Origin of the sequence: Paenibacillus glycanilyticus (assembly GCF_051200795.1) — a bacterium.
In the GTDB taxonomy this organism is placed as follows: domain Bacteria; phylum Bacillota; class Bacilli; order Paenibacillales; family Paenibacillaceae; genus Pristimantibacillus; species Pristimantibacillus glycanilyticus.
On the sequence record NZ_CP195155.1, the window covers coordinates 1,686,657 to 1,801,999 of the forward strand.

The window sequence follows — 115,343 nt, forward strand, 5'->3', positions numbered from 1 at the left end:
GGGACTGGGGCTCCGCAACGTGGCGGATCGCCTTCGCATTCATTATGGTCCATCTTACGGATTAAGGATTTGCAGCGCGGAAGGATTTGGCACAGTTATACGCTGCACCATTCCGAAGAACAGAGGTGAACGATTATGAACGGCAAAGTATTGCTCGTAGACGATGAACCGCATATTACCCGAAATCTCGAGAAGGTTATTCCGTGGGAGATGCTTGGCTTAACCGTTGGCGGAACGGCGAAAAACGGGATGGAGGCTCTTGAGCTTCTGGAATCGGAATCGTTCGATCTCGTGTTATGCGATATTCGGATGCCGGTTATGGACGGGCTGGAGCTTGTCAGGCATATTCGGGAAAAAGGGACGGAAAGCGACATTATTATGCTATCCGGCTATCAAGATTTTGCCTATACCCGGGCTGCTATTCAATACGGCGTGAAGGATTATGTCTTAAAGCCTATCCCTTATGACGAATTAACGGGAGTTATTGCCCGGGTAATGGCCAATCAGCGCCAGAAGAAAAAGCAGCAAAGCGAAGAGCAGCAGAAAATCGGCCGCATGATTGATCTTGCGAGCGAAAAGGTTTTATACGATATTTTGATGGACTATACCGAGGTTACAAGCGGCAACTGGCTGTTTAACGGGGAAGAGCAGGAGCTGGATAAGAAGTATGTGCTGATTGTGCTTGATCTCGACGTCAGCTCGGAGCGGACCAAGGATTGGCGGGAGTGGTCGGACAAGGAGCGGAAGCTGTGGAACTTCGCGGTCTGCAATGTCCTTCGGGAAAGGCTTCAGCAGAACGGTCTGCATCATGCGGTAATCCAAATCCGCGACGGCGAGTGGTGCGTGCTTATCGAATGCGAGAAGACGTTAGCTTACAATTTGAAGCAAATTACGATCTGGACGGAGCTGCTGCTTACGGCGGTTAAAAATCACGTCAAGCTATCGCTGTATGCCGGCATTTACCGGGATTACGCGGATATAAAGGCGTTGTCGCAGGCATACAAAATGGTACAGCAGGGGATGCAGCTTACGCCGGTGCAGGAGCAGATTTCCGTCTACCCGAATGATTGCGCCGGGGCTTCAAGGGAAGATCAAGCCTTCTGGGATACGTCCGAGAAGCTGATCGGGGCTGTCAAACGGGGCGATACATCGGTTGTTGACGAGGAGCTTAAGCATCTGACCGCCCAGCTGCAGTTGATGAACGAGACTTCGCTCGGACGGTTTAAGCCGATGCTGCATTTCTTTGTATTAAATCTGATGCGCGAAACGAAGGAAATGGGGATTTTTTCGCGCGAGCAGGAGGATCTGCTCTGGCTGAAGCTCGACCGCAGGTTCGGCATTAAGGATCTGTTGTCGGTCATCCTGCAGGTGACTAAGGCCGTTGCCGAGAAGTCGACGGACAAGAAAAAACAGTCCGAACGCTCCATGGCGGAAGCAAAGGCGTTCCTCGGCCGCAATCTCTACCGGGATCTGAGCGTAGAGGAAGCAGCGACCCATGTAGGCTTAAGCACTTCTTATTTCAGCCTGCTGTTCAAACAAACCTATAACGAAACCTTTATTGAATACGTGACCCGTGAACGGATGGAGAAGGCGAAATCGCTTCTCGCCGATACGATGAAAAGCATCGCTCAGATCGCCAAGGAAGTTGGTTACGCGGAGCGGCGGTATTTTACAAAGGTCTTTATGAAGTATACCGGGGAGAATCCGACGGATTACCGGAGCAAGCATCAGTTGGTTCAGGAGGAGCAGGAAAGCTAGATTAGCGGGGAGAGAGGGGAAGGTAATGGGAGAGTATAATTGGAACGGCTGGTCGCTAAGGGAGAAGGTTGGACAGCTGTTTGTATTCGGATTTCACGGCTATGAACCTACGGAAGAGATCACATCGTTAATTGAAAAGTATGGCATTGGCGGCACGATTTACTTCGGACGCAACGTACGCAATGCGAAGCAGGTTCATCAGCTTTCCAGCTCGTTGAAGGATATTGCCGGTCGTGCCGGTCGGCCTAACATGCTCGTCGCGATCGACCAGGAAGGCGGCATGGTGGCCCGGATTGTAGACGGGGTCACGCTGATGCCCGGCAATATGGCGCTTGGAGCAACGGGTTCGGCTGAGGGAGCGGGAGAGACCGCCCGCGTATGCGGCGAAGAGCTTCGCTTGTTAGGCGTTACGATGAACTACGCGCCATGTCTTGACGTTAACAACAACCCGGATAATCCGGTTATTAACGTCCGTTCCTATGGCGACCGGGCGCACATTGTCAGCGAGCTTGGGAAAGCTGCCCTGCTGGGCTATCAGGCGTCAAAGGTAGCCGCAACGGTAAAACATTTCCCGGGCCATGGCGATACCTCGGTAGACTCCCATCATGATTTGCCGGTGCTGCCTCATAGCCGGGAGCGGCTGGATGCGATCGAGCTGGCACCGTTCCGTGAGGCAATTGCGGCTGGAACAGCTGCAATTATGACGGCGCATGTCTGCCTGCCAGCGCTCGATCCGTCGGGTAAGCCTTCGACTTTGTCCCAGCCGGTCTTAACCGGCCTCCTGCGTGAAGAGTTAGGCTACAAAGGGATTATCGTCACCGATTGCCTCGAGATGGATGCCATTGATCGATTTTACGGACCGGCGAATGGCGCGGTACAGGCCATTCTAGCCGGAGCGGACATGGTTCTCGTCAGCCATACGTATGAAAAACAAGTGGCTGCGCTTGAAGCCGTGGTAGCTGCCGTTGAGAACGGCGAGCTGTCCGAGGAGCGGATTAACGAATCGCTCGCCAGAGTGATGCAGCTGAAGAAGGATTATGAGATTGAAGCGCCTCTTGCGGCTTGGGAAGCGGTTGAACCAAAGCTTGCAACCTCCGGCAACCAAGCGGTTGCACGGAAGTGGAGCGAAGCCTCGGCTACGCTAGTGAAAAATGAAGGCTCGCTGCTTCCGCTGCGTCGGGAAGCCCGTACGCTTGTGCTGTGGCCGGATATCAAGCCGGTATCCGTTGCGGATGAGATGTTGTCGGGAGACGGTACGCTTGGGGACTATTTGAAGGATCGCCTTGATCAAGTCGAGGAGCGTTCCATAAGCGGCTCGGATCCGCTTGCCGGCGTGGAAACGTTCGAGCAGATTGTTGTTGTCACTTACGATGCAACAAAACATCCGATTGAACGCGAGATCGCAGAGCAAGTCATTAAGCTGGCAGGCGACCGCACCGTTGCGGTGTCTGTCCGCAATCCGCTGGATCTGAACGTATATCCCGATGCGAAAGCCTACCTGGCCGTATATGAATGCCGTCCGCTTGCCCTGGAATCAGCCGCCAAAGTATTAACCGGCGAGCTGAAGCCAAGCGGCGCATTACCGCTTGAGCTATCCGCGCAATACCCTTTTGGCTGGAATGTAGCGCTGTAACAATAGAAATGCCTCTGATCTCGTCATGATTGACGTTCAGGGGCATTTTTTATTTAAGGGAAGAGGCGAGAGTTACCTGCAACAAATCAATATCCTTTTACGTTTTTTTGTGAAGGAGATATTTTCCATTTTACTTTCGGGGAGGAGGGGAATCTATGAGGATGATAGTGTTAGTTTTGATAATGTCTTTCCTCTTAGCGGGTTGCAGTGACCAAAATGAAGAGTCAAGCTCATCATATCCAAGCGCTGTTGCCTGGAATAATATTCTATATGGATATTCGATTGAGGAGATTTCCATTGAAGAAATCGGTAAAGAAATAGGTAAGATTAAAAGACAAACAACCCCTATGCCGAAAAAAAATGGTGACTCAAATGACCTGCGCATACCAATAGGAAGTATTTTGTTTGAAATAAAAGGAAAAGACCCCAATCAAGCCATTGCAATAAAAGTAGATGATAAGTATTTTAAAGCTTCGAAACTGGGACCTCTGAATTAATGAGCTGCGATTATCACCCGATGTGATATCACAAGTAATATAATGATTTAACAATTTAAGGAGGACGATATGAACACCATCATCTATATGGTCAGGCATGCTGAATCGCCATACAATGAAGGAACGGAAAGAACAAGGGGACTTACCGCTAAGGGCAAGGACGATGTTGAAAAAGTTACAGAAATTCTCAAAGAAGAAGGAATTGATGTCGTCATATCCAGCCCGTATAGCCGAGCAATTCTGAGTATCGAGGGATTGGCACTAAACTTGGGATTAGATATCGAAATATTTGAAGATCTCAGGGAAAGGCATTTTGCTAGCGAAGTTATTGAAGATTTAATGTCGGTTATTCATGAGAAATTTTATGATTTTGATTATTGTTTACCGGGTGGAGAGTCTAATTATGAATGCCAGAATAGATCTGTATCAGTGATAAAAAAATTATTAAAAGAACGCTCCGGGAAAAAAATAGCTATCGGAACTCATGGACTTGTAATGACATTGATGATGAACTATTTTGATTCGAGCTATGGTTTGGATTTTTTAAATCAACTGGAGAAACCGGATATTTATAAATTAAGATTTGAAAATTTAGAACTAAAAGAAGTAACAAAAATGTGGAATGGGGATTTTCGATAGTACAAGAAACAGCGGTAGTTTTGGACTACATATCTGAGTCCAAGGCTACCGCTGTTTCTATTTTTCTGTTTACTTTTACTTAGCCATATATTCGACGAATCTTACAAAGATAGTGGCTACTTCGGCGCGGGTGGCGGTGGCGTTCGGGTCAAAGAGGTTGTTCGGCTTGCCTGATACAATGCCGATGCCCCTCAGCGCCTGAACGGCCTTGAGCGCCCATGAGCTCATCTCACCCTCGTCCGCGAAGGACTTAGATTGGCTTTCAGGTATCTCATAGCCCTTGTACTTCATGTAGTTGTACAGGATCACCAGCAACTGCTCGCGCGTCATCGGTGAATTGGGGTCAAACAGGTCTGCGTTTATACCGTTGACTATGCCGCTTTCGGCTGCCCACTCGACTGCCGCCGTGTACCATTGCCCGTCCGTCACGTCGCTAAAGCGGGAACTCGTGTAGTCGGAGCGGTTTACGTTCTCAAGATTGGCTAGTACCTGCACGAACATCGCGCGCGTCATAGAGGTGCCCGGTGAGAACGTCGTGGACGTCGTGCCGTTGAAAAGACCGTATGTGTAGGCGAAGTTTACGTAGCTGTAGAACCAGTCTTCCTTGTTGACATCCCTAAAAGGATTGCCCGACATTACGAGGAACCCCAGCGGGGTGTCGTCATCTAACACAAGCTCCGTACCCTCATGGAGGTTCAGCGACATGCCGCCGGGTAGCGTCACTTCGGCGCTCTTGCCCGCCGGAATGGTCACTTTATCGTTTAAGTCTATAGTTGTGCCTTCGGGTACCTTAATCTTCGTCCCACCCTTGATCGCGATCTCGCCGCCGCCGGGCAGGGTGGTGTTGCCGTTTTTGTCTGTGACCGCGGGCTTATCCTTAGGTGTATTCAAAGTGTAGTTCGACTTCGATCCCGCGTCTGTCCCGTTGCCCGAATTTCCGCTGTTGCCACCAGAAGTTGTCGTCTTCGTCGGCGTAGCCGTTGCACTGATCTCCGCGCCTTCACCCTTCGCATTTACCGCAACGATCTTGAAGGTGTAGGCTTGGTCATTTGTCAGGCCCGTGAAGGTATATTTGGTCTCCGCTGCCCCCAGTGTGACTAGCTTCACGCTGCCATACCAGACCTTGTAACCCAATATCGCGCTGCCACCGTCGTCAGCCGGAGCAGTCCAGCTTAATGCGACCTGTCCGTCGCCCGCCGTTGCCTTGAAGCTGCCCGGAGCACCAGGACCGTCCGTTTTTCTCTGCGCGAACATCCAATCAAAGACGTCTGTGTAGTCATTGCTCCAAGTCGGCAAGTTAGGGGACTGCGCCGTTGGAGCAATGCTCCAATTCCCCATCGTTATCTGGTTGTAAAGAACCGCAGCTTCAACCTCGTGCGCTATATAATCAGGCAGGGCAGGTGTGTTGGCCGGATTCGGCCTCTGACTCGGCTGATCATATTGATTGTAGGGCCATGTAAGAGCCTCATTGCTCTCAAAGCGGGAAGCTCTCGCGTTGGTCATTTTCGGCATATTGGTGTTTATGAAGGTAGCGAGGTTAGTCTGGTATATTCCAACGTTATTCGCATTGATAAACATCCAATAGGCCAGTTTGGCGTGAGCGTCGTTGGTGCTCGCGTTCGGTGATCCGTTTACCGGAGACATAGGTGCTGCGGCCGCGAAGAAGCCGGGGTAGTCGTTAACTAAGGTGTTCGTATATAAGCCGCCCCATGAGAAGCCGGCCACGTAAATACGGTTAGGGTCTACTGCGCCGCTGGCAATCAGGTCGTCTATAACCTTCTTAACATTGGCTGTGGAGGGAGTAGATACGCCATTATAGGAAATATTCAGGATATGGCTGGCGTATTTTTTAGGGTTTTCCTCCATTTTCTTCATTAAAGCGACCGAGCCATTGGCGGATTTCATGGCCGCTTTAGGGTCTGTTTCAGCGTTTGTGCCGCCGCGTGACCTGCCGTGGGTATAGACATACAGCGGCAATCGTTGCACCACGTTACCGTTGCCATCCTTGTGAAGGTAGAGCGCGCGATTGACCGAATCGCCCGTAGGTGTTGTAAACTTGTCAAGGATCGGATTCACAACTTTGTCCTGCTCAAAAACCACGTTGCGAAGCGAACTCCCATCTGTTAGTTGGATCTCGTCGTTCTGGACGATGTTGTAAACCTGCTTTGTCGAGTTACTGTTGCCGTCCAGCGTTATATTGCCGCCGCTCTCTGAATAAAACTCAAACTCAACTACGATGTAACGGCCGCTTGCCAGTCCTTCCTGATAATCCGGTGAATGGCTTACCGTGCCCAGATAGCCGCGTACTTTTGGTTCGTTGTTGGCGTATACCCTTGTGATCTTGCGCGTCCCTTCAAAGGTCACCGAGTCGCCGCTGAGGGTCGTGTTCCTAGCCGATACGGTAAACAAGCCCGGTTTAAGCGCGGAGCTTAACGCCGCCTTCCCATTGCCTAAGTCAATGATGACGGCCGTCGTGTACTCGCCACGGGCGAAGTTGTCATTCCATACGATAAAGGGAAGCTGCTTCGCGTTCGGATCGTTTTTGAATGTCACGTGAATGGTATGGTCAGCCTCAATGTTTGCAAAGGTATAAGTGCCAGCAGTTAGAGTCACGGCCTCGCCGTCTACCGTTACGGTATCCACTATTTTGCCGTGATTGGGGTTAAACGTAAATTGTTTGCTTGAGCCCTTAGCAAGTCTCAGAACATCGCCGGGAGGGTCCGGCGTTATTGTACCGCCCGGTCCCGCCGTGGCTGTGATTGAGAATCTGGTATCCGCTTCATTGGCTGAAGTGAGCTGCAGGCTGTCTGTAAATGAAGCATCGCTGGAATAACCCGCGTCCGGAACTCCGAAAGAGGAAACGACTTCATAGCGGTCACCGCCCTTTTCCGTTGAGTTATTGATATAGACCTCAAAGGTAAGCTTGCCTTCCTGTAAGGTCAAGGTTCCTTTGGGTATTCTCATCTCCACGATATATCCAGTATCCGTGATCTGGGTCCACGCAGCTCTGCCAGGAGCGGACTGTCCTGAAAACACACCCGTCGCGCTGACACGCCATTGGTTTGAGCCTCCGGATCCATTGCCGACATAAAACTCCAGGCTGTCGTACTGGTAATCTCCGCCGGCTCCCTTATATAAATTGCTGTCCTCCACAACTACGCGGGCATACAGGTAGTCGTGGTCCCAAAGGATTCTGGCTGTGCCCGTGGCATGGGGTCTAGGGTCGTCGGGTACAGTGCTTTTGTTGATGGGATGTTCCATTGTCAAGGCCCACAGTGGGTCGTTTGACCCGAGTTCGGGAGTTCCGAAAATGGCGGTCGGCGTTTCATTCGCCTGCAAGCTTGCAAGAGTTGTAGAACTGAGGTCGCCATTAAGTGCTTCTGCGTACTCGCTGTTGTCATTGGCGGCGGCAAAGCTGGCAGACATTAGCGACGCCACCATTACCAAGCAACAGAGGAACGCGAGCATTCTGCCAAATCGTTTTGACATAAATGAAAATCCTCCTTATTTTTCGATCCGGTGCGCCTAGGGCTTACCGCATCGTATTCGGACACATTGTCAGTTTGACAAACGCCCAACTATATGATGTTGTATATTTACCAGGTTTACAACCTGTCAAAATATAGAATCTATGGAAACGCTTACTCCGAGAGATCTTTAACCATAATCATGATTCCATTCAAATAATAGCTGATGCGGAGGGATATATTTGATGATGGAGGTTTCATTATGTAAAGCAGATTTAAAAGATGCAGTGAATATTCATGAAATGAAGGTCAAAGCGTTTATGCCCTTGTTGGAAAAATATCAGGATTTTGAAACAAGCCCCGCCAATGAAACCTTAGAAAGAATTATCACTCAAATCAATCAATCTTTTACGGATTATTTCATCATTCATTATCTTGAGGCTGCTGTTGGTGGAATTAGAGTCGTGAAAAAAGATAATCAAATTTATAGTATTAGCCCAATTTTTATACTGCCAGAACATCAAGGAAAAGGTATAGCTCAAAAAGTTTTTACATTGGTTGAGCAGATATATGATGATGCAAAGTCATGGAAGTTGGGTACCATCCTACAAGAGAAAGGAAACTGTTATTTGTATGAGAAGCTAGGCTATAAAAAAACAGGTGCAACAAAAGTAATTAACGACAAAATGACAATGGTTTTCTATGAAAAGCATTTATAGGTGATTAGCCATTGGAGTTATAAAGCTAGGGGGCAGATAGATGGAGTTTCTATTTATTCGACACGGTCACGGAGAACACCTCAACGATTATCCCAATCGGTTGAATACTTTACACCCTAGTCTGACGGAATACGGCGAGTTTCAGGTAGCTCAACTGCGAGACAAAGTAAGAATTAACCCTGATGATTTGATGCTTGTAAGTCCTACCAAACGTACAATTGAAACAGCTTCGATATTACACGAAAGCTTAGACTTCATTATTTCCCCTTTTGTTGGTCCAAGAATGTTCCCACAAAATCAAGAATCCCTTTTTCTATCTTGTGATCAGATCCTTTCTAAAACTGAGATTACAAACCTATATGGAGATGTAAAAATTCTTGATTTTAATTTGGACTGTTGGAAGGAAGGTATAAATAGGATAGACCAAGAGGTTTTCGAAGGGTATGCAAAGCAATTATTAGATTGGATCCCGGAAAGTTATAAGAGAGTATTGATTATCTCACATGATGGTACCATAACGAATTATCGGATTTTGCTTGGAGAAAAGGGATTAACAAGAAATGATTTTCTCGGTGAGGCAGGAGTTTACCGGATGAAAATAAAGCCTTTTTATCTTTAAGCTATGGGAGACACTAGTTTAAACGGCTCTACAGTCAAATGAAGAGCAGCGGAGTTGCGATATCAACTATAGCTTAATCACAAAAGCTGCAGCAGACCGGAGGATCTGCTGCAGCTTTTGTTTTGAAACGGGCATGCGTGCTTTAGACGAGAAGGTAAAAAAATGACAACGATCTAAAAAAGTGGAAGCATAGGGGGATGGCATGGAGTAAAGAGATGATAATGAAGTAACAAATTGAAAATATACGATCAGTAAAAAATAACATAGAATTTAAAATGTGCTTAGTATTCACACTATATGAGAGGGGTTTTAAGGTGAAGAAAAATCAACCGTCTTCAAAAGCAATACTTCTTATGTTATCGCTGATGCTTACAACGGGCTTTATTTCAGCATGCAGCTCCAATTCACCCGAGAAGCAGTCGAATACTCCAACTCAAAGTCCAGCAAACAACAGTAGTACGGGCAACAATGAACCGAAGGAATCGGTTTCCGGAGATGCTGATCCGTTCGGCAAGTATGAAACGCCGCTTACGATTCGCTTTACTCGTGATGTTGACAATGACACCCAAGATAATATCATTCCTAAAACTCCAGGAGAAACGATTGAAAGCAACAGATGGTTGAAAGCGTTTTCCGAGAAGCTAGGCATTAATGTTACGTATGACTGGACAGTTAGCACCGGCGATGCTTATACCCAAAAAATGAATGTTACGTTAACATCCGGTGACTTGCCAGATATGCTTCGCGTAACGCCAGCGCAAATGAAGCAGCTAGCCGAAGCGGATTTAATCGAGGATTTAACGCCATATTGGGAGCAGTACGCATCGGAAGATCTAAAGAAACTTTACGCTGAACAAGGACCGGCTGTGCTTAATTCTGCTGCAGTTAACGGAAAGATTGTGGGACTTGGTAAGGCTGACGTTTACGGTGATGGTGTTTATTTATGGATCCGCAAGGATTGGTTAGACAAATTACAGCTTCCTGAGCCAACCTCCCTGCAGGATGTGCTGAAAATATCCGAAGCGTTTACAACACAGGATCCAGACGGGAACAAGGTAAATGATACGTATGGCTTAGCTTTAACAAAAGATTTATACGGCGGCGCAATGGGCTTGGAAGGATTTTTTGCAGGCTACCATGCTTATCCGAATATGTGGATTGATGACGGCTCAGGAAAGTTAGTTTGGGGCAGCACGCTCCCTGAAGTTAAGGAATCATTGAAAGCGCTTTCTGATATGTATAAGGCAGGTCAGCTTGATAAAGAGTTCGGGGTTAAAGACGGTGGCAAAGTAGCCGAGAGTATTGCAGCCGGTAAAATCGGCATTGATTTTGGCGCTCAATGGAATCCCATGTATCCGCTCATCAGCAATTATCAAAATGATCCAAATGCCAACTGGGTAGGTTATGCTCTTGTTTCCGTAGACGGTAAACCGGCCCTTTCTCCGCAAAGATTCCAAGCGGACAGCTATTGGGTAGTAAGAAAGGGATTCTCTAACCCTGAGGCGCTTATCAAAATGTTCAATTTACACGTGGAGCTTAACTGGGGCAAAACAGGAGATTTTGACTACTATTACATGCCGGCAGCAAATGATAGCGTAGGGGTGTGGAAGTATTCCCCGGTTCAGCCTGCGTCAGCATTTAAAAACATTCGAGCTTTCCAAGAAATCGAAAAGGCTAGAAAAGATAATAGCTTTGACAGCTTAACGGGTGAAGCATTAGCTATTTATCGCAATATTAAAGCTTTCGAAGACGGGGATGTTTCGCAATGGGGTTGGCCTAAGATCTACGGAGCAGAGGGCGTTTACAGGCATGGGGTTAATTATATGGATAACGAACGATTCAAGTATGAAGCGTTTGCCGGTCCGCCGACAGAAACGATGGCTGAAAGAAAATCTACATTAGAGGCATTGGAGAAAGAAACATTCGTCAAAATTATTATGGGTGCGGTGCCTTTGGATGATTTCGATAAATTCGTAGACAACTGGTATAAAGTTGGCGGAACAGACATCACGAAAGAAGTCAATGAGTGGTACGCATCAAACAAATAACACGTTATGGAAAGCAAGGAGCATCCTTGCTTTCCATTTTCTTAATCCATAGGAGAAGGTGATTGAGCTGAATTTAAAAAAATTAAAAAGAGAATTGCCGTTAAATCTCATGATCTTGCCAGGGTTTCTATTCGTCATCCTATTTAGCTATGTTCCTATGGCTGGCATTATTATAGCGTTTCAACGCTTTATTCCGGCTAAAAGGCTCTTTGGCGATCAACAATGGGTCGGTTTGAAAAATTTTAAATATGTGATGAGCCTGCCCAATTTCGACAATATTTTGTGGAATACCTTTTATATTGCGTCTTTGAAGGTCATCTTGGGCTTAGTTGTTCCCATCGTGATTGCGTTGCTGTTAAACGAAATGAAGCATGTCCTATTGAAGCGCAGCATTCAAACGGCAATATACCTGCCGCACTTCCTCTCCTGGGTCGTATTGGGCGGCATCTTTATCGACATCCTGTCCCCTACAAATGGACTTATTAATACGTTGATTAATAAGCTTGGCTTTGATTCCATATTCTTTTTGGGTGACAATAAGTGGTTCCCGTATACGATGATATTAACGGATACGTGGAAGGATTTCGGGTACGGAACGATTATTTATCTTGCTGCGTTAACCGGGATTAATCCGAATCTGTACGAGGCGGCTCAAATGGATGGGGCGAATCGTTGGAAGCAGACGATACACATTAGCTTACCCGGCATTCAGATGGTTATCGTATTATTGATGGTCTTGAGCTTAGGGAATCTTCTGAATGCAGGCTTTGACCAAATCTTTAATATGTACAGCCCGATGGTCTATGAGAGTGGAGACATACTCGATACTTTCGTCTATCGGATCGGTTTGTTGGATGCGCAGTTTGGCGTAGCTACGGCAGTCGGTTTGTTTAAATCCGTCATTGCATTGATCCTTGTCTCAACCTCTTATTTTTTTGCTTATAAATTTGCCGATTATCGAATCTTTTAGGAGGTATAGGAATGCGAATCAAAAAAAAACTAGACTGGTTTTTAGTCATTAACAATATCTTTCTCCTTCTGGTCGCTGCGGTTTGCGTGCTTCCGATGATTCATATTTTAGCGATATCCTTATCGTCAAGCGCGATTGCGTCTACCGGTACGGTAACCTTTTGGCCCAAAGAGTTTTCATTAACCTCCTATGAATTTGTTGCTCAGCGTAAAGCCTTTTGGGACTCCATGCTTGTATCCCTGCAGCGCATCGCTCTTGGCGGCGCAATTAATGTGGTGTTAGCGACAACGATTGCCTATCCTTTATCCAAGGAAAAGAAAGACTTTAGTTTTCGAGCCTTCTATGCATGGACCTTTTTCATCACGATGATTTTTGGTGCCGGTTTAATCCCAACCTACATGCTGGTCAAGGAATTAGGACTCATCGATACGGTTTGGGCATTAATATTGCCTGGTGCGGTACCTGTATTTAGCGTAATCGTCCTTTTAAATTTCTTTAGGCTAACCCCAAAGGAATTAAGCGAATCCGCATTTATAGACGGAGCAGGCCATTGGAGAACGTTATGGAGCATTTATGTTCCGGTATCCATGCCGGCTATTGCAACGATTTTATTGTTTTCATTGGTTGGTCATTGGAATAGCTGGTTTGATGGGCTCATTTATATGAATAATCCAAGCAATTATCCGCTGCAAAGCTATATGCAAACGGTTGTTGTGCAAAAATCATTTACGACATTAACACCTGAGGAAGCGAAAGTAATGGCTAAAATTTCCGATAAAACGTTAAAGTCCGCACAGATCTTTTTAGGTGCTCTGCCGATCATTTGCGCTTATCCATTTTTACAGAAGTATTTCGTAAAAGGTATGGTTCTAGGCAGTGTTAAAGGCTGATCGCGATCAGCCGTCCATGAGGCCGCTAGCGATGAAACAAATAGTCATGTTTTGTGCTATGATTTTTTGTTAATATGTAGGAAAAGAAATAGAAGGAGGGGGTGGCAATTAAATCTAGCATTTTTGTTAGATTAATGGCTACATTTTTAGCCGCAATCTTGGTCATTGTCGCTTTAGGTATTTATATGTACAACTGGAGCTTAAAGACGGTTAAAGATGAAATTTACAAATCAACGACGGCTCAGGTTACCTTTTATTTAGAGGGGCTGGAGGCAGAAATCGATCGAATAAAAATATTGCAATATGATGTTTTAAATGATGAGGATTTAAATAAGCTTGCGATACGATATACGATTATGGACGATTACGAAAAGATGGAGAGTATGAGAAAGCTGCATCATCGCCTGGTATCCATACAAAATAGCAATGCTTATATTTCAAATGTTAGTGCGCATATTTACCCTATACAAAAGACCATTTCCTCCAAAAAATCAGTGGGCGCTTTGAATAGGGACAAATTTGAAGCATTAAGAATTCCGGAAGGGATGAAGGGCGCTCAATTATTAATGTATAATGGGAACCTTCATCTCAGTACATTTCTATCGGGCAACATGGGGTTAAGCCCTTTGTTTATGATCGAAATCGAACTAAATACGGAAGTATTCCGGGAAGCGTTAAAGCAGTTCGATACTTATCCCGACAGTCAGTCGATTTTGCTGGATCTAACAAACGGGTTAACGATATATAGCGACGAGGATCACATGTTCGACGATGTTGTTCATTCGTTCGCAAGAAATGAAAGCGAATTCAAAATTGGCAAAGTGATTAGTCATGGCGACACGTTCATCATCGCGGAGAAATCCGAATACTTAAATATGGTGCTGTTTCGATTCATACCTAAAGATGCTGTACTAGTTCCGACAAAAGGATTTTACGTGTGGCTATGGGTGTTTACGGGTGTAGTACTTATCCTTGTCACGTTTATCTATGCTTACACCTACCAGTTAATTCAACGTCCGATGAAGGAGCTTGTGAAATCGTTCCGCAGTGTTGAAAAGGGTAATTTCAATGTCAAAGTCGAAGTGAATCACAACAATGAATTTGATTACTTAAACAAGGGCTTTAATTCCATGGTTCAAAACGTCTCGAATCTCATTGATCAAGTGTATAAACATAAAATTCTTGAACAAAAAGCCGAGTTAAAGCATCTTCAATCTCAAATCAGCCCCCACTTCTTATACAATAGCTTTTTCTTAATGAACATGATGGCGAAAGTAAAGGATGAGAATTTGATTCCTTTTACCAAGCTATTAGGGGAATATTTTCAGTTTATTACGAAAAATGACTCCGACTTTATTTCTTTGTATGAGGAAATTGAGCATGCAAGAACCTATGCCGATATTCAGTTAATGCGTTATCCAAGCAAGCTGACGATTGAATTTGAAGATTGTCCGCCTTTCTTTAAGGAAATCAGCGTCCCTAGATTAATCGTGCAGCCAATTATCGAAAATGCTTTTAAATATGCGGTAGAGCATTCAAAAGGTCTCGTCACCATTCGGGTTTATTTCCAAACGACAGATGATAAGCTATCGATTTTTGTCGAGGATAATGGAAAGCAATTAACCGATGAAAAATTGCTGGATCTAGAAAAACAATTCATGGAAGCACACAGCAGCGAATCGTCTGGGCTGAACAATATTCATCGAAGATTGCAACTGATCTATGGTGAGGAGTATGGGCTGCAGGTAGCAAGAAGTGAGCTGGGCGGATTATTAGTCAGATTGCAAATTCATGCTAAGCTGAGGGAGTAGCCATGTTAAGACTTTTGATTGTAGATAACGAGGAAATTATAGTTAATCATTTATTTGAGGTATTTAGAGGGATGGACCACTTATCGCTTGACGTGTATAAGGCATATAGCGGTGAAGAAGCGATAGAGTGGCTGCATCGCACCCGTATGGATATTGTGTTAACGGATATCGATATGCCGAATATTAACGGGCTGCAACTGATGGATGAAATATTTAAGCAGTGGCCGCAATGCAAAATCATCTTTTTAACGGGTCACAGCGAGTTTAGTTATATCTATAAAGCGATCCAGCATCCCGATGTAAGCTATATTCTGAAACTGGAGGATATCGATAAGATCATACAAGTTGTTGAGGAGACGGTGTTCAAAATCCGTAAGGAAATCAAAACCGGTGATCTCATCAGAGAAGCCAAAGAAAAAATTCACATCGCATTGGAACTGTTTCAGGAAGGTTATCTGCTTAACTTATTAAAGGGGAGCTCCATGGTAAAGGCAACGAAGGAGCAATTTGACCAGCTTTCTCTGCCCATTACGGATGAAGCCCCTGTTATCCTTGTTGTAGGTAAATTAGATGATCTATCGCTCCAAGACGATAACTATTTAGAGAAAATACAGCAAATTTACTCTGTTCGACAAATGATAAAGCGGTATCTTACCTCTAATTTGAAATGCGTCATCATTTTAGACGATCATTTTAGATTTACGATCCTTATACAACCGAAGGAAAACGTAAACCCGGCTACGGAGGATTATGTCCATACTTTACACTATATAAAGGGAATGCTTGAGTCCGTCCAGCAAAGCTGCCAGGATAAGCTCAATCATTCTATCAGCTTTACCGTTGGCAGTAAACCGACGACATGGAATGATATCTCGCAGCAATATCATGCCTTGCATTCCCTTTTGAATTACCGAATTGGAACAGAGAATACGGTATTATTAGTAGATGATGAAGTGCCCTCGACTGCTGCAGCGGAGAATAAAGCGGAATGCCCTGACGATGAGGAATTTGAAGCAGAGCAAAAATTACTGTCACTTACAACTACGAATTTGTTTACTTTCATAGAGCAATATTTAGAATCAGGGCTGAAGGATAAGTATTTTGAAGAGCTGGAGCAAATTTTGCTGCCTTTAAGCTTGATAAAAAATAAAAATAATCTGGTTGCCCAGCAAGTGTATTGCTCTATTTCAATGTGCTTATTGTCTTATATGAATCGTTGGGGATTGCGTGACAAGGTAATCAGCAAAATAGGTGAAATCCGGTTTGTTAATACGGTTAGTTTTTGTAGTTGGGCCGATGCAGTCACTTATATAAGAAAGCTTTCCGTATGCGTTTTTGAACTTCAAAAGCTAGAGCAAAAAAGAAGGGCTGATAATGTAATCTCGTTTATTCAAAATTTTATAGTTTCACATCTCGGTGAGGATTTGTCTCTTGTTCGATTATCCGAGCAAGTGTATTTAAACCCCTCATATTTATCAAGAATATTTAAGCAAGAAACGAAAAAGAATTTAACGGAATTCATTGATGCAGCCAGAATTCAAAGAGCCAAAGAATTGTTAGTGAATGAAAACATTAAAATACATGAGATTGCCAGACAAGTAGGTTATGAATCAGCTACCTCCTTTACAAGGTTCTTCAAAAGCTCAACAGGCTGCTCACCGCAAGAATATAGAGATTCATACGTGATGAGGGTTAAGTGAGCGAATCCGCATATCTATGCCGAGATCGCTGCTTCGCTGGTCTTGTCAATTTTTCACTTGTAGATTGTCAGAAACCTTTATCCGCAGCCTGTTTGAATCGCTTGAGTAATTGAGCACTCTCAATGAGCGAATTCAGCAGGCTACAGACGGGGTCATGTTTATTCGCTTTGCTCCTGCTGCAAGGTACTCCATACTTCCCGATAATGCGGGCTGTGAATCAAGCCGATAATGTTGCCGAACGGATCTACTACCGACGCAGTTAACCAATTCACGCCACGCTCGGTCAGTGGTTCGTATTCCGTAGCACCAAGCTCTTTCAACTTCTTCAGCATAGAGGCAACGTCGTCCACGTGCCAGTACAGCGTCGCACCACCTGATCCCGCCATATTAGCTGCCGGAGGTGCATACTTCTTATCAATGATCCCGAGCTCGTTCTGGTAATCGCCGATCCGGTACTCGATATACGCGGGAGTTTTCGGATTCGGGGCTTGAAAGTAAGGCTCCGCACCGAGTAGATTCGTATACCAAGTCCTCGCCTCATTCACGTCCTCCGCCCAGAAGCTAACGTTGGCCATTCCTCTTAAAGTTGTTGTGTTTATCATTGTTTATTTCTCCTTTATTTATGGTAAATTGGAAAGTATATAACGATTGTAGGTGATGTCATGGGTACTGTATTACAAAAATCCGCATCCGGCTATAAGTCTCTCGGGCAAATGGATCCCGCTGGGTTCGAGCATCACATCGCATTCGATACGTATCAGCCGCCAATTGGCTTATCTCCGTTCGTCCTTCATTTCTGGACGATTCAATGGCACAACACGACGGGCCATCCATATATTTCCGAGCAGGTCATGCACCGCCCCTACGTTGACGTATTCGTCTCTCTGCCGGAATCAGGCATCCAGTGCACGTACCGGAATCGGCGGGATTACGAAGCGGCTGACAGAGGTCGCATTATCGGCGCAAGGTTTCATCCCGGCGCGTTCCACGCGTTTCGGAAAGGGTCGTTGGCGGGACTGCATAATGGGAAGATCGCTTTGCAGGACATTTTCCCAGATGCTGATCAAGCTTTCGTTGAACGTACGCTCTCCTTGGAAGATGCCGCCGCCGTCGGCGAGCTGGCCGATCTTTTACAAGCCCAAAACCCGCAAGACGACCCTCAAATCGCGATCGTAAGCCGCATTATCGAGGCTATCGAAAAGGATGGCATGCAGACCGTAAAGGAAGTGGCGCAATGGTCCGGAATGAGTGAAAGATGGCTCCAGCAGCTATTCCAGACATACGTTGGTATCGGGATTAAGTGGCAGCTCCAAAGGAACAAACTGCTGAAAGCCGCTTCGTCCATTCGCTTATACGATGCCCCTGATTGGGCGGATATCGCTTACGAACTTGGTTACAGCAGTCAACAGCACTTCATCTCGGACTTCAAGCGCGTCCTGGGCAAGACACCGGCGCAATACAAAAGAGAACTCCGCGATCCTGCATCGCCTATAAGCGATCAAGTTTAACGAACGTATTCCAGCTTGGCGATCACTTTCCGCAACCGAGTTGATCGGACGCTGGATGTCGCTGCTTTCAGAATAGGCAGGAATAAGGCGTACTGGGCGGTCTTGTCGAGCCGATGGAATGCCTGCTTCGCTTGCGTATGCAACTCTAGCGCGGCTGCGAGATCCGGCGGAATCTCCGCCGTCTTCTGGGATTCGTATGCGATATCCCATCGACCGTCAGCTTGCGCGAGGCGAATCTCCGCGTACCCTTGTTCCTTCATTTGTCCGGTCTCAATCAACTGCTCCGCTTTCTTTACGTTGACCTTAGACCAAGGACTCTTAGAGCGCCTAGGAGAATAGCGTTGCAAATAATATCGTTCGTCGAATGACCGCCTGTGACTGTCGATCCAGCCGTAACACAGTGCACAGTCGAGCGCCTCCTCAATGGTGATCGACTGGATTCCAGTACCTTTTTTGGCGACCCGAATCCAGGCCTCGTCTTTCCGGTCGCTATGCTCTGCCAGCCATAACTCCCACTCCTGGGAGTTGGTAAAATCGAAAAAAACCACTGCATCGGATGTTGCCATTTTGTCGAATGCCCCTTTCCAATTCGTTTGTTATTCATCTGTCTACCTTCAAGATACCAAAGATCATACGAGACGTATTACAAAAAACCGCAGCGAACGGATCAACCAACGTTTACTAAAATTGTAAAATTGGTTTTAAGCATTGAAGATGTACTCACCTATGAAGAATTCTTAAATAGTCAGTAGTTTAATCAACAAAGCTGTAGCAGATCGGAAGATCAGCTGCAGCTTTGTTTTATTGAAGTAAGTGTGGGTGCACTTAGATTCATAAATGAAAAAGCATCAACTACACAAATTTATGCTGCGTGGTGGACGCCGGCGAAAACTCTGCCGCAGGTTCTTTTAGTATTATTTCAGTCTTAGATTAAGAAGGGCGGAAAGTTGATGTCACAAATCAGAACCTTAAATGGTTATATGAACAAAACAAAAAAGGAGTGTTGTACAATGGCGGTTCAAGATGAATTGGATCAAGCGAAGGAAGGCTTTATCGCCAAAGCACCTGAAGAGGTGTACTCGCAGGTTTTTCGGCACATTAAGGAGCAACAGGGTTCTGGTATTGTTTTCGGTTTAAAGGAAGGGAACAAAGCTCCTGATTTTACGCTAACCAATCCGCTCGATGAGCAAGTGAACCTATATGACGAGCTTGCGAAGGGACCGGTTGTTCTAACCTTCTATCGCGGCAGCTGGTGTCCGTTCTGCAATATTCAGCTTCGGGCTTACCAACAATCGCTGCCGGATATTGAGAAGCTTGGCGGCCGGCTCATTGCTGTATCTTTGCAAAGCCCCGACAATTCGTTGTCGCATAAAGAGAAGGAGAATCTGACTATCCAGGTACTGAGTGATTTGAACGGCCGAGTCGCTGAAAGTTACCGTGTTTTGTATGAATTGCCCGATTACCTACAGGACGCCTTCTCGAATTTTGGTTTGGATCTGACCGTGTTCAACAGAACCGATCGCTGGATTTTGCCGCTTGCGGCGACGTTTGTTATAGATAAAGAAGGGATAATCCGCCGTGCGTACGTCAATCCGGACTTCATGAAACGAATGGAGCCTCAGGAAATTATCGACGAATTGAAAAAACTCCAAGTAGAACCATGAAACTTCAGCAACATCGGGGATTTTGAATGATGCTAGAGTCATTATTAATGATTTATTGTCAATACTTTGTCCCCTTTCGAATAGGTATAACTATGTATCTATTAGGAGGGGTGAGCGCATGTATTCAGCTGAAATCAGCCGTTCGAATCCATCGTGTATCTTGTTTATTATCGACCAATCCGGGTCGATGTCCGATCCGTTTGGGGCAAGCACGAAGTCCGAGAGCGTTTCGGACGCCATCAACCGGTTATTGCAAAATCTCGTTATCAAGTGCGCGAAGTCGGAAGGGATACGCGATTACTATCATGTCGGCGTAATTGGCTACGGCGCCGGAGTCGGTCCGGCGTTCGGAGGTGTTTTAGCGGGGAAAGAAGTGGTGCCAATTAGCGAAATTGCCGATAACCCTTCAAAGCTGGATAAGCGGTTGAAAAAAGTGCCGGATGGGGCAGGCGGACTGGTTGATCAGCTCGTCAAGTTTCCGGTCTGGTTTGAGCCCGTTGCAAACGGAGGCACGCCGATGTGCGAAGCGATGAGAACGGCTCAAACCGTTCTGACTCAATGGATCAGCGAGTACACGCATTGTTTTCCGCCGGTTGTCATTCATATCACGGATGGGGAATCGACCGACGGCGATCCTACACTTGAAATGGAACAAATTAGAGCACTCTCGACCGATGACGGAAATGTCCTGCTATTCAACCTGCACATATCCGATAGTCCAAGCGCGGTGGAGCTCCGCTTTCCGGAAACCGCGGACGCGCTGCCTGACGCGTATTCCAGAATGCTTTACGAAGGCTCAAGTTCGCTGACGCCTTTTATGATCCGAGTCGCCAATCAGGAATACGACTTGAATCTTTCTGATGGAGCGAGAGGTTTTGTCCTCAATGCGGATTTGACTCTCGTGATCCAGGCGCTTGATATCGGAACGCGTCCGGCCAATCTGCGATAGAGCTTAAAGCTATGCGAATCGAAAGCGAATGTTTTCTATTGCCGAAGGCAGGAAATCGCACCGATGAATACGAGGATGCCTCCCATAGCAGCACGCATGTTGACAAGGAGACCACATGCTGTAGATTCGCAATAGCCGATGGGGCAAGCGAGTCCTCGTTTGCTGAACTATGGGCGAGATTGCTCGTAAAGGGTTATTGCCTTGGCAGATTGGGAGATAACCAGATCCATAGATCAGTCTCCCCATTATCGAAAGCCTGGAAGAAAAAAACCAGCGGCAAAAGCCTCCCCTGGTATGCGCAAGAGAAGCTCTGCAGCGGGGCGTTTTCCACATTAGCGGGGATCACGTTCCGATTCGCGGTGGATGCGGAGTCCGCGGCATTTGACGCGATTGCGGTCGGCGACAGCTGTATTTTTCATGTTCGAGAGGATACGATGCTCGCTTCCTTTCCTTTAAGCACAGCCGATGATTTCGGGAGTCGTCCTGTTCTCATCTCGAGTAACGCCGCCAATAACGTCCAGCTTCATGCGTTTGTTCGCAAATGGAGCGGTACCGCGGAAGCGGGAGACGAGTTCTGGTTGATGACCGATGCCCTAGCCTGCTGGCTGCTCACTCGATACAAGGAAGATAGCAACGTAATAAGCATCATACAAAAGCTGGCCGGCGAGAGCGACTTTAACACTCTCGTGCATGAAGAAAGACGGCGGCCTCATCGTGAAGGCTGTTTCTATCTTAGAAATGATGATGTTACGTTCATTCGTCTAAAACTGGTTAAAGGGAAGTGAGGCTATTGTTCTGGCCCACTCCGCAGGATTATAGGGAAGCCATCCAAAATCCGCGTATCTGCTTCAAGGACCCGGATCTGCAGGCTGGCCTTCCTGAATTGGATAAGCTCGGCCTCCCCCGTCCGATATCGGGAAGCTTCGCCAGCGTGTACAAACTGAATTGTGGCGAAAGAGAGTGGGCGGTCAGGTGCTTCACTAACAATGTGAAGGATCAGAAGATCCGCTACGATGCCATCAGCTTGCATTTACGCTCCAATCCTCTTCCTTATCTCGTCCCATTCGAATATCTTTCCGAAGGCATCAACATTAACGGCCAGTGGTTTCCGATCGTAAAAATGCAGTGGGTGGAAGGAGAGTCGCTGCTCGATTACATGGAGCGGAACCTGCATCGTGCCGACCTGCTGCAGGAACTCTCCGATAAATGGATCATAATGACCCGCGAGCTGAGCTTGGCCAATATCGGGCATGGCGATTTGCAGCATGGAAATATATTGATCCACAATAATGAAATCATTCTGATCGATTACGACGGGATGTATGTCCCCGCTTTAAGCGGCATGCCAAGCAACGAGCTTGGTCATCGGAACTACCAACACCCGGGAAGGAATGAAGGACATTTCGGCCCCTATATCGATCATTTTGCGGCATGGGTGATTTGGATATCGATCGAAGCTGTTCGTTCCGATCCCTCATTATGGCATTCGCTTGAAGCGGGTGAGGCGGAGGAAAGCCTTCTTTTTCGGCGGAATGACTTTGTTAGTCCGGATGTTTCACGGGCGTTCGAATTACTGACGATGGTTGAGGAAGAAGCGATACGCAAGTCAGCAAACGCTCTTCGCGTTTTCGCGGCAATGGAAGTACCGGAGGTGCCTAGACTCCCCAAGCCCGATTCTGAGGGAGAGAAGGATATGCAGCCTTCAAGCCTCCATATCTCATCCACCTCCAAAAATACGGCTTTTAAGACTTCACTAATCGTCTTGTATGATCGGTTCTTGAAGCGAATGCCAAGGAAGGCTGCCGTCATATCGCCGCCGGAAACCTCGTATTCCGGCGGGACGTCCTGGGTGTTGGACCATATTACGTTGGACAGGGCGCCGCGCAAGAAGCGATCAACGTATTTGTTTTTGCGGGACAGCTTCGTTTCTTACCTGATTTTACTCGCGGCAGCGCTAGCCGCGGCTGCTTTCTACGGAAGTGCCCCGGTTGCAGCGCTACTCTTCTGTTCGATTATAGGTTTTGGAACGGAGATGGCCTTTTTAAGCTGGCGTTACGGAAAGGTTCCCGCCGTCCGGGAAAAGAGAGAAACGCGCGAAAACATAAAAAGGCTGGAGCTTGTCCTGTCCGAACTGAGAAGCGAATTGAAGGAATTAAACGATAACAAGCAAAACTTTAGTCAAATGGAAGAGGAATCGATCTACGATTGCGTACAAAAGCTCGAGGAAGCCGCTTATCGGGAAAGGCATGAAAAGGAAGCGGTGGAGAAGGAGCTTCATATTCATTTAAACGGGTTATTTGGCGAAAGACGGAACATTGACCATGAGGAAAAAACGGAGCTGTCCGGCAAATTGGCCTCATTCCAAAAAACATGGCTGGAAGAGCAAATAACGAAACATAAGATAAGCCAGGAAAAAATTCCGGAGATCGATGATGAAATGAAGCGCCGTTTAAGAACGAACGGAATTCGAACGCCGGCCGATTTCATGGACATTACGATCAATCAGTCCTATGGCCGCAAACAAATCGATAGGGCCTATTTGATTTTAAAAAACGGCGGTTCGGTTCATGTAGGCATGAGCCGGTCTCAAGCGAAGGCACTGGTCGACTGGAAAAGAAAAATCGAACGCAAGTACCGGACTAAAATTCCTGCAGTTCTTCCTCACAGTGAAATCTCTGCCATAGCGTTAAAGTATAAGGGTCGAAAATCAAAATTAACCGATGCGGAACAAACGTATAAAACCGAAGCACAGGAAAAATTAGATTTGATCAAGCAGGCCCATCATCCTGAGCTGGATTCCTTAACGAGTGAATTGGAGGCTGCCAGAACCCGGCTTAAGAGCGAGCTTCATCGCTTTGATAGGCAGATCGATGAACGAAGTAAACGCCATTCAGACAAACTGGAGGAATATCGCGATCTAAACAAACGACTGGCATCGTATACGGATGTTCATTTCTTAAGGTACGTAAAGCAAATATTCCTGTTTCGAGGGTAAACTTCCATTATCCCGAGTTAGCATCCCTTCCGGTATCCCGGAGGGGATTTTTATTGCGGTTAAAAGCCAATTGTCTTCATATTGATGTCGCAATCCCACAGTATCCTTGAGTAACTTAGTAAATAATTTTTCACTTCTTATTCCGCAAAATCTCTAATGTTATAATGAATGGAATCATATGTTATATCAAATATTCACATTTCATTTAGAGGTGATAGTCATGGAATACCGTGTACTAGGACGATCCGGATTGAAGGTAAGCGAGATTAGCTTGGGCTGCTGGGCGATTGGCGGTCCTTCGTGGCGGGACGGTGAACCCGTTGGCTGGTCGGGCAATGATGACAACGAGTCTCTTGCCGGCTTGCGCAGAGCGCATGAGCTTGGCATTAACCATTTGGATACAGCGGATGTATACGGCAACGGCCATTCGGAGCGGGTAATCGGACAGTTCCTGAAGGATGTTCCCCGCGACTCCGTCGTTGTAGCCTCCAAGGTAGGATGGTTCAGAGGAACCGCACCTAACGCGATGCAGCCGGTGCATATCCGTCACCAGCTGGAGCAGACGCTTACGAATCTCGGAACGGATCATGTTGATCTCTATTATTTCCATAATACGAACTTTGGCCCGGAAGACCGCTATCTGGAGGAAGCAGCCGATACGATGCGCGAGCTTCAGAAGGAAGGCAAGGTCCGCGTCATTGGCCAATCGGCATACAGCTATGCCGATTTTATGCGGGTATGTCCCGTAACTCGTCCGGACGTGCTGCAGTTCCATTACAACGCCTTCGGCAATGAATTTGATCGGGAGAATACCAATCTGTTCCGCTGGGCGGAAGAGCAAAATCTAGGCATGGTCTTATTTGGACCGCTTGCTCAAGGTTTGCTACTTGATAAATTCGATCCGGAGCATCCTCCAAAGTTTGGGGAAGGGGATATCCGTTCAACGAATCAATCCTATTCCAAGAAACGCTTGCTCGAGATCCGCAGACAGCTTCAGCCTCTTAAAGAGCATTTTGGCGAAAGCACGCAGGATCTGGTTAGAGCAGCTATTCAATTTGCGTTGGCACAATCTCCAAATGCATGCGTCATTCCCGGCTTCAAAAATATCCGTCAAGTGGAATCCAACGCGTTGGCGGCGGGAGAGCCGCTGACAACGCAGGAAGTGGAGCTCATCCGGCAAGCCCTTGGCAGAAAATAAGAAACAAAATAAAGCTCCCTCTAATGCCAGCATGAGCTGGATGCGAAGGAGCTTTGTTTTTTAACCAGAGGATCCTCTTAAATCCATTGCCTAGGGCCAATGGTATGGAAGAGAGACTTGCGGTTTGAATCTAGCGCATGAAGAATCCGGTTGCTGGTAAAATCGCTGATTGGCCTTGGGAGATTAGCGGGATCGCAATAGCGGCATTCCAGTATTTCCGGAGAGCTTGGCACGGGATCCTGGTCGCCATGAATGTCCGCCAAGAAGACAAAGTGGTGCATATCATAAGCCGGATCGTAATAGATCCCCGTTAACGCGCCAATCTCGACCGTCAGCCCGGTCTCCTCAACCACTTCTCTTGCGGCAGTCTGCTGCGCCGATTCGTTAGCTTCCGATTTGCCTCCCGGCAGATCCCAATTGTTCTTGCCATAACTATGCTTGACCAGCAGCACCTTGCCTTCGGTATTTGTAATAATCGCTGCCGCGCCCATTAGCTTGTCCGACAAACCTATTCCTCCTTGGTAGTTAAGGTATGAGCTCTATTCCTTTAACGCCAATAACTGGAATTAAGTTGCGGTAAAGACAAGGCAGTCAGAAAATGCTTTCAATAGGACGAGGAGGAAAAGACGATGAAGGAAACGGCTTGGAAGGCTCGATGGATTTGGGGAGGGGAGGAGGAAAGCCCTCGCAACGAATGGCGCTGCTTCCGTTCAACGTTTGACGTGCCGGGGGCGGGAGCATCCGATGCGCAGCTGCGAATTAGCGCGGATTCGAGATACGTTGCTTATGTGAACGGGGTGCAAGTCGGCAGAGGTCCGGTCCGTTCTTGGCCGGAGGAGCAGTTTTACGATACCTATTCCATCGGTCATTTACTTCAGTCGGGCGGAAGGAACACGATTGCCGTTCTTGTGCTGCATTTTGGCGTAACCAACTTCTATTATTTGCGGGGGAAGGGCGGTCTTCTCGCGGAAATCGCTTCAGGCGCTGACGTGCTGGCAGCGACGGATACGTCCTGGAAGACGGAGAAGCTGAGAGGCCATCATACCGCGGCTCCCCGGATGTCGTGTCAGCAAGGCTTTGCGGAAATTTACGATACGAGGGAATCGGATGGCGATTGGACGGAGACAGCCTACGACGATTCTTCTTGGTTGCAGGCTTCACACGTTGCTGAAGTCGGGGAAGGGCCGTGGAAGAAGCTGATTCCCCGCGATATCCCGTTCCTGACGGAAGAGAAGCTGTATCCTTCCCGCATTGAGTCCCTCCAGCGGGTCAAGCCGCCTGCCTGGACGGCAGCTATCGATCTTCGGAACGCAATGGTTCCCGGTTCGGTGGAGCATGCCAATCCTATTCAATATATGGGCTACATGGCAACGACGCTTTCGCTGGCCGAAGCCGGCCAGGTGACGGTTGGCATTTTGCAATCCCACGGCGAGAAGCTCTGGATCGACGGACAACGGATTGAGAAGAGTTACGGAAACGATCCGGAGCGTTACTATGAGGTAGAGCTAGAAGCCGGCGAGCATTTCCTTCTGCTTGATATTACCCAAGGGGATCACGGGGGAGCCTACCACGTGGCGATCCATTCGGAGCGGAAGTTCTCGCTTCATTCTCCCGATCCGGCCGGGGAGACGCCGTGGCTGCTGGTTGGACCTTTTGACGATACGGAATACATGGATACAAGGGAAAACAGGCAGATTGACCGGAATGAGCCTAACTATATAAAAGCGGCAGGAGCCGCTTCAATGGAGGAGCTTGCTGCCGTCCAATCTTGGATCCGCCCTCTGGAAGGCGTTTATTATACCGAGCAGGACGTATTTGGCTCCAATGTATGGCGTCCGGAAGCCGAGCGGTATGCGATGCCTTCCGGTCTTAATGCCTGCCTGACGGCAGCGCGGGAATATACGGTAATCCCTCGCTTCCAAGACGGAGATACCGAGCTCGTCATTGATCTCGGCAAGCAGCGGACCGGCTTTTTCGGCTTCAAGATTGAGGCTCCGGCTGGGACGGTTGTGGATGTATACGGCCTTGAATATTTAAAAGCCGATTTCCGGCAGCATACGTTTGGTCTCGATAATACGTTCAGATACGTTTGCCGGGAAGGCCGGCAGCAATACGAATCGCCGGTCCGGCGCGGGTTCCGTTACGCGGTGCTGACCATTAGAGGAGCGGCAGGGCCTGTTAATCTGCATGAGGTCTATATGGTGCAGAGCACTTATCCGGTTGCGGAAGCCGGAACATTCCATAGCTCCGACCCGCTGCTGAACGACATCTGGGCGATCAGCCAGCACACGACCCGGAACTGCATGGAGGATACGTTTGTAGACTGTCCTTCTTACGAGCAGACCTACTGGGTAGGAGACAGCCGCAACGAGGCATTGGTTAACTATTATGTTTTTGGTGAGCTGGATATCGTGAAACGCTGCTTGCGTCTTGTTCCGGGCTCGAAGGACAGATCCCCGCTCTATATGGATCAGGTGCCAAGCGGCTGGACGAGCGTTATTCCGAACTGGACGTTCTTCTGGGTGCTCGCGACGATGGAATATGTGGAGCATACGGGAGACAAGGCTTTTGCCGCCGAGATGTGGCCCCATGTCCGCTTTACGCTCGAGCATTATTTGACCCATATCAATGCGGATGGGCTGCTCGACATGCGGGGCTGGAACCTGCTCGACTGGGCGCCGATTGACCAGCCGAACGAAGGGATTGTCACCCATCAGAATCTGTTTCTGACGAAGACGCTCCGGCAGGCGGCACAAATGTCCGTCGAAGCAGGGAAAGCGGATGAAGGAGCTTCTTTTGCCGAAGCGGCCGGATTATTGGAGCAAGCCATAAATGACCGTTTATGGGATGAGGAGCGGGGAGCTTACCTCGATTGCATTCATGCGGACGGACGGCGCTCGGACATCTATAGCATGCAGACGCAGGTCGTTGCTCTATTGTGCGGCATCGCTCAAGGGGAGCGCAGAGCAAAGCTGGAATCGTATCTCCTTCAGCCTCCGGCTTCGTTTGTGCAGATCGGCAGTCCGTTTATGTCGTTCTTCTACTATGAAGCGCTGGAAGCGATGCGGCATATCCCCGCCATGCTTGACGATATCCGCCGCAATTACGGCTTGATGATCGCAAACGATGCAACGACATGCTGGGAGATGTACCCGAATTTTACGGAAAATCGTGCCAATGCCGAGTTGCTTACCCGCAGCCATTGTCATGCGTGGTCTGCTGGCCCGGCTTATTTCCTGGGACGCAACGTGCTTGGAGTCAAACGGCTGAACAGCTGCTGGAGCAAAGTGAGGATCGAGCCGGCTCCATGCGATTTGAAATGGGCAAGAGGCGCAGTACCGCTTCCAAACGGAGGAACCATCGAGGTGGAATGGAGCATTGCGAATGACGCCATGTCCCTTCGAATTTTGGCTCCGGAAGAGATTGAGCTTGATGTTCAGCTGCCTGAAGCCTTAACAGGGAATGTTTCCATTGTCAGAACGAAAAAGCTGCCCTTATAATAGGGAAAGCCGGGTCCTTGTTGACCCGGCTTTTCTTTGTCTTCGGATAGATTCGAATATGTCAATTTTGACAAGGACAGGCTGGGCGCCTAATCCCGCTGCGAAAACAACATATTGTCCGATTGTCTGTAGAGATTGTCAACATCGCTCCGGCCTTGCCGGGTGGGCTTTTCACGTTCACGAAAACGACATATTTACGTTGGCCGACTCCATGCTCTATCCTCGGAAGTAAGCGCTGACAAGGACAAGCAAACGTTCCTTCGCGGCGAGAGCACTTGAACCTATTTGGAAGAGGTGATCCGATGCAAGATTCGAAGGCTGCCGCAACGGGCAGCATGGCGCTACGATCCGGGACTTCGACCAAGCGGCTCGGAAGAAGGATCGTGCAGAACTGGGAATTGTACATTTTTGTTGCACCGGCTTTTTTCTACTTTCTTATCTTTTGTTACCTGCCGATGTACGGCGTCCAGATCGCGTTCAAATCGTTTATCCCGACCAAAGGAATAATGGGAAGTCCTTGGGTGGGACTGGACCATTTTGACCGGTTCTTCCATTCCTATTATTTCTGGGACTTGATCTGGAATACGCTGAGCGTCAGTCTCTATGATCTAGCGATTGGCTTTCCGATTCCGATCATACTGGCGCTGGCCTTTAATGAAGTACGCAACGGCTTTTTCAAAAAGATGGCCCAGACGGTCACCTATGCACCTCACTTTATATCGGTTGTCGTCATGGCCGGGATGATCATATCCTTCCTGTCGCCGTCTACCGGAATTCTGGTTCATGTCATTCAATGGCTTGGCTTTGGCACGCCGGAATTTCTTACCGATCCCAAGTGGTTCAAGACGATGTACGTATTCTCCAACGTGTGGCAGAGCGCGGGCTGGGGGACGATCATTTATTTGGCCGCCTTATCCGGCGTGGATCCCGGACTTCATGAAGCAGCCATTATCGACGGTGCTTCGCGGTTCCAGCGCATTCGCCACATTAATATACCCGTCTTGATTCCGACGATGACCATTTTGCTTATTTTGAACATGGGAAGCTTGTTTGGGGTTGGATTCGAAAAGATTCTATTGCTCCAAAATCCGCTTAATTTGGAATCTTCCGATGTCATTGCTACCTTCGTCTACCGTTCCGGATTGGAGGATGCCCAATACAGCTTCTCGGCAGCGGTTGGCTTGTTTAATTCCGTCATAAACGCCATCCTGCTGATAGCCGTAAATCAGATCGTTCGCAGGACGAGCGAGAACAGCTTGTGGTAAAGTGAAAGCTTACGAAGAAGGAGGCTGGAGACGCATGTTCCATGGCATTAAAGAGAGCAGGGGCGATAAACTATTTCTCGCTTGCAATTACTTGTACGTTTTTCTCGCCTTTCTGATCGTTTTCTATCCGCTGGTGTATATGATGAGCGCATCCATCAGCGATCCGAAGGCCGTAGCTTCGGGTGAGATGTGGCTGTGGCCGAAAGGAATTACGTTAGAAGGCTACAAGATGGTGTTCAAGAACACCAATATCTGGATTGGCTACGAAAATACCATCATCTATACGGTAGTTGGGACGGCGATCAACTTGTTCGTGACGCTGCCCGCAGCTTACGCGCTAAGCCGCAGAGATTTCGTCGGGAGAAACTTCTTCATGGGCATGTTTATGGTTACCATGTTCTTCAGCGGCGGTCTGATCCCAACTTATCTCCTCGTGAAGGAACTAGGCATGATGAATTCGATGTGGGCGATCGTTCTTCCGTCCGCCGCGTCCATCTGGAATATAATCGTATCCCGCACCTTTTTTCAAAGCTCCATTCCGAAGGAGCTGCAGGAAGCCGCGCAGATTGACGGCTGCTCGAATATGCGGCTGTTTTTCAGAATCATACTGCCGCTCTCGCTGCCGATCATCGCCGTAATGGCGTTGTTTTACGGGGTAGGCAACTGGAACAGTTATTTCTCGGCGCTCATTTATCTGAACGAGGCCGGAAAGTATCCGCTGCAGCTTGTCTTGCGTCAAATCCTGGTTCTTCAGGAGATGGGGGCGCAAGGAGGAGGCGCGATCGACATCTCTTCGGCAACGGCCATGAACAGCAAGGCGGAGATTGCGGCGCTCGTCAAATATGCCGTTATTATCGTCGCTACCATTCCGGTTATCGTGATTTATCCATTCTTGCAGCGTTATTTCGTTCAGGGTGTAATGATCGGTTCCGTTAAGGGCTGATCTTCCCATATCAATCAACTAATAAAAGGGAGTGTGTATTGCATGAACAGGATTTCCAGGGCATCATCCGTTATTCTCAGCGTTACCATGTTAGCCAGCATGCTGGCTGCCTGCAGTTCTTCGGGCGAGAACAACAATTCCGCTTCGCCATCCTCTTCTGCAAATTCTTCTTCACCCGAGGCTTCTACCGATAGCGGCGTAAAAAAAGACGGCTTTCCTATCGTAGACAAGCCAATCACTCTTAAGATGATGTCGCAGGACGTGGGCAAAGCAGACTGGAACACCATGCCGGCGTTAAAGGAAATGGAAAAGCTGACGAATATCAAGTTCACCTATCAATTGACGCCGCTGGACAGTTTCTCCACGAAGAAGAACCTCGTATTCGCGAGCGGAGACCTGCCGGATGTCCTCTACGCTCCGGATTTGACGCCAGCTGAACAGGTGACGTACGGAACCCAAGGCGTGCTTATTCCGCTCGAGAAGTATATTGACGAGGGCTACGCGCCGAATCTGAAGAAAATTTTCGACGAGCATCCGGACATCCGCAAATCGTTTACGACGCCTGACGGACATATGTATGCTCTTCCGTACATCGATCTGTCGGCGATCTGGTACCGCAGTCCGATGTGGTACAACGGCAAATTCCTCAAGGCGTTAAACGTAACGGAACTGCCGAAGACGACGGAGGAGCTGTATAACTTTCTGAAGCGGGTGAGGGACGAGGATCCGAACGGAAACGGGAAGAAGGACGAAATCCCGCTCACTTCCGTGAAGCTGGACGATCTGCGCATGTTCTTCTTTGGATTCTGGGGCATGTATGACGAGACGATCTATGCCGATAAGGATGGCAAGGTTCACTATTCGCCGCAAGAGGAAGGCTATAAGGGTTACCTGACGTTCATGAATCGTTTGTGGAACGAGAACCTGCTGGATCACGAGACCTTCTCGCAAACCTCCGACCAGAAAAAAGCGAAAGGCCAGAATAACCAGATCGCCTTGTTTAACGACTATTTCCCTTACTTCACGCTTGGAGGCGAGCCTAGCGGGGATAATCCGCTTATGACGCCGGTCAGCAGCGAAATCGCGGGAACGCCGGTCTATGGCATGCATCCGGGCATCTCCGCGAACGGAACGTTTGCCATTACGAGCAAGGATCCGAATCCGGAGGCGACCATGCGCTGGGTTGACTATCAATACAGCTACGAAGGCGCAACGCTTATGAACCAAGGACCTGAAGGCATGCTCTGGAAGTACAAGAACAAGGATACGCACGAGAAGGAATGGGTCGAGCTTCCGAACGGCCAGGATCGCGAAGATTTCCGCGGCACGCTTACGCCAAACTTCGGGATCTTAACGCCGGGTATCAAAATTAACGAACTAACGAATGGTCTTACGACCGAATTCGATAATTGGATTCAAAAGGAAAGCGAAGAAAAGCTGAAGCCAATCGGCAAGGCTCCGTTCCCTAACGTCTATCTGACCAATGACGAGCAAAGCGAAATTACGTCCTTGCTGTCCGATCTGGACACTTACGTTCAGCAGATGGAAGCGAAGTTCGTGACGGGACAAGAGCCGATGTCGGGTTGGGACAAGTATCTGGCGCAGGTTAAAAAGATGGGCGGAGACCGTATAGCGGAAGTATATCAAGGCGCGTACGACCGCTGGAAGTCGGGCAAGTAACGGGAATAAGCCAACGACCCCGGTCGTTGGCGGTTGATTCTATTGAACGTATGCGAACATTTTGCGGTATTGCCCCGGCGTGTAGCCGGTCTCCTTCTTGAATTTGCGGATGAAGTTAGGCGCGTCCACGTAGCCGACCCGGATAATGATGTCTTTGAGCGAATCGTCCGTCGTCTTCAGCTGGTGCATCACTTCTTCCAGCCTTTTCTGCCAGATGTATTGGACGAAGTTCACGCCCATCTTCTCCTTGAAGGAGCGGCTGACGTGGGACGGCGACAGGCTGAATTCGGAAGCGACCGTCTCGAGGCTAAGGGCATTGTCCGCAAAATGTTCTTCGATGTAAGCGATCATCCGGTCGGTAAGCGATTGTTCTTCCTTCTGATTGGCCTGCTCTACCTGCTCGCATAGCCGGGAAGCCAAATGGAGGAGATTGCGCTCCAGCTCGTCCAGCGATTGGCCCGAGATCATCTGCGGCGCAATTTCTTGAATCAGCCGCTGGTTCTCGAGTTCGGAGGCGGTCTTCAGTATGGTATTCAACAGATCGATGCCGATGCAGCGGATGAGCAGCGTGGACTGCTCGGACTGCCGCAGGCTTAGGATGGCCGACTGGATCATTTGCGAAGCTACTTCGAAGCTGCCTTGCTTTAAGCTCTGGGAGAGCTTTAACAATGTATTGTTCGGTATCCAGAAGGTTTGATCCGTCGCAACCGATTGTTTCTCGAAATAATTCACCGATCCGGCGCTTGATGATACTCGCAGGTCGTAGGCGGAACAGGCTTCGATATAGCTTTGATTCAGCCCCTCCGGACCGGAATAGCTCGTGCCGACGCCGATGACCGGCTGAATCTGGCAAGAGTCCGTCAAATGACTGCGCAAAGCTTCAACGATAAGCTGCTTGTGTTCGAATTCGCCGGCAGCTTCATCCGGATCGAAGCTGACCAAGACGCCGATCTGGCCTAATTGGGAAAGCTCGACGCCGTACCCGTGGCTGTTCAGATTCGGGAACTCCATATGCGTTAACAGCTCGAGTATCTGCTGATGCTCCAATACGCCGTTTTTTTCGCTGCTAATCCAGCCAATCACCATGACGAAGTGAAGCGAGCGGTCGAATCGGAGGTCCAGCGCCTCTCTTAACTCCGGCGTCAGAATCCGCGAACTGCCGAACCGGAGCAGCATGGAGAGCAGATGATGGCGGGCGAACGGCTCTTGCAGATCGACCCGGGCACTGTATTCCAGCAGCGTTGTCCGAATTCGGTCCAATTCGTTGCGGGACTCGCCGGGACGGCTCAGAGGCTTGCAGCTCTTGGAGGCAGCGAACTCAACCAGCGTGGAAATCGGCTGGTATTGCATGCGGGCCAAGAGCAGCGCGATTGCCGCTCCGGCGGCCACAACAAAGATGAGCAGCATAATGATAAAGCTGCGAACATGAAGGACACTGCTGAAGAATTGCTCGCTTGGCATGATGGTCACGTAGGTCCAGCCGTTGACTGGCGATTGGACGGAGACGATCGAATGCTCCTTGCCGTTTAGAACATGCTTTTGAATACCCGGGGTCAAATGACCGAACAAAGAACGGGTGTCCGTATCCGATAACGTCTCGCCTTGGAGGTTGTCCACCAGAATTTGGCCTTGGTTATCGAGAATATACGACTGGCCCTGATAATTGCCCAGTATGGAATCGATGAGGCTCGTCAGCTCGGATTTCTGGATCAAATACATAACCGTTCCGTATGGATTCGGATTATTGGGTTTGATCGGAATCAGATAGGCGAGCATCGATTGTTTCCGGCCGGAAGAGTTGCTTGCCATATCGGCAGGCCGCATTGTCGGGAATTTGACGTCGTTTAAATCCTGGTATACCGCGTCTTTATTCCAATTCTGGAACAGAAGATTGCTCGTGAATACGTCGAAATGGTTCATCCCTTCACTGGAATAAATGCGGTCGTCCTTGTGGAAATACAAGTACAGCTCCCCGATGATCGAGCTTGTCGCTTTGTATTGGTCAAGGGCTTCAATGGCTTCTCCGCTATGAATCGGATCGTGCACGAGGTAAGAGGCAAGCCTGTGGTCGTACGAGATGCGGACCGCAATCTCGCTTAGTTCCTTCATTCGACCGTCAATGATCGTTTCGGCTTGCGTCAGCTGGTCGAGATGGGAGCGTTCGATTTCGGAACGAAGGCGGTGCGATGCGTTTTCATAAATAAAGATCGACGTAAAAATCAAAGGAATCAACAAGATGAATAAATAGGACCAAGTGTATTTCAGAAAAAGCTTGGACTTGAAATAGTTCCGGTTCAAATGGTACGCCCCCTGACAACGGTTATCTATCTCTTTTACAAATCTTAAATATCTGAAAATTAAATCTATTATACAACGTTAATCGGATTGAAAGAATGGTTTTTTAGGAGGAATTAGGATGAGTGAGAAGGAACAGGCAATTGCGGAATCGGAAGAGGCAGTCGAGCAAGGGGTACATAACTACAGCAGCGAGGAGAGCTGGGTGAAGCCGGAGGATCCCCTGCTGCTCGAGCGGCTCGAGTGGTTCAAGGATCAGAAGCTTGGCTTGATGATGCACTGGGGGCCTTACTCCCAGCTGGGCCTGGTTGAATCATGGGCTTTGAGCGACGAGGACGGAGATTGGTCACGGGACGGTATCGATTGGGATATCGATTCGGAAGAGCTGAAGCGGCAATATTTTGCCTTGAACAAGACGTTTAATCCGCTTCGTTTCCAGCCCGAGCTGTGGGCCGAGCTTGCGGCGGAGAACGGCTTCAAATATTTGAATTTCACCACCAAGCATCATGACGGGTTCTGCATGTGGGATACGCGCACGACCGATTATCGCATTACGGGACAAGAATGTCCGTTCCATACCCATAAGCACGCGGATATCGTGAAGCACCTGTTCAACTCGTTCCGGGACAAGGGGCTTGGCATCTCCGCCTATTTCTCCAAAGCGGATTGGCATACTCCCTATTATTGGACGCCGGGAATACGGCCGGATACGAAGACATCCAGGGGACCGAGTTACGATCCGATGGAATACCCGTGGCTGTGGGAGAAATTCGTTCAATTTACGCATGAGCAGATTATGGAGCTGATGACGAATTACGGCCGGATCGACGTGCTGTGGCTGGACGCCGGCTGGGTGAACGATTACCGCAAACAAAATATCCGGCTGGGAGAAGTGGTCGAGAAGGCGCGCGAGATCCAGCCTTGGCTGCTCTCGGCGGACCGGACCGTCGGAGGACCTTACGAGAATCTGATCACGCCGGAGCAGACGCTGCCGGAACGGGCACTGCATGTGCCGTGGGAGAGCTGCATTACGATGGGGACGTCGTTTTCTTTCCGTTACGAGGACCGTTACAAATCGGTGCGTCAGCTTATCCAGCTGCTCATCGAAATTGTGGCAAAAGGCGGCAACCTGGCGCTTAACATCGGCCCTCAGCCGGATGGCAGATTGCCCGAGACAGCGATCGCCCGCATGAAAGGAATGGGGAAATGGCTGAACGTTTACGGTGAAGCGATCTATGGCACTCGGGTCTGCGAGCCGTATTCGGAGGGGAATACATGCTTTACTCAGAAAAACGGCGTCGTCTATGCGTTTTACCTGTACAAGGACGCAAACGAGCAAGTACCGGAGGAGATTCTTATTCCTTGGAACGGAGAGGCCGGAAGCATCGATCTGGTCGGCGGAGAGGAGCGGCTTGCCTATCGCCGTACCGAAAGCGGGATTGCCATTCGTCTGCCGGAAACGGAGCGCTCCGCTAAGGAAGCGCCAATCGCGCATGTATTCCGGATTCATGCATAACTATCGCTTGAAAGGATGATTCGGAATGCAGAGATGGTTCGAAGACGCTAAGCTGGGCATATTCATACATTACGGAATTTACGCGGTTGACGGCGTGGCGGAATCATGGTCCTTCTACAACGGGAACATGACCTATGAGCAATATATGAAACAGCTTGGCGGGTTTACGGCTTCAAGCTTCGATGCGGAAAGGTGGGCCGATCTGATCGAGAAGTCGGGTGCGAAGTATGCCGTTCTGACGACCAAGCATCACGATGGCGTAGCATTGTGGGACACGCAGCTTAGCGACCTGAATGTCGTGAAGAAGACGCCGGCAGGACGGGATTTGGTCAAGCCATTCGCGGACGCGATGGCCAAGCGGGATATTCGGCTTGGCCTGTACTACTCGCTGATTGATTGGTCGCACCCGGATTATCCAAGCGTCTATCAAGGCGGCAGGATTCCCGAGGATCTGAGCCAAGTCAACCGGTTTTCCAGTCCGGCGGACGGTATCGAGGACGGGGACAAATGGCAGCGGTTCCTCCGGTTCAACGACGGACAGCTTCGGGAGCTGCTTACGAATTACGGCCGGGTAGATCTGCTGTGGTTCGACGGGGATTGGGAGCGAAGCGCCGACCAATGGAATTTGCCGGCGTTCAAGCAGTATCTGAAGTCGTTTAATCCCGATGTGATCGTTAACTCGCGGCTGCAGGGACATGGCGATTACAAAACGCCGGAGCAAGGACTTCCCATTACGAGACCGGAAGGGCCTTGGGAATTCTGCACGACGATTAACGGCTCATGGGGTTATGTGCCGACCGACAACCGTTATAAATCGCTTGGCATGATTATCCGGATGTTCTGCGACTGCATTTCCATGGGCGGAAACATGCTGCTCGACATCGGGCCGCGGGAGGACGGTACGATCGACAAGCGCCAGGAAGATATATTGCTTGGCCTCGGCGAATGGATCCGTCAGCATGCGGAGGCGGTTTACGGAACGAGAGAAGGCATCATGACGCGTTATTATTTGGGCGGAAGCACGTTGACCCCCGATAAGAAGACACTCTACCTGTTCGTCTATGACGATCCGAAGGAACATGTATGCCTGAAAGGGTTATGCAATCCGATTAAGCGGATTACCGTGCTGCATTCGGGGAAAGAACTGTCCCATCACATTCATGGAGGCGTTCCTTGGTTCGATATTCCGGGAACGACCTGGATCGGTCTAACGGCGGAAGACACGCATGAGCACGTAACGGTGTTGAAGCTGGAATTTGACGAGGAAGTAAAGTTTTACGGAGGCGCAGGAGCCGTAGTGACCCATAACTAGCCAGAACAATGCGATCGGGGGACAGGACATGATGCTTAGCGGAGTGCCGGAGCCGGTGATCGATTACGGGCCAAGGCATTATATTTGCCGGCGTGCCACAGGGCCGCTCGCGCTTGACGGATGCTTAAACAAGCCGTTCTGGGAAGCGGCCGACTGGACCGAGGATTTTACGGATATCGAAGGGGATGTTCGACCTAAGCCGGCGAAGCGGACTCGCGTCAAAATGCTGTGGGACGACGAATATTTGTATGTCGGAGCGGAGCTGCTCGAGGATCAGATCTGGGCAACGCTTACCGAGCGGGACTCGGTTATTTTTTACGATAACGATTTTGAAATTTTTATCGACCCGGACGGAGACACGCATGGTTATTACGAGATCGAGATCAATGCGCTGAATACGGTATGGGATCTTCTTCTCGTCAAGCCGTACCGCGACGGCGGACCGCCGGTGAACGGCTGGGATATAGCCGGACTCCGGAGCGCCGTTTATATCGAAGGCGAGCTGAACAATCCAGCGGCGGAGAACCGCATGTGGAGCGTCGAAATCGCTATTCCTTGGGCCAGCTTGCGGGAGTGCGCGGCGGAGAGCAGGCCGCCGCTTACCGGGGAGTTCTGGCGCATTAACTTTTCCAGGGTGGAATGGCAGGCGGAGCCGGCGGAAGGCGGCTACCGCAAGGTGATCAATCCGAAGATCGGCAAGCCCTATCCGGAGGACAACTGGGTGTGGTCGCCGATGGGCATAGTGAACATGCATTACCCGGAGCTGTGGGGCTATGTGGTGTTTTCCGGCGAAGACGGTCCGCATTCTTTTGCGATGCCGGAGGAGGAGCGCATCAAGTGGGAGCTGCGGAAGCTGTATTACCGCCAGCGCAACCATTATGCGGCTGAAGGCAGGTATGAAGCGGATGCGAAGCGATTGATGGAAGGCGATGGGTGGTCCATCGAAGCAACCGTCGAGACGACGCGCAGCCTGTTTCAAATCTCGGCATTGTCGGAGGATGGAATGTCGCTGTGGTGCATTCGCGAGGACGGGAAGCTGTGGAAGGAGAGAGTGGGACCATGACGACTTGGACTTCGCCGTTTTCGCTGAATCGGGCGGAGCGGGATCTGATCGAGAGCAAATTCAATAGAAAACGCCAGCTGGCGCAGGCCAGGGAACACGAGCTATTCGATGTATTTCGGGAGGAATTGACGGAGGAAGAGTGCTGGGCGCTCAAATATTTGTTTGCCTATATGCCGGTGAACGATCTCGCAGACTATGACGGCGCTTTGTTCTTGAGCCATGTGCGCAGGACGCTGGCGATCCGCCGGCTTGTCCCTTGGGGCGATCGGGTGCCCGACTCCCTGTTCTTGCATTATGTTCTCCCCTACCGGGTCAATACGGAAAATATCGAGGATCACCGCGGCATTTTGTTCAACGAGCTAGCCTATCGCATAAAGTCGCTGACGATGGAAGAGGCCATTCTGGAGACGAATTATTGGTGTCACGAGAAGGCTGCCTATACCGGCAGCGATTTGAGAACGATGTCGCCCCTTACGATGATCAAGAGCGCAAGGGGCCGCTGCGGCGAGGAGTCGACGCTGGCGGTTGCGGCGCTGCGCAGCATCGGCATTCCCGCCCGCCAGGTCTATACGCCCAGGTGGGCGCATTGCGACGATAATCATGCCTGGGTAGAGGCTTGGGCCGACGGAGAATGGCATTACCTCGGCGCCTGCGAGCCGGAAGCGCGGCTGGACCAAGGGTGGTTCGGCCCGCCGGCCCGACGGGCAATGCTTCTAAATACGCGCATCCTGGCCGACTATCCGGGTCCGGAGGATATTACGGTAGCAAGCGATTGGTTTACGGAGATTAATTTGCTCGAAAACTACGCCCCAACGCGTACCGTTAATCTATCGGTTAAAGACAGTGCCGGAAATCCTGTCCCGGGCGCCGAAGTGCGCTTCGAGCTGTACAACATGGCTGAATTTTATCCGATCGCGACGCTCTTGGCGGACGAACGGGGAGAAGTCAGCTTTAAGACGGGGTATGGCGATCTGCTGGTTCGCGGTGCTTGGAACGGCCGATGGGGCGAGGTTAAGCTGGCTGCTTATGGGGATTACCTCCATGAGTTGGTTTTGGATCAAACGGGGCAGCCGGAAGGCATCTTTGATCTGGATATGGTTCCTCCGCCGGAAGGCGAAGGCGAACCTGTAGAACCCTTGTCCGGCGAGCGGGAGAGCGAGCATGCTCGCCGGCTTGAAGAAGGGGCGAAGCTTCGCGCCGTCTATGAGAGCACGTTCGCAAGCAAGCAGGATGCCGAGGCATTGGCTGCTTCGCTTGGGCTTCCGGGAGAACGGGTGTGGAATGTTCTGAGCCGCTCCCGCGGGAACTTCCGCGAAATCGAGTCTTTCCTGCGGGAGCGGACGGCCGAATACGGGCAGTGGCCGCTGCGGCTTTTGGAGAGCCTCCGCGAGAAAGATTGGATCGATACGAGAAAGGACACGCTGGACGATCATCTGATCGGCTCGCTTGCCGCTTGCGGAAGCCTGCCGGACGGGGATTTCGTTTCTTACGTGCTTTGTCCGCGCGTGCTGAACGAGCTGATCGTGCCGTACCGGCAGTTTTTCCAAGCGGCTTTTACGGAGCCGGAGCGGGAAGCCTTTCGGTTGGACCCAACTGCGCTAATGCGCTGGCTGAGCGAAAGGCATGGAGAATGGGAGGACCTTCCCAATCTGAAGGGGAAAGGCAATCCGGTCGGCACGTTTAAGCTGCAATGGGGAGACCCGGATTCACTGAACATTCTTTTCGTAGCCGTCTGCCGAAGTTTAGGCATACCGGCGCGGCTGCATCCGCATGAGCTAACCTCACAGTACATGGCTGACGGCGAATGGCGGGACGCGATGCAAGGCGCGAATGCGCTTCAGTCTTCGATCGGGAGCAAGGGCAGCATTCGTCTGCAACGCGATCCCGAAGCATCGGATGATGCGCCAGAGCCGTCGTATGCCGAGAATTTCACGGTGGCACGTCTTGAGGAGAACGGATTCTACAAAACGTTAGTCTATCCGGACAAATTTGGCGATGTGTACGGCAAGCTGCTTGAGGCAGAGCCGGGTTCGTACCGGCTTACGACGGGCATGCGACTTCGGGACGGCACGGTATTGGCGCGGTTTACCTATTTCCGCGTACGCGCAGGCGAGAATACGGATGTATGGCTCACCTATCGCAAGGCCACCCGCGATCTTCCCGTGCTTGGCGTTATGGACCGGGCCAGACCGCTCGAAGGGCTGGACGGCTCGGAGCTGACAATAGGCGAACAGATCATGGAGGATGGCGCGATTGTTGCTTGGATCGAGCCGGAGCGCGAGCCAACGAAGCATTTGCTTCGCGAGTTGGGGGAGCTAGCCGGTTCCTTGAACCAACTCGGAGGAGTGATCCTGCTCATTATCGGCGATGCGGAATGGAGCTCGTCGTTTGATCCTTCGAAATACGAGCAATTGCCGGCAGAGGTTAGATTCGCGAGAGATCGATCACAGGTCTCCCTGCCGCAGGCGGCGGTCAGCGAGGCGGGCTACCCGCATCTGTTTGTGCTGGATGGCAAGGACCGCATCCGTTACGCCGCGTCGGGCTATAAGATCGGAATGGGGAAAGAGGCATGGCAAGCGCTGGGTGCCGTAAGGCAGACCAACGAATCATCGCAAGCGAAAGGGAGCGAATCTTAAATGACAAAGCAGAACTACGTGGTCGCCGGCTATGCGAGCGATAACCATCTTGCCGAGCTGACTGTAGAAGATTTGGCGAAGCTTACGCATCTGAATGTCGCGTTTGGCCATGTCAAGAGCGATGCTATTTCAATCGATCATTTGCGCCATCTGGACGAGCTCGCGCGGATTAAGAAGGAACGTCCGCAGTTGAATATCCTGCTCTCCGTCGGAGGATGGAGCGCCGGAGGTTTCTCGGAAGCGGCGTCGACGGAAGAAGGAAGAAACCGCATGGCCGAATCGGCGGTTCGCGCGGTGATCGAGCATCCTTTTGACGGAATTGACCTGGATTGGGAGTATCCTTGCTATGGGGAAGCCGGAATCGGGGCCAGCCCGGAGGACCGCACGAATTTTACGCTGCTGCTCGCTGCCATCCGGGAAGCGCTGGATAAGCTAGGGGATCTGGACGGCAGGCATTATTTGCTTACGATCGCGGCGGGAGCCGATCAGTATTACATTGACGGAACCGAGATGGATCAGGCACAGAAATATCTGGATCTGATTCAGCTTATGACCTACGATATGCGCGGCGGGTTTCAGGTGTTGACCGGTCATCATACCAACCTTTATACACCGACGGGAGACTTGTTCCGGATCAGTACGGATGCCTCCGTCAATTTGTTTGTTCGTGCCGGGGTGCCGAAGGAGAAGATTGTAATCGGTGCTGCCTTCTATTCGCGGATGTGGAATCAGGTTCCAGACCGGAACAACGGGCTTCACCAGATGGCCGGCAGCGTTGGCGGGTACGGGCCGGACTTCACGGCTTTAACTGAAGAATACATTGGCAAAAACGGCTTTGTTCGTTATTGGGACGAGGAAGCTCGCGCGCCTTATTTGTTTAACGGTTCAAGCTTTATCTCTTACGACGATGAGGAATCGATCCGGCACAAGTGCGATTACGTGAAAGCTAGCGGATTAGGCGGTCTGATGTTCTGGGAATTCGGCTGCGACCGGACCCGCCGGCTGCTGAATGCCATACAAGACGGATTTCGGGGAGATGGGGAGACGTTATGAAGGTTGGATTAAGTACATACAGTCTGCTCCCGGCGCTTAAGGCGGGGGACATGTCGGTGCTTGACGTTGTGGAGTGGATTGCCGGGAACGGCGGCGAGCATATGGAAATCGTTCCTTACGGCTTTACGCTTGTCGATCAGCCGGAGCTTGCGGATGCCGTGCGGGAGAAGGCCAAGGAAGCTGGAGTCGAGCTGTCCAACTATTCGATGCCGGCCAACTTCGTGCAAGACGGCGAAGACGCGTTCCAGGCCGAAGTCGCGCGGGTTAAAGATCATGTCGATCTGGTAAATAGGCTCGGCATGAAGCACATGCGTCATGACGTGACGGCGTTTACGCTTCCGCCCGAGAGCATGACGATTCAATGGTTCGAGGAGAATTTGCACCACATGGCGAGGGGAAGCCGGCTGATCGCCGATTACGCCGCGGCGTACGGCATTACGACAACCATCGAGAACCACGGCTTCAGCGTGCAGGCAAGCGACCGCGTGCAACGCGTCCTGCATGCGGTGAACCGTCCGAACTTCAAGACGACGCTCGACGTTGGTAACTTCCTGTGCGTCGACGAGAATCCGCTCGTTGGCGTGAGCCGCAACTTGCCCTATGCATCGCTGATCCATATTAAAGACTTTTATATTCGTCCTAGCGACGAGTCTCCGGGAGGCGGCGATTGGTTCAAGTCTACCCATGGCACCTATTTGCGCGGCGCGATTGCCGGCCACGGCGATCTCGACCTCCGGCGAATCTTCCGTCTGATCAAGCAATCCGGCTACGATGGCTATCTGACTGTTGAATTCGAAGGGATGGAGGAGTGCCGCATGGCCTCCCGCATTGCCATGGATAACGTAAAGCGGCTATGGCAGGAAATATAAGAAAAACCACTATCGCGGCTGCTCTATTGCGGTAATGAAAAATCGGTCTCCCACGGAGACCGATTTTTCATTGTTGCTCGTATTCCGCTTTTACCCTCTGCATCTGAGCAATATGCCGCTTGGCGTGAAGAGCCAAGAAATAGATGTACTGGTACACATCGATTTTGCCTAGGTTATTTACGCTCATCATCGTTTTATGCAAGATTCCTTCGCCATTGCTTAATTGTTGCAAAATGTCCAGGCATTCCCCAACCTGACTTTCTAGCAACTTGCGAACCTGATCAAGCGGCATTTCTCTCCTTGGCTCCATATGCTCCGGCCTGATCCATTTGAAAGATTTGTGTTCCGCGATCTGATCCAGCTCTCCCAGATTATCTTGATAATGATTGAGCGAATCTTCCAAATTCAATTTGGCTGCGAGCATAAGGGCCTTGTTTTTTCCTTTTCGAATGAGGATCAGCAGAAAATGGTTCGTAAGAGTAACGTGCTCCAGAATTTGAGCGATGCTCCATCCTTCGAGAGGCTGGTACATTTGCAAAGCTTCCGGAGCAGCAAACCAATACTCGTAATCACCTAGTATCTGATTTAACTCCCTATTAATCCGCTCCAATGTGTTTTGAATGGACATAAGACTCACCAGCCTTGGTTAATCAATTTCCGTACAGATACTGCATGACCTCTTTTTCTTTTAGCTTGATTTTATACTCCTTGGCCAGGAATCTGCCTATTGATTGACCCTTATAGTACAAGTGAGAATCGAGTTTGCAGGTCGTCAAATCTTTAAAGAGCAAAAGGTAGTAATCTTCCGTCGGACCTTTTGTGAGATTGATATAGATGTAACCCAGTTTCTTTTTGGTAACGGCTTCTATTAACTTAATGTCCTTGATTACGAGGCTTTTCTTGAAAAAGAATAGCGTCGATTTCGTAAGTATCCCATCTTGAATCTTGCAGCTTACGGTAAGATAGAAACCAAGGAATAGAGATACGGCAGCAGCGAGCCAGTATAAGCCGCTGAAATAATTCCACCCGAGAAGGAGTAATAGGAAAATAACTCCGAGTAAGAAAAGGACATGCCCTCTGGTTATTCTGAACGTCATGATTACTCCCCCCAAAAACATTGCTGTTTTCTACTGAAACGTAAAGAGCAGGACTCTGCTCTTTACGATAATTCATCCAGCGTCATGCCGAGGCTTGGCGCCATATGGGCGAGGAACCACTCCGTTTCCGGAAGCCCGAGCTGCTTCATTGCGGCTTCCGTCTGCCCCTTGGCCACGAGAAATTCCCGGTTGCCGGTGGATACCTCGGTCAGGCATTTCAAGTAAGCGTCCAGCAGGTCTGCGGCTTTTACGATTTTGTGGAGCAGCTGATCTTCTTCGGATAACGTGCTTCCCGGCTTGCCGAGAAGCGGGGCATACGAGGATTGCAGCTGTTCCGGCACCATGCCGAGCAGCCGCTCTGCTGCCATTGCTTCTATCTCGCGGAAGCTTGCGAGCATTTTCGGATTGTGATGCTTCACGGGAGTCGGGATATCGCCGGTAAAGACCTCGGTCGCATCATGGAACAAGGACAGCGTTACGGCGCGGTCCGCGTTATAGCAGCGTCCGAAAAAGCTGTTGCCGATCTCGCATAGCATATGGGCAAGCAGCGCCACGTGGAAGGAATGCTCCGCAACGGTCTCCTTGGTCGTGTTTCGCATCAGACTCCAGCGTTCAATATATTTCAGGCGGTACATATAGGCGAAAAAATGACTTTCCATCCGTTACGCAAACTCCTCTCTAATCCCTCGTGCATCAGTACTTGTTTTACAATATCCTACCATAATTCCGCGGACTCCCGCATACATGCGGTAAATTCTAACGAAACGACGTATCCTTATTTGCCCGAAAAGAGGGCATTCGGAATTCTAACGAAACGCAGACACGCTATCAGCTGGAAAAAGCCCGCCAGATGAGCAAATGCAGCCCAATAGCGATACTACGTTTCGTTAGAAATGGGAAACAGCAAAATTAGGCGAAATAACGATACGTAGTTTCGTTAGCCTCGCGGTAAGAGGAGGCGGATGGTTTACGGCCATACGGGAAGGGGCAGCATGTATTTGCAGATCATTGTTGGAGACAAACCGGTCGATGCGTTTGATGATTTCCTCCTGAAGTGGAAGGAGCTTGGCGGCGATTCGATCACCGAAGAGGTAACTAAGATTATAAACGGAGAACAATAGCCAAATCGCCTTATTAACTTAACTTATTTAAATATTTATCTTGTTTTAATTTAAAAAAATCATTAAAATAATCCTTGGGTAAAGGAAATAAAGCTTTTGCCTTTTTAAATTGCTTTTTAACGGTTAACGACTAATTCGGCATTAATGAACCAGAGATGGAGCTGGACATAAGCCTAAATAAGAGTTGGTTTTTTACAACTTTTATTTAGGCTTTTTTTGTCTCTATTTAAATTACATATTGAAGGTAAAGATCAGGTTTACCTAAAACTAAGGATGGATTTTTTGGAAAAAAATGAAAAGCAAATTCAAAAAGAAGTTGCGAGTCACATTGGAAGACTACTGCGAGAAGCTTTTGGAAAAGGCCCGCAATCGATTTTTGTTAATATCAGCCGCCCGTTTATCGTGATCTACTTGAGGAATTTCCTATCGCCAACCGAAAAGATTCTTCTTCAGCAGGATCAGGTGAATTCCGTGCAGCATACCCGTGACCTGGTCATGAAATCGCTGATGCCGGAAATGAAAGCCTACCTCCTCCTGCTTGCGGGTATGAACATCAGGGAGTTTTATTATGATTGGGGATTTCATAATCATTCCGGCATGCTTGTCGGCATTGAAGCGGAGGATGATTCCCTCGGGTTCAGACCGCAGGAACGGTATACGGGGAAAGAGGAGCTGCACGATGAAATCGATCGCATTAGTCACCAAATCCAAAAGAAGCCGGATGAAACTTATTCCTACATGATCAATGATCGGACACTCCTGGTCGTCAGAAGGGGAATCCTGATCAGCATCGGCAAGGAGTTAATCCGTCTTGGATTCGAAGAGAGCCTAAAGCTTGCGGAACGTAATCTTGAAAAAAGCTATCTGATTAACAGCAGCCGCTTCCAAGAGATCATCAAATCGCAGATTTTAGACGTGTTTGTAGATTGGGATTTCCATGAGGATAAAAGCGTTATCGTATTTATTCTAAATCCGAATCCTAAATGAAGAAACGGATAAGATGCGGACAAAGGCAAATAATAGGTAAAGTTTCGGTTGAGTTATTCCGAATATATTACTACAATAAATCTGGGGCGAAAGAAATAATGCTTTTGCCTAAATTAAGGATGAATGATCTTGGAAAAAGAGGCTCAAGCCGAAATAGCGAGCTATGTTGGCAGATTGCTGAGAGAGGCTTTCGGAAGAGGACCGCAGTCCATTTTTGTCAGCATCAATCGGCCGTTTGTCGTTTTATATCTAAGAAACTTCCTGTCGCCGACGGAGAAGATTCTTCTTGAGCAAGATCAAATCCACTCGATTCAATCGACCAGAGACCTATTAATGAAGTCGTTGATTCCCGAGATCAAAGCCTATCTGCTGCTGCTGGCAGGCATGGATATTCAGGAATTTTATTATGACTGGGGCCTGCACAATCATTCGGGCGTTATGGTTGGCGTTGAGGGCCGGGATGCCCAAGGCCAACCCTTGCTCGGTTGCGAATATACGGGGAAAGATGAGCTCCAGCACGAAATCAGTCTAATCAGCCAGCAGGTCCAGAAGCGCCCGGACGAGTTGTATTCTTGCCTCATCAATGATAGAACTCTACTCGTTATTCGGGTGGGAATTCTGATCAGCATCGAGAAAGAATTGATCCGGATCGGACATGAAGAAAGCTTGAGACTGGCCAAGCGCAATCTTGAAAAAGGGCATCTGCATAACAACGGTCATTTTCAGGAGTTTTTAAACGCAAAGGTTATAGATCTGTTTGTTGACTGGGATTTCCATCTGGATAAAAGCGTCATGGTGTTCATTTTAAATCCGAATCAATGATTGGCGGTAATGAACCAGATAGATCGCTGGACATCAGCCTAAATAAAAGCTGCAATATGCGGCTCGTATTTAGGTTTTTTATTATGGGTAAATTATTTTCGGACAAGGAGTAGGAAATATGAGCCATTATGTTGAACGAAGCGAGGTTCTTAATCGAATAACAGATGCCGTCTTTGCTCTCAATAACTCCTGGGAATTTACTTATATGAATAAAGAAGCAGCCAAATTGTTTTCTTGCACGCCGGAAGAAGCGATTGGCAAATGCATATGGAGTGCGTATCCAAAAGAGGTTTATAGCATTTTCTACGAGCATTATCTTAAAGCGATGCAGGAGCAGGTTCGGGTCGAATTTGAAGCTTACTGTCCGCCCATCTCGATGTGGTTAGAGGTAAAAGTCTTTCCTTCCTCCGACGGCTTGTCGATATACCTGCATGATATTACGAAGAAAAAAGGCTTGTCTTTGCTTAAGGAGCAGCACTACGCCTCGCTTTTCAAATATAATCCGGATGCGGTATTTGCCTTTGACCTGGAGGGGAATTATCTTAGCGTAAATCCGGCAATGGAGCAGCTGTTAGGCTATGAGGCGGATGAATTTTTGAAGATGTCCTATATTCCGCTTATTCCCGCGGAGGAGCTGGAGAAAACAAAAAGTCACTTCAAGCTGGCAGCAAAGGGAATTACGCAGCATTATGAAACAAAGGCGATTCACAAGAGCGGCAAAGTTATTGACGTGAAAGTAACGAACATGCCGATTATCGTTAATAATGAATCCGTGGGAGTCTTTGGCGTTGCCAAAAACATTATGCAGGAGAATCAAAACAAAACAAAGCTGCTGGAAGCGGAAAAATTGACGGCGGTTGGCCAGCTGGCAGCTTCCATTGCTCACGAAATCAGGAACCCGCTCACTTCGCTGAAAGGTTTTGTTCAACTCATCGAACAGACTGTATCGGACGTTAGCGCTAATTATTTTACAATTATGAAGGACGAGCTGCGCAGAATCGAGCTGATTACGAGCGAGCTGTTATACCTGGCTAAGCCGCAGGCTCAGGAATTCAAGGATGAACGAATCTGCCAAATCATCCAGGATGTTAACATGCTAATGAGCTCCCAGGCTTTAATGAATAACGTGGAGCTCCGAATAACGGGCCTGGATGGTCTGCCGGAAATTCGTTGCGTGGCGGCGCAGCTGAAGCAAGTATTTATCAATCTGATTAAAAACGCCATGGAAGCTATGCCTAGCGGCGGGGTCATACATATCCATGCCTCCAGCCCAAGCCCGGAAACGCTAATGATTCAGGTGTCCGATACGGGAAAAGGCATCCCGCAGGAGCTTATCGCAAAGATTGGCTCTCCCTTCTATACAACCAAAGAAAACGGGACGGGCCTTGGCATGATGGCCACCCAGCAAATCATACATTCGCATGGCGGAACGCTTGATATAACAAGCACGGAAGGCGAAGGGACTACGATCCATATTTGTTTGCCCGCCGCAAACGTACAGAATCAAGATGAAACGGGTGACGGTAAATGAAGGAAGATATCAGAGAGGCATCCGGAATGTGCGGGTGTCTTTCTTTGTTTTCGGACAGTTATCTTTCAAGGAGTATGCTATTATAAAGGCTATAATGTTGATCGACATCATATAGAAACGAGGGATGACTTACGAGGGAGTTTGGACTTGCGTTTAATCACTTTTTCGAACGATGGATGTTTCTGCTGATCCCGGGATCGCTGGTCCTGGGTTTTCTTTTTGCCGATACGCTTGCTCCGATGGTGGATGCCGTACCGTATTTGTTCGCTTACGTGACCTTGACGATGGGCATTGGCTGCGGACTCCGGCATTTATACGAGGTGGTCAAAAAGCCTGGCATCCTGGTATGGACGCTGATATTGGCTCATCTATTGTCTCCGCTGGTCGCCTACGGGCTTGGCTCGTTATGGTTTGGAGCGTCCTCTCCTTATGTGGTTGGGCTTGTACTCTTTACGATCATTCCGCTTGGCGTATCCACCGTTCTGTGGGTCGGGATGTCAGGGGGCAGCGTGCCGCTTGTGCTTGCGATGGTCGTGCTGGACTCCGCGTTAAGCCCGCTTGTTGTGCCTTACGGCATTCATTTATTTTTTAATACCTCGGTTGATATTGCGATTGGCCCGATTATGTTCGACTTGTTTGTTATCGTTGTTCTGCCGACTATCATTGGCGTAGCTCTGTACGAGCTCAGCAAGGGACGTATTCAGGAGAAGGTCAAGCCGGTTGCCATGCCAATCTCGAAGCTTTGCTTTGTTGCGGTGGTCGCTTTAAACGCTTCGGCTATTGCTCCGTATGTCGACCAACTGAAGCATGACATGCTAAAGCTGATCCCGCTTGTTATCGTGCTTGTGGGGGTATGTTATGCAGTAGGCTTCCTGGGAACGGCCAAATTCGGAGGCAAAGAGGTGCAGGTAACCGTCTCCTATGCCACCGGCATGCGAAATATTTCGCTTGGCATCGTGCTGGCGCTGGGCTATTTCAGCCCGCTGGCTGCCGTACCGGTTGTGCTCTCTATCCTTGTGCAGCAGCCGCTTGCGACGGTGCATCATTTTGTTTTACAAAAACTTAACAAAAACAAGACTGGCGAAGCCGCATGACGGCATGTACGATAAAACGAGTGACAAATAGGCATATTGGAGATGAAAGGCCATGAACAGCTTTCGCAACCGATTAACGTTAACCATGATCATTATCCTTGCGTTATCCGTAACCGCAGCCGGCCTCTTCATGGCAAAAACGTTTAAGGATAACCATATTAATGCGCTTGAGGACAATATGATCCGGGAGATGCATATCATTCTGGCCAAAACCGAATGGAAACAGGGAGATAACGCGGCGTTGTTCCCTTATTTCACGGAGGAAGCCGAGAATCTTAAGACCTATGCGGATACCAGGGTTACCTTCATAGCAGGAGACGGAACCGTCCTTGGCGATTCGGACCATGCTCCGGAAACGATGGATAACCACAGCAGTCGGGTAGAGGTTGTGAAGGCTCATAAGGACGGCATTGGACGGGCTATACGCTACAGCGACACATTGAAGGAGAATTTATTATACGTTGCCTTGGCGGTGAATCCTTCCGATCCTCACTCTAACGTTATCCGTCTTGCAATGAGTCTGAAGGAAGTCGACAAGAGTATCGATCAGCTATGGACCGTATTGATTATCGGGCTGCTGATTTTGTTTATCGTTGCCGCTTTTATCAGTTACCGGATCGCCTTAAGCTTAACCCGTCCGCTTGAGCAAATTACGAAGGTTGCCCAGCGTATCAAGCAAATGGATTATAAAGCAAGGGTGAAGGTCAGGAAGCAGGATGAAGTTGGCGAGCTAGGTCATGCTATTAATGCCATGGCCGAAAGCCTCGAGGTACAGATGACGCGGATCCGGCAAAACGAAAGCCAGCTGGAGAGCGTGCTTGAAAACATGATTAACGGCGTTATGATGATCGACCCGGCCGGCAAGATTCTACTGATGAGCCGCCGCGCCGGAGAACTCCTCGGTATTTCGACCGGTGAGCTTGTCGGCAGGAATTACGCGGAAGCCAAGCAGCAATACGAGCTGTCCCAGCTGATTCAGGAGGCGTTGGAGGGCCGCGAGCATATCCGCGAGGAGATTACGTTCTACTTCCCGGAGGAACGCTTGCTGGAGCTTAACCTGGTGCCGATTCTTCAGGAGAACCAGGAATTCGGCGGGGTTCTTCTCGTGCTTGCGGACGTGACGGCGATCCGCCGGCTTGAGCGGATGCGCAGCGAATTCGTGGCAAACGTATCGCATGAGCTGAAGACGCCAATCGCGGCGGTAAAAGGCTTTGCCGAGACGCTTCTTGGCGGCGCGGTTAACGATGAGGAGACCGCCCGTTCGTTCCTGCAAATCATTTATGACGAGAGCGACAGGCTGAACCGTCTCATCGGGGACATATTGGCGTTGTCGAAAATCGAATCGAAGCGTGTTCCGCTGTATTTCTCGCCGGTGGAGATGGATTCGTTCATGACGAAGACCGTTACGATGATGGAGCCGGAGGCAGCCAAGAAATCGATCAAGCTGCAGCTGGAGATGGAGCATGGCTTGTACGTGGAAGCCGATGAGGACCGTTTACGACAAATTATGATGAATGTCATTGCAAATGGCGTAAACTATACACCAGAAGGCGGTAAAGTGTCGGTTCATATCGAAAGCATCGATGAGGATCATATCCGGATTCAGATCAGCGATACCGGCATCGGCATTCCGAAGAAGGATTTGCCGAGGATTTTCGAGCGGTTCTACCGGGTGGATAAAGCAAGATCCCGCAGTTCAGGAGGCACCGGGCTTGGTCTGTCGATCGTCAAGCATCTGGTTGAGCTGCATAAAGGCACAATAGCGGTGACAAGCGCCGTAGGCGTTGGTTCCACATTTGTCATCGAGCTGCCCGTTCTCCAGCAATAACAGCCGGCCGAAAAATTTACCCATTCTTCATGAAATCGTGCTAAACTAAGGTAGAAAATTTGTGTCCAGGCTGGACAAGCTGGAGGTACTCATGTCACATAAAGTGCTCGTTATTGAGGATGAACCGACACTCGCGCGACTTTTGTCGTATAATCTGACGCAAGAGGGTTACGATACGACTGTTATTGATCATGGTGCAACCGGGCTTCAAACCGCTTTGCAGCGCACCTTTGATCTCATTATTTTGGACATCATGCTGCCAGGCTTGAACGGCTTTGAAATATTGACAAGGCTTCGCCAGAACGGGGTTAAGACGCCTATTATTATTTTGACCGCCCGCAATGCGGAGGAAGAGGTCGTTCAAGGGCTGAAGCATGGCGCTGATGACTACATTACGAAGCCGTTTGGCGTTGCGGAGCTCCTCGCGAGGGTATCGGCGGTATTGCGCCGGACGCAGCAGGATGACAGCGTGCCGATCGAGACGTCGGAGAAGGTCATTACCGTGGGAGATTTGTCGATTTATCCGGAGAAGTACGAAGTGATTCTGAACGGGGAGACCGTTCCGCTTCGTCCGAAGGAATTCGAAGTGCTGCTGTATCTCGTACAGCGTCCTGGGATGGTTATTACGCGCGATGATTTGATGAACGTAGTCTGGGGCTTTGATTATATCGGCGGCCAGCGTACGGTTGACGTCCATGTCAGCTCGCTGCGCAAGAAGCTGGAGCTTGGCCAATCCGTACAGATCGAATCGATTCGCGGCGTTGGTTATAAATTAGTCATGTCAAAAAAACTCGTCACACCAAAGGGATAAGGTGGACGAGTTTTTTGTTTGCGCTATTGCCGGTTCCAATCCAGCATCTTGCGCTGGAATTGCTTGGGGGAGCAGTCATTGTACTTCTTGAACATCTTATAGAAGTGGGCCATGTTAGGCATTCCGATCCGTTCCCCGACCTCGGTAATGCTTAGATCCTTCGTAAGAAGAATACGTTCCGCCCATTTGATCTTCCGGTAATTGACGAATTCCGTGAAGGACATCCCTATTGTTTTCTTGAAAAACTTGACGAAGTAGTAATAGCTCATGTTGGCGATCCGGCATACTTCTTCCACCTGAATCCGGTCGGTCAGCCGGTTCTCGACATAGTCCAGGACAGGCTTCAGCCGCAGTCGGTCGAAGTCGTCCTGCTCGGCGAGCATCTTCCGGTTATCGTTGCGAAGCAGCGTCAGAAGAATCTGCTTGATCAGCACGCTAACCGCAATTTCATAGCCGGTCTCCTTGCGTTCCGCCTCATGATGCAGCTGGCGGATGTAATCTCCGATCTGCTTCTTCACTTTGCCGTTCTCTTGGAAAATATAATTGGCCATGCTGAGCGGATTCTCGGTCTCGGAGAAATAACGCATATAAGCAATCGTGCTCTGATCGAAAAACGGCTCCAGCTCGAACTGCAGGACGATGTAGTCGAGATGCCCGACACTCTTGTCGCGGTGCAGCTGGGAAGCGCCGATCATAATGATGTCGCCGGGTTGCAGATGGTAGCTCTCTTCCTCGACATCCACATCCAGCCTGCCTTTTATGATATAGAGCAGCTCAAGCTGCCGGTGATAATGCCAGTTGGTGAAATCGTCATCCTTCCGGATTGGCTGCCAGACACGCAAGGATAACAAAGGGTTTTCATAGACAACTTTCTCGTTAAACGGCTCCACCTTTGCTGGTCCCACCTTACGTTGAAGTTTAATTCCGCACTTGCCGCCAGCAGGCGACAGGTTGCCTTCTTCATTGTAGTGGGCTTGGGCGTTAAAGGCAACCATTCGCCAAATCGCCGGGGAGATAGGTATAATAGAGTCAGAACGCGAGAGGAGATGACGGCATGCGGCCAAAAGTGTACATATCATCCAAAGTATCCGATGAGGTAAAAGCATACCTCGACCAATATTGTGAATGCGAAATGTGGCAAAACCCGGAGAGAGCGATTACCGGGCAGGAGCTTGCCGAAAAGATCGGCGACGTGGAAGGACTGCTTGCAGCCGGAAATGCAATCAGCGAGCGGCTGTTAAGCGCAGCGCCGAAGCTGCGCGCGGTCAGCAATATATCGGTTGGCTACAACCATAACGATCTGGACGCGATGAAAAAACGCGGCATTATCGGCACTCATACGCCTTACGTGCTGGATGAGACGGTGGCGGATTTGACGCTTGCCCTTATGCTGGCAGCAGCTCGCAGAGTAACGGAGCTGCATAATCTCGTCCGTGCAGGAGAATGGCAGCGCGGTGTTGGCGAGCAGCTGTTTGGACTTGACGTGCATCATGCCAAGCTTGGCATTATCGGGATGGGACGCATTGGCGAGCAGATTGCCAAGCGCGCCAAATTCGGATTCGATATGGAGGTTTCCTACTATAACCGCAGCCGCAAGCCAGAGACGGAGGAGCGTCTCGGCGTAAATTACCTGGCGCTGAACGAGCTGCTGGAGCAGTCGGATTTTATCGTGCTGATGACTCCGCTTACGCCGGAGACCAAGCATATGATCGGCGAAGAGCAGTTTAACCGGATGAAACGGACCGCGATCTTTATTAACGTATCGCGCGGCGAGACGGTTGACGAAGCGGCTCTGATTGAGGCTTTGCGCACGAAACGCATTTATGCCGCAGGCCTCGATGTGTACGAGAAGGAGCCGGTCAGCCCGGACAATCCGCTGCTTCAGCTCGATAATGTGGTGACGCTGCCGCATATCGGCTCGGCAACGAAGAAGACGAGGAACGACATGGCTATGGTTGCGGCCCGCAACCTGGTGGATGCTTTATACGGCAGAGAGCCTCAATACGTCATTCCGGAATTGAAAAACTAAAAGCGAAAGAGGCTGTCCCTGCGAGGGAACAGCCTCTTTTTTGGTGTAGACTCCGATCGGTGTTAATGCCGGTCTTCGTGGCTTTTCCGGCCCTCGAAGTACATTTTTGCCGGATTCACTTCGCTTTCCTTCGCGGAGATGGAGCTGGACACCAGCTTGAATACGGAGGTTTTGCTGCCCATTGAAGAAACGTACCGTTCCAGATGGGTTCTTGCAAGCGGCCGGTCGAAATAACCGGGAACGTATTTGTCCAGCATGACCTGCATCGCCGCGGTTGCTTCCTCCCAATCAACGACCTTCTCGATGGTCCCGTAAATAATGGCGCTCATATAAGCGGTATCCACATGGGCAGGCGTGGGATCCGCGATCGTGCCGTACTCTTCGCTGACCGTAAAGCAGGCCGCCGGGTTTTCGGCAATCATTTCGATTTTTCGTCCTTCGGATGCACCATGGAAGTAGATGGCGTTATCCTTCCAGACGAAGTTTAAAGGCACGACGTAAGGTACATTATCCGAGGCAAGGCCAAGAAATCCGGTCCGGGCCTGCCCCAGGAAGCGTTCGATTTTGCCAGCATCGGTGCAGGCTCTTTTTTGTAAGCGGATGGGAAACATTTTACTTCACTGCCTTTCTTTTCGTTCATTGTGTTATCATTGTAGAAGGAAACTGTCCCTGTCAAAAGGTACAGTTTTGTTCGGAATAAGGGGTACAGATTGATTGAGGTGACAGGATGATCAGCTTAACGCCGGAATTGGATAAACAGAGTGAGATTCCGCTTTATCAGCAGCTATTTGCCTATTTAAAAGGACAGATCGAATTGGGCATGCTGCGCGAAAATGACCGGCTGCCTTCGATCCGGCAGCTCTCCGTTTATTTGTCCGTCAGCAAAAATACCATCGAAACCGCCTATCAGCAGCTTTTGGCGGAAGGCTATATACAGAGCCGGCTTCGCAGCGGCTTATACGTCATGCCTCTTGATCAGCTTGAGGGAATTAAGGTGTCAAAGCCGGCCAGATCAGAGGTAAAGTCCGGCGCGGTGACGCTGCCTCCTAACGCGATCAACTTTGAATACGGCGATGTAGAGCTGGAGCATTTTCCGGTGCGGCTGTGGAAGAAATGCCTGGTGGATGCGCTGGAGGAATGTACGACGGAGGTATACGGCTACGGCGACCGTCAGGGGCATAAGGGACTCCGGTCGGAGATTGCCCGTTATTTGTACCAGTCACGCGGGGTGGTCTGCGCGCCGGATCAAATTTTTTTGAGCGCCGGGACGCAAACGATGGTCAGCCTGCTGGCCCAGCTTTTGCCTCTGCCTGAGATGATTGCGATGGAAGAGCCGGGGTATAACGGGGTTAGGACGGTTCTGATGAACATGGGGCGAAGGATCATTCCTATGCCTCTCGAGCATGACGGAATCTCGGTCGAGCATCTGAGGGAAAGCGCGGCGAGTATGGTATACGTGACGCCTTCCCATCAATTTCCGCTAGGGATGATCATGCCGGTTCCCAACCGGATCAAGCTGCTTCAATGGGCATATGAGCGGGACGGCTATATCATCGAGGATGATTTCGACAGCGAGCTGCGTTACCAGGGACAGCCGATTCCAGCGCTTAAGGCGCTGGACACCGGGGACAAGGTTATTTATTTGGGTACGTTCTCGAAGTCGTTCCTGCCGGGAATACGGCTCAGCTATATGGTGCTGCCGGAACGGGCTGCGCAGGATTTCCGAAGCAAACTGCAGGCGTACAGCCAGTCGGTATCGCCCCTTATTCAAGCCGCCATGTACCGGTTCATGAAGGAAGGGTATTTCGAAAGCCATATCCGCAAGATGAAGAAGCTGTACCAATCCCGTCATCGGACGCTGCTTCGTACGATACAGGAACAGCTCGGCAGCCATGTCGGCATAATCGGGGAGCGTTCGGGCATGCATCTGCTGCTTGACGTCTATGGACGCTGCAGCGATGAGCTTGTGGAGAAAGCGCTGGAGCATGGGGTTATGGCTTATACGCCACGGAAGCATTGGCTGCACCCGGAGGCATGCCCGCCCTCGTACATTATGCTTGGATTCGGCGGACTGAACGAGCAGAAAATCCGCGATGGAATTATTGGGCTGCGTAAGGCTTGGTTCCCCTAAGATGTGATACAATACGATGGAGACCTATCTAAGGAAAGAGAAGTGAATTTTTTTGATTACGATTACGATTCCGGAACCGGACGTTACGATTTACAAGCAGACGAACCCGCAGCTTAGCCATATTTACAACTTTACGGATTTCCATCTGATTACGCGCGAAAAGGGCGGCTTCTTTATTTTCTACAATTTTAAAGGAGACGTGCTGTTTGTGGGCAAAGCGAGAAAGCTGAGACCACGCATCAAGAAGCATTTCGAAGACAGCGTATCCCCAATGAAGAATCACCGCGACGAAGTGACCAAGATCGAGATTTACGTGAATGAAGATCCGGTGGAGCGAGAAATTTACGAGACTTACCTGATCAATGAATTCCGGGCTAAATACAATGTGGACAAGGTGTTGTTCCGTTAGGAAATAGAAGCGATTGCTTGCGAAGGCTGCTCAGCTATGAGGGCCTTTTTTTGTTGGGAGCATTGTTGGAATGGGGAGATGTGAAGATCCTGCAGAATGTTCTATAGTTTCGGTAGTTCCATTCGCGATAGGATGAGCTATACTGTAGCGGCAAATCGATTTCCTGAGAGAAGAGGGACTGCTAATGGAACAAGAGAAGCGGAATGGGATTGCAGTTAACCAGCTTGGCTTCCGGAGGATGGACCGGAAAACGGCTGTTATAGAAGGAGAAGGCGGGACGTTCAGGTTAATTAACAAGACAACCGGCGAATCGGTGCTGGAGGGAAAAACAGGGGCTGCAGCTGAGGATAGATCCAGCGGGAAAAAAGTTTGCCGCGTGGACTTTTCGGGCGTTCAGCAAGACGGGACCTATAGGCTGGAGACGGAGGAAGGGCAGGTCTCGGATTGGTTTACCATCGGCGATGAGGTATATGGGTCTGCTCATACGGCTATATTGAAAGCGTTTTATTATTTTCGCTGCGGGATCGAGCTGGAGGACACGTACGCGGGAGTATGGAAGCATGATGCCTGCCATTTGACGCCTGCGATTGTATACGGAGATGAAACGAGGCATGTGGATGCTTGGGGCGGATGGCATGATGCCGGCGACTATGGCAAATACGTGGGACCAGGTGCAAAAGCCGTTGCGGATTTGCTGCTTGCTTATGAGTGTTATCCGAATGCATTCGTGCAAGCGTTGCCTTTGCCTGAAACAGACGATGCGATGCCGGATGTGCTTCATGAATGCCGGTATGAGCTGGAATGGATGCAGCGCATGCAGGATGCGGAGTCCGGCGGCGTGTTCCATAAGCTGACGACGCTGCGGTTCCCTGCTGCGGATACGATGCCGGAGGATGATACGGACGAGCTGTACGTTTCTCCGGTATCGGCCACGGCAACGGGCTGCTTTGCCGCTATTATGGCGATGTCGGCGCGCGTGTACGCAGGCTTTGACGCAGCGTTTGCCGCCGGGTGCAAAGCTTCGTCCGAACGGGCATGGGATTGGCTCGAGCAGCATCCGGAGGTGCCGGGCTTCCGTAATCCGCTGGAAATCGTAACCGGAGAATACGGTGATAAGGTGGACACCGATGAGCGGTATTGGGCAGCGGCCGAGCTGTACCGCACAACGGGAGAAGAGCGGTATCACGAGGCTTTTCTTCAGTTGGCGGAGCGGGAATTCGATAAGTACGAGCTGGGCTGGGCCGATATGGGAGGCTATGGTACAATCTCGTATTTGTTATCGGAACGACGGGGGGACTTGGCTGTTGCGGAACGGCTTCGGGCCGGTCTGTTGGAACGAGCCGAGCGGCTGGCCGCAGTAAGCCGGAAGGACGGATACGGCGTATCTTTACAGCCGGAGCAGTACATATGGGGCAGCAATATGCTGGTGCTTAACCATGCGATGCTGCTGCTAATTGCGGATCGCGTGGCGGGGACGGCTTCGTATGCGGAGCTGGCGCTGGATCATATCCATTACTTATTCGGGATGAATGTGCTGGGCATCAGCTATGTAACGGGCTTCGGCAGCCGGCCGGTTAAACATCCGCATCATCGCCCATCCGAAGGCGACGGCGTGGACGATCCGGTTCCGGGGCTTGTATCAGGGGGGCCTAACCTTGGCATTCAGGATGACTATGCCCGCGAGCATCTGGCATGCAGAGCTCCTGCCGCTTCCTTCGCCGACGTGATGGAAAGCTACTCGACAAACGAAGTAACGATCTATTGGAATTCGCCTGCCGTGTTTGTTCTAAGTCATTTTGTGTAAGAGGGCCGATTGCTGAGCGTGGATAGGAATAAGACCCTCATGGGGTCTTATCGCATTTGCGGGTAGCTGAAAAGGGCCCGCGGAAGCGGGCTAAATGCGGAATAAGACCCTGAGAGGGTCTTATGGATAAGCTCAAGGAGCTAAATGGTGATGATAAGACCCTCATGGGGTCTTATCGCATTAGCGGGTAGCTGAAAAGAGCCCGCGGAAGTGGGCGAAATACGGAATAAGACCCTGAGAGGGTCTTATGGATGAGCTCAAGGAGCTAAATGGTAGTGATAAGACCCTCATAGGGTCTTATCACATTTGCGGGTAGCCGAAAAGGGCCCGCGGAAGCGGGCGAAATACGGAATAAGACCCTGAGAGGGTCTTATGGATGAGCTCAAGGAGCTAAATGGTGATGATAAGACCCTCATGGGGTCTTATCGCATTTGCGGGTAGCCGAAAAGGGCCCGCGGAAGCAGGCCAAACACGGAATAAGACCCTGAGAGGGTCTTATGGATGAGCTCAAGGAGCTAAATGGTGATGATAAGACCCTCATGGGGTCTTATCGCATTTGCGGGTAGTCGAAAAGGGCCCGCGGAAGCGGGCCAAACACGGAATAAGACCCTGAGAGGGTCTTATGGATGAGCTCGAGGAGCTAAATGGTAGTGATAAGACCCTCATGGGGTCTTATCGCATTTGCGGGTAGCTGAAAAGGGCCCGCGGAAGCGGGCTAAACACGGAATAAGACCCTGAGAGGGTCTTATGGATAAGCTCAAGGAGCTAAATGGTAATGATAAGACCCTCATGGGGTCTTATCGCATTTGCGGGTAGCTGAAAAGGGCCCGCGGAAGCGGGCTAAACACGGAATAAGACCCTGAGAGGGTCTTATGGATAAGCTCAAGGAGCTAAATGGTAATGATAAGACCCTCATGGGGTCTTATCGCATTTGCGGGTAGCTGAAAAGGGCCCGAGGAAGCGGGCGAAATACGGAATAAGACCCTGAGAGGGTCTTATGGATGAGCTCAAGGAGCTAAATGGTAGTGATAAGACCCTCATGGGGTCTTATCGACTGACCGCATTGTTAGTAGACGGCTATTGGCGATCTAATATTGAAAAAGACTCCGTCGGGGTCTTTTTTTGCGTAATCTAGAACTTACATCTGAAGGCAACGTTTCTCGTAATTAAAGTCCCTAAAGGGCCTTAATCACGAACGGACAATCCCGAATAGTAGGAAATGAAGGGGATCACGGGCTGTTAAGGTCCATAAGGGACTTTAACAGGGGGAATTCGGAGCTAATCGACATGATTTAGGTCCATTAGGGACTTTAACCATATCCCAGCTACTTCTCGCGCACCATCAACACCTGCTCCATCGTGGTCACAAGCCCCATCTCGGCGAGCAGCTCGACCAGCACCCCGTTGGATGCCCGGATATTAAACGCCGAGCGCCGGCAAGTCTCGCCGGGCTGCCATACCTCGTGCAAGGCGGCTGCCATTACCTCCTTGGCGTCGGTACGTCCCGGAGCAGCTTCAACCCGGTACAGGACAATGCCCGTTAAGTCGCCGTCCGGGTTAAACGTCCTCCTGTACAAGGCATAACCTGCCGCTTCTCCTGCATCAAAGACGGCAACGCTCTCGCCATCCTTCAGACTGGGCAGACCAGCCTGCCAGACTTCGCCCGGGGAGTAGAACGAAAGACGTGCGGCTTCCGCTGCCATGCCTATCGCAATCTGGTACGGATGCTCGTACGTGTCGTCCATATCCGGAATCGGCTGTTCCGTGGACTGGATCAGGAGACGGTCGGTCTGCCTATAACCAATCGATTCATACAGCCGAATGGCATTCGTATTTTGCGAGATCGCCTCGAGATACGCTTGGTCAACGCTTAATTCCTCATACAGCTGCAGATTCCTCATCATAAGAGCTTTGCCAATGCCTTTGCCCCGGAACGCCGGCTTGATGGCGGTTCCGCCGTTCCATGCCAGCGTTCGCCCGTCGTATTCACGGTAGCCGTTCAGGACTAATCCGGCTGCTTCGCCGTCGACGTAACAAGCAAGGGAATGCTCAAACGAGAGACCTTCAGAGGCAGTCCGGCCGATGAACCGATCAAGCGGAAGCGCAGCCGGAACCAAATAACCTTCGAAGGACTGGTTCCACAACGCAGTCACCTCGATAACCGGAAGCTCGCTGAGAGCTCGGAATGTCACATTCATTAGCAGCAGTCTCCTTACAGCGCTTTGTCGTCTATGCTTTCCAGCCAGCCGTCGATGCTGCCGATAACGGAAGTAACGCAGCCGTCTTCGAACGGCGAGATCAGGCCGGCCACCTTAACAAGCTCGGTGAAAGAGAGGCTGCCGCCTTGCTGGCAGAGCTTGAGATAATCGGCCCATGCCGCGGTCCGGTCCTCATGCATTCTTTTCCAGAACTGAAAGGCGCAAATTTGCGCGAGGGTGTAGTCGATATAGTAGAACGGACTGCCAAAAATATGCCCCTGACGCTGCCAGAAGGCACCATGCTCGAGATAGCTGTTCTCCTCATAATCGCGGTGAGGCAAGTATTTCTTCTCGATTTCGCGCCATGCAGCCTTCCGTTCAGCCGGGGTAGCATCCGGATTTTCGTAGACAAAATGCTGGAATTCGTCAACCGTTACGCCGTAAGGGAGGAACAGAAGGGCGCTCGCCAGATGCTGGAACCGGTATTTATCCACGTCCTCCTTGAAGAACAGGTCCATCCAAGGCCAAGTGAAAAATTCCATGCTCATCGAATGGATCTCGCAGGCCTCATAAGTAGGGAAGGCGTATTCCGGCACGGCAAAGCTTCTGCTCTCGTACACCTGGAACGCATGGCCGGCTTCGTGCGTCAGCACGTCGATATCTCCGGAGGTACCGTTAAAGTTGGAGAAAATAAACGGTGCGCCGTATTCGCTGATATAAGTGCAATAACCGCCGCCTTGCTTGCCTTTTTTCGCAACGAGATCCATCAGGCCGTTATCCAGCATAAACCGGAAAAACTCGTCCGTCTCCGGCGACAGCTCCGCGTACATCCTTGCTCCGTTCTCGACGATCCATTCCGGGCTGCCTTTCGGCTTCGCATTGCCGGTCAGGAAAGCGAGATTCTCGTCGTAGTAGTATAGATGGTCGACGCCGATGCGTTCGCGCTGGCGTTCCTTCAGCTTGCTGGCGACAGGCACGATATGCTCCAGCACCTGATTGCGGAAGTTCGCCACCATCTCCGCCGTATAATCGGTCCGGCTCATGCGGGCATAGCCAAGCTCAACGAAATTGGCGAAGCCCAGCTTTTTCGCGATGCGGGTGCGTACCTTGACAAGCTCGTCGTAAATCCGGTCAAATTCAGCCTCATTCTCGCGCATGAAACCGGAGGAAGCTTCCGAAGCCTGTTTGCGAACGGAGCGGTCGGTCGATTGCTGGAATGGCGATAACTGCGAAAGCGTCCGTTCTTCGCCGTCGAACATAATTTTGGCGGAAGCGATAAGCTTCGTATATTCGGTGGACAGCTTGTTCTCCTGCTGCAGATCCTCGATTACCTCCGGGCTGAAGGTTTTCAGCGAAAGTTCGGCCAATTGGAACAATTGACGGCCCCATTTGGCTTCAAGCTCCGTGCGGAACGCCGAGTTCACAAGCGCCCGGTAATAATCCGTTATGTATTCCTGAACGACAGGTCCGTTCTCATCGAAGAAATCCTGCTCGGCTTTATAAAATTCATCGTTTGTATCAATCGAATGACGGATGCTCGCAATTTGCTGCATCGTATCAAACTCGCTGCGCAGCTTGTTGAGGCCGGTCATCGCGGCGTCCTGCTCCTCGAAACGGCTTGCCGCGTTAAAAGCGGATAGAAGCTCCTTGAACTGCTTCTCGAAAGACGCTACTTCGGGACGTTCGTAACGATACTCATTAAATTTCACTTGGATACACCTGTCCTCTCTTGAACAATCGTTTTTGAAAAAAGGAAACGGATGGAAGAACCATCGCCTTGACATGTCTATTCGTTGGGATTAGCGGTTAATCCTGCTTCATCCGCAAGCAAAAAGGCTTCCTTCACCAATGCTCAGGAGAAGAGAAGCCTTTATTGAAAGTATGTTCAGAATGCAGCGTTTATTTTCGGGTTCTCAGCTCAAATTCCTCGCGAATCCGTGCGAGCACGGCCGGATCGGAAACCACGTCGTAAGCGGTCGCAGCCAGCGTCTTGGCGGCAAAAATCATCCGCTCGAGCGCGCGCTCCGTCATTGCCGCGTCACGGAATTCCACGGTGTGGAGGAGGAAACGCTCCTCGACGATTTTGACGTAAGGATGAATGGCAGGACAGCGGACGGATACATTGCCCAAATCCAGCGAGCCGTGATCCTTTCCGGTTTCAATCTCTTCCGGCTTCACGCCCAGCTCAAGCAGGTTGGCGGTAAAGCATTCGGACAAAGCCTCATTCGTAAGCAGCTCGTCATAGGAAAATTCATAATTGCTCATCTCCAGCCTGCAGCCGGTCTGCAGTGCGGCACCTTCGGCGCAGCGCCGAACCTTCTCGGCGAGCTCATTCGTGTAAGCGCGGGTAGCGGAACGGACATAAAATTGGGCGGAAGCGTAGTCGGGAATAACGTTAGGCGCTTTGCCGCCGTTATCGATAATGCCATGGATGCGGGCATCGCTCCGGGTCTGCTGGCGGAGAGCATTAATGCTGTTGAACAGCTGCAGCACCGCGTCAAGGGCATTAACGCCTTCGTAAGGGCTTGCCGCCGCATGGGCCGGCTTGCCGAAATATTCGAACCGGATCGCGTCAAGCGCAAGCGAATCGCCGGATTTCTCAAACGTATAATAAGGATGCGCCATCAGCGCGAAGTCGCAGTCGTCGAACAGCCCGGCTTCGGACATCGGCACCTTGGCGCCTTTGGTTTCTTCGGCAGGCGTGCCGTAGACGCGAATGGTTCCGCCGAATTGATCCATAACGGCCTTTAAGCCAACGGCTGCCGCAATCCCCATCGTGCAGATGAGATGATGGCCGCAGGCATGTCCGATTTCCGGAAGTGCGTCGTATTCGCATAAAAAAGCAACGGTTGGACCCGGCTTGCCGGTTGCATAGGTTCCGATAAACGCGGTAGGAATGCCAAGCGTTCCCTTTTCAACCGAGAAGCCTTGTCTCTCCAGCTCCTCGATCAGAATGGCTGCGGATTTGAATTCCTGGTGGCCAAGCTCCGGATTGGCGCCAATCGTACGCGAGATTTGTTTGAAGATTTTCGCATGGGATTCAATGGTGTCGATTACTAGTTGTTTATTGCTGCTTGTCATGGACATGAACAAGCCTCCTTCTATCAAACTTCTTCCCCACCATTATAACCGATCCGCATGATTGCCTGCAGGTGTAGGCCAATGAACAAGCTCGGGCATGCTTAATGGATGCCGTGCATTTTCTTGAATTGCTCCGGACTCATGCCCTCCATTCTCTTGAAGACGGTGCTGAAGTAGCTGGCGCTGTCGAAGCCAACCTTCGACGCAATCTCTTGCATTTTAAACTCCCGGCCGAGAAACATCAGCTCTTTGCTGCGGTTAATCCGTTCCCGGTTCACGTATTCCATCGGACGCATGCCCATCAGCTGCTTGAACAAGCGGCACAAATATTGCGGAGTAACGCCTATGCGCGAGGACAAATCCTGTATCGTCAACACGCTGTCGATATGCTCCTCGATATAGCGGATGACCGGATTAAGCCGCATGTAATATTGCTCTGCGGATTGGGTACTGACCTGTACGACCTTCATCAAATCGAGCAGGAAAAGATACAACAGCTTCGAGCATTCAAGGCCGAGAAAAGGAAGTCCCGACTCCGCCATGGCGGAGATGCCGCGCAGGTGGGCAACGATCATTTCGCTGTCGGTAACGGAGTACAGACCGGGTTCTTTAATGCCCGCTTGGCCAAGCAAGTCCTTCGCAAGGCTGCCGCCAAAGCTGATGAAATAAACATCCCAAGGGTCCCGAACCGCGTAATAACGGTGGGGAACGCCGGGGAATAAACAGAAGCCCTGGCCGGCCTTTACGGCAAACTTCTCGTCACCGATCCAAAGCTCGCCTTCGCCGCCCGTGGACTGAAGCCATTGATAATGCGGAAAGCCCTGCTGCCGGTCAATCGTCTCCTGGTTATTCCAGTGCCCGATAATGTCCACGTAGACGGGAAGCTTGCGGTCGGAATCGGCCAGAATCGGAAATACCAATTTATCCATAATGGAGCCACTTCCAGTTTCATATATTTAAAGTGATGTGAATATAATGTGATTTTATTGGATCTGAAAGCGTATTACAATATTAATATCGTAATAGACATAATACTTGTATGGAGGTTAACACCCATGACCTTGAAGTTCCCGCCAATCAGTCCGAAATTCCCGCAAATGCTCCATGGAGCGGATTATAACCCTGACCAATGGCTTGATTATCCTCATGTTCTGGAAGAAGATATCCGCCTGATGAAGCTGTCGAGCAGCAACGTGATGTCTGTCGGCATTTTCTCGTGGGCAGCTTATGAGCCTGAAGAAGGCGTATATACGTTTGAATGGATGGACCAGCTGCTTGACCGCTTCGCGGCGAACGGCATTTATGCCCTGCTTGCCACGCCGAGCGGAGCAAGACCGGCTTGGATGTCGGAGAAATATCCGGAGGTTCTCCGCGTAGAGGAGAACGGAATCCGCAATATGCATGGCGCGCGCCATAACCATTGCTTCTCCTCGCCGGTATACCGCGCGAAGGTGAAGGAGATGAACGGCAAGCTGGCGGAACGTTATTCGCAGCATCCGGCCGTTATCGGCTGGCATATTTCCAACGAATACAGCGGCGAATGCCACTGCAACTACTGCAGAGAAGCTTTCCAGAACTGGCTGGAGAAGCGCTACGGCACGATTGAAGCGTTAAACCACGCATGGTGGACAACCTTCTGGGCTCACAAATATACAAGCTTCAGCCAGATCGATACGCCAACCTACCGCGGGGAAAAAGCGGTACACGGCATGAACGTGGACTGGAGAAGATTCGTCACCGATCAAACGGTAGATTTCTGCCGCAACGAAATGGAGCCGCTTCGCGAGATCAATCCGGAGCTGCCGATTACAACCAACTTCATGCTCGATTTTGAGCCGCTGAACTACTGGAAATTCACCGAGCTTCTCGACGTGATCTCGTGGGATGCCTATCCAACCTGGCATGACGCGAAGGATCAAAGCGAGCTTGCGGCGTGGATCGGCTTCAACCATGACGTATTCCGTTCGCTCAAAGGCGGCAAGCCGTTTATGCTGATGGAAAGCACGCCAAGCATGACGAACTGGCAGCCGATCAGCAAGCTGAAGAAGCCGGGCATGCATCTGCTGGCTTCCCTGCAGGCGGTTGCCCACGGCTCGGATACGGTTCAATATTTCCAATGGCGCAAAAGCCGCGGCTCCAGCGAGAAGCTGCACGGGGCCGTCGTAGACCATGTTGGCCATGAGAATACCCGCGTCTTCAAGGATGTTACGGATGTCGGCCAGGCGCTCGAGAAGCTGCAAGAGGTAGTTGGCACTTCGGTTAAGCCTGAGGTCGCGCTTATCAATGACTGGGAGAACCGCTGGGCGGTGAAGGATTCGCAAGGCCCCCGCAACGGCGGCATCCATTATGAAGAAACGTTGAAGCGTCACTACCGTCCTCTGTGGGATATGGGCGTGCCTGTCGACATTATCGATTCCGAATGCGCCTTTGATTCTTACAAGCTGCTGATAGCGCCAATGCTGTACATGGTTCGTCCGGGCGTTGGCGAGCGAATTGAAGAGTTTGTGAAAAACGGCGGCACGTTTGTTGCGACTTACTGGTCGGGTATCGTTAACGAAAGCGATCTTTGCTTCCTGGAAGGCTTCCCTGGACCGCTCCGCAAAACGCTGGGCATCTGGTCCGAAGAGATTGACTCCCTGTATGACGGGGAGAAGAACAGCGTCGTGATGTCGGAAGGCAACAAGCTGGGTCTTGTTGGCTCCTATGATGCCATTGAACTCTGCGACCTGATTCATCTGGAAGGCGCCGAAGCGTTGGCCGTATACGGCGATGACTTCTACGCAGGCCGTCCGGCACTGACGGTGAACCAGCTTGGCGAAGGCAAAGCGTATTATGTCGCATCCCGCAATACCGAGCCGTTCTTCACCGATTTCTTCAAGAAGCTGGTCGAGCAGGAAGGGCTGAAGCGCGTCGTTGAGACGGAGCTTCCGCAAGGCGTTACGGCTCAATTGCGTTCCGACGGCGAGTTTGATTACGTATTCGTGCTCAATTTCAGCGAGTCGGCGCAGCATGTGAAGCTTGACGAGCAGGAGTACGAGGATGTTCTTGCCGGCGGCAAGGTAAGCAATGAGCTTGAGCTTCCGCTTAACGGAGTGCGGATTCTGAAAAGAAAAGCAAGCTTCCACTCCTAAGCCGGCAGCGAGCGATAACGATTGACATTTATTGCGCCATTCTCTATAATTTCTGTAACTTGATATCACATATGCGGCGAAAGAGCGCAGTAGCGGCTTAATCCCTGTTCTAGAAAGCCGGGGGGCGATGGAACCCGGCACACATTAAGCCCGCGAAATACACTCTGGAGCATCCCGGGTAATGCCGGGCGGTTACGGCGAACGATATCTCGCCTAGAGCGGTATGAAGGTTAGTCTTGCGCAAGGCGGCTTCATGCAATTTGGGTGGTACCACGGTAAACGAATCGTCCCTATGTCTATTTAGACATAGGGGCGTTTTTTTGTTTTTAACACGAATAAGAAGGAGAGCTAATCAATGAACATTATTGACGAACTGGAATGGCGCGACGCCATTAACCAACAAACCGACGCGGAGGGACTGCGCGAATTGACGAACGAAAAGGCTGTCTCGCTCTATTGCGGCGTTGATCCGACGGGAGACAGCATGCATATCGGCCACTTGATTCCGTTTATGGTGCTTAAGCGGTTCCAGCTGGCGGGCCACCGTCCGGTTATTCTGATCGGAGGAGCGACCGGTACGATTGGCGACCCAAGCGGCCGCACATCCGAGCGTTCCTTGCAGACGCTGGAACAGATCCAGGCGAACGTCGAAGCGCTTGGCGCGCAGCTTCGCAAGCTGTTCCTCACCGAAGGCGACAACAATATGCGCATGGTCAACAACTACGACTGGACGCATAAAATCAACGTCATCGAGTTCCTTCGCGACTACGGCAAAAACTTCAGCATCAATACAATGCTTGCGAAGGATGTCGTATCGAGCAGGCTTGAGAGCGGCATTTCGTTTACGGAGTTCTCGTACCAGATTTTGCAATCGCTCGACTTCCTGCATTTGTTCCGGGAAGAGGATGTACAGCTTCAAATCGGGGGCTCCGACCAATGGGGCAATATTACGAGCGGCCTTGACCTGATCCGCAAGAAAGAAGGCAGCGAGGCTAAGGCGTTCGGCCTTACGATTCCGCTCATGCTGAAGGCTGACGGAACGAAGTTCGGCAAGACGGCTGGCGGTGCGATCTGGCTGGATCCGGAGAAGACCACTCCGTACGAGTTCTACCAGTTCTGGGCTAACACGGACGACCGTGACGTCGTTAAATACTTGAAATACTTCACGTTCCTCTCGAAGGAAGAGATTGAAGGGTTGGCTGAGAAGGTCGCTACGGAGCCGCATAAACGCGAGGCTCAGAAGAAGCTTGCCGAAGAGATGACGCGCTTCGTTCATAGCGAAGAGCTGCTGCAGCAAGCGCTGCGCATTACGGCTGCGTTATTCAGCGGCGATATCAAATCGCTGAGCGCGGATGAAATCGAGCAGGGCTTCAAGGAAATGCCGACATTCGAGTCGACGAATGAAGCGAAGAACATCGTTGATTGGCTTGTTGATCTCGGTATCGAGCCTTCCAAGCGTCAAGCACGGGAGGATATTACGAACGGCGCCATTTCCATGAACGGCGAGCGCGTAACCGACCTTACGCTTGAGGTGTCCTCGGAACACGCGATTGGAGGACGGTTCATCATTATCCGTAAGGGCAAGAAGAAATACAGTCTGGTGAAGATGGCTTAAGGCTGTTGAAATAACAACCCCTGCTTTTATCCCGTTTGGGAGGAGGCAGGGGTATTTTTATTTTATTCGAACAGATTCGTCGCACAAATAGGCATGTCCAGCACGCTTGTCCACATAGAATGAATATAGCAGGTCAGGCGGATGAATTTTTGAGATGGGGTGTTGGCATGCTTCGAGGATATAAAGGTTTTTTTGTTGGCTTACTAATGGGAGGTCTGCTCATGACGGCTTTTCCGTCCGTGGCGGCTACGAATAAGACGTCGTATTCCTTGACGGAAGCGGCTTATCCAATCGAAGTTAACGGTTCGGTCTATACCGGGCAGGGATTGCCCGTCCTCGTTTACAAAGGCAACACTTACGTTCCGCTCCGGGCGATGGGGGATATGCTGGGCGCTTCCGTGGCTTGGAACGACAGGCAGGGCAAGGTCGTCATTTCCTCCGGAGCTGCAATCGCCCCATGCAATAACGCGTTCTGCGATGTGTTGGTCACCGGCTCGGGCGGTCATTATACCGTAACCGGGAAAGGCAGAGTATTCGAAGGGGTTATGCAATACGCGGTGGAGGACGGGCATGATTATTTGCTCGAAGGGCATCAGCTGCTGGATGAGGGGGCGCCTGCATGGTCTCCATTCTCGCTCAAGATCACGATTCCGCCAGAGCAGCTGCCGACGAACGGGACGCTCACGCTTGAGCTTTTCGAGAACAGCGCGAAGGATGGGTCGCAAATCAACGTGTTAAGCATTCCACTGGAAACGTTCCAGTAAAAAAACCTAACAAAACGGCAAGCAGAACGCATGATGCGTTAAGGCTTGCCGTTTTTTTGTTTTCCTCCACCGGAAATGGATTCTCCCGTAATATCTTTCAAGCGATCAGAAAAAAATTTGTTCTCTATTTTATAATATTTAATATAATAAATGAGTCGAAAGGATGCGGAATTTCGCGATTCGGTTCGAATTCTGGCGATTTTATCTAAAAATGGTGATATCTTAAGTCAGATTTCTTACTCATGATCTAATAATGAAATATTGATTATATCTAATATTTATATTAATATGTGGGCAAGAACTACTTCAAGTACTTTCCGATTTTCCGAATCCTCTTAATGGCTTTCGCAACCAAATGAAGAAGACAGGCCGAACGAACGGTTCGGCTGCAAAGGAGGCATCATGCGAGTGGGGAAACAGCATGAACGCGCCGAGTGGACGGGATTTCAAGAATCGCGTCCTTATGGGCCGAAGTATGATCTTAGAACGGATTTTGTCATGGTCTACGGGTTGTCGGATAAGCTGGAGGAACGAATCGAGGGCTGGAGGAAAGCCGGCTATACGATTCATCTCATGACCGGCGTCTCATGGGGCGAGTACCAGGATTATTTGTACGAGAAATTCGACGGAAGAAATCACTGGGACGAAGCTCAGATGGACCGGTTCGGCAACTATATTCAGCATGGGAAAGACGTGCCTTATATGGACCCGACGATCGCTTTCTCCGAATATTTGGCGACTTATATCAAGAAGGCGATTGACTGCGGCGTCGAAGCGATCCATCTGGAGGAACCGGAGTACTGGGCGGCATCGGGTTATTCCGAGGCGTTCAAGCGCGAGTGGCTGACCTATTACGGGGAGTCGTGGACGGCTCCTCACTTATCGCCGGACGCGCAATACCGGGCTTCGAAGCTGAAGGCGTACCTGTATTACCGCGCGCTTGATCGGCTCTGCGCGCAGATGAAGGAATACGCGCTCGTTACGTATAACCGCCAGGTTCGGTTCTATGTTCCTACTCATAGCTTGATTAACTACACGCAATGGCGCATTATCAGTCCGGAGGCGCTGCTTGTGTCGATGCCGTCCTGCGACGGATTTATCGCGCAGATCTGGACGGGTACGGCAAGAACGGCAAATGTATACCAGGGCATCCGGCGGGAGCGTACCTTCGAGACGGCATACCTGGAATACGGCGTCATGCAGGAGCTGACCCGCGGTACGGGAAGGGACATGTGGTTCCTTCACGATCCGATCGAGGATAATCCTCGCTATACCTGGAGCGATTACCGCTATAACTACCGCGCGACGGTTGTCGCTTCCCTGCTTCATCCCGGCGTATCGAAGTTTGAGGTCTGCCCTTGGCCATGGCGGGTATTCACGCGCGGCTATCCGACGGAGGACGGCACAGGCAAGGAAGGAATACCGGCTAGTTATAAGACCGTTCTGCTTACGGTGATGAACGTGCTTCGGGATCTTCATCATCATGAGGAAGAGCAGACTGATGTCTATACAAGCGGCATCGGATTGCTTTTGTCCAATTCGGCTATGTACCAGCGCGGCGATGTTCTGCCGGAAGAGCCTGAAATCTCTACAGGCAAAAAAGAAGGCGGCGTGACAACGTCGGATATGCTGTCGCCTGAACAACGGGAGCTGCTGGATTTCTCCGCGTTTTACGGACTGGCGCTGCCGCTTGTGAAGCATGGCGTTCCGCTGCGTCCGGTGCAGCTGGATAACGCGCTTACCTTCCCGGGATATCTCGATGACTACAAAGTGCTGCTGCTCAGCTATGAGTTCATGAAGCCTGAGAACGCCGGCTTGCACCAAGCTATTGCGGGATGGGTCAGAGACGGCGGCGTGCTTATCTATGTCGGCGACGGATCGGACGCTTTCCACGATGTGCGCGAATGGTGGAACCGGGAAGGAAGCCGCCGCTCTTACGAGCGTCCGGACCAGCATCTGTTCGAAACGCTCGGGTTAGCAGCCAATCAGGAGGATGGCGAGTATGCCTACGGGGACGGATTCATTCTTGTGCGACGCGTACATCCGGCTGCTCTATCGCGTACAAGCGAAGGAGCGGATTCCGTCCGCGATTGCGTGAAGCTGGCGCTGAAGCTTAGAGGCGAAGCGGATGCTTACCGGGAAAGCGGAATTCTCCGCATTAAGCGTGGTCCTTATGTCATTGCGCAAGCCCTGGATGAGAGCAGCGTTACCGACGGCAGTACACTCGAAGGAAGGTTTATCGACCTGTTCGAGGACGAACTTCCGATTGTCCGTAACGTTGCGCTGAAGCCGGGCGACAATTGCTTGTTATATGATTTGGAAGCTGCGGGGACAGCCGGCGACGGCCATGCGGCTAAGGTTCTGGTCGGCTCTTCGCGTATCGAGGATGTGACGACGGATGCGAAGACGATTTCGTTCCGCTCGGAGAGCCCGTCGGATATGACGGTCAGCATTCGTTTGCTTGCCGCCTCTGCTCCGAATGTGGTAACGGCGGATGGACTTAAGGCGGATTATGCCTATGATGAAGCTTCGGGAACTTTGCTTATCCGTCACCCGGGTAAGCCGGAAGGCGTATTGGTGGAAGCGGCCTGGAGCTAACGAGGGAAGTTTAAAGAATAACGGCGCAGAGATGCGCCGTTATTTTTATTTTTGGCCATATGCGGCTTGCTTCAACAATAAACCGGTATTTTCCGATAACTTTTTACGCTGCGAAAACATTTCTATGAAATGGAATTGATGCTTAAGCCCTATAGTAGGGCTAAAGGAGTCCATAGAGAGAAAGGTGAGAGACTATGACCATTGCTGTATTGGATCGTCAACCGCAAGAGAAACAAGTTGAAGCTGCTGCCCCGACCTCAACCCGCCTGCTGGAGTACGTTCGCAAGGCGCCGGTGATCGCAGCCTCCTGTTCCTGCAAAGATACCATTGCGTTATTCAAGCAATATCCGGACAGTGAATGCGTAGTTATAGCCGGTGAGGGGATAGAAAAGGACAAGCCGGTTGGTCTTATGATGCGCAATCAATTTTTTATGCGGCTCAGCCAGAGGTTTGGCGTAGATCTGTATTATGAAAAGCCGATATCGGAACTGATGGATTCGTCCCCGTTGATCGTCAATCAAACCTATTCCCCGCAGCAATTAATCGATAATGCTCTAAAACGTGACGACAGCGTTCTATATAACTGCGTAATTGTAACCGGAGAAGAACGGATTGTCGGGATATTGACCGTGTCGGATCTGCTTCGGATGTCCAGGCAGCTACAGCAGGAAGCGGTGGACGGGCAGGTAAAAACAATCAACAGCGTTGGCAGCCGGGTGAAAGAGATCGACGAGGCCGTCAGCTCGGTACGCCAATCGGCCTTGCAAGGGAAGCAGATTTCCGCGGATATGGTGGACCTGACGTTAAGCGGCAAAAATCAGCTGGACAAGGTAACCGCAGCCTTCGGGAAGCTTGCCGCGAATTCGATGCAGCAGGAGCAGCGGATGAATGAGCTGCAGGCTGAAGCGGGCTCCATCAGCCATGTCTCCAAGCTGATCAAAGAGCTGGCGGAGCAGAGCAATCTGCTTGCCATTAACGCTTCAATCGAAGCGGCCCGCGCGGGCGAGCATGGCAGAGGCTTTGCGGTAGTAGCCGGCGAGGTAATGAAGCTGGCCAGTGAAACGAAGCGTTCCGCCGAGGCGATTACGACGCTGACGAAGACGATTGTCGCAGCGATTGAACAGACCGCTTCGCTTGCGCGCGAAGGCCGGGAAGAAGCCGTAGTCAGCGAGTCATGCGTTCAAGAAGCAGGCAGCGTGTTCAGTCACCTGTTCCAGGCATCCGCGAACAGCAAGAACAGCACGGAGCAGATTGGCAAGCTGTCAGAGCAGGCTTATCAGCAGACGGTACATGTCTCCAAGGAGATCGATAAGCTTCTGGGGTCCTATTTTTAACACGGAATTTACAAAACGACAATACCCGATTTACAAACGGCTAGTAGGATAGATACGTCAGAGATAAAAAACGAAATTTACGATTATCCAATAGGTTACCCATTATACTTACGGTTATGATTCGAAATGAATGGCCAAGCCTCAGTATGAAACTCGTTCATCTGGGGCTGCTGTTCATTATCCATGCATATACGGAGGAGAACGATCATGCAAACTTTATTGCAGACGCAACCCTTAATTAACATTAACAAATTGAATTTGTATTACGGAGCTTTCCATGCTCTGAAGGATGTATCGCTTACGATTCCCGAGAAAGCGATCACCGCGTTTATCGGACCTTCCGGCTGCGGCAAATCGACGCTGCTCCGGACGCTTAACCGGATGAACGACATGATCCCGGGCACCAGAATCGAAGGCAGCATCGCGATTGGCGGAACGGAAATTTACTCTAGCGACGTAGATGTCGAGACGCTTCGCAAGAAGGTGGGCATGGTGTTCCAGCAGCCGAATCCTTTTCCGAAATCCATCTATGACAACGTAGCGTACGGTCCACGCCTCCATGGCATTACGAACAAGAAGCAGCTGGACGAGATTGTCGAGACAAGTCTGAAGTCGGCCGTACTGTGGGATGAAGTGAAGGATTATTTGAAGCGCTCCGCGCTTAGCCTCTCCGGGGGCCAGCAGCAGCGTCTTTGTATTGCTCGCGCGATTGCCGTTAATCCGGATGTTCTGCTCATGGACGAGGCGACTTCGGCGCTTGACCCGATCTCCACGCTGAAGATTGAAGAATTGGCGCAAGAGCTGAAAGACCGTTATACGATTGTTATGGTTACGCATAACATGCATCAAGCGGCTCGTGTATCGAATCAAACGGTATTTTTCTTGAACGGCGAGGTTGTGGAGTTTTCGGAAACGGAGAAGCTGTTCTCCAATCCAAGCGACCAGCGTACGGAAGATTACATTAGCGGACGTTTTGGCTAACACAAGGGGGAGTTGTACAAATGATGACGACAAGAAAAGAGTTTGACCATGGCCTGGAGCAGCTTCATAATCTGCTCGTTGAGATGGGAACGTTCGTGGAGGAAGCGCTTGTTGATTCGATGAAGGCGCTGAGCGGCACGGATACCGAGAAGGCAAGAGCGATTATCAATAATGACCAGCATCTGAACAATCTGGAGGACAAGATTACCGATCTTGGCTCGAAATTGATTGCGACGCAGCAGCCGGTTGCGAAGGATCTGCGCCGGATTCTGGCCGCGTTCAAGATTGCCTCCGATCTGGAGAGAATGGGCGATCTTTGCGTAAACATTGCGAAGTTTGTTATCCGTCTCGAAGGCCAGCCGCTTATCAAGCCGTTGATCGACTTGCCGCGCATGGCGGAAATCGTGCAGACGATGACGTACGAATCGATTCAATCCTTCGTGCAGGAAAACGTGGACCTGGCTTACAAGCTGGCAACGGAAGACGATCAGGTCGATGCGCTTTGCGCTCAAATCTCGCGCGAGCTGCTGTCGCTTATGATGGAGAACCCGCGTAACATCTCGCAGGCAACGGTTCTGAACTTCGTAGCCCGCAATATCGAGCGGATCGGAGACCATGCGACCAACATCGGCGAAAGCGTCGTGTACCTCGTGACCAACAAACGTCCTGACTTGAACACGCAGCATAGTATTTAAGAAGTTAAAAAGAAGCCTGTTAACCGTGTGACTCGGGTAACAGGCTTTTTTTGCATTGCATCCATAAATATCCTTGCCAACGGAGGATTTAGATCGTTATATTTATTAAAGTTATTTTGATTTTTGAGAGATTTTTCAATTTAGTATGGGGAGTGGGTTATGTTAAATTTTTTAGACAAACAAAAGAAATGGACAAGCATGCTTCTGATTGTTTTGTTGGCTGTAGGATTATTGTCCGGTATAGGAATTCCAACAGCGCAGGCTGCAGGCAATGCAGAACATGGATTAACGAATCTAACCGTTAAAGACCAGGACAATCATGAATATTTGCTTACGCCTGAATTCGATTCGTGGCAGTGGAATTATGACTTGGTAGTAGACACGTCCGTAACTCAGTTAACATTTGAAGCAACTCCTTTATTGGAAGGTGCAGTAATCACTTACTCAGGTGCTATATCACAGACAGGCGGTAGTGCAACGCTTGCTACTCCGGATAGCAAAACTTATATCGTTCATGTGCATGTTGATCAAGGCGATCAAAGCGCGTCATACCAGATTATTGTTAAACGCATCGATCCGAAGGATGCTTCACTGAAACGGTTAGGCGTATACGATAATACAAACGATGTGGATAAGTCGCCGGTTGTAACTCCTGGTGTAAAAAACTACTCTGTAGAGGTAGAAAGCAATACAAAGCAGCTTTGGATGAGTATTTTTCCGACAGACGAGAATGCCCAGTTAACAATCACTGGAGGCGTACAGGATCCGGATGAGCCAATAAAAGTGTTTTACGGTATCCCGGACAAGACCACGGTATTCACTATTAAAGTCACTTCGCCGGATGGGACGGTAACCGAGACTTACACATTAACGGTTACGAAAAAGGATGCGCCGGTTGTAACTCCACCTGTAGGCGGAGGTGGAGGTGGCGCGGTTGAATCTTCAAGCCCGCTTGAGGAAGCCTTGAACAATGCGACTTCTTCCACGATTACGGTGAAGATATCGGGTACAAGCTTTACCGTCAGCGCGGCAGAGCTTGCCAAGTTGCTGGCTCAGAAAAAAGTAGAGACTATCGTCTTTGAATCGCAGACAGGCTCGTATAGCTTTAATCCGGGTCAATACGACTGGAGCAAGCTTGCTGGCATTCTTGGGCTTACGTTAACCGACTTGCAACTGAAACTCGAAGTAGCATCCGACCAGACAGCAGCTGATTCCGCGGACAAAGCGGGTCTCGATGTTCTGGGTTCGGCTAACTTTACGCTGAAGGCTGTGAAAAAGGACGGTCAGGAAATTGTTCTTAACGACCTTGGCCATTACATCAAGCATACGGTTAAGCTTGGCAGCCAGACTGCAGCCGGGCACGCGGCGGTTGTCCGCGTCGATAAGGACGCGAACGGCAAAATCGTCTACACGCCGGTACCGTTTACAGTCAACGGCACAGAGGTTTCCGTGATGAGCCGTACCGATGGGACTTTCCTGATCGTGCAGACGGATAAATCGTTTGACGATACGGCGACCCATTGGGCCAAAAAAGAGGTTGATGCGTTGGCTAGCCTCCTGATCATTGACGGAGTAGGCAATGGAGCATTTGATCCGAACCGTTCCGTCACACGGGCCGAATTCACGGCGCTGGTCGTTCGCCTGTTTGGTCTTGCGACACCGGCTGCGGCAGGAAACGGCAAGTTTGGGGATGTTCAAACGAGTGATTGGTTCGCATCCGCTGTAGCGGCCGCAACGGGAGCCGGTCTTATCAATGGCTATAAAAATGGCGAGTTTAGACCGGACCAGACGATTTCCCGCGATGAAATGGCGGTCATTCTGGCTCGCGGCCTGGCCTTCGCCGGACACAAAGGCGACGCTGCTGGAGCTGAAGCATTTGCCGACCAAAGCGATATTCCGGCATGGGCGGCTGAAGCGACCAGCCAGCTTGCGGGCTTAGGCATTGTAAACGGCAAGCCGGGTAACGCATTTGATCCGGAAGGCGAAGCAACACGTGCGGAAAGCGCGGTTATGATGTTCAGAATGCTGTCGATTCTGACGTTTACGAAGTAACGGAAATAGAAAGCAGGATACCGCCTGGGCTGATGCCCCGGCGGTTTTCTTTTTGCCGGCCTCCGGCGAGAAGTTTGCTTCATAAATATGGTATGATAGAGGGTAGAATGATTAGGTGAGGTGTCTGAATGGACAAGTGGATATTGATTGATGGCAATAGTATCGCAAACCGTGCCTTTTATGCGATGCCGCCGCTTACGAATTCAGCAGGTTTACATACAAACGCGGTGTTTGGATTTACGACGATGCTGCTTAAATTGCTGGAAGACGAGAAGCCAACCCATGTGCTGGTTGCATTCGACGCGGGTAAAGTGGTATTCCGCCATGAAGGCTATACCGAATATAAAGGCGGCCGCGCGAAAACGCCGTCGGAGCTGTCGGAGCAATTCCCGGTAATGAAGGATTTGCTGAAGGCCTTCGGCATTTCGCAATTCGAGCTGTCCGGCTACGAAGCCGACGATATTATCGGAACGCTGACGCGTCTTGCCGATGAGCAGAAGGTTGAGACGCTGGTCGTAACGGGCGATAAGGATATGCTGCAGCTCGCTTCGGACAACGTTACGATAGCGATTACGCGCAAAGGGATCAGCGAGGTCGAGCACTATTCCCCGGCTGCCATTGAAGAGAAATACGGATTGAAGCCGATGCAGATCATCGATCTTAAAGGACTGATGGGCGATGCATCGGATAATATTCCGGGTATTCCGGGCGTAGGCGAGAAGACGGCGCTCAAGATGCTGCATGAGTTCGGCACGGTCGAGGAAGTGTTGGCGAATACCGATAGCCTCAAAGGCAAGATGAAAGAAAAGGTCGAGACGCATAAAGACGATGCGATCATGAGCAAAAAGCTGGCTACGATCTTCCGCGAGGTACCTCTTGAGCATAGCGCAGAGGATATCCGTTACGAAGGTTACCAGCCGGCTACGCTTGCCGATGCGTTCCGCAAGCTGGAATTCAAGTCGCTTATCGAGCGGCTGGATCTGAATGGAGCAGGCGCGGAGGGCGGCGAATCGGCAGCTCCCGCTGTAGAGCTTAACATCGTGGTAATTGAATCCGATAATGACGGTGAAGCGCTGAAGGACATGCTGTCCGCATTGCAAGGTACGGAGCATGGCTTGTATGTGGAAGCAATCGGCGAAAATCCGCATCAGGCGGAAGTATTGGGACTTGCCGCGGCGGTTGGGGATAAGGCGTACGTTGTGCCTGTATCGGCGCTTCAACAACCTTTCGCGGCGGAGCTGCGGAAATGGCTCGAGGATGCGGACAAGCCTAAAAACGGTTTTGATACGCATAAAACGGAGCTAGCGCTTGGCTGGAGAGGAATCGAATGGCGCGGCGTGGCGTTTGACGTGCAGTTAGCCGCCTATCTGCTCGACCCGACCGACACGAACCTGACGTTAAATGCGTTATGCGACCGTTACGGCCAGTCTTCGGTTCCTCTTGACGAAGCGGTGTACGGCAAGGGAGCCAAATTCAAAGTGCCGGACAACGAGACGTTGTATCGCCATCTGTCCGTGAAGGCGGATGCCGTCCGTAAGCTTACGGTTCTGATGCGCGCAGATCTCGAGAAGCGGGGCATGAACGAGCTGTATTACGAGCTGGAACAGCCGTTGTCCGTTGTGCTGGCCGGGATGGAGCGCCAAGGCATCAAGGTGGAAAAAGCCGAGCTGGAGCGTCTCGGCAGCGAGCTGGAGAGGAAGCTGTCCGCAGCCGTGAGCGAAATCTACCGCTTGGCTGAAATGGAGTTCAACATCGGCTCTCCTAAACAGCTTGGCGAGGTATTGTTTGAAAAGCTCGGACTTCCCGTACAGAAGAAGACGAAGACCGGCTATTCGACAGACGCGGAAGTATTGGAGAAGCTGGCTCCTTATCACGAGATCGTTCCGTTGATTCTGCATTACCGTACTTTGTCCAAGCTGCAGTCCACGTATATAGAAGGTCTTTTGAAAGAGGTGCGTCCGGAAACGGGCAAAATTCATACGTATTACCGTCAAACCATTGCGGCAACGGGACGTCTCAGCAGCCAGTTCCCGAATCTGCAGAACATTCCGATCCGGCTTGAGGAAGGCCGTCAGATCCGCAAGGCGTTTGTGCCGTCCGAGCCGGGCTGGTATATCCTTGCGGCGGACTATTCGCAGATCGAGCTGCGCGTTCTCGCCCATATTTCCGGCGACGAGCGGCTCAAGGAAGCTTTTATTAACGATATGGATATTCACACGAAAACAGCGATGGACGTATTCGGCGTATCGGCTGATCAAGTGGATTCGAATATGCGCCGCTCGGCGAAGGCGGTTAACTTCGGTATCGTATACGGCATCAGCGATTTTGGTCTATCCCAGAACTTGAATATTACCCGTAAGGAAGCCGCGAAGTTCATTGAGCAGTATTTCGAGGTGTTCCAGGGCGTACGCAAGTATATGGACGATATTGTTATGCAAGCCCGTCGCGACGGATTTGTGACGACCTTGCTGGAGCGCCGCCGTTATCTGCCGGATATCAAGGCCTCCAACTTCAATCTGCGCTCCTTCGCGGAACGTACGGCGATGAATACCCCGATTCAGGGTACGGCAGCCGATATTATCAAGCTGGCTATGGTGCGCATGGACGAGACGCTCCGTGAGCGCGGTCTGAAAAGCCGCATGCTGCTGCAAGTGCATGACGAATTGGTATTCGAGGTTCCGGAAGAGGAGCTTGAGCTTATGAAGGAGCTTGTTCCAAGCACCATGGCCGGGGCGCTGAAGCTGGACGTGCCTCTGAAGGCGGACGTGAATTACGGAGTCAACTGGTACGAGGCGAAGTAATACTTGGCAGCGAAAGTTTCGCCTAAGCAAAGGGATTGACAAAAGTATCCCGTCCGAAGCGAAGTTTCGCGATTATCAAGCTTGGGATAGCTAATGCCATCCCAAGTGAAGGCGAAAGTTTCGCCTAAGCAACGGGATTGACAAAAGTATCCCGTCCCGCAGCCCATCCGAATCGGGTATAATGGGTTTGAGGTGAATAAGAATGCCTGAATTGCCAGAGGTAGAAACGGTTAGAAGAACATTAATTGAATTAGTCGCAGGCAAGCGAATTGCTTCGGTAGAAGTGAAGCTGCCTCGTATCATACAGCGTCCGGCTGAACCGGAGGCGTTCGAAAGGGCGCTTGCCGGACGGACGATCCAAACGGTTGAGCGTCGCGGAAAGTTTTTGAGAATCGTGCTGGACGGTCTCGTGCTGGTCTCCCATCTTCGGATGGAAGGGCGGTACGGCGTATTTCCAAGCGACGAGCCTGTTGAGCTTCATACGCATGTCCTGTTCCACTTCGATGACGGAACGGATCTGAGATATAAGGATGTACGCCAATTCGGCACCATGCATCTGTTCGAGCCGGGAACGGAATTCGAGATGAAGCCGCTGAGCAAGCTTGGTCTCGAGCCGCTGGAGAATGAGGCTTTTACAGCGGAGGCCTTGAGAGGTTTGCTTGGAAAAAAATCAGGCTTAATCAAGCCGCTTCTTCTAAATCAGGAATATGTGGTGGGGCTTGGCAATATTTATGTGGATGAGGCTTTGTTCCTTGCGGGCATTCATCCGGAGCGGACGGCCGATTCCTTGAAGAAGGCGGAATGGATCCGTCTCCATGAGGCGATCGTATCGACGCTTGCGAAGGCTGTTGCGGCAGGAGGCTCATCCATCAAGTCCTACGTGAACGGACAAGGCGAGATGGGAATGTTCCAGCACCAGCTGCTGGTGTACGGCAGGAAAGACGAGCCATGCACAAGCTGCGGCAGATTAATCGAGAAATCGGTTGTGGGCGGAAGAGGAACGCATACCTGCGCAAGCTGCCAGCCTTTGCCCAAGGCACGCAAAAAGGCCGTCCCGCAGGTTTAATGCACCGTAACGATTTCCCCGCATATGCTATTGTTGTTACGAACAATAGGCGGATGTCTAGATAAGCGCGTCGGCGCAGCTAGAGACATCCGGTATGCGGGGAGGGCTGCGGGTTGTTCGCGCATTTTGCTTCTTTGCTGGTGCTTGCTTTTGCCGTCAGTGTGGACGGCTTCGGAGTAGGCGTGACATACGGATTGCGGCGAATAAGAATACCGCTCTTGTCGGTTGTCATTATCGCTTGTTGCTCAGGTTTGGTCATCTTTTTATCGATGATAGTGGGTTCATGGATTACGGGGTATTTATCGCCTTTTGTGGCTAAGCTGATTGGAGCAGTTGTACTTGTCGGCATTGGCACTTGGGCGCTGTTGCAGCTTAGGCGAAGCAGCCGGGAAGCGGGAGCTGCCGAAGGCCAGGCCGAAGGAGATTCGGATCAGCCGGCGGGGACCAATCAGGAGCCGATTGACCGCACGCATCCGGTTCTTGTCGTGATCGTTGAATTGAAGCGCCTGGGATTGGTTATACAAATATTGCGGACTCCGCAAGCCGCCGACGTGGATAAGTCGGGAACGATCTCCGCTACCGAAGCGTTAATGCTTGGCGTAGCCTTGTCGTTCGACGCATTCGGCGCCGGAATCGGAGCGGCTATGATCGGATTATCTCCTTTATTAACGCCTATTATGATTGCTGCGGCCAGTGCTTTATTCCTGCTAGGCGGAATGCGGTTTGGCTTCCGGTTCTCGAACTGGAAAGGCATGCAGGCGATATCGGTGCTTCCGGGCATTTTATTAATCATAATCGGTATTTTAAAGCTGTTATAGAGTCACAAGCAATACGCAGGAGTTACTTGAACGGGGTGAAAGCTAATGAAGATCGGTTTAACCGGCGGGATCGCTACCGGCAAAAGCACCGTGGCTGCCATGCTGGCGGAACGCGGTGCGATGCTGGTCGATGCTGATCAGGTTGCGAGAGATGTTGTTATGCCCGGCGAACCGGCTTTAGAAGCGGTCGCCTCCGCGTTTGGACAAGCTGTTATACATACGGATGGAACATTGGATAGGAAGGCGCTTGGCGGCATTGTGTTCAACAACCGCGATTTGCTCGCGCAGCTTGAGAATATCCTTCATCCGGCCATACGTAACCGCATGCAGCAGCGGATAAGGAAGTATGAAGAGCAGAACCCCCGGCAATTGGTCGTTGCGGATATCCCTCTTTTGTACGAGACGGGTCAAGAAAAGCTGTACGACGGGGTGATGGTCGTTTACGTTCCTCAGGCGCTGCAGTTAAAAAGGCTGATGGAACGGAACGGTATAGCGGAAGAGGAAGCACAGAGACGCATTGGACTTCAAATGGACATTGAGCAGAAGAGAGGCCGTGCGGACTGGGTTATTGATAACAGCGGTTCACTTGACGAGACTAGGCGGCAGGTGGGCGATTTCTGGAAGAGCAAGGGATTGCCATGAAGTGGTTAGTTCGGAAAAGAGTGCTGCTTATTCTGCTCATTGGCTTCATTGGCGTCTTATTTCTTAATTCCAATTGGCTTGCCCGGATGATGTATCCGATTCAATATAAAGAAGACATACGCGCAAGCGCATCAAATTACGGTGTTGATCCGCATCTGATTGCGGCAATTATCCGGACGGAAACGAATTATTCGACCGGACAAGTCTCCAAAAAAGGGGCGCTTGGCCTCATGCAGATTATGCCGGATACGGCGGACTGGATCGTGAAGCAGGCGGATTTCAACAATATCACAAAAGATATGCTGCAGAATCGGCCGGATGTCAGTATCGAGGTAGGGGCATGGTATCTGCAGTCCTTGCACAAACAGTTCAAGCAGAATACGGTAGCCGTTATTGCCGCTTACAATGCCGGTCCCGGCAATGTAAAAAAGTGGCTGGATACGGGGAAATGGGATGGCAAGCTGGACACAACGGATCAAATTCCGTATGGGGAAACCCGTCACTATGTACAACGCGTTATTTATTATTATAATAAGTACAAAGATCTTTATCCTGTTATTTAACTTGGACAAGAAGAAGCCTTGGCTGTCCGCCGCTTCAGGACGGAACAGCCAAAGCATCTGTTATACATGACTGATGAAATCATTATTGGCGGCCAGCAAGGGATTGTTCGGCAATTTGCACTAGGCGGCGAGTAATGTTACCCCCGATGTAGCCTGCGTCTTTAGTAAGCAGGTTGCCGTAGTAACCGTCTTGCGACAACGCAATACCCAGCTCTTGAGCGACCTCATATTTCATTTGGTCCAGTGCTGCAGTAGCTTGCGGTACAAGTACTTGGTTGCTGTTGTTCGAGCTCATTGATGTTCACCTCCTTGCGGTTGGTAAATGTATTATGTGCGGAATTCGCAACTTCATTCAGGTAACGACTGGAAATTTCTTAAAAAATAAAAACAGGATTCGGAAGGAGTGAAAAAAATGAAATGCCCTTACTGCGATTTTGCCGGTACGAAAGTGCTTGATTCCAGGCCAGCTAACGAGAACAAGTCCATCCGCAGACGGCGTGAATGCGAAAAATGCAGCCGCCGTTTTACAACCTTCGAGATGATCGAGGAAACACCGCTTATTGTAATTAAGAAGGACGGGAGCCGGGAAGAATTCAGCCGCGATAAAATTTTGCGCGGTCTGATCCGTGCATGCGAGAAGCGTCCCGTCTCGGTTGAACGACTCGAGGTCATCGTCTCCGAAGTGGAGAAGGAGCTCCGGACGACAGCGCTCGCGGAAGTCGAAAGCCGCGAGATCGGCGAGATCGTGATGAGCCAGCTGTACCCGGTTGACGAAGTGGCTTATGTGCGCTTTGCATCCGTGTACAGACAGTTCAAGGACATCGACATGTTCATGAAGGAACTGAACAGCTTGTTATCCAAACATCCAATGAACAATTAATTTTACTGCGTGAATAGTCCTCCCTATACGGGAAGGACTATTTTTGCATCTATGATAAGCCGGGAGTTGAGGGAATGATAAAGATTGAAGCATTGGATCATCTTGTATTAACCGTGGCCAGTATTGAGAAGACGGCAGCTTTTTACGAAAAGGTGCTGAATATGGAGGTCATCGTCTTTGGCGATAACCGAAAGGCGCTGCTATTCGGCCGGCAGAAGTTCAACCTGCATGAAGCGGGTAAAGAATTTGAACCGAAGGCAAGGAACCCGCGTCCGGGGTCTGCAGATTTTTGTCTCGTTACGAAGACGCCGATGGATGAAGTCATCCGGCATTTGGCTGCTTGCGAGGTGCAAGTCGAAGAAGGGCCGGTCGCCCGTACGGGGGCAGTAGGGACAATCGTATCGGTGTATTTTCGCGATCCGGATTTTAATCTGGTGGAAGTGTCGAATTATGCATAATTTCTTCTATAACATCTTTAATTTCTACCGCGCGCGCTCGCTGGGTATCTCTATAATGAATAGAGATACACGGAGCAGGAGGCGATAGATTTGCGGAATAGCAGCTTTACAGGTCCGGCAGCACCTAAAGATCCGAACGAGAAACGAAGCGGATTTTTTATCCTTTACGATACCATAATAGAAGCAAGCTCCCGTCAAGACGGGAAGTTTACGGAAGAGATTTACCTGGAAGGAAGGCTGAGCGAGAAAGCCAAATTTTCCGGTGGCGTTGAGGATGAGGATATATTAGCGCTTCTATCTAGTTGTAATGGGTTCCGCCAGCTGGTACATAGCATGGGAATAACGGTGAACCTTCATGATGACAGCAACCGATCGGACGTATTTTTTAGTCTGGAGAATTGGGGGAAAACAAGCAAATACGAGTCAGGCACCCGGATCCGGATTCCTTGCGAAACAGACGGCTCGGAGAATGTAGTTGTCTTAGCCGATATCGAATGGTCAGCGGATGATGACGTGCCCGGCAAGTTTGCTTTTGAATTTGACCAAGCCGGCGCCCTTGCGACAGTAAGTATAAGGCTGTACCTGAATGATGGATACGAAGTTCCGGAGAAGGAAGTTGAACCACCGGTTGAATTCGGGACGGATGCTTACCGCGGGATGATCGCCAAATCGCTGTTGAATAGAGGCAATACCAAACGGTTAAAAGCCGCTATGGGGAAGGCAAGACGAGGCGAGGATGTCACCATTGCCTATATAGGCGGTTCCATAACGCAAGGAGCCGGGGCGAAGCCGATTCATACGGAGTGTTATTCGTTTAAAGCTTATGAACGTTTTAAAAGGATGTATGGTGAGGCTGGTGCTGACGGTAACCATATTCATCTTATTAAAGCCGGAGTCGGCGGTACGCCTTCCGAGCTTGGAATGATCCGTTATGACCGGGATATTTTGCGGGATGGAGCTTCCGAGCCGGATATCGTTATCGTTGAGTTTGCCGTAAATGATGCAGGGGACGAGACAAAAGGGAACTGTTACGAAAGTCTGGTGCTCAAAGCCCTCAACGCGGCCAACGCGCCGGCCGTTATTTTATTGTTCAGCGTATTTGTGAACGACTGGAACCTGCAGGACCGTCTTTCTCCTGTCGGATGGCATTACGATCTTCCAATGGTAAGCGTAAAGGATGCCGTGGTCGATCAGTTCAAGCTGACCAAGCAAGAAGGGAATGTCGTTTCCAAAAGGCAATTCTTCTACGATATCTATCATCCGACGAATGTTGGCCACACCGTCATGGCGGATTGCTTGTCCTATCTATTCGAAGAGACGGATCGTTCGGTGGAGGATGCAGAAGACATAGTGACCGATAAGCTCCCGGTTATCGGGAATGATTTCGTGGATGTGCGGTTGCTGGATCGGAGTAGCTATGAAGGTGTTGCTTCGGTAGAAGCGGGTGGGTTCGATCAGAGCGACATCGACTTGCATTTCGTTGAGATGGACAGCAATCCCTTCGGAACGCCGCAGTTCCCTCATAATTGGATGCATTCGGCTGAGTCGGGAGAGAGCAGCTTCAGAATGACCATTAATAGCAAGCGCCTTTTACTAGTGTTCAAGGACTCGGGCAGCCCGGATTTCGGCAGTGCCGAGGTCTTGGTGGACGGTCAGTTGGTGGTGACCGCAGATCCTCATGAGATCAATTGGACGCATTGCAATGCCGTTATTCTGTATAACGAGCAGGAGACAAGAGAGCATATCGTTGAGATCAGAATGGCTTCCGGACAGGAAGACAAGAGGTTTACGATACTAGGGTTCGGCTATGTGAAGTGAATGTAAAAAAGACAAGCAAAATGATTGACAGTGTGGAAATGTCTGTGCTATTATTTTGCTAGTCCGGGGCCATAGCTCAGCTGGGAGAGCGCATCGCTGGCAGCGATGAGGTCAGGGGTTCGATCCCCCTTGGCTCCACCATAATAAACAATCAAACCACGTCAATTAGACGTGGTTTTCTGTTTATTATGGTGGAGCCCATATAGGGGGCGAACCCGGGTTCAGTCCGCGCGGACGCAATGAAATGAGAAGGCCACGAAGGCATACTTCTAATGGAGGAGCACGGCGTCTGAATCTACCGCTAAAAGTCATCTTCGATTACGCTTCCTCTATTCAATAAAAGATTCAGACATCCCATGATGAGAAGACGAGCAAAGCGTAGTCGGATCCCCCTTGGCTCCACCATAATAAAATGACTCAAAACCCTTGTTTATCAAGGGTTTTTCTTTATTTTTGGCAAGATGATCATTGGCAGTAAGGTACCTGTTTTCAGTAATAGAACATACGGGTTTTCACCTGGCGTAGATCATGCAATCGTAACGCTGTTTTTTGGATTCTGGTATAAAAAGGATAATGAAGATCTGTTTAATGGTGTGACAGAATGGTAAAACCTAACGATAGAGCAAGCTTTATGCGCTTGCTATCGATTGCGTAACTAAGCAGCGCATAAATGCTTGACAATATCATAGAAAACCTATAGGATTTAATCATTAACTGACTGACTAGTCAATCGGGTGGGGGTGGGAACAGATTGAGCGGAGAGAAAGAAGCCCAAATCAATAGCGAGCGCAGAGAGCATATTCTGCAAATCGCCTTAAAGCGATTTGCCAAGGACGGTTATCACGCTACAAAAATTTCCGATATTGTCGCTGAGGCCGGTGTGGCCCAAGGGACTTTTTACTGGTATTTTAAAAGCAAAGAAGCGATTGCGCTGGAACTTGTGAAAGAGGGAAGGCAAAAGCTGCTTGACGTCATCGGCCAAGGATACCGGAGGGAAGTAGGGTCCGTGCAGGATATGGTACACGCTTCCGAAGCTCTGCTCGAAAGGCTGTTTCGGTTTGCGGAGTCCAACCGGTATTTAATAGAGCTTATTCTTGGCAGCGGTGGAGGCGTTGAAACCATCCGTCATGCGATTGGGGAGACAAGAGCTTCTCTGGAGAATGCCTTTCTTCTGAACATCCGCAGAGCAATCGAGTTAGGGATGCTCCCGGGTTCCATCGATGCCGAGTTCCGTGCCACGATGATTATGAGCTTGATCGAAGGCGTCATTTCACGCTGGTTGCTCGGGTTCGCCCCGCCAGGCAGCGGGATCGAATCCAAAACCGCTGAGCAGCTTGCCGCCGAGACAGCAAGGTTTGAATTTTTTGGTCTGCTTGGCGTTTAGTTTGTACACATACACAGATTAGAGATAGGAGAGAAAAGCATGTTAACCAAAAAGAAATCCAGAAATACTCTGTTCCTAACGTTGTCCGTCTTATTGCTCGTTGTTCTGGCATTGGCCGGCTGCGGTTCTAATAATAAAAGCAATAATGCGCCAACCTCGTCTCCTGCCAATAATGCCGCAAACGGCGGCAGCTCCGCAAATGCCGGAAACGAAGATAATTTATTGAACAAGGTTAAAACGGCGGGCGTTATAAAAGTAGGATTAATGGGTACTTACGCGCCGTACAACTTCTTGAATGACAACAAGGAAATCGATGGTTTTGATGCCGACATTGCAAAAGAAGTTGCCAAACGCATCGGCGTTAAAGTCGAGTTTGCTCCGCAGGAATTCTCGGGACTGATCCCTAGCCTGCAGGCCGGCAAAATCGATGCCATTATAAGCCAGGTTACGATTACCGATGAACGCAAGCAGCAAATTGATTTCACCCAGCCGTACATTACGAATCAAGTTAAAATCATCGTAAAAGAGAATAATAATTCGATCACGAAGCTGGAAGACTTTAAAGGGAAAAATATCGGCGTAGGACTAGGCACAAACGATGAATCCTATCTGCGGAATGAAGTGCTGCCGAAGGTTGGGAGCTTCAAGATCAAAACGTATGACGATGTGATTACTTCCCTGCAGGATTTGAATGCTGGCCGGATCGATGCCACGATCAACAACCTGTATGCCTTGAAACCGATTGTCGATAAAAACGGCTTTAAAATTAAAGCGGTAGGCGATGCGATCAAATCCGACCAGGCGGGTATCGCGGTCCGCAAAAACAATCCGGAATTCCTGGCCGCACTCGATAAAGCTTTGACCGATATGAAAGCTGACGGTACCTATAAGACCATCTTCAAAAAATGGTTTGGGGAAGAGCCATCGGCCGAGTAAGAAAAGTGAAAAGGACAAGGCCATGAGGAATGCGTATTCTGCCATGGCCTTCTCGTTTTAACCAAGGAATCAAAAGGGGATTCAAACGACAATGAATCTGGTATGGGATAACTTGCCTTTCTTGCTTAAAGGCGCTTATTATACGCTGCTTGTTACCGTTATATCCATGTTTTTCGGACTTATTATCGGCTTGGTAGTCGCGATAGCCCGATTAAAGGGTAACCGGCTGATCCGAGGAATCGCCCGCGTATATGTATCCATTATTCGCGGAACACCGCTTCTCGTCCAAATATTTATTGTCTATTACGGGCTTGTCGATTACGGAATTACGCTGGGGCCGCTGACGGCAGCTTACGTGGCATTGAGCATAAACGTAGGTGCCTATCTGTCCGAAACCTTCAGAGGGGCGATTCAGTCGATACCCAAAGGTCAGACGGAGGCCGCTTATGCGACAGGCATGACGGGCTGGATGACGATGAGAAGAATCATTTTGCCGCAAGCGGCCCGGGTGGCCATTGCGCCTATGGGCAATACCTTTATCGGCATGCTGAAGGAGACCGCACTGGTGTCCGCCATTACGGTAACCGAGTTGCTTCGTTCAGCGCAGCTTCTAATCGCCCAATATTACGTCTACATGCCATTTTTCCTTGGGATCGCTGCCATGTATTGGATCATGAGCACGGTGTTCTCGGCCATTCTGAATGCGGTCGAGAAGCAGCTGTCCAAAGTATATTAAGGCTTGAGGTGGAGCAAACATGATTCAAACGACAGGACTGTCCAAGTCTTTTAACGGATTAGAGGTTTTGAAGAGTATTGACTTGCGCGTCGCTCCCAAAGAAATTGTTGTTTTGCTTGGACCAAGCGGTTCCGGCAAAAGCACGCTGCTGAGGAGCCTGAACGGGCTTGAGGAGCTGGACGGCGGATCGCTTGAGGTTAATGGCGTTCGAGTGGAGGCGGGCATGCCTTCCAAAAAGAAACAGGCTAGCTTCCGGGAAATTCGTCGTCACACGGGAATGGTTTTTCAACAGTTTAACCTGTATCCGCACAAGACGGCGCTTGGCAATGTGATCGAATCGCTGATGACGGTGAAGAAGATGAAGAAGGCAGAAGCCGTGAAGATCGGCGAACGATTGCTGGACCGGGTTGGGCTGCTGGTTAAGAAGGACGAATATCCCTCCAGGCTTTCCGGCGGCCAGCAGCAGCGGGTGGCCATTGCCCGGGCGCTGGCGATGGAGCCGGCGATCATGCTGTTTGACGAGCCTACCTCAGCCCTTGATCCCGAACTTGTCGGGGAGGTACTGGAGGTTATGCGCCAGCTGGCCCGGGATGGGATGACGATGGTCATCGTCACCCATGAAATGAAATTTGCCCGCCAGGTCGCTAACCGAGTCGTGTTTATGGACGGCGGCGTGATCGTGGAGGAGCAGGAGCCGGAGATATTTTTTCAGAATCCGAAGTCCGAAAGATCCAGAAAGTTTATCAATCAACTTCAGGAGCATTAAAATACAGAAAGCGGGTAATCATCATGAAGGTCATGACAACTTGGAATGGAAAACGCTTGTTCACATCAGTCGGGGATTCCGGTTATCCGGTAGGAATGGACGCAACGCCGAAATACGGCGGCGACGGCAAAGGCGCGACGCCTATGGAGCTGCTGCTGGCCGGGCTGGCCGGCTGTATCGGCATAGACATCACCATGATTCTGGACTCGTTTCTTGGTCAGATCACTTCGCTTGAGATCGAAGCGGACGGCACCCGAAAAGAGCAGAATCCGACCGGCTTTACCGCCATTGAGCTGATTTTCCGTGTTGAAGGGGAAATTCCGGATTACCGGATTTGGAAAGCCATTGAAATGGGCAAGGAAAAATATTGTGCCGTATCGGATTCGCTGAAAGCCGACATCAGCTACAGATTGATTCTAAACGGTCAGGAAGTTTTCCGGCCTTAACAAAGCACGCCCACCTCTCACCTCCTTCTCGTCTGGCACAAGAAGATAAAAGAAGACAAAGACAAAAAATAAAGTCAATGAAAAATGAGCCTCTAGCATTGCGTCTAAGGCTCATTTTTCGTTCAGGGAGTCATTTATTGACCCCTGATTTTTTGATTTTTCAAAAAATGTACTTTTGCAGGGCTCTCCGTGTTAGGTCATTATTTCATTCGAAAAATATGGATTAGACTAAAATTAAAATTTAGACTGAGAAAAAATAGTTTTAGAATGTTCGTAAACGTCGTTAAGCTAAAGGGATAGTTTAGTTCCAATCTCTTTATGATAAAATAGGAAATAAAAGTGACAAATTGAGGTTGAGAGATGATTAATTCTGCTGAAGAATTTGTTAGGCTAAGGAATAGCGAAAAAATGGATGAGTACCTGAAAGCAGCAGGGGATTTTGCACCTTTTGAGGTTTGGTTAGAAGTAATTAAAATGTACCCTGATATGCGTGAATGGGTAGCACATAATAAATCAATTCCTGTTGAGATAATGGAAATTCTCGCTGACGATGTAGATGAAAGGGTTAGATTTAATGTTGCAACAAAAAACCGACTACCTGAACACTTACAATTAATACTAGCAAAAGACTCAGATAGCTCAGTCAGACAACGGATTGTCTATAATAAAAAAGCGACATTTCAAGCTCTAAGTGTCTTACTAAACGATGAGGACGAAGAAATACGAACATTGGCAAAGAACAGAATTGATGAAGGACGATATAGGTAAGCATTAAGCATTAAGAGCAGTATAGTGGAGTGATAAAAACATGCATAATGGTGTTCAAAGATAGAAGGAGTGGTTATATGCATAGAATTGCAATTGATATGGACGAAGTTATAGCTGATTTTAACCCGAAACATTTACGAGTGTTTAATAGTGATTACAATGAGAATCTGACTGTGAATGACTTGATGGGAACGCGTCTTAGGGAGTTGCGTCCTCAGATGAAGAATGAGATTATTGCTTACTTAAATGACCCTACATTTTTCCGCGATTTAGATGTCATGAAAGATAGTCAAGAAGTAATCAAAGAATTAAGTGAACATTTTGAAGTATTCATTACCACAGCAGCGATGGAGTTTCCATCTTCTTTCACCGCGAAATATGAATGGCTAAAGGAACATTTCCCCTTTTTAGATGAGATGAATTTTGTTTTTTGCGGAGATAAGAGTATTATCCATGCGGATTACCTAATTGATGATAATGTAAGACATTTTCAACGATTTAAAGGTCAAGGAATTTTATTTACAGCACCGCACAATATAAACGAAACAGGATACGTTAGAGTAAACAACTGGTTGGAAATACGGGAGTATTTTCTGAGGTAATTTTGTACTAACTGGGAACGATTTAGTTTTCTCACGAATGCTCGCTTATTCGCAGGATTTCACCCTTGCCAGAATTGCAGAAAGATAGTAAGAGAACCCTTTTGGTAGACTAGGACATTATGAATGCGTAAGGAAATAGAGGGGGAGGTCGAAACCCCATATCCTTCCATATACTGCACGCATTCTCCACACCGCCCCTGGAGGTTTTCACTCCCATGTCTCAACGGGTCTTTGCCCTCTCATTCCTTCGTTACGCCTGTCCAAGGGGTGGAGGCCGGTCTTGCTAACGGTACGGGTCAGTGCCCTTTGGTTCAATGTATCCGGTACTCCGTGCTTTCTTTTGAAATCCCGCGAATAAGCCAAAATTCGTACAACGAAACGGTTAGATAATAATTAAGCAGCTAGCTGAGTGGGCATTGTTTTGTGGGGATTGTAATCTTCCCGGCTTCGGGCCATACCAACGAGAACTCGAGCTAATTTACCGCATAGTTTCATAAGAGATCTCATTTTTTTCATCTTTTTCACCTGTACATTGTGCGCATGTATGGCCTTGAATTCAGGGTTGTTTGCAACTAAACTCATGGTCATCATGAAGATGAAACGTCGAAGTCGAGATCGTCCACGCTTACTAATCTTCATCTGTCCGGTCCATTTGCCCGAGCTTGCTTCTGCCAGGTTGAGACCGGCATGACGCAACAGCGCATTGCCATGAACAAAGCCGCTTAAATCTCCCGCCTCACCAAGAATACCAGCTAATGAAATGGCACTAATCCCTTTGATTGCAAGCATGGATTTAGCAAACGGAATGCGATCCAACACAGCAATACATACTACAAAGCGCCAAACCGAACGCGATGTGGATTTCGGTTGAACAAGTCGATTATGACGCTGTTACGGTAGGCGACCACGTGAGCATTAAGATTCCGAACGGCGGTATTATTAACCGATCTTACCCAGCTCAAACGACGGCGGACGTGGGATTATTACGATAACGGGGAACGATAGTTCAACGAAGACAGGGAGCAGACCGCCGCGGAGCTGTTTCATTTGAAGTAACGGGCAGGATACCGTGATTGAAATATTTATCTAAAAAACCAATTTATAGGTTTATATGTTATGCTGTAAAGGGGCCTTCGCCGTAGTAATAAATTTTTTGAGACAATGAATAAGAGAGGAATACTGAGATGGATAAGGGTAAGATCGTATTTTTAAACGGTGTAACTAGCGCCGGGAAAACTTCTATAGTAGATGCCATTCAATTAAGATCGGATGAATTTTTTTATGTTGTTGCAAATGACCTGTTTGAAAATACAATTGGCGAAAATTATCTACGTGAAAACTACTGGAAATATTTAAGTGATGCAATAATTATGATGTATCATACCGCTAAACTGTTTTCTGATCATGGGAAGAATGTGCTTATCGATGGCATTTTGGTTGAAAGACCTGAGTTAAAACCGCACTATGAAAAAGTTAAGGACATATTCGCGGGATATCCCTTCTATATTGTTGAAGTTTTTTGTCCATTGGAAGTTTGTCGTCAAAGAAATATTGAACGCGGAGATAGAACCGAAGATCAATCCGAGTGGCAAAATAAAATAATGGCCAAAGATATTCAATATAACTGTACTGTCGATACTCACATAAATTCTTCAGAAGAATGTGCAGATTCAATTTTAAAAAATTTGTTTGGCAATTCCGAGATTTAAAACACATTAAGCTATTGGGAAACGATAGCTGTATATACACCTAGACGAGCTGCTGGGATTATCGGCAGCTTCTTGAAAACCTGGATGAACAGTTTTATGCAATTATGGATGACTTAGAAAATAAGCTAGAGCCAGTCATTGTAGAAGCGATAAAGCTAGCTGACAAGTAACTCATTATATGTCATGGTGTTCAACTAACTGGGAACTATAAAGGAGGGTAGTAATGCTTGATACAAGTTTGGACTGGTACAGAGTCATTCTAAAACGTAGTGCAGGGAGACTGCTTCCAATAGCTTCATTGCCTCAAGGATTTTCATTCGTAATGTTCCAGCCAGGTGATGAAGAATCATGGGCTGAAATTGAAACTTCTGTTTTGGAATTTAACTCTAAGGAAGTGGCTTTGGAGTATTTTATTAAGAGCTATTTGCTATACATGAGTGAAGTTAAATTAAGAACTTTGTTCATTCAATCTGCTGATGGTGAAAGAGTTGCTACTTTTACAGCTTGGTGGAAATATACAGGAATTCGTCGACATCCATTTGTTCAGTGGGTTGCTGTCAAGCCGCAATATCAAGGACTAGGGCTTGGTAAAGCATTAATTGCAGAAGGCGTACGACATATGATCAATATAGAAGGTGATCAAATAATGTATGTGCCTACATCAACTTGGGCTTATAAAGCAATAAAGCTATATAAATGGGCGGGATTTGAGTTAGAACTTAATGAAGATGCCCCAGGAGGCTATAAGAATCAAACTGTACAGGCATTAGAACTTATAAGAGATCGTATATAGGTCATACATTGTTGAAGTAACGGGGAACTATAGTAGAAAAAACACCCCAAGATGAGGTTGCCGACATGACCGGTAGCCTTGTTAAGCTAATTGGTGATTTGCGTGGTGTATGATCCAAATTGCGGATGAAGGAAAATTCTATACCTAAACGGAGCGCGTTATGAAGTGCAACTAAATAATATAACTTATTGGAGAATAACGATGTACATACAGAAACTCATTAATCGCGTACCAGACTTACCATTGATAATGGTAAGACCAACTTTAATATTGCTAAATGAAGATGGTCTAATTTTGTTTGTGAAACATTGTGACGGTACATGGGGGCTTCCAGGTGGATTATTAGAGCCAGGGGAATCAGTTGAGGAAGCGCTTAAAAGGGAACTTCACGAAGAGCTAAATATTTATATAGATGATTTAAATCACTTCAAAGTTTTCTCAGGAAATGGTTTTAGTCATAGAGGAAGGTCTGGGGTGGAGATTCACTACATTGCTCTTACTTACATAAGTAGTAACTTTGAAGGTGTGATTAAAATTGATAATCATGAAGTTATTGAATATGGTTTCTTTAGATCAAACGAAATTCCCACAGATACGTTAGACATGATTAAAATAATTATCAAAGAATACGACAATCTCCATTAAAGTAACGGGAGATGCTAGTTTAATAATATAGCGGCATTCTAGGACATTTGTGTCCAAGAATGCCGCTATTTTTTTAAATTAAAAGGTTTGGGAGGAACTTATCACTACACCGTGCTTCACAACAATTGTTCAATTGCCTTCCTCCGGGGCACAAGCAAGGTCGTGGCGCGGCGGAAGGGGCTAAACAAAGAAGATACGAAAAACTTGCAGACAGATCTCTCGGAATCTCCGGTGGCAGCGAATACGACGAAGATTGCTTCTCTCTTGTGGAAGATGCTTGCGATTCATCCATTAGTCCATAACGATTTCTACCGTAAGGTTAACCCGTTAGCAATCACCCATTAAACTCGGGTTATAGTGACGGCAATCATACCAGAAACCTGCGTGGATATGTTAAACTAATGGGAACTAAACCATGAGGTGTTGAATTTGAAAACAATTATTGTGATTGGTGGCGGCATTACTGGGCTGTCGGCCATGCATGAATTTCGCAAATGGAGGAAGGCAACCGGAGCTGCGGTCAGGCTTTTATTAATTGAAGCGTCTGCACAGTTAGGCGGTAAAATTCAAACCGTCAGGCATCAACAATTCGTGATGGAGACCGGGGCGGATTCTATTGTAGCGCGAAAAATAGACGACATGAGCGTGATTGAAGAACTGGGCTTGAAGGATGACGTGGTCTATAACGCGACTGGACGCTCCTTCATATACGCTGGTGGCCATCTGAAGCCGATTCCGGACGACGCGGTGTTCGGTATTCCGGCAAGCATCGAGTCTCTCGCCAAGAGTACGCTCGTCTCGGCAGAAGGCAAAGTTGCGGCGCTAAAAGATTTTTATACGAAAAATGAGACGTTTACGAAGGACGATTCTGTCGGCGCGTTTCTGGAGTATTTTCTCGGGAGCGAACTAGTCGAAAAGCAAATTGCTCCCGTCCTTTCCGGGGTCTATTCAGGGAATTTGAGCGAATTGACAATTGCCTCAACACTACCTTACTTGATCGACTACAAGGAGCAATACGGAAGTATTATTAAAGGGCTAGAGACAAACAAGCAGAAGTTTAGGATTGGTGAGAAGAAGTTTTTCTCGCTAAAAAACGGTCTGGGCTCACTAATTGACGCCTTTCAAGCTAGTCTGACCGAAGAATTGCTGTTAAACACTAAAGTCTGCAGAATTGATAAGGACAATGGCCGGTATCACGTGCACTTAGACAATCAGGACATGATCGAAGCGGATTATGTTGTACTAAGCATTCCGCATACCGCAGCAGAACCGATTCTTGACGATTCGAGCCTTACGGAGCAATTCTCGGGATTGAAAAGCAGCTCGCTCATCAGCGTATATGTCGGCTTTGACGTGCCCGATTCAGTGCTCCCCGCCGATGGAACGGGATTTATTACCGCGACGACCGATGAATTGTTCTGCAACGCTTGCACGTGGACAAGTCGCAAATGGGAGCATACGTCCAAATCTGGAAATTTGCTCGTCCGGTTATTTTATAAAAGCAGCCATCCCTCGTACGCTTCAATAAAAGATCTGGATCACGATGGACTGCTAAAGGTGGCCCTTAGCGATATTGAGAAGGGGCTTGGAATTACCGCCGAACCTGTCGTTAACGAGATCACCGACTGGTCCGGGCAAATGCCAATTTATTCGATTACCCATCCGCGAAGCGTCCATGCACTTGAAAGCATCATGGCAAATGTATTCCCAGGCATTATCCTTGCTGGATGCTCTTATTATGGCGCAGGGATCTCGGACTGCATGAAGAACGGAGCCGATTCGGCAAGAAAAATCATTGATTTGTTGAAGGAAGGCTATTCCCCAACCAATAAGTAAGGGCATCAGATTATAGTTGATCAAGCTAACTGGGAACATTAGTTCAATCATAAAAGCTGCAGCAGATCGGAGGATCAGCTGCAGCTTTATTACGTTAACCGACAGGCTAAACAACAATAGTCTAGTATCTTTTCTGGTATTAGCTTATTATTAGTAAAATTAATTTGAGGAGAGATGCAGATGTCGGACATACAGGCAGTTGTATTAGACCTGGACGGAACACTGCTCGGCAGCGACAAATCCATATCGCCTAGAAATTACGAGGCTGTTAAACGGTGTTATGATTCTGGAATCCATATTATCGTTGCCGCGGCACGACCGCCTAGAGCGGCCAATCAATTGGAGATTAGCCATCAGATTAACCATTTCATCAAGTTACATGCAGCTCAATCGATAATTAATTACGAGGTCAATGACTCATGCTATACATGTACACCAATTTCTGACTCAGAACTTATTCATTTCGGTATTCGTTCAAGTGATCCTAAACCTTTGGTTGTTGATAAGGATTTTTTAAGTTCACTTTCCCCAACAAAAATATTGGTTCATGGTTACAGTGCATGGATAGATATTATCGAGCAATTCGGCGACCATGTGAATGTAATCGCAACCGACGGAGGTGTACTGGTTCAAATCATGCACAAATCAGCCTCAAAGGAATGCCGTGCAATGGGTGCTTAATGAAATTGGGGTGAGGGCAGAAAATGTAATGGTATTCGGGGATGACTTTAACGATTTAGGTTTATTCCATAACTGTGGATTTCCGATTGCTATGGAAAACGCAATAATGGAGTTAAAAAATTGTGCAAAACACATTACTGAATCAAATGATAATGATGGTGTTGCTGTTGCTCTCGAGAAATTGGTGCTGTGACAAGCTAATAATGACTCGACTAACGGAAAGTTTTAGTTGATGATTCAAAGAGAAAGATTTGAACAGAGAGTTGGCACGCTGGAGGATTATATAAATACTTGGTCACCAAGGTTGCCGCATGACAAAGGAGAACGAAACAATGAAAAAGTTCATACTCTTCGATCATGATGGTGTTCTGGTTGATACGGAATTCTGGTATTACAAAGCGGGAGCACGCGCTCTAGCTGATATAGGATTTACTTTGGATAAAGATCAATACCTTCGCGATATGACTCAGTCATTGGGCACTTGGTCCCAAGCTAGGGCGGCAGGTATCGATGAACAGATCATCAGTAAACAGCGTGAGGTTCGCAATGTCTATTATCAGGAATATCTAAGAACTGAAGCTATAGAGATTGAAGGTGTAGCTGAAACTCTGGCTGAGCTGTCAAAGTACGTTCGCATGGCGATCGTGACAACCTCAAAACGTGCGGATTTTCAACTTATTCATGAAAATCGTCAGATTACACAATTCATGGAATTCGTCCTTGTTCGCGAAGACTACGAGCGCACCAAGCCTCACCCGGAGCCTTACTTGACCGGACTAAAGCGTTTCGGAGCTACCAAAGAAGAGACTCTGGTTGTAGAGGATTCAAATAGAGGGTTGAACTCAGCCGTGGCAGCTGGTATCGACTGTGCTATTGTACATAACGACTTCACAAAAACACATGACTTCACAAAAGCCAGTTATCGAATCAGAACTCTGATTGAACTAAAGGATATCATCTTGAGTTGACAATAACACAAGGGGCTTAAGCTAAGGGAAACTTTAGTTCAAAGCACCAAGAAGAAGTAAGTGATGGTTGCTTTGCAACATTAGTTTTAAGAACTATACGAATCTCGTTACTCAATCACCGTGATCCGGCTCGGAATATTGGCCAGATTCGTGCTCACGATCTCTACTCTATAGTCAGCTCGGAGAGCATCCAGCACCTCAGGTACGTTTATTCTGAAGCGCTTTAGCTTACCGTCATCCCGAAGCACGTTAATAATGCTGCCTTCTTTGTTTATGATACGGCCTTGAATCGTTCGCCGCGCCTCCATCAGAAGATCGATTAGCATCACAGCGAGAAGTCCCAGAAATACTAGGCTCACGAGAAAATAGGTAAAGCCAATAAAAGTGGGGACCATTTGATGGTCCATTGTGAATAATCTCACGACTGACAACGATAGCTGCAGTACACAAATTATTATGAAGGTCACTATGGTTTTGTTCGGTTTCAACTGCATAGTTGCTGCTCTCTCCTTTCCTACTGTACGCTTTAGAATAAGCGTTCTATCATCACTGAGAGCCATGTATGATCAGTATGGAAAAATAACCAATCAACCCAACTTTAATTTGGTTTAATTTGGATACTAGTATACACGATTGAGGGGAAGCAGAGAACAACTTTATGCATTTATACCGCTGCCATCATAATGGCCACTGGGCCTTTATGTGCGCACCTGTATTAAGGTCGTTTCACTCGGTTAGTCCATTCAACTATCGGAGAACTTTAGTTCAAAAACAACAAGGCGGTAACGGATATGATATCCGTTGCCGCTTTTTATTAAAGTAAAGGGCAGCATTCCTATTATGGAGAAATACGAGGTTTGAGAAACAAAAAGACTCCTTGGTATGATGTATGAGGGTCCCAGATGCTCGCCAGCGACCGGATCCAAATACAAACCAAGGAGACTACAAGATGAATTCTACTCAAAATGAACGCATTAATCAAATTACTTCTTCTACCTTAATTGTCGGTGTAGACATTGCTAAATTCAAACACGTTGCTCGAGCACAAGACTACCGCGGAGTCGAGTTCGGGAAATCAATTGCGTTTGAGAACGACCGTGAAGGCTTCGAAATGTTCGTTAACTGGTTCAGAAAGCTTGCGACGGAGCAAGGGTTCCAGGATGTCATCGTTGGCATGGAACCAACCGGCCACTACTGGCTGAACCTGGCCCATTTTTTAAGAGAACAGCATGTTACGTGCGCTGTGGTTAATCCGCTCCATGTGAAGAAAAGCAAAGAATTGGATGACAATTCACCAACCAAGAATGACATAAAAGATGCTAAAGTCATCGCACAGCTCGTCAAAGACGGGAGATATGCTGTACCCAACCTTCCCCAGGGCATCTATGCCGAACTAAGGGAAGCGATGAAAATTCGCGATCATCTGTCGACTGACCTGCGCGTGGTGCAAGGCCGCGTTCATAACTGGTTGGATCGGTATTTTCCAGAGTTTCTCACGGTATTTAAGGACTGGGAATGCAAGTCAGCACGCCAAATGCTCAGTCTTTGTTTGTTGCCCCATGAGCTGGTTTCTGAGTCTGAAGAAGCGCTGCTGAGTCACCTCAGAAAGGTTGCCAAGCGAGGTCTGGGCATCGAGCGTATGAGAAGTCTGAAAGCAGCGGCAAGCCGTTCTGTTGGTATACGAGAAGGGACCGCACTAGCAAAACTAGAGCTTCAACTGTTGTTAACGCAGTACGAGTTGCTTGAGAGTAAGTTTGAAGAGCTTGAGGCAAGGCTGGATGAGCTCTTGGAGCAAATCCCCCATGTGAAGCAATTACTGGACATAAAAGGCATTGGCCGGGATAGTATAGCCGGTTTTCTCGCTGAAGTTGGTGACATTACGTATTACCGGCATCCGAAACAAATCATTAAGCTCGCCGGCTTGAATCTAAAAGAAAACACGTCCGGTAAACACAAGGGACAAACGAAGATTACGAAGCGAGGTCGTAAGCGACTACGAGCGTTGCTATTTCGCGTCATGATGCCACTGGTGGCTAAGAACCGAGCGTTTAAGGCATTGCATCAGTATTATACGAAACGACCAAATAATCCCTTGAAAAAGATGCAGTCGCTCATTGCGTTATGCAACAAGCTAATTCGAGTTCTCTTTGGTGTCCTGAAAAAGGGGCATTGGTTTAGTGAAGAAACGATGTTACAGGATATCCCCCAGTTTACAGCATTGTCGTTAGCAGCTTAGATTCTATGCTTTCTTAGTAGAACATTCATACGGAATACAGACAATTGAAGCACGGATGAGTCGGAACAGAACTATCATACGGACGAAGATCCTGTCGGGCAGCATATCCGACCTCCACCTCATGGACAGGTTGAATGAAGGAATGTGGGAGCGAAGACTCTGTGAGACATGGGAGGGTTGACCGCCATGAGCCTAAGTGGAGATCCAAAGGTGCAACCATATATCTCCAGAATGTCCACTTTTTTAAATGAGTGGTCTGAGTAGATATATTTTTGCACTTTCCCCGCCCCATATTTTACATATTCTACAACCTTGTTCCATCTAATGATTGTCTGGTATGAAAGAAAAACGTACAAAATCTAAGGAAACATGAGAATTTAAGAGAATAGTAATTCTCCATAGAGGGAGGTTAGATTGAAGCACTTCACGAATAACTTAAATGTCATTTATAATTTAGAAGTTTGAATAACTTTATCCGAAAGACATTTTGATATTGAGGGAGAAAATTCAATGAAACGAAAAAAAACATTAATTATTTTTGTCTTATTGCTGACCTTCACATCTACAGTCAATGCTTCTAGTTCCTTAAAACAAATCAAAGCGTATGTAAATACAGAATTAACTATTGGATTAAATGAAAAAGTATTTATTAGTAACCCAATAATTTATAATAATTCGACATATGTGCCAGTCAGAGATGTTGCAAAGGCATTTAATTCTGAAGTCATCAATGACAGTAAGAACAATTTAATATCAATTAAAACTAAACCAGAACGAGATGAAATTCCTTATAAGGATGCTCAAATAACTAATTATGTTGCTTTAGGGAAATCTCTAAAAGTAGCAAATAATGTTTCAATATTAATTGAGAATATGGAGCAAGTAACTTATCAAGGTAATGAAAATGTTGCTAAGCTTACCGTTAGAATTACAAATGATAATCAACAAGAATATTATTTTAAACCATATTTTTATTTCGAACTTGAAGATAGCAAGAAAGAATTTGATTTTAATAACCAATCTCCGATAGTTATTGGACCTGAATCTGTAAAGACTAGCCAATCAGTTGAATATCAGTTCATTTATCCAAAATTACCTCAGTCATCAATAGTTAGAATTTCATTAATGTTAACAAGAATAAATGATTTAACTTGGGTACCACTTGAACCAATAAAATTCTAAGATAAGTCGATTAGGCATTTCAAATGGGCAGATTTAGTAGTATGCATGATTTTGCAGTCCGTACAAAGGTAAATACTGAGTCTGTATGCCGGCGCTCCATCAAGCGTTCGAACAGGTTTGTCCGATCTTCAACCTGCGTCTTGGCTCCAATAAACAATAAATTCAGCCTGCTTCGTTCGAAGGAGGTTTTTTATTGTTTGCCGGCGCTCATCTTAGGGGCGGACCCGGCAGTTGCTCGAGCTTGGAAGAATCAGCGAATCTATTTATTGTATAATGTCCGATATATGACTCTCTGCTGGACATCTGCAGCAAGGGAAGGAGACAACTTTTTGAAGGCTTTTCATTATAATTCGTATCGTTCATCCCGAGATAACCCGGATTTTTATTTATCTTATTGGGGGAAAGAAGACTGTTCTCCTAACCATGCATTCGGTCCTGGCATACGTGACCATTATAAGGTACATTTTGTACACCGGGGAACCGGAACTGTGCAGGTTGGCGGTTCTACGTTTAAGTTGACTTCAGGCCAAGCTTTTCTGGCTTACCCCGGTAAAGTGATTTCCTATCAGGCTGATGCTGTCGATCCATGGAGTTATTCTTGGATCGGCTTTCGCGGTGAACAGGTGGGAGAGGTTCTGGAGCGAACCAAGCTGACATCAGAGGAGCCGGTGTTCCCTATGGATAAGCAGCTCATGCCCAATTTGTACGAACTGCTTTTGGAAGCGGCGAACCATCCCAGGAATCATGACTTGAGATTGACTTCGCTCCTGATTGAGTTTCTTACGGTGTTGATTGATTCGCAGCCTTCGTCGGCTGATGGCGGTGTTCAGCCTCGCAAGCAAGATACATACATCCATCGCAGCTTGGATTTCATCCATAGTCATTTCAGCGAGCCGATAACGGTTCAGCAGATGGCCGCCTCGCTTGGGTTGGATCGCAAGTACTTGTCATTCCTCTTTAAGGAGGCAATGGGACTGCCCCCGCAGCAATACTTGCTTAATTACCGGATGGATCGGGCGGGGGATCTGCTGCGTAAAGGTGAATATTCGATAGGCGAGGTTGCCCGTTCGGTAGGTTATCAGGATGCACTGCTGTTCTCCAAAATGTTTAAAAAGCTAAAAGGAGTCCCTCCAAAGCTGTATCGATAGTAGATAAATTCAGACATTATGCCATATTTACCTTCCATGCGGACATAGGCCGTCCCAATCAGGCGTACTATAATGAGCCTATACGTTAAGAGGAGGTTGTAAGAATGTTATATACGGCAAGACAAGAAAGATACGAATCGATGACATATAACCGCTGCGGAAAGAGCGGATTGAAGCTCTCTGCGATCTCGCTTGGACTATGGCACAATTTTGGCGGAATCGATAAGTATGAGAATGGCAGGGCGATGGTTAGAAGGGCATTTGATCTGGGCATTACGCATTTTGACCTGGCGAACAATTACGGGCCGCCGCCCGGATCCGCAGAAGAATCATTCGGCCGTATGTTGAAGGATGATTTGAGACCTTACCGGGACGAGTTGATCATCTCGACGAAAGCGGGATATTACATGTGGCCTGGACCTTATGGGGAATGGGGCTCCAAGAAAAGCCTCGTATCGAGTTTGGATCAGAGCTTGAAGCGGATGGGGGTTGATTATGTTGATATTTTCTATCATCACCGTCCTGATCCGGATACACCTCTAGAGGAAACGATGGCTGCGCTGGATATGATCGTCCGTCAAGGTAAGGCGCTGTATGTGGGGATCTCCAACTATCGACCGGAACAAACTCGAGAAGCGTCCCGCATCTTGAAGCAATTGGGCACTCCGTGCGTGATCCATCAGCCGAATTACTCCATGATGTCAAGGTGGATAGAGGATGGCCTGCAGGAAGTTCTCGAGGAGGAGGGAATCGGATCGATCGTATTCTCGCCGCTTGAGAAAGGAATTCTAACCGACCGGTATTTGAATGGTATTACTTCTGATTCTCGTGCAGCTGGACCAAGCGTATTCTTACGCCCCGAGGATATTAGCGAGACGCGTATTGCAAAAGTCAAAGAATTGAATAAATTAGCATTGGAAAGAGGCCAGAAACTGTCCCAGATGGCATTAGCCTGGGTTTTGCGCGGCGGCCGGGTCACTTCTGCGTTAATAGGCGCCAGCAAAGTAGAACAGATAGAAGATGCCGTTGGCGCACTCGCGAATGCATCGTTTTCTCAAGACGAGTTGGATCGGATCGAGTACATTTTAAAATAAGCGAAAGACTCTTAAGCAGCGATATTTAATAGGCTGCTTTTTTTATTGGGAATTTCTCGAATATTGCCGATAATAGTAACAAACATAGATTTAAAAAAGGAGTATTATCCATATGAAAGCTATGGCTATACTAAGAGATTCTAGCTTTGAAAGCGCCGAAGAACAAAGACTTAGCATTACTTCTTTTGCTCAATCCGAGAATATTAAGGTTGCCTATTGGCATCAGATTTTTGAGGATAATTACGCAGGTATTTATGATAAACTTCCCAAATTAGACGCAGTAATTGTAACTAAGGTATCACGAATTTCAAAAGAGGTAAAAATGCTTGATGAATTTAAGAAGACGCTAAATAAAAATGGTGTTAAATTCATATCGATGTTTAGTTAAATTAGAGGAGAATTCCATAAAGCTATAGGTGAATTTTTTATGCTTTTTTTTTCTTGCGAGAATCAGAAAAGCAAGACGGTAGCTAATCAACAGATCAGCTGCTGTCTTGCTTTAAGTACTGGGAGGAACAGCGCCAATTATTAGAGATCAAGTATAACGGTTAGCCGGAAACGGTAGGTCAAGATGCTCCCTCAAGGTAGCGCCGGTGTAATCCAACCGGAACAAGCCTCGCTCCTGCAAAATAGGCACGACTTGCTCGACGAAATCCTCTAATCCGTCAGGTAACGAAGGCGCCATCAGCATAAAGCCGTCAGCAGCGCGGTTTCGGAACCAATACTCTAAAGTGTCGGCAATCTTCTCCGGGGTACCAACCAGATGGTCGCTGCTGAACGATCCGGTGAGCAGGGAGTAAACCTCGCGAAGCGTCGGATTTATCCGGGAAATAATCGGCTGATGCTTCAAATAGTCGGTTTTGGTCATCGGGAGGCGATCCAGTCCGGCATCCTTGGCCCGGTCTTCTAGTGTAAAGCCGGTGAAATCGACGAAGCCTTGGAAATAATCGGATAGAAAACCGATACCGGTCTCTTCGGGAATGAGGGACTCTAGCCTGCCTCTCTTCTCTCTCGCTTCTGCCTCCGTAGAACCGATAATAGGAGAGATGCCTTGCAGAATATGAACTTGATCCGGGTTCCGTCCGGCGGCAGCCACTTTGCTCTTGAAGGTATCATAATACGACTTCGCATCATCTAAATCGTACTTGATGGAGAAGATGACTTCGCCAACCCGGGAAGAGAGCTCTTGCCCGGAATCGGAGACACCGGCTTGAACGAGTACGGGGCGTCCTTGGGGGGAACGGCCAATATTCAGAGGACCTTCTACCGAGAAGAACTCTCCCTTGTGCTGGAGCCGATGAAGCTTGTTGCGATCAAAGAAAACTCCGCCCTCCTTGTCGTGAATAAAAGCATTATCCTCCCAGCTATCCCACAGACCCAGCACCACGTCCAGGAACTCACTGGCCCTTCGATAGCGGAATCCATGCTCAAGATGATCCTCGGCACCGAAATTTCTCGCAGTGTTCCCTGATAAATCGCGGGTCGTGACGATATTCCAGCCAGCCCGGCCCTTGCTAATATGATCGACGGACATCAACAGGCGAGCGAGGTTGAACGGCTCGATGTAGGAGGTAGATGCTGTGGCGACAATGCCGATTTGCTCCGTGCTGGCCGCCAAAGCGGCGATAAGGGTAATCGGCTCGTAACGGTTAAGAATGTTGGGATGAGAGACTTCGTTGATCGCTAGGCTGTCTGCAAGAAATGCGATATCGAATTTCCCTTTTTCGGCAGTTCTTACAAGCTTCTTGTAGTAGTCGATGTCAATGCTGGCACCGGCGTGTGCTTGCGGTAGTCTCCATGAGGCGACATGCATTCCGGTGCCGACCAGATAAGCCGACAATTTCATTTGGCGTGTTGCACTACTCATGATATGCCCCCTAAACATAAGTATTTTCATGTGAATAGTATAATTAAAGGTTTCCTTTTTGGGAAGATATTGACACCTTGTGGAAAATGAATTAAATTAGTTAAAGCATATCGGAATAATAAGAATTTAATAGGGGATCATTAAGTTGACCAGATGTCTGGAAACTAAGTACTCGTCCTTCAAATGAAGGGGGAAGGGCTTAGTTTTTTTTATTTGTATGAGGAGGTGACGATTTGATTCTCGTGGAGCAACTGAGCAAAACCTATCTGACGAAAAAAGGAAGTGTCTCAGCGCTGGACCGCATCGATTTACAGATAGCCACTGGGGAAATCTTCGGGGTTATCGGAGTTAGCGGAGCCGGTAAATCCACGCTGATCCGGTGTATGAACCGACTGGAGGAACCGGATTCGGGGCGTATCTGGATCGGAGGCGACGATGTTACGCAATTGAAAGGTCGTAAACTACGCAAGGCACGGCAGAAGATCGGCATGATCTTTCAACATTTTAATCTGCTGGACGGTAAAACCGTGTATCAGAATGTTGCGTTTCCGCTCGTGGTCGCAGGTCATCCGAGAGAACGAATTCGGCAGCGTGTCCGGGAGATTCTTGACTTGGTTAAGCTGTCCGACAAGGAAGGGACATACCCTGCACAACTTAGCGGGGGGCAGAAGCAGAGGGTTGGCATAGCCCGCGCGCTCGCGAATGATCCGGATGTACTTCTAAGCGATGAAGCGACTTCGGCTCTCGATCCGGAGACGACCTATTCCATTCTGGAACTGCTAAAGGACATTAACCGCCAGTTGAAGCTGACGATCGTGCTCATTACTCACGAGTTGGAAGTCCTCCAGCATATATGCGATAGCATGGCCGTTATCGAGAATGGGAGAATCGTGGAGACCGGTCCGGTCGCCAAATTGTTCCTGAATCCGGAGAGCGATACCGCACGGAAATTCGTAGGCGTTTTGGAGCAGTATCGTAATAGAAGAGGCCTGATTGAAGGATTGGGGGAGGGAATTTGAAAAACGATTTATTCGAGCTCCTGTGGAAAGCTCTACGAGAGACTCTCTATATGGTGGCCTGGTCATCCTTCTTCGCTCTTCTATTAGGAATGGCCCTTGGTATTCTGCTTGTCGTAACAGATAAAGGACATGTCTTACAGTCCGTGCATGTCAACAAGGTGATAAGCTTCCTCATCAACGGCATCCGGTCGATTCCGTTTATTATCCTGATCGTGCTGTTGCTTCCCCTAGCGCGCCTAATCGTAGGAACGTCGCTTGGTCCAACCGCGGCAATCGTTGCGTTATCGATCGGTGCTGCTCCTTTCCTGGGACGAATTGTGGAAAACTCGTTGAAGGAAGTGGGCGCGGGGAAGATTGAAGCGGCGATCGCAGTCGGTGCTTCGCCCGTTACGATCATCTTCAGGGTTCTCATACCCGAAGCGCTGCCTGCGCTTGTGCGAGGCGTAACGATTGCCATCATCGGAATCACCGAATTAACGGCGGTTGCCGGAGCTATCGGAGCTGGCGGACTAGGAAGTCTAGCGATTCGCTTCGGCTACCAACGATTCCGGGAGGATATTATGTTCGCAACCGTTTTGGTTATCATACTCCTGATTCAAGCCATTCAGTGGACCGGCGATGGGATAGCGAAGTCCATTCACAACAGGCGTTATAAGCTCGAATAATCCTGGTTTGCCGGGGAAGAGCGACTTGAAGTTTCAATACTATTACAAATATAAAAATGGAAAGTAGGAGAGAGAAGATGTCTAAGAAAAGAATGGCGGTCCTTGTTGCCTTCCTGTTTGTTGTGAGTCTGATTGCCGCTGCTTGCGGTTCGAATAACAACGGGTCCTCCGGCAATAGTTCTCCGCAAGCCTCCGCTAATCAGAATCCGAGCGAAAGTCCGTCTTCGTCCGCCTCCGAGCCGGTTAAAGAAGTCACGTTAAAAGTGGGAGCGGCAGCCGTGCCTCATGCCGAAATTTTGGAGTTCATCAAGCCTAAGCTTAAAGAGGAAGGAGTTAATCTGGAGATCGAAGTACTCGACGATGAAGGGCAGTTGAATCCGGCCTTGCAGGAGAAGCAGATCGACGCCAATTACTTCCAACACGTTCCTTATCTGGATTCCGTCAAAGACGAGAAGGGCTACGACTTCGTCGTAACGACGAAAGTGCATGTGGAGCCGATCGGCTTCTACTCGAGCAAGCTCAAATCCAAGGACGAAATCAAAGAGGGAGCAACAATCGGCATTCCTAACAATCCGTCCAATGAATATCGTGCTCTCGTTCTCCTGCAGCAGCAGGGTCTGATCAAGCTCAAAGACGGACTGACGACTTACGAGGCAACACCGAAGGATATCATCGACAATCCGAAAAAACTCAAGTTCGTAGAAGCGGATTCCGCTACATTGCCAAGATCTCTTCCGGATCTGGACGGAGCGATTATTAATACAAACTTGGTTCTGGAGGCCAAGATCGATCCGCAGAGCGCATTGTTCAGGGAAGACGCAAATTCTCCGTACGCGAATGTCATCGTTGTAAGAAGCGGTGACGAGAACCGGGATGAGATTAAGAAGTTAAACGCCGCGTTAACAACACCGGAAGTGAAGAAGTTTATTGAGGACAAATACGGAGTAGCGGTTGTTCCTGCTTTCTAAGCAAGTAATAATAATATGGTAGGAATAAAGATGACTGTCGAGATTTTTCTCGACAGTCTGTAACGCAACCTGATAAGGGCTGCGTTTTTTTGTGTCTGTTTCAAGTAGGGTACGGCGTTTGAATCCAAGAAGGATAGGTGAGCTTCTTTGTGATCAATTATAGAAATGTAAAATGAGCGTATTGATCTTTTATATTAGACGTGGCTGTTTGAGTTGTTCTATATTATTTAAAACCAACTATTTTTAGGTGATTTATCTGTTTAAGTTTGCTTTCAGTACATGGGCCGGACTGAACCTTCATCAGTCTAAGCTTCTATTCAAAGTGGATCGTTATATAGGAAAGGGGATAGTAGAAGCATGGGAACCTTAAATGAATACTTGAAACAGAAAAGGGAAGCACTTCTAACGCGTAGAGTTCAAGCCGAGAAACAGCCGGATCAAGTTAATTCTATCAGTGCTAAGGTAAGAGCGTCAGGAAGAAGCGGTGTTCGGGAAATCCGAATTCGGGACTTCCAAGTCATAAGCGACAGTCCGCCGGATTTCGCGGGCTATAATCTTGGTCCCTCTTCTCCTGAGCTTCAGCTTGGGGTGCTCGGAAGCTGCTTGACGCACATTGCATTAATCCAAGCTGCTGAAAGACAAGTCTCTCTTCACTCGCTTGAAGTAGAAGTAACAGGGGAGATGCACCCGCTAGCCGGTCGTCCGGGCTACGAGCATATCCCGATTTACCCTCATAACATTCACTACAAATTGATAATAGGATCCGAAGAGTCAGAGGAAACATTGCAGGCGCTCCATCAAGCGATCGAACAGGTTTGCCCGATCTTCAACCTGCTTCGCAACCCTCAGCAAATTGAAGGGCAATTGGAAATCAGTCGTCTAAGCTCAGCAACAGTGTTGTAGAGTCCATTTCCAGGTAAAAATGGGGGATAACCATGTCTCAAAGGCAATTAAAGCTAGGGGCGAATCCCCCTTGGCTCCACCATAATAAAACAAAGAAAAACCTTTGTGTATCAAGGGTTTTTCTTTGTTTTTATCAAGCTGCTCAAATGGCTTTAGTTCAACAAAGTGGAAACGACCGGACATGAAGCAACAAAAAAGACCGAGGAGATCAATGCTCTACTCGGTCTTTTCAGTTTTGTTGGTTGTTTCCGGCACCTCGTAGTATTCGGAATTGTTCCGGGGTCATCCCCTCTGACTTTCGGAACCGCTGAATGAAGTATGTACTGTTTGCAAAACCGACAAGCTCAGCAATATTCTTTATGGTCATGCTCGTCGATACCAGTAGGTTTTTGGATTGGAGAATACGGCATTCCGTTAAATACTCAATCGGAGTCTTCCCAATTAAGCTGTGGAACTGCCTGCTGAAATGCGAAGGACTGCAGCTAGCTTGCGATGACATCTGCTCGAGCGTGAGCGGCTCGTGGCAGTGTGTGCGTATCCACTCCGCTGCCACAGTTAGCCTGTCCCGCATTCCAGGTTTAGGGTTGCCTTCAATAGTCTCAGCATGCTGGACGATTAAAGCGATCATTTCATAAGTAATGGCAGATAATCTAGCTGCTCCTTCCTGCATTGGAGGCATGCGGAAATCTAACAATTCTGACCACAACTGGTCAAGCCGTTCTACTCCTTCCCACGAGAAGAGCCAAGGCTCTCGATCCCCCCGTCCTTGCAGTAGTGTACCTAAACCGCGAGCCGTAAAATGAATCCACCTGATATCCCATGGCTCAAAGCTGTCAGCGTAGTATTGCTGTGGCACACCTGGACCGTATAGAAAACCTGTACCACTGTTCAGCTCCACGGTTTTCTCTCCGATCCGAACATATCCCTTGCCTGCCCGAACGATATGCCAGTTGTATGTGGTGAGTCCATTAGGTCGGTTCTCGTAGTGCTCTGTCTCGTTTGCGTAGTGGCCAAATGATTCTGGGTAACAGAGAAAGCGTTCGAATCGTGGGTCAGGAACAAAGTGATTTATGCGCAATAATCTCACCTCAAATAGCATAATAGTGATATGTATAACAAAAAAGTGTGATTTAATGCTCTTTATATAAATAATATAATAAGCCTATTGAATGAATTGCAAGCAAAATAATGATATTAGAAATGGAGAATTATCAGATGAGAATGGGTGTGGATTACTACCCGGAGCATTGGGATCGCTCCATGTGGGAGAAAGATGCGAAGCTCATGCAAGATACGGGCGTCAGCCTGATTCGTGTTGCTGAATTCGCTTGGTCTAGATTAGAGCCCACGGAAGGCTGTTATGACTTTACGTGGCTTGATGATGCAATCGATACATTTGCAAAACATGCTATCCAGGTTGTCATCGGAACCCCGACCTGTACACCTCCGAATTGGCTTGTCCATGAGTATCCAGATGTACTGCCGCGTGATGCACAGCTGCATCCGCACTATCCCGGAGTTCGGGGACACCGATGTTATAATAGCCTTTCAATGAGACACTACTCGACCTTAATCGTGGAAAAGCTTGCGCTTCACTATGCGGCTAACCCAGCTGTCGTAGGATGGCAGATTGATAATGAGTTCGGTCTGCATGAGTGCAACTGCGATCATTGCAATTCGCGGTTCCGGGATTGGTTGCAAAATAAGTATGGTTCTATCGAGGCTGTCAACTCAGAATGGGGGACTGTCGTTTGGAGCGGGGAATACAGCAATTGGTCACAAATCACTACCCCACTAGGAGGCACCAAGCATAAAAATCCATCGTATTTGCTGGATTACAAACGTTTTGAAACCGATTCGGTAGTCGAGTTCCAACAACTGCAATTGAACATCTTGAAGAAGCATTGTCCGAATCATTTCGTTACGCACAACATCTGGAGCTATCCGATGAGCCTGGATTACTACAAACTTTGTGAGAATCTGGACTTTGTCTCCCTTGATTATTATCCGAGCACGAGTCCGGAAAAGGATGTTTCAAGTGGATATAGTGGAGCATTGACCTTGGATTTGACGCGCGGAATCAAACGGCAGAATTTCTGGATCATGGAGACAATTAGCGGTCCCCCAGGCTGCTGGATGCCGATGTGGCGTACACCGCATCCTGGATTTATACGAGCCTTTGCTTGGCAATGCATTGCACGTGGAGCGGATACGCTTGTGCATTTCCGATGGCGGAGCGCTCCGTCGGGAGCAGAACAATTCTGGCACGGGCTGATTGACCATAGTAATGTACCCGGGAGGCGGTTTGAAGAGTACCGTGGACTCTGCCAAGAAGTACAGAAACTTGCTCCTCTCTTAGAAAGGACAAAAGTACAGAGCGAAGCGGTTATCCTTCATTCGCACGATCAATTTAACGCCTTTCAGATGCAGCCGCAAGTAGAAGGAATGGATTATTTCGATAATATAAAAACAATTCATCGCGCCTTCACTAAACTAGGCATTATGACAGATGTACTGAGCGAGAATGAAGACCTGAGCGGATATAAGCTCATTGTGGCTCCTTCGCTATTCTTGCTCGACCCAGATCTAGCGTCACGTTTGGAGGAATGCGTCAAGAATGGGGCGACGCTTGTATTGATGCCTCGAACAGGCGTGAAGAATCCAAATAACATATGTTGGATTCGACCTTTGCCCGGACCTCTTTCCGATGCTGCGGGGGTCACTGTAGCGGAGTACGATCCAATAGGCAGAGATGTTCATACTATTCGTTGGCAAAACAAGTCTTACTCCTGCAGTCAATGGTGCGACATCTTATCACCTCAAAGTGCGGAACCTGTAGCATGGTACGAAGATGATTTCTTCGCCGGCCAGACCGCTGCAACCGTTCACGCTTTGGGTGAAGGCAAAGTGTACTACTTGGGAACGATTCCTGAGGAAGCTTTTTATGTAGATTTCTTTAAAAAGGCTGCAGACGAATCAGGCCTGCACTTATTCCCTGGATTACCTGAAGGTGTTCAAATCTCATTGCGTGCAAATGAGTCAACACGATATTTGTTCCTAATGAACCTCACGCGTAAGCCACAGACCGTACAGCTTGATGGGATATATAGAAGTATCTTCAACGATTGTGATATGGACCAAACCTTAACAATGGAGCCATATGCGGTCGAAATCGTGGAGCTTCCACAGAAAAACGTATAGCTTTGTGTCAGCCATTCTATTTCTTTGTTCGGTAGACACGCTCCGGCCGGCCGACGACACCGTAGGACAGATCTGCATAGACCACAGATTGCAAGATCGTACTGTGCGGTATCGGCGCGGCAGGCATTGCATGCACGAAAATATTGCAGGCAGCGGGAGTAACGCGGATTGTAGGCGTTGACCGGGAAGGCGCGCTTGTACGAGGCAACAGCTATGCGCACGAAGCTTGGCGCTGGTATGCGGAGCATACGAATCCGGAGATGGAGAGCGGAGCGTTGTCCGATGTTATCGAAGGCGCGGATATTTTCATCGGTGTTTCGGGCCCGGGCGTACTAAAGCGCACGGATATTGAACGGATGGCTGCCGATCCGATCGTATTTGCGATGGCTAATCCGACTCCGGAGATTTTGCCGGAGGAAGCCGAGGGCCTTGTCCGGGTTATGGCAACCGGACGCTCGGATTATCCGAACCAGATTAACAACGTGCTGTGCTTCCCGGGTCTATTCCGGGGCGTGCTGGATTGCCGGGCTTCCCACGTTACGGAAGCGATGAAGCTGGCTGCGGCCCAGGCAATCGCAGACGTCGTGAGCGAAGAGGAATTAGGTGAGCATTACATCATCCCGGGCGTATTTAATCCGCATGTTGCAGAACGGGTGAAGGAAGCAGTCATTCAAGCGGCTTATGCCTCCGGCGTAGCGCGCAGGAGAGTGCGAAGCACAACCAGCTAACCTGCAGACGCCGGCAGGCATATCAGAGGATGGGGGATAACAAGTTTTAAGCCCTCGCATCACCAATTATGGTCGATGCGAGGGCTTTTCAATTACTTTTGGACTTTGCTATTAGATACTGATTCTAACCAAGTCATTATTCAATACCGTACTGCCTTCCTGCGGTACAAAGGCGGCGTTGGTACCGAAGTTGTTGATAATGACGTTTGAAGTTCTTGAAGTTAAAACGACAACCTCGTAATGAAATTGGATACCGCCGACATTAGTCGAAAAGCTGCTGAACGTGTTAGCCGGAATTACACGGTTCGTGGTACTCAGCACGACAGGTGAACCGGAATCCCAGTTGATAACGATGACCCTTACGGTAATGGCTGAATTTCGGCGATTCAAGATTTCGGTATGGGCAATAGTGACAGCCGTACTTTTGTTAATGACACCGGTACTCAATGCGGCGACAAAGTTATTTATACTAGCTTGATTCTGCAGCATCGTAACCAATTGCGATTTCATTTTGCTGCTTCTGGTCACTCTCTTTGCCGTCGTTTTTTTGAATTTTTTCATTTTCAATCTTATCACTCCTTCTAGCTGTAAAGTAATATATTGTATTCACGATTTAATAGATTCACCTGTGCTAGTGCTTATTTAATAGATTCATAGTTTCATAGAATTCGCTTACTAGAGAGAGAAGGAAAATCCTAGGCGGGAAGGAGCCCATAACTATATGAAAAGAGACTGCCCTTATAGCCGTCAGAGGCATTGCGGGACAGTCTCGTTTTGGCAATGACAGAAAGAAAAAACGTAAAAAGCACTCTGAACATAGAGTGCCCTTTATGAATAACTGAAAGTATGAGATTTTAGGTTATTCTTCGCTATTTTCGAATCTTCCTCGAATCCTCCTCTTTTTCCTTTTATCCATCCTTTTGATTTGTTCAGCGATCGTGTATCCGATTAGGTAGGCCGCAGCCGAGGTGTTTCCATCCACAGTAAATGGGATAATGGAAGCATCCGCAACAATTAAATTTTTCACCCCATGAACGTGTCCCCTCCGGTCAACGACCCCGCCCTTGCTTAAGGGAGCCATGCGAAGCGAGCTTTGCTGATGATGATTGTGGTCGAAATTTTCTCTAATAAATTGCTCGAGTTCGCTATCGTCATCTATCGTTTCAAGCGTTGGTGAAATGAGGCGGTATGTTGGATCTATGGAGTTTAGTTCAGTAGCTATATCCTTTACATAGATCTTGTAAATGTTTTTTATGGCTTCCATATCACTCGGATTATCGAGAAAGCCTTCATCTGCGAGCACAATTTTAAGCGGGTCTTTGTTTTGGATTCGAATGGAACCGCGACTTTTCGGATGCAGATAAATTAAACCTAACGTTAACGTATCGTCTTCGGAACCAATACCCAGAATCTGAACCGCCCGACGGCGCTTGCCGTCTATTTCCAAAGGGGCAGGCAGGAAAGCGCCTCCGGTATAAAGGGCATTCGGATCATTGGAAGGTAAAGGCCTGTCGTGCGGATTCGATTGAAATACCGCAAAGTTCAGTGTGTGATTTCTTAAGCTTTTCCCCACGTTTGGATTATGAAAGACGCAGCGAATACCGGCTTCCTTCAGTGTTTTTGAGGATCCGATTCCGGATAGCATTAAGAGCTGGGCGCTGTTAATACCCGCTGCAATAATGACTTTTTTCCTTGCGTGCGCGATT

Annotated in this window: 99 protein-coding genes, 1 tRNA gene, 2 pseudogenes and 1 other annotated feature (2 of these 103 cut by a window edge); of the genes and pseudogenes, 81 read left to right on the forward strand and 21 right to left on the reverse strand. The window is 49.0% G+C overall.

Annotated elements, in window-relative coordinates; translation table 11 throughout:
• From ACR9FF_RS07590 to ACR9FF_RS07610, 5 genes are all read left to right on the forward strand, one after another.
• Positions 1-139 carry the 3' portion of a cache domain-containing sensor histidine kinase gene (locus ACR9FF_RS07590; RefSeq protein WP_201003912.1) on the forward strand. The gene continues 1,682 nt to the left of window position 1, outside the view, so only the last 139 of its 1,821 coding nucleotides appear in the window; its start codon lies beyond the left edge, outside the window; it ends in the stop codon at positions 137-139.
• Complete coding sequence (locus ACR9FF_RS07595) at positions 136-1,758, forward strand: response regulator transcription factor (RefSeq protein ID WP_127494986.1); 1,623 nt, start codon at positions 136-138, stop codon at positions 1,756-1,758. The genes ACR9FF_RS07590 and ACR9FF_RS07595 overlap by 4 nt, the downstream gene beginning before the upstream one ends.
• A 25-nt stretch (positions 1,759-1,783) precedes the next feature.
• Complete coding sequence (locus ACR9FF_RS07600; protein WP_435170088.1) at positions 1,784-3,391, forward strand: glycoside hydrolase family 3 protein; 1,608 nt, start codon at positions 1,784-1,786, stop codon at positions 3,389-3,391.
• 155 nt (positions 3,392-3,546) lie between these two features.
• Positions 3,547-3,888 (forward strand): hypothetical protein, encoded by a 342-nt coding sequence (locus ACR9FF_RS07605; RefSeq protein WP_435170090.1) that lies wholly within the window; start codon positions 3,547-3,549, stop codon positions 3,886-3,888.
• Between the two features lie 69 nt (positions 3,889-3,957).
• On the forward strand, positions 3,958-4,527 hold the full coding sequence (locus ACR9FF_RS07610; protein ID WP_435170092.1) for a histidine phosphatase family protein: 570 nt from the start codon (positions 3,958-3,960) through the stop codon (positions 4,525-4,527).
• 75 nt (positions 4,528-4,602) lie between these two features.
• Here ACR9FF_RS07610 and ACR9FF_RS07615 read toward each other — a convergent pair whose 3' ends face one another.
• Positions 4,603-8,016: an S-layer homology domain-containing protein gene (locus ACR9FF_RS07615; RefSeq protein WP_435170094.1), complete on the reverse strand. Its 3,414-nt coding sequence runs from the start codon at positions 8,014-8,016 to the stop codon at positions 4,603-4,605.
• Between the two features lie 223 nt (positions 8,017-8,239).
• Here ACR9FF_RS07615 and ACR9FF_RS07620 point away from each other — a divergent pair, with 223 nt between their 5' ends.
• The 7 genes from ACR9FF_RS07620 (at position 8,240) to ACR9FF_RS07650 (ending at position 16,751) form a co-directional block, all read left to right on the forward strand.
• Positions 8,240-8,713 carry a GNAT family N-acetyltransferase gene (locus ACR9FF_RS07620; RefSeq protein ID WP_435172054.1) on the forward strand — a complete coding sequence of 158 codons (474 nt, stop codon included), beginning with the start codon at positions 8,240-8,242 and terminating at the stop codon, positions 8,711-8,713.
• A gap of 40 nt (positions 8,714-8,753) precedes the next feature.
• On the forward strand, positions 8,754-9,332 hold the full coding sequence (locus ACR9FF_RS07625) for a histidine phosphatase family protein (RefSeq protein WP_435170096.1): 579 nt from the start codon (positions 8,754-8,756) through the stop codon (positions 9,330-9,332).
• Between the two features lie 314 nt (positions 9,333-9,646).
• Positions 9,647-11,380 (forward strand): extracellular solute-binding protein, encoded by a 1,734-nt coding sequence (locus ACR9FF_RS07630; protein WP_435170098.1) that lies wholly within the window; start codon positions 9,647-9,649, stop codon positions 11,378-11,380.
• A gap of 109 nt (positions 11,381-11,489) precedes the next feature.
• The gene (locus ACR9FF_RS07635; protein WP_201003924.1) at positions 11,490-12,350 is read left to right on the forward strand and encodes an ABC transporter permease; all 861 of its coding nucleotides are present in this window, start codon (positions 11,490-11,492) and stop codon (positions 12,348-12,350) included.
• 11 nt (positions 12,351-12,361) lie between these two features.
• Positions 12,362-13,240: a carbohydrate ABC transporter permease gene (locus tag ACR9FF_RS07640; protein ID WP_201003926.1), complete on the forward strand. Its 879-nt coding sequence runs from the start codon at positions 12,362-12,364 to the stop codon at positions 13,238-13,240.
• A gap of 101 nt (positions 13,241-13,341) precedes the next feature.
• Positions 13,342-15,051, forward strand: a complete 1,710-nt coding sequence (locus ACR9FF_RS07645; RefSeq protein WP_435170101.1) for a sensor histidine kinase — start codon at positions 13,342-13,344, stop codon at positions 15,049-15,051.
• 2 nt (positions 15,052-15,053) lie between these two features.
• A complete protein-coding gene (locus tag ACR9FF_RS07650) occupies positions 15,054-16,751 on the forward strand; it encodes a response regulator transcription factor (RefSeq protein WP_435170103.1) in 1,698 nt (565 codons plus the stop codon).
• Positions 16,752-16,909: 158 nt separating this feature from the next.
• On the opposite strand, the gene ACR9FF_RS07655 is transcribed toward ACR9FF_RS07650, so the two are convergent.
• Positions 16,910-17,353 (reverse strand): VOC family protein, encoded by a 444-nt coding sequence (locus ACR9FF_RS07655; RefSeq protein WP_435170105.1) that lies wholly within the window; start codon positions 17,351-17,353, stop codon positions 16,910-16,912.
• Between the two features lie 60 nt (positions 17,354-17,413).
• Here ACR9FF_RS07655 and ACR9FF_RS07660 point away from each other — a divergent pair, with 60 nt between their 5' ends.
• Positions 17,414-18,259: a helix-turn-helix domain-containing protein gene (locus ACR9FF_RS07660; protein WP_435170107.1), complete on the forward strand. Its 846-nt coding sequence runs from the start codon at positions 17,414-17,416 to the stop codon at positions 18,257-18,259.
• Here the strand turns inward: ACR9FF_RS07660 and ACR9FF_RS07665 are convergent.
• Positions 18,256-18,825 (reverse strand): YdeI/OmpD-associated family protein, encoded by a 570-nt coding sequence (locus ACR9FF_RS07665; protein WP_435170109.1) that lies wholly within the window; start codon positions 18,823-18,825, stop codon positions 18,256-18,258. The two genes, ACR9FF_RS07660 and ACR9FF_RS07665, sit on opposite strands and share 4 nt — an antisense overlap.
• Before the next feature lie 444 nt (positions 18,826-19,269).
• Between ACR9FF_RS07665 and ACR9FF_RS07670 the strand changes: the two genes are divergently transcribed.
• From ACR9FF_RS07670 to ACR9FF_RS07690, 5 genes are all read left to right on the forward strand, one after another.
• Positions 19,270-19,923: a peroxiredoxin-like family protein gene (locus ACR9FF_RS07670; protein ID WP_435170111.1), complete on the forward strand. Its 654-nt coding sequence runs from the start codon at positions 19,270-19,272 to the stop codon at positions 19,921-19,923.
• A 118-nt stretch (positions 19,924-20,041) separates the two neighbouring features.
• Positions 20,042-20,872 carry a vWA domain-containing protein gene (locus ACR9FF_RS07675; RefSeq protein ID WP_116393811.1) on the forward strand — a complete coding sequence of 277 codons (831 nt, stop codon included), beginning with the start codon at positions 20,042-20,044 and terminating at the stop codon, positions 20,870-20,872.
• An 11-nt stretch (positions 20,873-20,883) separates the two neighbouring features.
• Complete coding sequence (locus ACR9FF_RS07680; RefSeq protein WP_435170113.1) at positions 20,884-21,657, forward strand: protein phosphatase 2C domain-containing protein; 774 nt, start codon at positions 20,884-20,886, stop codon at positions 21,655-21,657.
• A 5-nt stretch (positions 21,658-21,662) separates the two neighbouring features.
• Entirely contained in the window at positions 21,663-23,867 is a 2,205-nt protein-coding gene (locus tag ACR9FF_RS07685; protein WP_435170115.1) for a hypothetical protein, read from the forward strand.
• Positions 23,868-24,087: 220 nt separating this feature from the next.
• Positions 24,088-25,065, forward strand: coding sequence for an aldo/keto reductase (locus ACR9FF_RS07690; RefSeq protein WP_435170117.1), 978 nt, complete (start codon positions 24,088-24,090; stop codon positions 25,063-25,065).
• Between the two features lie 77 nt (positions 25,066-25,142).
• On the opposite strand, the gene ACR9FF_RS07695 is transcribed toward ACR9FF_RS07690, so the two are convergent.
• The gene (locus ACR9FF_RS07695) at positions 25,143-25,571 is read right to left on the reverse strand and encodes an NUDIX hydrolase (protein WP_435170119.1); all 429 of its coding nucleotides are present in this window, start codon (positions 25,569-25,571) and stop codon (positions 25,143-25,145) included.
• A gap of 123 nt (positions 25,572-25,694) precedes the next feature.
• Here ACR9FF_RS07695 and ACR9FF_RS07700 point away from each other — a divergent pair, with 123 nt between their 5' ends.
• The 4 genes from ACR9FF_RS07700 to ACR9FF_RS07715 all read left to right on the forward strand — a co-directional run bounded on the left by ACR9FF_RS07700 (position 25,695) and on the right by ACR9FF_RS07715 (position 32,453).
• A complete protein-coding gene (locus tag ACR9FF_RS07700; protein WP_435170121.1) occupies positions 25,695-28,565 on the forward strand; it encodes a family 78 glycoside hydrolase catalytic domain in 2,871 nt (956 codons plus the stop codon).
• A 335-nt stretch (positions 28,566-28,900) separates the two neighbouring features.
• Positions 28,901-29,830: an ABC transporter permease gene (locus tag ACR9FF_RS07705; protein WP_435172057.1), complete on the forward strand. Its 930-nt coding sequence runs from the start codon at positions 28,901-28,903 to the stop codon at positions 29,828-29,830.
• 34 nt (positions 29,831-29,864) lie between these two features.
• Positions 29,865-30,773, forward strand: a complete 909-nt coding sequence (locus tag ACR9FF_RS07710; RefSeq protein WP_435170123.1) for a carbohydrate ABC transporter permease — start codon at positions 29,865-29,867, stop codon at positions 30,771-30,773.
• A gap of 42 nt (positions 30,774-30,815) precedes the next feature.
• Complete coding sequence (locus ACR9FF_RS07715) at positions 30,816-32,453, forward strand: extracellular solute-binding protein (RefSeq protein WP_116393803.1); 1,638 nt, start codon at positions 30,816-30,818, stop codon at positions 32,451-32,453.
• Positions 32,454-32,492: 39 nt separating this feature from the next.
• Here ACR9FF_RS07715 and ACR9FF_RS07720 read toward each other — a convergent pair whose 3' ends face one another.
• Positions 32,493-34,751, reverse strand: coding sequence for a helix-turn-helix domain-containing protein (locus ACR9FF_RS07720; protein WP_435170126.1), 2,259 nt, complete (start codon positions 34,749-34,751; stop codon positions 32,493-32,495).
• Positions 34,752-34,869: 118 nt separating this feature from the next.
• Here ACR9FF_RS07720 and ACR9FF_RS07725 point away from each other — a divergent pair, with 118 nt between their 5' ends.
• Genes ACR9FF_RS07725 through ACR9FF_RS07750 form a run of 6 tightly spaced genes read left to right on the forward strand, consistent with a single transcriptional unit; the run spans position 34,870 to position 43,197 of the window.
• Positions 34,870-36,264, forward strand: a complete 1,395-nt coding sequence (locus ACR9FF_RS07725; RefSeq protein WP_435170128.1) for an alpha-L-fucosidase — start codon at positions 34,870-34,872, stop codon at positions 36,262-36,264.
• A 25-nt stretch (positions 36,265-36,289) separates the two neighbouring features.
• Entirely contained in the window at positions 36,290-37,576 is a 1,287-nt protein-coding gene (locus ACR9FF_RS07730) for an alpha-L-fucosidase (protein WP_435170130.1), read from the forward strand.
• Between the two features lie 28 nt (positions 37,577-37,604).
• The gene (locus ACR9FF_RS07735; RefSeq protein WP_435170132.1) at positions 37,605-38,639 is read left to right on the forward strand and encodes a carbohydrate-binding family 9-like protein; all 1,035 of its coding nucleotides are present in this window, start codon (positions 37,605-37,607) and stop codon (positions 38,637-38,639) included.
• Positions 38,636-41,275, forward strand: coding sequence for a transglutaminase-like domain-containing protein (locus tag ACR9FF_RS07740; protein WP_435170134.1), 2,640 nt, complete (start codon positions 38,636-38,638; stop codon positions 41,273-41,275). Before ACR9FF_RS07735 ends, ACR9FF_RS07740 begins: the two co-directional genes overlap by 4 nt.
• Complete coding sequence (locus tag ACR9FF_RS07745) at positions 41,276-42,328, forward strand: glycoside hydrolase family 18 protein (protein ID WP_435170136.1); 1,053 nt, start codon at positions 41,276-41,278, stop codon at positions 42,326-42,328.
• Positions 42,325-43,197 carry a sugar phosphate isomerase/epimerase family protein gene (locus tag ACR9FF_RS07750; RefSeq protein WP_435170138.1) on the forward strand — a complete coding sequence of 291 codons (873 nt, stop codon included), beginning with the start codon at positions 42,325-42,327 and terminating at the stop codon, positions 43,195-43,197. Before ACR9FF_RS07745 ends, ACR9FF_RS07750 begins: the two co-directional genes overlap by 4 nt.
• A 67-nt stretch (positions 43,198-43,264) precedes the next feature.
• On the opposite strand, the gene ACR9FF_RS07755 is transcribed toward ACR9FF_RS07750, so the two are convergent.
• From ACR9FF_RS07755 to yfbR, 3 genes are all read right to left on the reverse strand, one after another.
• Positions 43,265-43,825 (reverse strand): DinB family protein, encoded by a 561-nt coding sequence (locus tag ACR9FF_RS07755; RefSeq protein ID WP_435170140.1) that lies wholly within the window; start codon positions 43,823-43,825, stop codon positions 43,265-43,267.
• A 22-nt stretch (positions 43,826-43,847) separates the two neighbouring features.
• Positions 43,848-44,294, reverse strand: a complete 447-nt coding sequence (locus ACR9FF_RS07760) for a hypothetical protein (protein WP_435170142.1) — start codon at positions 44,292-44,294, stop codon at positions 43,848-43,850.
• Between the two features lie 62 nt (positions 44,295-44,356).
• The gene (gene yfbR, locus ACR9FF_RS07765; RefSeq protein ID WP_435170144.1) at positions 44,357-44,953 is read right to left on the reverse strand and encodes a 5'-deoxynucleotidase; all 597 of its coding nucleotides are present in this window, start codon (positions 44,951-44,953) and stop codon (positions 44,357-44,359) included.
• Positions 44,954-45,256: 303 nt separating this feature from the next.
• On the opposite strand from yfbR, the gene ACR9FF_RS07770 reads away from it, so the two are divergent.
• From ACR9FF_RS07770 to ACR9FF_RS07800, 7 genes are all read left to right on the forward strand, one after another.
• Positions 45,257-45,415 (forward strand): hypothetical protein, encoded by a 159-nt coding sequence (locus ACR9FF_RS07770; RefSeq protein ID WP_435170146.1) that lies wholly within the window; start codon positions 45,257-45,259, stop codon positions 45,413-45,415.
• Between the two features lie 273 nt (positions 45,416-45,688).
• Positions 45,689-46,402 (forward strand): DUF2294 domain-containing protein, encoded by a 714-nt coding sequence (locus tag ACR9FF_RS07775; protein WP_435170148.1) that lies wholly within the window; start codon positions 45,689-45,691, stop codon positions 46,400-46,402.
• 123 nt (positions 46,403-46,525) lie between these two features.
• The gene (locus tag ACR9FF_RS07780) at positions 46,526-47,224 is read left to right on the forward strand and encodes a Na-translocating system protein MpsC family protein (RefSeq protein WP_201003962.1); all 699 of its coding nucleotides are present in this window, start codon (positions 46,526-46,528) and stop codon (positions 47,222-47,224) included.
• 118 nt (positions 47,225-47,342) lie between these two features.
• Positions 47,343-48,755: a PAS domain S-box protein gene (locus tag ACR9FF_RS07785; protein WP_435170150.1), complete on the forward strand. Its 1,413-nt coding sequence runs from the start codon at positions 47,343-47,345 to the stop codon at positions 48,753-48,755.
• Between the two features lie 176 nt (positions 48,756-48,931).
• Positions 48,932-49,849 carry a bile acid:sodium symporter family protein gene (locus ACR9FF_RS07790; protein ID WP_336770910.1) on the forward strand — a complete coding sequence of 306 codons (918 nt, stop codon included), beginning with the start codon at positions 48,932-48,934 and terminating at the stop codon, positions 49,847-49,849.
• A gap of 52 nt (positions 49,850-49,901) precedes the next feature.
• A complete protein-coding gene (gene pnpS / locus ACR9FF_RS07795) occupies positions 49,902-51,677 on the forward strand; it encodes a two-component system histidine kinase PnpS (protein WP_116393788.1) in 1,776 nt (591 codons plus the stop codon).
• 91 nt (positions 51,678-51,768) lie between these two features.
• Entirely contained in the window at positions 51,769-52,488 is a 720-nt protein-coding gene (locus ACR9FF_RS07800; RefSeq protein ID WP_116393787.1) for a response regulator transcription factor, read from the forward strand.
• 23 nt (positions 52,489-52,511) lie between these two features.
• Here the strand turns inward: ACR9FF_RS07800 and ACR9FF_RS07805 are convergent, their stop codons facing one another.
• Positions 52,512-53,483, reverse strand: a complete 972-nt coding sequence (locus tag ACR9FF_RS07805; protein ID WP_244935575.1) for a helix-turn-helix domain-containing protein — start codon at positions 53,481-53,483, stop codon at positions 52,512-52,514.
• 59 nt (positions 53,484-53,542) lie between these two features.
• On the opposite strand from ACR9FF_RS07805, the gene ACR9FF_RS07810 reads away from it, so the two are divergent.
• On the forward strand, positions 53,543-54,517 hold the full coding sequence (locus tag ACR9FF_RS07810; protein WP_435170154.1) for a 2-hydroxyacid dehydrogenase: 975 nt from the start codon (positions 53,543-53,545) through the stop codon (positions 54,515-54,517).
• Positions 54,518-54,579: 62 nt separating this feature from the next.
• On the opposite strand, the gene ACR9FF_RS07815 is transcribed toward ACR9FF_RS07810, so the two are convergent.
• Positions 54,580-55,128, reverse strand: a complete 549-nt coding sequence (locus ACR9FF_RS07815; protein WP_127494955.1) for a pyridoxamine 5'-phosphate oxidase family protein — start codon at positions 55,126-55,128, stop codon at positions 54,580-54,582.
• Between the two features lie 116 nt (positions 55,129-55,244).
• Here ACR9FF_RS07815 and ACR9FF_RS07820 point away from each other — a divergent pair, with 116 nt between their 5' ends.
• The 3 genes from ACR9FF_RS07820 to ACR9FF_RS07830 all read left to right on the forward strand — a co-directional run bounded on the left by ACR9FF_RS07820 (position 55,245) and on the right by ACR9FF_RS07830 (position 58,861).
• Complete coding sequence (locus ACR9FF_RS07820; RefSeq protein ID WP_435170156.1) at positions 55,245-56,648, forward strand: PLP-dependent aminotransferase family protein; 1,404 nt, start codon at positions 55,245-55,247, stop codon at positions 56,646-56,648.
• Positions 56,649-56,700: 52 nt separating this feature from the next.
• Entirely contained in the window at positions 56,701-57,057 is a 357-nt protein-coding gene (locus ACR9FF_RS07825; protein WP_201003976.1) for a nucleotide excision repair endonuclease, read from the forward strand.
• Positions 57,058-57,241: 184 nt separating this feature from the next.
• On the forward strand, positions 57,242-58,861 hold the full coding sequence (locus ACR9FF_RS07830; protein WP_435170158.1) for a glycoside hydrolase family 9 protein: 1,620 nt from the start codon (positions 57,242-57,244) through the stop codon (positions 58,859-58,861).
• A 1,325-nt stretch (positions 58,862-60,186) separates the two neighbouring features.
• Here ACR9FF_RS07830 and ACR9FF_RS07835 read toward each other — a convergent pair.
• From ACR9FF_RS07835 to ACR9FF_RS07850, 4 genes are all read right to left on the reverse strand, one after another.
• Positions 60,187-61,059 carry a GNAT family N-acetyltransferase gene (locus tag ACR9FF_RS07835; RefSeq protein ID WP_435170160.1) on the reverse strand — a complete coding sequence of 291 codons (873 nt, stop codon included), beginning with the start codon at positions 61,057-61,059 and terminating at the stop codon, positions 60,187-60,189.
• Between the two features lie 14 nt (positions 61,060-61,073).
• Complete coding sequence (locus tag ACR9FF_RS07840) at positions 61,074-62,768, reverse strand: M3 family oligoendopeptidase (RefSeq protein WP_435170162.1); 1,695 nt, start codon at positions 62,766-62,768, stop codon at positions 61,074-61,076.
• Between the two features lie 190 nt (positions 62,769-62,958).
• Positions 62,959-64,140, reverse strand: coding sequence for a M20 family metallopeptidase (locus ACR9FF_RS07845; protein WP_127496803.1), 1,182 nt, complete (start codon positions 64,138-64,140; stop codon positions 62,959-62,961).
• 101 nt (positions 64,141-64,241) lie between these two features.
• Positions 64,242-65,069, reverse strand: a complete 828-nt coding sequence (locus tag ACR9FF_RS07850; protein ID WP_435170164.1) for an AraC family transcriptional regulator — start codon at positions 65,067-65,069, stop codon at positions 64,242-64,244.
• Positions 65,070-65,195: 126 nt separating this feature from the next.
• Between ACR9FF_RS07850 and ACR9FF_RS07855 the strand changes: the two genes are divergently transcribed.
• The 13 genes from ACR9FF_RS07855 to ACR9FF_RS07915 all read left to right on the forward strand — a co-directional run bounded on the left by ACR9FF_RS07855 (position 65,196) and on the right by ACR9FF_RS07915 (position 83,200).
• Positions 65,196-67,271 carry a beta-galactosidase gene (locus ACR9FF_RS07855; protein WP_435170166.1) on the forward strand — a complete coding sequence of 692 codons (2,076 nt, stop codon included), beginning with the start codon at positions 65,196-65,198 and terminating at the stop codon, positions 67,269-67,271.
• A 67-nt stretch (positions 67,272-67,338) separates the two neighbouring features.
• Positions 67,339-67,566 (forward strand) — a binding site (T-box leader).
• A gap of 60 nt (positions 67,567-67,626) precedes the next feature.
• On the forward strand, positions 67,627-68,886 hold the full coding sequence (tyrS, locus tag ACR9FF_RS07860) for a tyrosine--tRNA ligase (protein ID WP_116393777.1): 1,260 nt from the start codon (positions 67,627-67,629) through the stop codon (positions 68,884-68,886).
• Positions 68,887-69,107: 221 nt separating this feature from the next.
• Positions 69,108-69,650: a Gmad2 immunoglobulin-like domain-containing protein gene (locus ACR9FF_RS07865; protein ID WP_435170169.1), complete on the forward strand. Its 543-nt coding sequence runs from the start codon at positions 69,108-69,110 to the stop codon at positions 69,648-69,650.
• Between the two features lie 402 nt (positions 69,651-70,052).
• Entirely contained in the window at positions 70,053-72,248 is a 2,196-nt protein-coding gene (locus tag ACR9FF_RS07870) for a hypothetical protein (RefSeq protein WP_435170171.1), read from the forward strand.
• 194 nt (positions 72,249-72,442) lie between these two features.
• Positions 72,443-73,582 carry a methyl-accepting chemotaxis protein gene (locus ACR9FF_RS07875; RefSeq protein ID WP_435170173.1) on the forward strand — a complete coding sequence of 380 codons (1,140 nt, stop codon included), beginning with the start codon at positions 72,443-72,445 and terminating at the stop codon, positions 73,580-73,582.
• A 207-nt stretch (positions 73,583-73,789) separates the two neighbouring features.
• Positions 73,790-74,563, forward strand: a complete 774-nt coding sequence (pstB, locus tag ACR9FF_RS07880) for a phosphate ABC transporter ATP-binding protein PstB (RefSeq protein WP_116393773.1) — start codon at positions 73,790-73,792, stop codon at positions 74,561-74,563.
• 23 nt (positions 74,564-74,586) lie between these two features.
• Positions 74,587-75,258 (forward strand): phosphate signaling complex protein PhoU, encoded by a 672-nt coding sequence (gene phoU, locus ACR9FF_RS07885; protein ID WP_041614094.1) that lies wholly within the window; start codon positions 74,587-74,589, stop codon positions 75,256-75,258.
• Positions 75,259-75,417: 159 nt separating this feature from the next.
• Positions 75,418-77,310, forward strand: coding sequence for an S-layer homology domain-containing protein (locus tag ACR9FF_RS07890; protein ID WP_435170175.1), 1,893 nt, complete (start codon positions 75,418-75,420; stop codon positions 77,308-77,310).
• A 128-nt stretch (positions 77,311-77,438) separates the two neighbouring features.
• Entirely contained in the window at positions 77,439-80,111 is a 2,673-nt protein-coding gene (gene polA / locus ACR9FF_RS07895; RefSeq protein WP_435170177.1) for a DNA polymerase I, read from the forward strand.
• A 202-nt stretch (positions 80,112-80,313) separates the two neighbouring features.
• A complete protein-coding gene (gene mutM, locus ACR9FF_RS07900; RefSeq protein WP_127496789.1) occupies positions 80,314-81,177 on the forward strand; it encodes a DNA-formamidopyrimidine glycosylase in 864 nt (287 codons plus the stop codon).
• A gap of 113 nt (positions 81,178-81,290) precedes the next feature.
• Positions 81,291-81,995: a sporulation membrane protein YtaF gene (gene ytaF / locus ACR9FF_RS07905; protein ID WP_127496788.1), complete on the forward strand. Its 705-nt coding sequence runs from the start codon at positions 81,291-81,293 to the stop codon at positions 81,993-81,995.
• A 45-nt stretch (positions 81,996-82,040) separates the two neighbouring features.
• Positions 82,041-82,637, forward strand: a complete 597-nt coding sequence (coaE, locus tag ACR9FF_RS07910) for a dephospho-CoA kinase (protein WP_435170180.1) — start codon at positions 82,041-82,043, stop codon at positions 82,635-82,637.
• The gene (locus ACR9FF_RS07915; protein WP_127496786.1) at positions 82,634-83,200 is read left to right on the forward strand and encodes a lytic transglycosylase domain-containing protein; all 567 of its coding nucleotides are present in this window, start codon (positions 82,634-82,636) and stop codon (positions 83,198-83,200) included. Before coaE ends, ACR9FF_RS07915 begins: the two co-directional genes overlap by 4 nt.
• Before the next feature lie 82 nt (positions 83,201-83,282).
• On the opposite strand, the gene ACR9FF_RS07920 is transcribed toward ACR9FF_RS07915, so the two are convergent.
• Positions 83,283-83,495 carry an alpha/beta-type small acid-soluble spore protein gene (locus ACR9FF_RS07920; RefSeq protein ID WP_116393767.1) on the reverse strand — a complete coding sequence of 71 codons (213 nt, stop codon included), beginning with the start codon at positions 83,493-83,495 and terminating at the stop codon, positions 83,283-83,285.
• A 117-nt stretch (positions 83,496-83,612) separates the two neighbouring features.
• Between ACR9FF_RS07920 and nrdR the strand changes: the two genes are divergently transcribed.
• From nrdR to ACR9FF_RS07975, 11 genes are all read left to right on the forward strand, one after another.
• Positions 83,613-84,080 (forward strand): transcriptional regulator NrdR, encoded by a 468-nt coding sequence (gene nrdR / locus ACR9FF_RS07925; protein WP_015843146.1) that lies wholly within the window; start codon positions 83,613-83,615, stop codon positions 84,078-84,080.
• Positions 84,081-84,154: 74 nt separating this feature from the next.
• Positions 84,155-84,538 (forward strand): VOC family protein, encoded by a 384-nt coding sequence (locus tag ACR9FF_RS07930; RefSeq protein ID WP_127496785.1) that lies wholly within the window; start codon positions 84,155-84,157, stop codon positions 84,536-84,538.
• 90 nt (positions 84,539-84,628) lie between these two features.
• A complete protein-coding gene (locus ACR9FF_RS07935; RefSeq protein WP_435170183.1) occupies positions 84,629-86,356 on the forward strand; it encodes an SGNH/GDSL hydrolase family protein in 1,728 nt (575 codons plus the stop codon).
• 65 nt (positions 86,357-86,421) lie between these two features.
• Positions 86,422-86,497: transfer RNA gene (locus tag ACR9FF_RS07940), tRNA-Ala, on the forward strand.
• A gap of 610 nt (positions 86,498-87,107) precedes the next feature.
• Positions 87,108-87,740, forward strand: coding sequence for a TetR/AcrR family transcriptional regulator (locus ACR9FF_RS07945; RefSeq protein WP_435170185.1), 633 nt, complete (start codon positions 87,108-87,110; stop codon positions 87,738-87,740).
• Between the two features lie 39 nt (positions 87,741-87,779).
• Positions 87,780-88,676: a substrate-binding periplasmic protein gene (locus tag ACR9FF_RS07950; RefSeq protein ID WP_127496782.1), complete on the forward strand. Its 897-nt coding sequence runs from the start codon at positions 87,780-87,782 to the stop codon at positions 88,674-88,676.
• Between the two features lie 91 nt (positions 88,677-88,767).
• A complete protein-coding gene (locus ACR9FF_RS07955) occupies positions 88,768-89,412 on the forward strand; it encodes an amino acid ABC transporter permease (RefSeq protein WP_116393762.1) in 645 nt (214 codons plus the stop codon).
• Between the two features lie 19 nt (positions 89,413-89,431).
• The gene (locus ACR9FF_RS07960; protein ID WP_201004042.1) at positions 89,432-90,178 is read left to right on the forward strand and encodes an amino acid ABC transporter ATP-binding protein; all 747 of its coding nucleotides are present in this window, start codon (positions 89,432-89,434) and stop codon (positions 90,176-90,178) included.
• 23 nt (positions 90,179-90,201) lie between these two features.
• On the forward strand, positions 90,202-90,624 hold the full coding sequence (locus ACR9FF_RS07965) for an OsmC family protein (protein WP_116393760.1): 423 nt from the start codon (positions 90,202-90,204) through the stop codon (positions 90,622-90,624).
• Between the two features lie 360 nt (positions 90,625-90,984).
• Positions 90,985-91,392: a hypothetical protein gene (locus tag ACR9FF_RS07970; RefSeq protein WP_435170188.1), complete on the forward strand. Its 408-nt coding sequence runs from the start codon at positions 90,985-90,987 to the stop codon at positions 91,390-91,392.
• A gap of 77 nt (positions 91,393-91,469) precedes the next feature.
• The gene (locus ACR9FF_RS07975) at positions 91,470-91,994 is read left to right on the forward strand and encodes a 5' nucleotidase, NT5C type (RefSeq protein ID WP_435170190.1); all 525 of its coding nucleotides are present in this window, start codon (positions 91,470-91,472) and stop codon (positions 91,992-91,994) included.
• Between the two features lie 393 nt (positions 91,995-92,387).
• On the opposite strand, the pseudogene ACR9FF_RS07980 reads toward ACR9FF_RS07975, so the two are convergent.
• Positions 92,388-92,816: pseudogene (locus ACR9FF_RS07980) on the reverse strand (transposase); the annotation flags it as partial.
• A 362-nt stretch (positions 92,817-93,178) separates the two neighbouring features.
• On the opposite strand from ACR9FF_RS07980, the gene ACR9FF_RS07985 reads away from it, so the two are divergent.
• The 7 genes from ACR9FF_RS07985 (at position 93,179) to ACR9FF_RS08015 (ending at position 98,626) form a co-directional block, all read left to right on the forward strand.
• Positions 93,179-93,703: a phosphotransferase-like protein gene (locus ACR9FF_RS07985; protein ID WP_435170192.1), complete on the forward strand. Its 525-nt coding sequence runs from the start codon at positions 93,179-93,181 to the stop codon at positions 93,701-93,703.
• A gap of 223 nt (positions 93,704-93,926) precedes the next feature.
• Positions 93,927-94,496 (forward strand): GNAT family N-acetyltransferase, encoded by a 570-nt coding sequence (locus ACR9FF_RS07990; RefSeq protein WP_435170194.1) that lies wholly within the window; start codon positions 93,927-93,929, stop codon positions 94,494-94,496.
• A 201-nt stretch (positions 94,497-94,697) separates the two neighbouring features.
• Positions 94,698-95,141, forward strand: a complete 444-nt coding sequence (locus ACR9FF_RS07995; RefSeq protein WP_435170196.1) for an NUDIX domain-containing protein — start codon at positions 94,698-94,700, stop codon at positions 95,139-95,141.
• Between the two features lie 429 nt (positions 95,142-95,570).
• Positions 95,571-96,977, forward strand: coding sequence for a protoporphyrinogen oxidase (gene hemG / locus ACR9FF_RS08000; RefSeq protein ID WP_435172060.1), 1,407 nt, complete (start codon positions 95,571-95,573; stop codon positions 96,975-96,977).
• Between the two features lie 180 nt (positions 96,978-97,157).
• Positions 97,158-97,658: an HAD family hydrolase gene (locus tag ACR9FF_RS08005; RefSeq protein WP_435170198.1), complete on the forward strand. Its 501-nt coding sequence runs from the start codon at positions 97,158-97,160 to the stop codon at positions 97,656-97,658.
• Complete coding sequence (locus ACR9FF_RS08010) at positions 97,651-97,851, forward strand: HAD family hydrolase (RefSeq protein WP_435170200.1); 201 nt, start codon at positions 97,651-97,653, stop codon at positions 97,849-97,851. The genes ACR9FF_RS08005 and ACR9FF_RS08010 overlap by 8 nt, the downstream gene beginning before the upstream one ends.
• A gap of 139 nt (positions 97,852-97,990) precedes the next feature.
• On the forward strand, positions 97,991-98,626 hold the full coding sequence (locus tag ACR9FF_RS08015) for an HAD family hydrolase (protein ID WP_435170202.1): 636 nt from the start codon (positions 97,991-97,993) through the stop codon (positions 98,624-98,626).
• 107 nt (positions 98,627-98,733) lie between these two features.
• Here the strand turns inward: ACR9FF_RS08015 and ACR9FF_RS08020 are convergent, their stop codons facing one another.
• Positions 98,734-99,033 carry a hypothetical protein gene (locus ACR9FF_RS08020; protein ID WP_435170204.1) on the reverse strand — a complete coding sequence of 100 codons (300 nt, stop codon included), beginning with the start codon at positions 99,031-99,033 and terminating at the stop codon, positions 98,734-98,736.
• 542 nt (positions 99,034-99,575) lie between these two features.
• Here ACR9FF_RS08020 and ACR9FF_RS08025 point away from each other — a divergent pair.
• The 5 genes from ACR9FF_RS08025 to ACR9FF_RS08045 all read left to right on the forward strand — a co-directional run bounded on the left by ACR9FF_RS08025 (position 99,576) and on the right by ACR9FF_RS08045 (position 104,674).
• Positions 99,576-100,862, forward strand: coding sequence for an IS110 family transposase (locus ACR9FF_RS08025; protein ID WP_435166230.1), 1,287 nt, complete (start codon positions 99,576-99,578; stop codon positions 100,860-100,862).
• 510 nt (positions 100,863-101,372) lie between these two features.
• Complete coding sequence (locus ACR9FF_RS08030; RefSeq protein ID WP_435170206.1) at positions 101,373-102,044, forward strand: stalk domain-containing protein; 672 nt, start codon at positions 101,373-101,375, stop codon at positions 102,042-102,044.
• A gap of 329 nt (positions 102,045-102,373) precedes the next feature.
• A complete protein-coding gene (locus ACR9FF_RS08035; protein WP_127496749.1) occupies positions 102,374-103,192 on the forward strand; it encodes an AraC family transcriptional regulator in 819 nt (272 codons plus the stop codon).
• A gap of 104 nt (positions 103,193-103,296) precedes the next feature.
• On the forward strand, positions 103,297-104,286 hold the full coding sequence (locus ACR9FF_RS08040; RefSeq protein ID WP_435170208.1) for an aldo/keto reductase: 990 nt from the start codon (positions 103,297-103,299) through the stop codon (positions 104,284-104,286).
• A gap of 112 nt (positions 104,287-104,398) precedes the next feature.
• Positions 104,399-104,674 (forward strand): recombinase family protein, encoded by a 276-nt coding sequence (locus ACR9FF_RS08045; RefSeq protein WP_317979045.1) that lies wholly within the window; start codon positions 104,399-104,401, stop codon positions 104,672-104,674.
• Positions 104,675-104,821: 147 nt separating this feature from the next.
• Here the strand turns inward: ACR9FF_RS08045 and ACR9FF_RS08050 are convergent, their stop codons facing one another.
• On the reverse strand, positions 104,822-106,153 hold the full coding sequence (locus tag ACR9FF_RS08050; protein WP_435170211.1) for an LLM class flavin-dependent oxidoreductase: 1,332 nt from the start codon (positions 106,151-106,153) through the stop codon (positions 104,822-104,824).
• Positions 106,154-106,386: 233 nt separating this feature from the next.
• On the opposite strand from ACR9FF_RS08050, the gene ACR9FF_RS08055 reads away from it, so the two are divergent.
• The 4 genes from ACR9FF_RS08055 (at position 106,387) to ACR9FF_RS08070 (ending at position 109,708) form a co-directional block, all read left to right on the forward strand.
• On the forward strand, positions 106,387-107,172 hold the full coding sequence (locus ACR9FF_RS08055) for a methionine ABC transporter ATP-binding protein (protein ID WP_317979047.1): 786 nt from the start codon (positions 106,387-106,389) through the stop codon (positions 107,170-107,172).
• Positions 107,169-107,837, forward strand: a complete 669-nt coding sequence (locus ACR9FF_RS08060; RefSeq protein WP_435170213.1) for a methionine ABC transporter permease — start codon at positions 107,169-107,171, stop codon at positions 107,835-107,837. Before ACR9FF_RS08055 ends, ACR9FF_RS08060 begins: the two co-directional genes overlap by 4 nt.
• A gap of 77 nt (positions 107,838-107,914) precedes the next feature.
• The gene (locus ACR9FF_RS08065) at positions 107,915-108,805 is read left to right on the forward strand and encodes a MetQ/NlpA family ABC transporter substrate-binding protein (RefSeq protein WP_435170215.1); all 891 of its coding nucleotides are present in this window, start codon (positions 107,915-107,917) and stop codon (positions 108,803-108,805) included.
• Positions 108,806-109,162: 357 nt separating this feature from the next.
• On the forward strand, positions 109,163-109,708 hold the full coding sequence (locus ACR9FF_RS08070) for an OsmC family protein (RefSeq protein ID WP_127496742.1): 546 nt from the start codon (positions 109,163-109,165) through the stop codon (positions 109,706-109,708).
• Positions 109,709-109,937: 229 nt separating this feature from the next.
• Here the strand turns inward: ACR9FF_RS08070 and ACR9FF_RS08075 are convergent, their stop codons facing one another.
• Positions 109,938-110,807, reverse strand: coding sequence for an AraC family transcriptional regulator (locus tag ACR9FF_RS08075; RefSeq protein WP_435170217.1), 870 nt, complete (start codon positions 110,805-110,807; stop codon positions 109,938-109,940).
• A gap of 101 nt (positions 110,808-110,908) precedes the next feature.
• On the opposite strand from ACR9FF_RS08075, the gene ACR9FF_RS08080 reads away from it, so the two are divergent.
• Positions 110,909-112,909: a beta-galactosidase gene (locus ACR9FF_RS08080; protein WP_435170219.1), complete on the forward strand. Its 2,001-nt coding sequence runs from the start codon at positions 110,909-110,911 to the stop codon at positions 112,907-112,909.
• Between the two features lie 86 nt (positions 112,910-112,995).
• Positions 112,996-113,637 (forward strand): annotated as a pseudogene (locus ACR9FF_RS08085) (NAD(P)-dependent malic enzyme); the annotation flags it as partial.
• Positions 113,638-113,748: 111 nt separating this feature from the next.
• Here ACR9FF_RS08085 and ACR9FF_RS08090 read toward each other — a convergent pair.
• Together ACR9FF_RS08090 and ACR9FF_RS08095 are read right to left on the reverse strand one after the other, a co-directional pair.
• Positions 113,749-114,204 (reverse strand): hypothetical protein, encoded by a 456-nt coding sequence (locus ACR9FF_RS08090; RefSeq protein ID WP_127496732.1) that lies wholly within the window; start codon positions 114,202-114,204, stop codon positions 113,749-113,751.
• A 292-nt stretch (positions 114,205-114,496) separates the two neighbouring features.
• Positions 114,497-115,343, reverse strand: the 3' portion of a protein-coding gene (locus tag ACR9FF_RS08095) for a GMC family oxidoreductase (RefSeq protein WP_435170221.1). The gene runs 782 nt beyond the window's last position; only the last 847 of its 1,629 coding nucleotides appear in the window; its start codon lies off the right edge, out of view — the gene reads right to left on this strand; the stop codon is at positions 114,497-114,499.

Bases quoted from the DNA above. Each gene is read 5' to 3' on its own strand.
- ACR9FF_RS07655 (WP_435170105.1), bottom strand. From the start codon at position 17,353: ATGATAAACACAACAACTTTAAGAGGAATGGCCAACGTTAGCTTCTGG.
- ACR9FF_RS08030 (WP_435170206.1), top strand. From the start codon at position 101,373: ATGAAACGAAAAAAAACATTAATTATTTTTGTCTTATTGCTGACCTTC.
- ACR9FF_RS08045 (WP_317979045.1), top strand. From the start codon at position 104,399: ATGAAAGCTATGGCTATACTAAGAGATTCTAGCTTTGAAAGCGCCGAA.
- ACR9FF_RS07635 (WP_201003924.1), top strand. From the start codon at position 11,490: ATGATCTTGCCAGGGTTTCTATTCGTCATCCTATTTAGCTATGTTCCT.
- ACR9FF_RS07875 (WP_435170173.1), top strand. From the start codon at position 72,443: ATGACCATTGCTGTATTGGATCGTCAACCGCAAGAGAAACAAGTTGAA.
- pstB (WP_116393773.1), top strand. From the start codon at position 73,790: ATGCAAACTTTATTGCAGACGCAACCCTTAATTAACATTAACAAATTG.
- ACR9FF_RS07870 (WP_435170171.1), top strand. From the start codon at position 70,053: ATGCGAGTGGGGAAACAGCATGAACGCGCCGAGTGGACGGGATTTCAA.
- ACR9FF_RS07845 (WP_127496803.1), bottom strand. From the start codon at position 64,140: ATGACAAGCAGCAATAAACAACTAGTAATCGACACCATTGAATCCCAT.
- ACR9FF_RS08040 (WP_435170208.1), top strand. From the start codon at position 103,297: ATGTTATATACGGCAAGACAAGAAAGATACGAATCGATGACATATAAC.
- ACR9FF_RS08075 (WP_435170217.1), bottom strand. From the start codon at position 110,807: ATGCTATTTGAGGTGAGATTATTGCGCATAAATCACTTTGTTCCTGAC.
- ACR9FF_RS07890 (WP_435170175.1), top strand. From the start codon at position 75,418: ATGTTAAATTTTTTAGACAAACAAAAGAAATGGACAAGCATGCTTCTG.
- ACR9FF_RS07995 (WP_435170196.1), top strand. From the start codon at position 94,698: ATGTACATACAGAAACTCATTAATCGCGTACCAGACTTACCATTGATA.
- ACR9FF_RS07960 (WP_201004042.1), top strand. From the start codon at position 89,432: ATGATTCAAACGACAGGACTGTCCAAGTCTTTTAACGGATTAGAGGTT.
- ACR9FF_RS07800 (WP_116393787.1), top strand. From the start codon at position 51,769: ATGTCACATAAAGTGCTCGTTATTGAGGATGAACCGACACTCGCGCGA.
- mutM (WP_127496789.1), top strand. From the start codon at position 80,314: ATGCCTGAATTGCCAGAGGTAGAAACGGTTAGAAGAACATTAATTGAA.
- ACR9FF_RS07605 (WP_435170090.1), top strand. From the start codon at position 3,547: ATGAGGATGATAGTGTTAGTTTTGATAATGTCTTTCCTCTTAGCGGGT.
- ACR9FF_RS07950 (WP_127496782.1), top strand. From the start codon at position 87,780: ATGTTAACCAAAAAGAAATCCAGAAATACTCTGTTCCTAACGTTGTCC.
- ACR9FF_RS08005 (WP_435170198.1), top strand. From the start codon at position 97,158: ATGTCGGACATACAGGCAGTTGTATTAGACCTGGACGGAACACTGCTC.
- ACR9FF_RS07675 (WP_116393811.1), top strand. From the start codon at position 20,042: ATGTATTCAGCTGAAATCAGCCGTTCGAATCCATCGTGTATCTTGTTT.
- ACR9FF_RS07690 (WP_435170117.1), top strand. From the start codon at position 24,088: ATGGAATACCGTGTACTAGGACGATCCGGATTGAAGGTAAGCGAGATT.
- ACR9FF_RS07920 (WP_116393767.1), bottom strand. From the start codon at position 83,495: ATGAGCTCGAACAACAGCAACCAAGTACTTGTACCGCAAGCTACTGCA.
- ACR9FF_RS07755 (WP_435170140.1), bottom strand. From the start codon at position 43,825: ATGTCCATTCAAAACACATTGGAGCGGATTAATAGGGAGTTAAATCAG.
- ACR9FF_RS07730 (WP_435170130.1), top strand. From the start codon at position 36,290: ATGCAGAGATGGTTCGAAGACGCTAAGCTGGGCATATTCATACATTAC.
- ACR9FF_RS07975 (WP_435170190.1), top strand. From the start codon at position 91,470: ATGCATAGAATTGCAATTGATATGGACGAAGTTATAGCTGATTTTAAC.
- ACR9FF_RS07830 (WP_435170158.1), top strand. From the start codon at position 57,242: ATGGAACAAGAGAAGCGGAATGGGATTGCAGTTAACCAGCTTGGCTTC.
- ACR9FF_RS07735 (WP_435170132.1), top strand. From the start codon at position 37,605: ATGATGCTTAGCGGAGTGCCGGAGCCGGTGATCGATTACGGGCCAAGG.
- ACR9FF_RS07850 (WP_435170164.1), bottom strand. From the start codon at position 65,069: ATGGATAAATTGGTATTTCCGATTCTGGCCGATTCCGACCGCAAGCTT.
- ACR9FF_RS07780 (WP_201003962.1), top strand. From the start codon at position 46,526: ATGATCTTGGAAAAAGAGGCTCAAGCCGAAATAGCGAGCTATGTTGGC.
- ACR9FF_RS08070 (WP_127496742.1), top strand. From the start codon at position 109,163: ATGGGAACCTTAAATGAATACTTGAAACAGAAAAGGGAAGCACTTCTA.
- ACR9FF_RS07775 (WP_435170148.1), top strand. From the start codon at position 45,689: ATGGATTTTTTGGAAAAAAATGAAAAGCAAATTCAAAAAGAAGTTGCG.
- ACR9FF_RS07660 (WP_435170107.1), top strand. From the start codon at position 17,414: ATGGGTACTGTATTACAAAAATCCGCATCCGGCTATAAGTCTCTCGGG.
- ACR9FF_RS07760 (WP_435170142.1), bottom strand. From the start codon at position 44,294: ATGACGTTCAGAATAACCAGAGGGCATGTCCTTTTCTTACTCGGAGTT.
- ACR9FF_RS08015 (WP_435170202.1), top strand. From the start codon at position 97,991: ATGAAAAAGTTCATACTCTTCGATCATGATGGTGTTCTGGTTGATACG.
- ACR9FF_RS07855 (WP_435170166.1), top strand. From the start codon at position 65,196: ATGACCTTGAAGTTCCCGCCAATCAGTCCGAAATTCCCGCAAATGCTC.
- ACR9FF_RS07990 (WP_435170194.1), top strand. From the start codon at position 93,927: ATGCTTGATACAAGTTTGGACTGGTACAGAGTCATTCTAAAACGTAGT.
- ACR9FF_RS07985 (WP_435170192.1), top strand. From the start codon at position 93,179: ATGGATAAGGGTAAGATCGTATTTTTAAACGGTGTAACTAGCGCCGGG.
- ACR9FF_RS07595 (WP_127494986.1), top strand. From the start codon at position 136: ATGAACGGCAAAGTATTGCTCGTAGACGATGAACCGCATATTACCCGA.
- ACR9FF_RS07620 (WP_435172054.1), top strand. From the start codon at position 8,240: ATGATGGAGGTTTCATTATGTAAAGCAGATTTAAAAGATGCAGTGAAT.
- ACR9FF_RS07650 (WP_435170103.1), top strand. From the start codon at position 15,054: ATGTTAAGACTTTTGATTGTAGATAACGAGGAAATTATAGTTAATCAT.
- ACR9FF_RS07915 (WP_127496786.1), top strand. From the start codon at position 82,634: ATGAAGTGGTTAGTTCGGAAAAGAGTGCTGCTTATTCTGCTCATTGGC.
- tyrS (WP_116393777.1), top strand. From the start codon at position 67,627: ATGAACATTATTGACGAACTGGAATGGCGCGACGCCATTAACCAACAA.
- coaE (WP_435170180.1), top strand. From the start codon at position 82,041: ATGAAGATCGGTTTAACCGGCGGGATCGCTACCGGCAAAAGCACCGTG.
- phoU (WP_041614094.1), top strand. From the start codon at position 74,587: ATGACGACAAGAAAAGAGTTTGACCATGGCCTGGAGCAGCTTCATAAT.
- ACR9FF_RS07600 (WP_435170088.1), top strand. From the start codon at position 1,784: ATGGGAGAGTATAATTGGAACGGCTGGTCGCTAAGGGAGAAGGTTGGA.
- ACR9FF_RS07705 (WP_435172057.1), top strand. From the start codon at position 28,901: ATGGCGCTACGATCCGGGACTTCGACCAAGCGGCTCGGAAGAAGGATC.
- ACR9FF_RS07700 (WP_435170121.1), top strand. From the start codon at position 25,695: ATGAAGGAAACGGCTTGGAAGGCTCGATGGATTTGGGGAGGGGAGGAG.
- ACR9FF_RS08080 (WP_435170219.1), top strand. From the start codon at position 110,909: ATGGAGAATTATCAGATGAGAATGGGTGTGGATTACTACCCGGAGCAT.
- ACR9FF_RS08050 (WP_435170211.1), bottom strand. From the start codon at position 106,153: ATGAGTAGTGCAACACGCCAAATGAAATTGTCGGCTTATCTGGTCGGC.
- ACR9FF_RS08025 (WP_435166230.1), top strand. From the start codon at position 99,576: ATGAATTCTACTCAAAATGAACGCATTAATCAAATTACTTCTTCTACC.
- ACR9FF_RS07820 (WP_435170156.1), top strand. From the start codon at position 55,245: ATGATCAGCTTAACGCCGGAATTGGATAAACAGAGTGAGATTCCGCTT.
- ACR9FF_RS07610 (WP_435170092.1), top strand. From the start codon at position 3,958: ATGAACACCATCATCTATATGGTCAGGCATGCTGAATCGCCATACAAT.
- ACR9FF_RS07965 (WP_116393760.1), top strand. From the start codon at position 90,202: ATGAAGGTCATGACAACTTGGAATGGAAAACGCTTGTTCACATCAGTC.
- ACR9FF_RS08065 (WP_435170215.1), top strand. From the start codon at position 107,915: ATGTCTAAGAAAAGAATGGCGGTCCTTGTTGCCTTCCTGTTTGTTGTG.
- pnpS (WP_116393788.1), top strand. From the start codon at position 49,902: ATGAACAGCTTTCGCAACCGATTAACGTTAACCATGATCATTATCCTT.
- ACR9FF_RS07710 (WP_435170123.1), top strand. From the start codon at position 29,865: ATGTTCCATGGCATTAAAGAGAGCAGGGGCGATAAACTATTTCTCGCT.
- ACR9FF_RS07745 (WP_435170136.1), top strand. From the start codon at position 41,276: ATGACAAAGCAGAACTACGTGGTCGCCGGCTATGCGAGCGATAACCAT.
- ACR9FF_RS07625 (WP_435170096.1), top strand. From the start codon at position 8,754: ATGGAGTTTCTATTTATTCGACACGGTCACGGAGAACACCTCAACGAT.
- polA (WP_435170177.1), top strand. From the start codon at position 77,439: ATGGACAAGTGGATATTGATTGATGGCAATAGTATCGCAAACCGTGCC.
- ACR9FF_RS07725 (WP_435170128.1), top strand. From the start codon at position 34,870: ATGAGTGAGAAGGAACAGGCAATTGCGGAATCGGAAGAGGCAGTCGAG.
- nrdR (WP_015843146.1), top strand. From the start codon at position 83,613: ATGAAATGCCCTTACTGCGATTTTGCCGGTACGAAAGTGCTTGATTCC.
- ACR9FF_RS07955 (WP_116393762.1), top strand. From the start codon at position 88,768: ATGAATCTGGTATGGGATAACTTGCCTTTCTTGCTTAAAGGCGCTTAT.
- yfbR (WP_435170144.1), bottom strand. From the start codon at position 44,953: ATGGAAAGTCATTTTTTCGCCTATATGTACCGCCTGAAATATATTGAA.
- ACR9FF_RS07740 (WP_435170134.1), top strand. From the start codon at position 38,636: ATGACGACTTGGACTTCGCCGTTTTCGCTGAATCGGGCGGAGCGGGAT.
- ACR9FF_RS07815 (WP_127494955.1), bottom strand. From the start codon at position 55,128: ATGTTTCCCATCCGCTTACAAAAAAGAGCCTGCACCGATGCTGGCAAA.
- ACR9FF_RS07805 (WP_244935575.1), bottom strand. From the start codon at position 53,483: ATGGTTGCCTTTAACGCCCAAGCCCACTACAATGAAGAAGGCAACCTG.
- ACR9FF_RS07810 (WP_435170154.1), top strand. From the start codon at position 53,543: ATGCGGCCAAAAGTGTACATATCATCCAAAGTATCCGATGAGGTAAAA.
- ACR9FF_RS07930 (WP_127496785.1), top strand. From the start codon at position 84,155: ATGATAAAGATTGAAGCATTGGATCATCTTGTATTAACCGTGGCCAGT.
- ACR9FF_RS07640 (WP_201003926.1), top strand. From the start codon at position 12,362: ATGCGAATCAAAAAAAAACTAGACTGGTTTTTAGTCATTAACAATATC.
- ACR9FF_RS07770 (WP_435170146.1), top strand. From the start codon at position 45,257: ATGGTTTACGGCCATACGGGAAGGGGCAGCATGTATTTGCAGATCATT.
- ACR9FF_RS08020 (WP_435170204.1), bottom strand. From the start codon at position 99,033: ATGGACCATCAAATGGTCCCCACTTTTATTGGCTTTACCTATTTTCTC.
- ACR9FF_RS07785 (WP_435170150.1), top strand. From the start codon at position 47,343: ATGAGCCATTATGTTGAACGAAGCGAGGTTCTTAATCGAATAACAGAT.
- ACR9FF_RS07715 (WP_116393803.1), top strand. From the start codon at position 30,816: ATGAACAGGATTTCCAGGGCATCATCCGTTATTCTCAGCGTTACCATG.
- ACR9FF_RS07670 (WP_435170111.1), top strand. From the start codon at position 19,270: ATGGCGGTTCAAGATGAATTGGATCAAGCGAAGGAAGGCTTTATCGCC.
- ACR9FF_RS07835 (WP_435170160.1), bottom strand. From the start codon at position 61,059: ATGAATGTGACATTCCGAGCTCTCAGCGAGCTTCCGGTTATCGAGGTG.
- ACR9FF_RS07615 (WP_435170094.1), bottom strand. From the start codon at position 8,016: ATGTCAAAACGATTTGGCAGAATGCTCGCGTTCCTCTGTTGCTTGGTA.
- ACR9FF_RS07665 (WP_435170109.1), bottom strand. From the start codon at position 18,825: ATGGCAACATCCGATGCAGTGGTTTTTTTCGATTTTACCAACTCCCAG.
- ACR9FF_RS07680 (WP_435170113.1), top strand. From the start codon at position 20,884: ATGCGAATCGAAAGCGAATGTTTTCTATTGCCGAAGGCAGGAAATCGC.
- ACR9FF_RS07970 (WP_435170188.1), top strand. From the start codon at position 90,985: ATGATTAATTCTGCTGAAGAATTTGTTAGGCTAAGGAATAGCGAAAAA.
- ACR9FF_RS07750 (WP_435170138.1), top strand. From the start codon at position 42,325: ATGAAGGTTGGATTAAGTACATACAGTCTGCTCCCGGCGCTTAAGGCG.
- ACR9FF_RS07790 (WP_336770910.1), top strand. From the start codon at position 48,932: ATGTTTCTGCTGATCCCGGGATCGCTGGTCCTGGGTTTTCTTTTTGCC.
- ACR9FF_RS07865 (WP_435170169.1), top strand. From the start codon at position 69,108: ATGACGGCTTTTCCGTCCGTGGCGGCTACGAATAAGACGTCGTATTCC.